General features: G+C 64.1%; 104 protein-coding genes and 1 other RNA gene (1 of these 105 only partly in view). 33 read left to right on the top strand and 72 right to left on the bottom strand.

From position 1 onward, the window contains the following. Positions 1-782 carry the beginning of a glucose/quinate/shikimate family membrane-bound PQQ-dependent dehydrogenase gene (locus tag LB564_RS18800; RefSeq protein WP_224539970.1) on the bottom strand. 1534 nt of this gene lie to the left of the window's left edge, so the window shows 782 of its 2316 coding nt (coding positions 1-782); the start codon lies at positions 780-782; its stop codon lies off the left edge, out of view. 262 nt (positions 783-1044) lie between these two features. Here LB564_RS18800 and LB564_RS18795 point away from each other — a divergent pair, with 262 nt between their 5' ends. Further along, entirely contained in the window at positions 1045-3645 is a 2601-nt protein-coding gene (locus tag LB564_RS18795) for an ATP-dependent helicase (protein ID WP_224539967.1), read from the top strand. Between the two features lie 34 nt (positions 3646-3679). Here LB564_RS18795 and LB564_RS18790 read toward each other — a convergent pair whose 3' ends face one another. The 5 genes from LB564_RS18790 to LB564_RS18770 all read right to left on the bottom strand — a co-directional run bounded on the left by LB564_RS18790 (position 3680) and on the right by LB564_RS18770 (position 8654). Beyond that, entirely contained in the window at positions 3680-4729 is a 1050-nt protein-coding gene (locus LB564_RS18790) for an ABC transporter permease (protein ID WP_224539965.1), read from the bottom strand. Then, entirely contained in the window at positions 4726-5523 is a 798-nt protein-coding gene (locus LB564_RS18785; RefSeq protein ID WP_224539963.1) for an ATP-binding cassette domain-containing protein, read from the bottom strand. Before LB564_RS18785 ends, LB564_RS18790 begins: the two co-directional genes overlap by 4 nt. A gap of 89 nt (positions 5524-5612) precedes the next feature. Beyond that, the gene (locus LB564_RS18780) at positions 5613-6620 is read right to left on the bottom strand and encodes a substrate-binding domain-containing protein (protein ID WP_224539961.1); all 1008 of its coding nucleotides are present in this window, start codon (positions 6618-6620) and stop codon (positions 5613-5615) included. A gap of 97 nt (positions 6621-6717) precedes the next feature. Continuing rightward, positions 6718-7623, bottom strand: coding sequence for a sugar phosphate isomerase/epimerase family protein (locus LB564_RS18775; protein ID WP_224540203.1), 906 nt, complete (start codon positions 7621-7623; stop codon positions 6718-6720). Next, on the bottom strand, positions 7623-8654 hold the full coding sequence (locus tag LB564_RS18770; protein ID WP_224539959.1) for a Gfo/Idh/MocA family protein: 1032 nt from the start codon (positions 8652-8654) through the stop codon (positions 7623-7625). Before LB564_RS18770 ends, LB564_RS18775 begins: the two co-directional genes overlap by 1 nt. A gap of 194 nt (positions 8655-8848) precedes the next feature. Here LB564_RS18770 and LB564_RS18765 point away from each other — a divergent pair, with 194 nt between their 5' ends. Continuing rightward, positions 8849-9874: a LacI family DNA-binding transcriptional regulator gene (locus LB564_RS18765; RefSeq protein WP_224539957.1), complete on the top strand. Its 1026-nt coding sequence runs from the start codon at positions 8849-8851 to the stop codon at positions 9872-9874. Positions 9875-9898: 24 nt separating this feature from the next. On the opposite strand, the gene LB564_RS18760 is transcribed toward LB564_RS18765, so the two are convergent. The 3 genes from LB564_RS18760 to LB564_RS18750 all read right to left on the bottom strand — a co-directional run bounded on the left by LB564_RS18760 (position 9899) and on the right by LB564_RS18750 (position 14332). Next, positions 9899-10213, bottom strand: coding sequence for a hypothetical protein (locus tag LB564_RS18760; RefSeq protein ID WP_224539956.1), 315 nt, complete (start codon positions 10211-10213; stop codon positions 9899-9901). A gap of 124 nt (positions 10214-10337) precedes the next feature. Next, positions 10338-11891 (bottom strand): trimethylamine methyltransferase family protein, encoded by a 1554-nt coding sequence (locus LB564_RS18755; RefSeq protein ID WP_224539954.1) that lies wholly within the window; start codon positions 11889-11891, stop codon positions 10338-10340. A 29-nt stretch (positions 11892-11920) separates the two neighbouring features. Beyond that, entirely contained in the window at positions 11921-14332 is a 2412-nt protein-coding gene (locus LB564_RS18750) for an FAD-dependent oxidoreductase (protein ID WP_224539953.1), read from the bottom strand. Between the two features lie 284 nt (positions 14333-14616). Here LB564_RS18750 and LB564_RS18745 point away from each other — a divergent pair, with 284 nt between their 5' ends. Continuing rightward, complete coding sequence (locus LB564_RS18745; RefSeq protein WP_224539951.1) at positions 14617-16086, top strand: esterase-like activity of phytase family protein; 1470 nt, start codon at positions 14617-14619, stop codon at positions 16084-16086. A gap of 53 nt (positions 16087-16139) precedes the next feature. Here the strand turns inward: LB564_RS18745 and LB564_RS18740 are convergent, their stop codons facing one another. Continuing rightward, positions 16140-16943, bottom strand: a complete 804-nt coding sequence (locus LB564_RS18740) for a L,D-transpeptidase (RefSeq protein ID WP_224539948.1) — start codon at positions 16941-16943, stop codon at positions 16140-16142. A gap of 178 nt (positions 16944-17121) precedes the next feature. Between LB564_RS18740 and LB564_RS18735 the strand changes: the two genes are divergently transcribed. After that, positions 17122-18594: an MATE family efflux transporter gene (locus LB564_RS18735; RefSeq protein WP_411910198.1), complete on the top strand. Its 1473-nt coding sequence runs from the start codon at positions 17122-17124 to the stop codon at positions 18592-18594. 33 nt (positions 18595-18627) lie between these two features. Here LB564_RS18735 and LB564_RS18730 read toward each other — a convergent pair whose 3' ends face one another. Further along, positions 18628-19833: an MFS transporter gene (locus LB564_RS18730; RefSeq protein WP_224539945.1), complete on the bottom strand. Its 1206-nt coding sequence runs from the start codon at positions 19831-19833 to the stop codon at positions 18628-18630. Positions 19834-20025: 192 nt separating this feature from the next. Further along, positions 20026-20433, bottom strand: coding sequence for an SH3 domain-containing protein (locus LB564_RS18725; protein ID WP_224539943.1), 408 nt, complete (start codon positions 20431-20433; stop codon positions 20026-20028). Between the two features lie 241 nt (positions 20434-20674). Here LB564_RS18725 and LB564_RS18720 point away from each other — a divergent pair, with 241 nt between their 5' ends. Further along, positions 20675-21250 (top strand): TMEM175 family protein, encoded by a 576-nt coding sequence (locus LB564_RS18720; RefSeq protein ID WP_224539941.1) that lies wholly within the window; start codon positions 20675-20677, stop codon positions 21248-21250. Positions 21251-21307: 57 nt separating this feature from the next. Here LB564_RS18720 and LB564_RS18715 read toward each other — a convergent pair whose 3' ends face one another. After that, on the bottom strand, positions 21308-21589 hold the full coding sequence (locus LB564_RS18715) for a hypothetical protein (RefSeq protein ID WP_224539939.1): 282 nt from the start codon (positions 21587-21589) through the stop codon (positions 21308-21310). A gap of 133 nt (positions 21590-21722) precedes the next feature. Here LB564_RS18715 and LB564_RS18710 point away from each other — a divergent pair, with 133 nt between their 5' ends. Next, positions 21723-22589, top strand: coding sequence for an SDR family NAD(P)-dependent oxidoreductase (locus tag LB564_RS18710; protein ID WP_224539937.1), 867 nt, complete (start codon positions 21723-21725; stop codon positions 22587-22589). A 3-nt stretch (positions 22590-22592) separates the two neighbouring features. Here LB564_RS18710 and LB564_RS18705 read toward each other — a convergent pair whose 3' ends face one another. Further along, positions 22593-23018, bottom strand: a complete 426-nt coding sequence (locus LB564_RS18705) for a low affinity iron permease family protein (RefSeq protein ID WP_224539935.1) — start codon at positions 23016-23018, stop codon at positions 22593-22595. Between the two features lie 349 nt (positions 23019-23367). Here LB564_RS18705 and LB564_RS18700 point away from each other — a divergent pair, with 349 nt between their 5' ends. Next, entirely contained in the window at positions 23368-24558 is a 1191-nt protein-coding gene (locus LB564_RS18700) for a hypothetical protein (protein ID WP_224539933.1), read from the top strand. 162 nt (positions 24559-24720) lie between these two features. Here LB564_RS18700 and LB564_RS18695 read toward each other — a convergent pair whose 3' ends face one another. The 3 genes from LB564_RS18695 to LB564_RS18685 all read right to left on the bottom strand — a co-directional run bounded on the left by LB564_RS18695 (position 24721) and on the right by LB564_RS18685 (position 26482). Then, positions 24721-25017 carry a hypothetical protein gene (locus LB564_RS18695; protein ID WP_140701896.1) on the bottom strand — a complete coding sequence of 99 codons (297 nt, stop codon included), beginning with the start codon at positions 25015-25017 and terminating at the stop codon, positions 24721-24723. A 248-nt stretch (positions 25018-25265) separates the two neighbouring features. Further along, a complete protein-coding gene (locus LB564_RS18690) occupies positions 25266-25907 on the bottom strand; it encodes a DapH/DapD/GlmU-related protein (RefSeq protein WP_224539931.1) in 642 nt (213 codons plus the stop codon). A gap of 80 nt (positions 25908-25987) precedes the next feature. After that, positions 25988-26482 carry a CreA family protein gene (locus tag LB564_RS18685; RefSeq protein WP_224540201.1) on the bottom strand — a complete coding sequence of 165 codons (495 nt, stop codon included), beginning with the start codon at positions 26480-26482 and terminating at the stop codon, positions 25988-25990. A 242-nt stretch (positions 26483-26724) separates the two neighbouring features. On the opposite strand from LB564_RS18685, the gene LB564_RS18680 reads away from it, so the two are divergent. Together LB564_RS18680 and LB564_RS18675 are read left to right on the top strand one after the other, a co-directional pair. Further along, entirely contained in the window at positions 26725-27303 is a 579-nt protein-coding gene (locus LB564_RS18680) for an SCO family protein (protein WP_140701898.1), read from the top strand. A gap of 65 nt (positions 27304-27368) precedes the next feature. Continuing rightward, on the top strand, positions 27369-28241 hold the full coding sequence (locus LB564_RS18675) for a 50S ribosomal protein L11 methyltransferase (protein ID WP_224539929.1): 873 nt from the start codon (positions 27369-27371) through the stop codon (positions 28239-28241). Between the two features lie 38 nt (positions 28242-28279). Here the strand turns inward: LB564_RS18675 and LB564_RS18670 are convergent, their stop codons facing one another. Then, positions 28280-31213: an autotransporter domain-containing protein gene (locus LB564_RS18670; protein ID WP_224539927.1), complete on the bottom strand. Its 2934-nt coding sequence runs from the start codon at positions 31211-31213 to the stop codon at positions 28280-28282. Between LB564_RS18670 and LB564_RS18665 the strand changes: the two genes are divergently transcribed. Together LB564_RS18665 and LB564_RS18660 are read left to right on the top strand one after the other, a co-directional pair. Next, on the top strand, positions 31188-31574 hold the full coding sequence (locus LB564_RS18665) for a hypothetical protein (protein ID WP_224539925.1): 387 nt from the start codon (positions 31188-31190) through the stop codon (positions 31572-31574). The genes LB564_RS18670 and LB564_RS18665 overlap by 26 nt on opposite strands. A gap of 77 nt (positions 31575-31651) precedes the next feature. After that, complete coding sequence (locus tag LB564_RS18660; RefSeq protein WP_224539923.1) at positions 31652-33496, top strand: aminopeptidase P family protein; 1845 nt, start codon at positions 31652-31654, stop codon at positions 33494-33496. A gap of 94 nt (positions 33497-33590) precedes the next feature. On the opposite strand, the gene LB564_RS18655 is transcribed toward LB564_RS18660, so the two are convergent. From LB564_RS18655 to mraZ, 23 genes are all read right to left on the bottom strand, one after another. Further along, positions 33591-33887 (bottom strand): AzlD family protein, encoded by a 297-nt coding sequence (locus LB564_RS18655; RefSeq protein ID WP_140701902.1) that lies wholly within the window; start codon positions 33885-33887, stop codon positions 33591-33593. Next, the gene (locus LB564_RS18650) at positions 33884-34612 is read right to left on the bottom strand and encodes an AzlC family ABC transporter permease (protein WP_224539922.1); all 729 of its coding nucleotides are present in this window, start codon (positions 34610-34612) and stop codon (positions 33884-33886) included. The genes LB564_RS18655 and LB564_RS18650 overlap by 4 nt, the downstream gene beginning before the upstream one ends. A gap of 109 nt (positions 34613-34721) precedes the next feature. Continuing rightward, positions 34722-35417 carry a TIGR02453 family protein gene (locus tag LB564_RS18645; RefSeq protein ID WP_318012820.1) on the bottom strand — a complete coding sequence of 232 codons (696 nt, stop codon included), beginning with the start codon at positions 35415-35417 and terminating at the stop codon, positions 34722-34724. After that, the gene (ligA, locus tag LB564_RS18640) at positions 35414-37618 is read right to left on the bottom strand and encodes an NAD-dependent DNA ligase LigA (protein WP_224539918.1); all 2205 of its coding nucleotides are present in this window, start codon (positions 37616-37618) and stop codon (positions 35414-35416) included. The genes LB564_RS18645 and ligA overlap by 4 nt, the downstream gene beginning before the upstream one ends. Positions 37619-37751: 133 nt before the next feature. After that, entirely contained in the window at positions 37752-39425 is a 1674-nt protein-coding gene (gene recN / locus LB564_RS18635; RefSeq protein WP_224539916.1) for a DNA repair protein RecN, read from the bottom strand. Positions 39426-39609: 184 nt separating this feature from the next. After that, entirely contained in the window at positions 39610-40479 is an 870-nt protein-coding gene (locus LB564_RS18630; RefSeq protein ID WP_140701907.1) for an outer membrane protein assembly factor BamD, read from the bottom strand. 262 nt (positions 40480-40741) lie between these two features. Next, positions 40742-41692 (bottom strand): UDP-3-O-acyl-N-acetylglucosamine deacetylase, encoded by a 951-nt coding sequence (lpxC, locus tag LB564_RS18625; RefSeq protein WP_224539914.1) that lies wholly within the window; start codon positions 41690-41692, stop codon positions 40742-40744. A 278-nt stretch (positions 41693-41970) separates the two neighbouring features. Next, positions 41971-43653, bottom strand: a complete 1683-nt coding sequence (gene ftsZ, locus LB564_RS18620) for a cell division protein FtsZ (RefSeq protein ID WP_224539912.1) — start codon at positions 43651-43653, stop codon at positions 41971-41973. Positions 43654-43719: 66 nt separating this feature from the next. Further along, on the bottom strand, positions 43720-45027 hold the full coding sequence (gene ftsA / locus LB564_RS18615; protein ID WP_140701910.1) for a cell division protein FtsA: 1308 nt from the start codon (positions 45025-45027) through the stop codon (positions 43720-43722). Next, on the bottom strand, positions 45024-45965 hold the full coding sequence (locus LB564_RS18610; RefSeq protein WP_224539910.1) for a cell division protein FtsQ/DivIB: 942 nt from the start codon (positions 45963-45965) through the stop codon (positions 45024-45026). The genes ftsA and LB564_RS18610 overlap by 4 nt, the downstream gene beginning before the upstream one ends. Next, complete coding sequence (locus LB564_RS18605; RefSeq protein ID WP_224539908.1) at positions 45953-46879, bottom strand: D-alanine--D-alanine ligase; 927 nt, start codon at positions 46877-46879, stop codon at positions 45953-45955. Before LB564_RS18605 ends, LB564_RS18610 begins: the two co-directional genes overlap by 13 nt. 304 nt (positions 46880-47183) lie before the next feature. Next, complete coding sequence (gene murB, locus LB564_RS18600; protein ID WP_224539906.1) at positions 47184-48149, bottom strand: UDP-N-acetylmuramate dehydrogenase; 966 nt, start codon at positions 48147-48149, stop codon at positions 47184-47186. Further along, positions 48146-49546: a UDP-N-acetylmuramate--L-alanine ligase gene (murC, locus tag LB564_RS18595; RefSeq protein WP_224539904.1), complete on the bottom strand. Its 1401-nt coding sequence runs from the start codon at positions 49544-49546 to the stop codon at positions 48146-48148. The genes murB and murC overlap by 4 nt, the downstream gene beginning before the upstream one ends. Further along, positions 49543-50670 carry an undecaprenyldiphospho-muramoylpentapeptide beta-N-acetylglucosaminyltransferase gene (murG, locus tag LB564_RS18590; RefSeq protein ID WP_224539903.1) on the bottom strand — a complete coding sequence of 376 codons (1128 nt, stop codon included), beginning with the start codon at positions 50668-50670 and terminating at the stop codon, positions 49543-49545. Before murG ends, murC begins: the two co-directional genes overlap by 4 nt. A gap of 1 nt (position 50671) precedes the next feature. Beyond that, entirely contained in the window at positions 50672-51823 is a 1152-nt protein-coding gene (ftsW, locus tag LB564_RS18585) for a putative lipid II flippase FtsW (protein ID WP_140701916.1), read from the bottom strand. Beyond that, on the bottom strand, positions 51823-53223 hold the full coding sequence (gene murD, locus LB564_RS18580) for a UDP-N-acetylmuramoyl-L-alanine--D-glutamate ligase (RefSeq protein ID WP_140701917.1): 1401 nt from the start codon (positions 53221-53223) through the stop codon (positions 51823-51825). Before murD ends, ftsW begins: the two co-directional genes overlap by 1 nt. A gap of 8 nt (positions 53224-53231) precedes the next feature. Continuing rightward, on the bottom strand, positions 53232-54314 hold the full coding sequence (mraY, locus tag LB564_RS18575; protein ID WP_140701918.1) for a phospho-N-acetylmuramoyl-pentapeptide-transferase: 1083 nt from the start codon (positions 54312-54314) through the stop codon (positions 53232-53234). Between the two features lie 17 nt (positions 54315-54331). Next, the gene (locus LB564_RS18570) at positions 54332-55765 is read right to left on the bottom strand and encodes a UDP-N-acetylmuramoylalanyl-D-glutamyl-2,6-diaminopimelate--D-alanyl-D-alanine ligase (RefSeq protein WP_224539901.1); all 1434 of its coding nucleotides are present in this window, start codon (positions 55763-55765) and stop codon (positions 54332-54334) included. Further along, positions 55762-57216 (bottom strand): UDP-N-acetylmuramoyl-L-alanyl-D-glutamate--2,6-diaminopimelate ligase, encoded by a 1455-nt coding sequence (locus tag LB564_RS18565; RefSeq protein ID WP_224539899.1) that lies wholly within the window; start codon positions 57214-57216, stop codon positions 55762-55764. The genes LB564_RS18570 and LB564_RS18565 overlap by 4 nt, the downstream gene beginning before the upstream one ends. 54 nt (positions 57217-57270) lie before the next feature. Then, on the bottom strand, positions 57271-58995 hold the full coding sequence (locus LB564_RS18560) for a peptidoglycan D,D-transpeptidase FtsI family protein (RefSeq protein ID WP_140701921.1): 1725 nt from the start codon (positions 58993-58995) through the stop codon (positions 57271-57273). Beyond that, on the bottom strand, positions 58992-59387 hold the full coding sequence (locus LB564_RS18555; RefSeq protein WP_140701922.1) for a hypothetical protein: 396 nt from the start codon (positions 59385-59387) through the stop codon (positions 58992-58994). The genes LB564_RS18560 and LB564_RS18555 overlap by 4 nt, the downstream gene beginning before the upstream one ends. A 4-nt stretch (positions 59388-59391) precedes the next feature. Further along, entirely contained in the window at positions 59392-60408 is a 1017-nt protein-coding gene (gene rsmH / locus LB564_RS18550) for a 16S rRNA (cytosine(1402)-N(4))-methyltransferase RsmH (protein WP_224539897.1), read from the bottom strand. Continuing rightward, positions 60405-60893 (bottom strand): division/cell wall cluster transcriptional repressor MraZ, encoded by a 489-nt coding sequence (mraZ, locus tag LB564_RS18545; protein ID WP_224540199.1) that lies wholly within the window; start codon positions 60891-60893, stop codon positions 60405-60407. Before mraZ ends, rsmH begins: the two co-directional genes overlap by 4 nt. Before the next feature lie 419 nt (positions 60894-61312). On the opposite strand from mraZ, the gene LB564_RS18540 reads away from it, so the two are divergent. Beyond that, the gene (locus tag LB564_RS18540; RefSeq protein ID WP_224539895.1) at positions 61313-62428 is read left to right on the top strand and encodes a cystathionine gamma-lyase; all 1116 of its coding nucleotides are present in this window, start codon (positions 61313-61315) and stop codon (positions 62426-62428) included. A gap of 8 nt (positions 62429-62436) precedes the next feature. Here the strand turns inward: LB564_RS18540 and LB564_RS18535 are convergent, their stop codons facing one another. The 7 genes from LB564_RS18535 to LB564_RS18505 all read right to left on the bottom strand — a co-directional run bounded on the left by LB564_RS18535 (position 62437) and on the right by LB564_RS18505 (position 66394). Continuing rightward, complete coding sequence (locus LB564_RS18535; protein WP_224539893.1) at positions 62437-62730, bottom strand: type II toxin-antitoxin system RelE/ParE family toxin; 294 nt, start codon at positions 62728-62730, stop codon at positions 62437-62439. Beyond that, positions 62727-63011 carry a type II toxin-antitoxin system ParD family antitoxin gene (locus LB564_RS18530; RefSeq protein WP_224539891.1) on the bottom strand — a complete coding sequence of 95 codons (285 nt, stop codon included), beginning with the start codon at positions 63009-63011 and terminating at the stop codon, positions 62727-62729. The genes LB564_RS18535 and LB564_RS18530 overlap by 4 nt, the downstream gene beginning before the upstream one ends. Before the next feature lie 161 nt (positions 63012-63172). Next, an RNA gene (gene rnpB, locus LB564_RS18525) (RNase P RNA component class A) lies at positions 63173-63571 on the bottom strand. 65 nt (positions 63572-63636) lie between these two features. Continuing rightward, entirely contained in the window at positions 63637-64353 is a 717-nt protein-coding gene (locus tag LB564_RS18520; RefSeq protein ID WP_140701927.1) for a lytic transglycosylase domain-containing protein, read from the bottom strand. A 197-nt stretch (positions 64354-64550) separates the two neighbouring features. Beyond that, positions 64551-65306 carry an N-acetylmuramoyl-L-alanine amidase gene (locus tag LB564_RS18515; RefSeq protein WP_224539889.1) on the bottom strand — a complete coding sequence of 252 codons (756 nt, stop codon included), beginning with the start codon at positions 65304-65306 and terminating at the stop codon, positions 64551-64553. Next, positions 65303-66022, bottom strand: coding sequence for a J domain-containing protein (locus LB564_RS18510; RefSeq protein ID WP_140701929.1), 720 nt, complete (start codon positions 66020-66022; stop codon positions 65303-65305). Before LB564_RS18510 ends, LB564_RS18515 begins: the two co-directional genes overlap by 4 nt. 159 nt (positions 66023-66181) lie before the next feature. Next, positions 66182-66394: a hypothetical protein gene (locus LB564_RS18505; protein WP_140701930.1), complete on the bottom strand. Its 213-nt coding sequence runs from the start codon at positions 66392-66394 to the stop codon at positions 66182-66184. Positions 66395-66578: 184 nt separating this feature from the next. On the opposite strand from LB564_RS18505, the gene LB564_RS18500 reads away from it, so the two are divergent. The 4 genes from LB564_RS18500 to LB564_RS18485 all read left to right on the top strand — a co-directional run bounded on the left by LB564_RS18500 (position 66579) and on the right by LB564_RS18485 (position 72634). Next, positions 66579-70211 carry a hydantoinase B/oxoprolinase family protein gene (locus tag LB564_RS18500; RefSeq protein ID WP_140701931.1) on the top strand — a complete coding sequence of 1211 codons (3633 nt, stop codon included), beginning with the start codon at positions 66579-66581 and terminating at the stop codon, positions 70209-70211. A gap of 32 nt (positions 70212-70243) precedes the next feature. Next, a complete protein-coding gene (locus LB564_RS18495) occupies positions 70244-71542 on the top strand; it encodes a DUF3419 family protein (protein WP_140701932.1) in 1299 nt (432 codons plus the stop codon). Then, a complete protein-coding gene (locus tag LB564_RS18490; protein ID WP_140701933.1) occupies positions 71539-72219 on the top strand; it encodes a class I SAM-dependent methyltransferase in 681 nt (226 codons plus the stop codon). The genes LB564_RS18495 and LB564_RS18490 overlap by 4 nt, the downstream gene beginning before the upstream one ends. A 106-nt stretch (positions 72220-72325) precedes the next feature. Continuing rightward, positions 72326-72634: a HigA family addiction module antitoxin gene (locus tag LB564_RS18485; RefSeq protein WP_140701934.1), complete on the top strand. Its 309-nt coding sequence runs from the start codon at positions 72326-72328 to the stop codon at positions 72632-72634. A 155-nt stretch (positions 72635-72789) separates the two neighbouring features. On the opposite strand, the gene LB564_RS18480 is transcribed toward LB564_RS18485, so the two are convergent. After that, positions 72790-74169 carry a serine hydrolase domain-containing protein gene (locus LB564_RS18480; RefSeq protein WP_140701935.1) on the bottom strand — a complete coding sequence of 460 codons (1380 nt, stop codon included), beginning with the start codon at positions 74167-74169 and terminating at the stop codon, positions 72790-72792. 283 nt (positions 74170-74452) lie between these two features. Between LB564_RS18480 and LB564_RS18475 the strand changes: the two genes are divergently transcribed. Beyond that, complete coding sequence (locus LB564_RS18475) at positions 74453-75253, top strand: GH25 family lysozyme (RefSeq protein WP_140701936.1); 801 nt, start codon at positions 74453-74455, stop codon at positions 75251-75253. Between the two features lie 174 nt (positions 75254-75427). Then, the gene (locus LB564_RS18470; protein ID WP_140701937.1) at positions 75428-76606 is read left to right on the top strand and encodes a lytic murein transglycosylase; all 1179 of its coding nucleotides are present in this window, start codon (positions 75428-75430) and stop codon (positions 76604-76606) included. A gap of 73 nt (positions 76607-76679) precedes the next feature. Here the strand turns inward: LB564_RS18470 and LB564_RS18465 are convergent, their stop codons facing one another. Next, positions 76680-77900 (bottom strand): alanine racemase, encoded by a 1221-nt coding sequence (locus tag LB564_RS18465; RefSeq protein ID WP_140701938.1) that lies wholly within the window; start codon positions 77898-77900, stop codon positions 76680-76682. Positions 77901-78110: 210 nt separating this feature from the next. On the opposite strand from LB564_RS18465, the gene LB564_RS18460 reads away from it, so the two are divergent. Next, complete coding sequence (locus tag LB564_RS18460) at positions 78111-79025, top strand: DMT family transporter (protein WP_224539887.1); 915 nt, start codon at positions 78111-78113, stop codon at positions 79023-79025. 428 nt (positions 79026-79453) lie between these two features. Here the strand turns inward: LB564_RS18460 and metF are convergent, their stop codons facing one another. Both metF and LB564_RS18450 read right to left on the bottom strand, forming a co-directional pair. After that, positions 79454-80371: a methylenetetrahydrofolate reductase [NAD(P)H] gene (metF, locus tag LB564_RS18455; protein WP_140701940.1), complete on the bottom strand. Its 918-nt coding sequence runs from the start codon at positions 80369-80371 to the stop codon at positions 79454-79456. Further along, on the bottom strand, positions 80371-81393 hold the full coding sequence (locus LB564_RS18450) for an ArsR/SmtB family transcription factor (protein WP_140701941.1): 1023 nt from the start codon (positions 81391-81393) through the stop codon (positions 80371-80373). The genes metF and LB564_RS18450 overlap by 1 nt, the downstream gene beginning before the upstream one ends. A 178-nt stretch (positions 81394-81571) precedes the next feature. On the opposite strand from LB564_RS18450, the gene tsaA reads away from it, so the two are divergent. From tsaA to LB564_RS18430, 4 genes are all read left to right on the top strand, one after another. Continuing rightward, positions 81572-82096: a tRNA (N6-threonylcarbamoyladenosine(37)-N6)-methyltransferase TrmO gene (gene tsaA / locus LB564_RS18445; protein ID WP_224539885.1), complete on the top strand. Its 525-nt coding sequence runs from the start codon at positions 81572-81574 to the stop codon at positions 82094-82096. Further along, entirely contained in the window at positions 82093-82407 is a 315-nt protein-coding gene (locus LB564_RS18440; protein WP_140701943.1) for a DUF2293 domain-containing protein, read from the top strand. Before tsaA ends, LB564_RS18440 begins: the two co-directional genes overlap by 4 nt. A gap of 137 nt (positions 82408-82544) precedes the next feature. Next, complete coding sequence (locus LB564_RS18435; protein ID WP_224539883.1) at positions 82545-83501, top strand: D-amino acid aminotransferase; 957 nt, start codon at positions 82545-82547, stop codon at positions 83499-83501. Between the two features lie 154 nt (positions 83502-83655). Beyond that, complete coding sequence (locus LB564_RS18430) at positions 83656-84495, top strand: SDR family oxidoreductase (RefSeq protein WP_224539881.1); 840 nt, start codon at positions 83656-83658, stop codon at positions 84493-84495. 39 nt (positions 84496-84534) lie between these two features. Here LB564_RS18430 and LB564_RS18425 read toward each other — a convergent pair whose 3' ends face one another. After that, the gene (locus LB564_RS18425) at positions 84535-85152 is read right to left on the bottom strand and encodes an MOSC domain-containing protein (RefSeq protein WP_224539879.1); all 618 of its coding nucleotides are present in this window, start codon (positions 85150-85152) and stop codon (positions 84535-84537) included. A gap of 194 nt (positions 85153-85346) precedes the next feature. Between LB564_RS18425 and LB564_RS18420 the strand changes: the two genes are divergently transcribed. Continuing rightward, entirely contained in the window at positions 85347-85913 is a 567-nt protein-coding gene (locus LB564_RS18420; RefSeq protein ID WP_140701947.1) for a methyltransferase family protein, read from the top strand. 14 nt (positions 85914-85927) lie between these two features. Here LB564_RS18420 and LB564_RS18415 read toward each other — a convergent pair whose 3' ends face one another. The 4 genes from LB564_RS18415 to ettA all read right to left on the bottom strand — a co-directional run bounded on the left by LB564_RS18415 (position 85928) and on the right by ettA (position 90089). Next, a complete protein-coding gene (locus LB564_RS18415; RefSeq protein ID WP_224539877.1) occupies positions 85928-87049 on the bottom strand; it encodes a beta-ketoacyl-ACP synthase III in 1122 nt (373 codons plus the stop codon). A 128-nt stretch (positions 87050-87177) separates the two neighbouring features. Then, positions 87178-87510 (bottom strand): hypothetical protein, encoded by a 333-nt coding sequence (locus LB564_RS18410; RefSeq protein ID WP_224539875.1) that lies wholly within the window; start codon positions 87508-87510, stop codon positions 87178-87180. 113 nt (positions 87511-87623) lie between these two features. Then, a complete protein-coding gene (tam, locus tag LB564_RS18405) occupies positions 87624-88394 on the bottom strand; it encodes a trans-aconitate 2-methyltransferase (RefSeq protein WP_224539874.1) in 771 nt (256 codons plus the stop codon). Between the two features lie 45 nt (positions 88395-88439). Continuing rightward, on the bottom strand, positions 88440-90089 hold the full coding sequence (gene ettA, locus LB564_RS18400; protein WP_224539872.1) for an energy-dependent translational throttle protein EttA: 1650 nt from the start codon (positions 90087-90089) through the stop codon (positions 88440-88442). Positions 90090-90349: 260 nt separating this feature from the next. Here ettA and LB564_RS18395 point away from each other — a divergent pair, with 260 nt between their 5' ends. Beyond that, positions 90350-91636 carry a sensor domain-containing diguanylate cyclase gene (locus tag LB564_RS18395; protein WP_224539870.1) on the top strand — a complete coding sequence of 429 codons (1287 nt, stop codon included), beginning with the start codon at positions 90350-90352 and terminating at the stop codon, positions 91634-91636. 15 nt (positions 91637-91651) lie between these two features. Here the strand turns inward: LB564_RS18395 and LB564_RS18390 are convergent, their stop codons facing one another. After that, on the bottom strand, positions 91652-92263 hold the full coding sequence (locus LB564_RS18390) for a hypothetical protein (protein WP_224539868.1): 612 nt from the start codon (positions 92261-92263) through the stop codon (positions 91652-91654). A gap of 90 nt (positions 92264-92353) precedes the next feature. Continuing rightward, on the bottom strand, positions 92354-93361 hold the full coding sequence (locus tag LB564_RS18385; RefSeq protein ID WP_224539866.1) for a ribonuclease T2 family protein: 1008 nt from the start codon (positions 93359-93361) through the stop codon (positions 92354-92356). Between the two features lie 187 nt (positions 93362-93548). Here LB564_RS18385 and LB564_RS18380 point away from each other — a divergent pair, with 187 nt between their 5' ends. The 3 genes from LB564_RS18380 (at position 93549) to LB564_RS18370 (ending at position 97399) form a co-directional block, all read left to right on the top strand. Next, positions 93549-94481, top strand: a complete 933-nt coding sequence (locus LB564_RS18380; protein ID WP_224539864.1) for an alpha/beta fold hydrolase — start codon at positions 93549-93551, stop codon at positions 94479-94481. A gap of 96 nt (positions 94482-94577) precedes the next feature. After that, positions 94578-95753, top strand: a complete 1176-nt coding sequence (locus tag LB564_RS18375; protein ID WP_140701956.1) for a CaiB/BaiF CoA transferase family protein — start codon at positions 94578-94580, stop codon at positions 95751-95753. Further along, entirely contained in the window at positions 95750-97399 is a 1650-nt protein-coding gene (locus LB564_RS18370) for a thiamine pyrophosphate-binding protein (protein WP_224539862.1), read from the top strand. Before LB564_RS18375 ends, LB564_RS18370 begins: the two co-directional genes overlap by 4 nt. Before the next feature lie 133 nt (positions 97400-97532). Here the strand turns inward: LB564_RS18370 and LB564_RS18365 are convergent, their stop codons facing one another. The 6 genes from LB564_RS18365 to LB564_RS18340 form a co-directional block, all read right to left on the bottom strand. After that, complete coding sequence (locus LB564_RS18365) at positions 97533-97976, bottom strand: CHRD domain-containing protein (RefSeq protein WP_140701958.1); 444 nt, start codon at positions 97974-97976, stop codon at positions 97533-97535. Positions 97977-98166: 190 nt separating this feature from the next. Continuing rightward, positions 98167-99138 (bottom strand): ABC transporter substrate-binding protein, encoded by a 972-nt coding sequence (locus LB564_RS18360; RefSeq protein ID WP_127260347.1) that lies wholly within the window; start codon positions 99136-99138, stop codon positions 98167-98169. Between the two features lie 40 nt (positions 99139-99178). After that, on the bottom strand, positions 99179-100333 hold the full coding sequence (locus LB564_RS18355; protein ID WP_224539860.1) for an ABC transporter permease: 1155 nt from the start codon (positions 100331-100333) through the stop codon (positions 99179-99181). Next, positions 100330-101208 (bottom strand): ABC transporter permease, encoded by an 879-nt coding sequence (locus LB564_RS18350; RefSeq protein WP_224539857.1) that lies wholly within the window; start codon positions 101206-101208, stop codon positions 100330-100332. Before LB564_RS18350 ends, LB564_RS18355 begins: the two co-directional genes overlap by 4 nt. Next, entirely contained in the window at positions 101208-101723 is a 516-nt protein-coding gene (locus LB564_RS18345; protein ID WP_224540197.1) for an endonuclease domain-containing protein, read from the bottom strand. The genes LB564_RS18350 and LB564_RS18345 overlap by 1 nt, the downstream gene beginning before the upstream one ends. Then, entirely contained in the window at positions 101716-102507 is a 792-nt protein-coding gene (locus tag LB564_RS18340) for an ABC transporter ATP-binding protein (protein WP_224539854.1), read from the bottom strand. The genes LB564_RS18345 and LB564_RS18340 overlap by 8 nt, the downstream gene beginning before the upstream one ends. Positions 102508-102634: 127 nt before the next feature. On the opposite strand from LB564_RS18340, the gene LB564_RS18335 reads away from it, so the two are divergent. Continuing rightward, positions 102635-103039 carry a cupin domain-containing protein gene (locus tag LB564_RS18335; protein ID WP_140701963.1) on the top strand — a complete coding sequence of 135 codons (405 nt, stop codon included), beginning with the start codon at positions 102635-102637 and terminating at the stop codon, positions 103037-103039. 23 nt (positions 103040-103062) lie between these two features. Here LB564_RS18335 and LB564_RS18330 read toward each other — a convergent pair whose 3' ends face one another. The 3 genes from LB564_RS18330 to LB564_RS18320 all read right to left on the bottom strand — a co-directional run bounded on the left by LB564_RS18330 (position 103063) and on the right by LB564_RS18320 (position 106209). Beyond that, positions 103063-103440 carry a hypothetical protein gene (locus LB564_RS18330; protein ID WP_224539852.1) on the bottom strand — a complete coding sequence of 126 codons (378 nt, stop codon included), beginning with the start codon at positions 103438-103440 and terminating at the stop codon, positions 103063-103065. Positions 103441-103442: 2 nt separating this feature from the next. Beyond that, a complete protein-coding gene (hydA, locus tag LB564_RS18325) occupies positions 103443-104894 on the bottom strand; it encodes a dihydropyrimidinase (RefSeq protein WP_140701965.1) in 1452 nt (483 codons plus the stop codon). Positions 104895-104958: 64 nt separating this feature from the next. Beyond that, positions 104959-106209 carry a Zn-dependent hydrolase gene (locus LB564_RS18320; protein ID WP_224539850.1) on the bottom strand — a complete coding sequence of 417 codons (1251 nt, stop codon included), beginning with the start codon at positions 106207-106209 and terminating at the stop codon, positions 104959-104961. A 121-nt stretch (positions 106210-106330) separates the two neighbouring features. Here LB564_RS18320 and LB564_RS18315 point away from each other — a divergent pair, with 121 nt between their 5' ends. Beyond that, positions 106331-106969: a TetR/AcrR family transcriptional regulator gene (locus LB564_RS18315; protein ID WP_140701967.1), complete on the top strand. Its 639-nt coding sequence runs from the start codon at positions 106331-106333 to the stop codon at positions 106967-106969. Between the two features lie 104 nt (positions 106970-107073). Here the strand turns inward: LB564_RS18315 and LB564_RS18310 are convergent, their stop codons facing one another. Continuing rightward, positions 107074-108402, bottom strand: coding sequence for an aspartate aminotransferase family protein (locus LB564_RS18310; RefSeq protein WP_140701968.1), 1329 nt, complete (start codon positions 108400-108402; stop codon positions 107074-107076). 226 nt (positions 108403-108628) lie between these two features. Between LB564_RS18310 and LB564_RS18305 the strand changes: the two genes are divergently transcribed. Continuing rightward, complete coding sequence (locus tag LB564_RS18305; RefSeq protein ID WP_224539848.1) at positions 108629-109264, top strand: TetR family transcriptional regulator C-terminal domain-containing protein; 636 nt, start codon at positions 108629-108631, stop codon at positions 109262-109264. 105 nt (positions 109265-109369) lie between these two features. On the opposite strand, the gene LB564_RS18300 is transcribed toward LB564_RS18305, so the two are convergent. Beyond that, positions 109370-110257 carry a helix-turn-helix transcriptional regulator gene (locus LB564_RS18300; RefSeq protein WP_224539846.1) on the bottom strand — a complete coding sequence of 296 codons (888 nt, stop codon included), beginning with the start codon at positions 110255-110257 and terminating at the stop codon, positions 109370-109372. 102 nt (positions 110258-110359) lie between these two features. On the opposite strand from LB564_RS18300, the gene LB564_RS18295 reads away from it, so the two are divergent. Further along, entirely contained in the window at positions 110360-111190 is an 831-nt protein-coding gene (locus LB564_RS18295) for an SDR family NAD(P)-dependent oxidoreductase (RefSeq protein WP_224539845.1), read from the top strand. Beyond that, positions 111190-111912 (top strand): SDR family oxidoreductase, encoded by a 723-nt coding sequence (locus LB564_RS18290; protein ID WP_224539843.1) that lies wholly within the window; start codon positions 111190-111192, stop codon positions 111910-111912. The genes LB564_RS18295 and LB564_RS18290 overlap by 1 nt, the downstream gene beginning before the upstream one ends. A gap of 135 nt (positions 111913-112047) precedes the next feature. Here the strand turns inward: LB564_RS18290 and LB564_RS18285 are convergent, their stop codons facing one another. Then, positions 112048-112506, bottom strand: coding sequence for a carboxymuconolactone decarboxylase family protein (locus LB564_RS18285; protein WP_224539841.1), 459 nt, complete (start codon positions 112504-112506; stop codon positions 112048-112050). A 29-nt stretch (positions 112507-112535) separates the two neighbouring features. Beyond that, entirely contained in the window at positions 112536-113054 is a 519-nt protein-coding gene (locus LB564_RS18280) for an RrF2 family transcriptional regulator (protein ID WP_224539839.1), read from the bottom strand. Between the last annotated feature and the right edge of the window lie 781 nt (positions 113055-113835).

Genomic DNA, 113835 nt, shown 5'->3' with positions numbered 1-113835 from the left:
TAATAGGACACGCCGCGGCAGGTCTGGTGCTGGCGGTCCTTGTCGAGCTTGATCTTGGGGTCGTAGCGCCACTTCTCCTTGCCGGTCGCCGCATCGATCGCGATGGCGAAATTGTGCGGCGTGCAGATGTAGAGCGTGTCGCCGATCTTGAGCGGCGTCACCTGGTAGGTGGTCTCGCCGATATCGTCCGGTCCCTTCACGTCGCCGGTGCGATAGGTCCAGGCCGGCTGCAGGTTGGCGACATTGTCGGTCGTGATCTGGTCGAGCGGCGAATAGCGCTGGCCGAACTGGGTGCGGCCATAGAAGTGCCATTCGCCCGCCGGCACGTCGCCGCCGAGATTGGCGTTTGGGATCACCTTGTCGGTGTCGAGCGCGCCGGCGATATCCTTCGGGTCCGTGGTCATCGAATAGCCGGCCACCGCCAGCGATGCCAGCACGGCCAGGATCAGCGGCGCGCGACCGTCCGGACCGGCAAGGCCGCGCCGCGCCCACGGCGTCAGCAGCCACAGCGCCACCAGCACGATGATGCCGCCGCGCGGGCCGAGTTCCCACCAGTCGAAACCGGTTTCCCAGACCGCCCAGGCCAGCGTGCCGAGCACGATCGCCGCGTAGAGCCAGAGCGCGGTGGAACGGCGGCGGTAGAGCAGCCAGGCGGCGACCAGGAAGGCAAGGCCGACGATGATGTAATACCAACTGCCCCCCAGCGAAGCCAACCAGATGCCGCCGGCGCCGAGCACCAGGCCGATGAGGAAGAGGATGAGGGAGGTGATGGTGACAGCCAAGATGATACTCCTTCGACTGTTGCGCGCATGGTGGCGGCCCTGGGCAACCCGGCGCACCGTTCCTGCCCGTCCGCAGCTTTCTCCCGGCGGCCGCGCCTGTCAAGCACCGGGTCATCGGCCTCCAGCGGCTACCTCGTTCCGCCCGAGGTCGGTTCACGACCCCGGCCGCCATAGGGCCCGAGTGGCCGTATCAGGCACTTTACCGGAACAAAACGTAGACAGTTCTGGTCTTTCCCTCCCGAATCACTACATTCGGGGGAAGATGTCCGGCTTTTCCGAAGACATGCCCTTTTTCGACGAACCCGATGCGCGGCCCACGGCCCCGTCGGGCATTGCCGCGCGCGCCATGGCTGCCCGCGGTGGCCAGACCAACGCGCCCGACTATTTGAAGGGGCTGAACCCCGAGCAGCGGCTGGCGGTGGAAACCACCGAAGGTCCGGTTCTGGTGCTGGCCGGCGCCGGCACCGGCAAGACCCGTGTGCTGACCACCCGCATCGCCCACATCCTGGCGACCGGAAGGGCCTTCCCCTCGCAGATCCTGGCGGTGACCTTCACCAACAAGGCCGCGCGCGAGATGAAGCAGCGCATCGGCATCCTGATCGGCGAAGGCAATGTCGAGGGCATGCCCTGGCTCGGCACCTTCCACTCCATCGGCGTGAAGCTTCTGCGCAGGCATGCCGAGCTTGCCGGGCTGCGCTCCGACTTCACCATTTTGGACACCGACGACGTCGTGCGGCTGATCAAGCAGCTCATCCAGGCCGAGGGCCTGGACGACAAGCGCTGGCCGGCAAAACAGTTCGCCCAGATGATCGACGGCTGGAAGAACAAGGGCCAGGGCCCGGCCGACATCGCCGAGGGCGATGCGCGCAGCTTCGCCAACGGCAAGGGCCGCGAGCTCTACAAAGCCTATCAGGAGCGGCTGCAGACCCTCAACGCCTGCGATTTCGGCGACCTGCTCTGCCACCCGATCCGCATCTTCCGCGCCAATCCCGACGTGCTGAAGGACTACCACCGGCGCTTCAAATACATCCTCGTCGACGAATACCAGGACACCAACACCGCCCAATACATGTGGCTGCGCCTGCTGGCGCAAAGGCCCGAAGGCAAGCCAATCTCCCCGCAAGTGGGGGAGATGTCCGGCAGGACAGAAGGGGGCGCCTCGCGCGACAGGTCCGCCGTTAATATCTGCTGCGTCGGCGACGACGATCAGTCGATCTATGGCTGGCGCGGCGCGGAGGTCGACAATATCCTGCGCTTCGACAAGGATTTTCCCGGCGCCACCATCATCCGGCTCGAGCGCAACTACCGCTCGACCGCGCACATACTGGGCGCCGCCTCCCACCTCATCGCCCATAATGAGGGCCGCTTCGGCAAGACGTTGTTCACCGACCGCAACGACCCCGAGGACGGCAAGGTCAATGTCCACGCCGCCTGGGATTCGGAGGAGGAAGCCCGTGCCATCGGCGAGACCATCGAGGCCTACCAGCGCCAGAAGCACAATCTCAACGACATGGCGATCCTGGTCCGCGCGTCCTTCCAGATGCGCGCCTTCGAGGAGCGCTTTACCACGCTCGGCCTCAACTACCGCGTCATCGGCGGCCCGCGTTTCTACGAGCGCATGGAAATCCGAGACGCGATGGCCTTCTTCCGCGTCGTCGCGCAAGGCGCCGACGACCTCGCCTTCGAGCGCATCGTCAATGTGCCCAAGCGCGGGCTGGGCGAAGCGACCATCCGCCAGATCCACGACACGGCCCGCGCGCTGCGCATCCCGATGCTGGAGGCCGCCGCCAACCTCGCCGAAAGCGACGAGTTGAAGCCGAAGCCGCGCGCCGCTTTGCGCGAGGTCGCGGCCAATTTCGAGCGTTGGCAGAAAGCGCTGGAAACCACCCCGCACACCGAGCTCGCCGAGACCATTCTCGAAGAGAGCGGCTACACCGACATGTGGAAGAACGACCGTTCGGTCGAGGCCCCCGGCCGGCTGGAGAATTTGAAGGAACTGATCCGCTCCATGGAGCAGTACGAGTCGCTGCGCTCCTTCCTCGAACATGTCGCGCTGGTCATGGATGCCGAGCAGAATGCAGGGCAAGACGCCGTCTCCATCATGACGCTGCATTCGGCCAAGGGCCTCGAATTCGAGACCGTTTTCCTGCCCGGCTGGGAGGAAGGCCTCTTTCCCCATCAGCGCGCGCTCGACGAAGGCGGCCGTTCCGGACTGGAGGAAGAGCGGCGGCTCGCCTATGTCGGCCTGACGCGGGCCAAGAAGAACCTGCATATCTGGTTCGTCTCCAACCGCCTCATCCACGGACTCTGGCAATCGACCATCCCGTCGCGCTTCCTCGAGGAACTGCCGGAGACGCATGTCGAGGTCGCCGAAGCCGGCAACAGCTACGGCGGCTACGGCAACAACTATGGCGGCGGATCATTCGCATCTGGCCGTGGCGGCCGGCAGAACCCGTATGGCGCCTCGCGTTTCGACAATGTCGGCGCCGACACGGAAAAGTCCGGCGCCTTCTCCAACACCTATTCGACACCGGGCTGGCAGCGCGCACAGGCCAACCGCACCGAGGCGACCGACCGCAACTGGGGCACGCGCTCGGGCCATCAGGTCGAACGCATCGGCTATGGCGAGACCGATTCCGGCTACGGCGCCGGCCGCACCAGCGTGAAGGGCCGCACCATCGACGGTGAACTGGTCGCCAAATCCGTCTCCGACACGCCCTCGCCCTTCAGCGTCGGCGACCGCGTCTTCCACCAGAAATTCGGCAACGGCAACATCTCGGCCATCGAAGGCAACAAGCTGACCATCGACTTCGACAAGGCCGGCCAGAAACGCGTGCTGGATGGGTTTGTCGTCGCGGTGTGAGGATCAAGTCCCGCCAGCCTGAAATCTCGTGTCCTCACCTGTACCTTGCCTGGTTCCACTTGTGCCCGAGCAGCGACAGGATGATGATCAGCCCGTTGAAGAACTGCACGTAGAAGCCGCTCAACCCCGCCGCGACCACCCCGGTCTGGATGAAGGACACGGTGACGGCGCCGATCGCGCCGCCGGCAACCGTGCCGATGCCGCCCCAGGTCGGGGTGCCGCCGACGAACACCGAGGCCAGCACCGGCAAGAGATAGCCGTCGCCGGCGGTCGGCCACCAGGTGAAGTTGATCATCACCGAAAACGTTCCGGCGATCGCCGCACCTATGCCGACGAAGACGAACACTTTCACCCGTACGCGCTTGACGTCGATGCCCATCTGCTGGGCGCTGTCTGGATTGTCGCCGACCACCTTGACCTGCGCGCCGAAGCGGTGACGGTTGTAAAGCATCGCCGACAGCACGACGAAGGCGATGGCCCAGAAAATCTGCACCGGAATGCCGAAGACCTGGCTGGAAAAGATCTTGTAGGCCGTGCTGCCGGCAAGAGTGGTCAGCGCCATCGATTTGCCTTCGTTGATGATCTGGATCAGCCCGCGCAGCAGGAAGTTCATGCCGAGCGTGGCGATCAGCGACGACAGGCCGCCATAGACGACCAGCGATCCGACGAGGAAGCCGAGCAGCACGCCGGTGACGAGCGCCGCGGCAATGCCGAGGAACGGATCGTAGCCCGCCTGCACGACCAGCGCGAAGACCCAGGCCGCAAAACCCATCGTCGCCGGAAACGACAGGTCGATCTCGCCGCAGGTGACGACGAAGACCAGCGGCACCACCACGAACAGCGCAACGGGAAGCGTCGTCAGCACGGAGCTGTAGAGATACCAGGTGGTGAACACGGTCGGGTTGGCGATCATGAACACCGCCATCATGACGATGAACACGGCCAGCGTGCCCAGCGATGCCCGGTTGTCGAGGACGAAGCCGCGCAGCCATTGATCGGACGGGTGCCTCCATTCCTTGCCGGCGGTATCGCCGCCTGGACCGCTGAACTGGTTTTGCAGATCGGGTTCCATGGTCTTGCTCATCGCGCTCGCTGCTCCGCTCCGACGGCCTCGTGCAGGCCCGGCAATCCGCCGGGGTGCGCGACGTCTTCCATGAAATTGATCAGGTCTTCCGCCGACTTGACCTGGCTGCGGTCGGCGGCCAGCGCCACCTTGCCGCGATCGATCACGACGAAGCGGTCGGCGATGTCGAAGACATGATGGATGTTATGGCCGATGAACAGGATCGAGCGGCCGCTCGCCCGCACCTGACGCACGAAATGGAAGACCTTGGCGGTTTCGGTCAGCGACAACGCCGTGGTCGGCTCGTCGAGGATGATCAGCTCGGCCTGCTTGTAGATGGCGCGCGCGATCGCCACGCCCTGGCGCTCGCCGCCAGAAAGCTGGCCGACGATCGAGTGCGGCGTGAACACTTTCGAAGTGAAGCCGATCTCGCGCATCAGCCGGCTCGCCTCCTCGATCTCCTTGTTGACCTTCAGCCAGCCCATGAAGCCGGTGAGCTCGCGGCCCATGAAGATGTTGCGCACGATGGTCTGCTGGACGGCGAGCGCCCGGTCCTGGAACACTGTCTCGATGCCGGCATCACGCGAGCGCGCCGCGCTCCATCCGGTCACCGGCGCGCCGCGCACGAGAATCTCGCCGCTGGTCGGCCTGACCACGCCGGACAGGATCTTGATCAGCGTCGACTTGCCGGCGCCATTGTCGCCGATGAGGCCGACCACCTCACCACGGTCGACGCTGAGATTGACGCCGCCCAGCGCATAGACCTGACCGTAGGACTTCTTGATATCGCGCAGTTCGATGATGCGTTCGGCCATCGGATCCTCGCTTTTCATTGTTGCGTGGCGGACAATTTCTCCAGCGGTCCTGCCGGCCGGGGCCTGACCCGGCCGGCAGCCTTGGGAGGTCAGCGCAGCGCCTGCTTGGCGAGCTCTGAGACGATCTCGTAATTCTGCGGCGTGACGAAGCCCGCACCGGTGTCGACATTCAGCGGCGCCAGGCCCAGCACCACTTGCTGGCAGAGGCTGAGGATCGGCAGATAACCCTGCAGGAATGGCTGCTGGTCGGCTGTCAGCTGCACCCAGCCGCCCTTGAAACCCTCGACGATCTGCGGGCTGGTGTCGAAGCCGAAGTTGAAGATGTCGCCAGGCTTCCGCCCCGCCGCCTGCATATATGTCGGCACATTGCCAAGCATCTGGCCGCCGGGATAGCCGACCGCCTTGACGCCGGGATTGTTGAGCAAGGCCGCGGTGATCAAGGGGATGGCGAGATTCGGGTCGGCCGCCCACTCGGTCGCGGAGTTGATTTGAACGACATCAACGCCGGCCTCTTTCAATGTGGCGACCGTCGCACGCTCGCGCGCGCCCCGGCTCTCATTGTCGAAGGGACCGATCATGATCGCTTTGTCCCCGGATTTCAGTCCGGCCAGCTTGAACGCCTCGGCGCCGAGCGCGCGGCCCTGCTGCTCCTGCTGGGCGCCGACATAGCCGCCGCCGAACGCCGCCACCACCTTCGGCAGCGGCACGTTCTGGTACATCATCTTGATGCCGTCCTTATGCGCCTGCTCGGCCAGCGGCATGATCGCGTCTTCGCCTGGATGACCCATCATGGCGATGCCGCCGGGCTTGACCGCGACCGCCTCGCGCAATTGCTGCACCATCTTTTCGGGATCCCAGCCCGAGAAGATGTAGTCGACCTTCGGGCCGAGATCGGCTGCCGCCTGCCTGGCGCCATTATAGACGATGGTGCCGAAAGCATCGCCCTCCGCGCCGCCGACGAAGAAGCGGATATGGACCTCCTTGCACCATTGCTGGTCGAGCGCCCGTGCCGGCATGGTCGAGATGGCGGCGCAGAGCGCCGTGGCGGCGGCCACGACGGCGGTGCGCGCGAATGTCGTTCTGTTTGCTATGCTCATGCACTTGTCCTCCCATTGTTTTCCTCGTCGCCGAGGGGCTCTTGACGATTTGCTGGCATTGGCATTTGACGGTCGGCTCCTCCCGCCGCCGCGCTTCTCACGCCGGATTTGGCAGGTAGCTGGCGCCTCCCCGGCATTGCTTGAGATACTCCAGCCCCCGCACCTGCCCGGTGATCTCGAGATCGCCGCGATAGACCGGGTCATGCCAGCCCTCGATATCGATGGCGCCCTTGTAACCGGCCAGCCGCAACTCGCTGATCACCCGCGTCCAGTCGCTGTCGCCGAAGCCCGGCGTGCGCATCTGCACGAAAGGCACGCGGCCGAACACGCCATGCTCGCGGATCACGTCCCAGCGGATCGTGGCGTCCTTGCCGTGGACATGAAAGATGCGCGGCGCCCATTTGCGGATCTGCGGCATCGGATCGATCAGGTAGACGAGTTGATGGCAGGGTTCCCATTCGAGGCCGAGATTTTCGTCGGGCACTTCGTTGAACATCATCTCCCAGGCGTCCGGATTGTGGGCGATGTTCCAGTCGCCGCCTGCCCAGTTGCCGTCCATGGCGCAGTTCTCGAAGGCGATGCGCACGCCCTTGTCGGCGGCGCGCCTGGCCAGCGGCCCCCACACCTCGCGAAAGCGCGGCAGGCTGTCGGGCAACGGCTTGCCGCGGATGCGCCCGGTGAAGCCGCTGACCGTCGACGCGCCGAACAGGTGCGCATTGTTGATGACGGTTTCCCAGGCCGCGAGCACGCCGCGATCGACCTCGCCGCTCTCCAGCGGATTGCCGAACACGCCGATCGAGGACACGGTCACGTCGGCATCGCCGATCGCCTCGCGGATCTCGCCAGCCAGCCGCGGCAAATCCTTGCCGCCCAGCGTCTGCCAGAAGAAGGGCTGGATGCTCTCGAAGCCGAGCGGCAGGATCTGCCTGACATAGGCCGCCGGGTCGTCGAGATTGGCCCGCACCATGGTGCCTATGCGGATGTCGAGCAACGGGTTTGGCATCATGGTCCTTCCCTTGTGATCGCCACGCGCCGCCCGGTCTCGGCGCTCTCGATCGCGCCAAAAACCATGGCCAGGCTCTTGATGTTGTCGGCGCCGCGCGTTTCCGGCTCCGTGCCGGTCTCGATGGCGTGCATGAAATCCCGGATGATGCCGAGATGGCCGCCGACGCGGTCGGAAGGATCGAGCGCCGGCACCTCGACCGGCTCGGTTTTGTCCATCAGGCCGTCACGGCCCGATACCACCGCTTCCGCCTTCAGCCCGTCATGGCCGTCCCAGGTCAGGCTGCCGCGCTCGCCAACGATGCGCCAGCTGCCCTCCCAACTGGTGCGGAAGCCGGCTGCGCACCAGGAGCCGGCATAGGTGAAGACCTTGCCGCCGCCGAGATCGAAGACGGCGCTCGCCGACGACCCTTGCCGGTACCAGGACTGGGCCGGCTCCCATTCCTGGCAAAAGACACCGGCCGGCTCGCCGGCGACCATGTAGCGGGCGGCATCGAAGGTATGGATCGCCATGTCGAGCAGCAGCACATGGTCCATCTCCTCGCGGAAGCCGCCGAAATGCGGCCCGATGAAGAAGTCGGCATGGATACTGGTCGCCGGCCCGATGGCACCGGACTCGAGGAAGCGCCGGATGCGCCTGACATTGGCGACGTAGCGACGGTTCTGCACGACGGCATGAACGCGTCCGGCGCTTCGCGCCGCCTCGACGATGGCGCGGGCATTCTCCGGGCTATCGGCGAGCGGCTTTTCCGTCAAAAGATGGCAATGATGGGCGAAGGCGGAAAACGCAACGTCGCGCCTGGCGGCGGGAACCACGACATCGAACACCGCGTCGGGTGTTGTCTGGTCGAGCACCGCGTCGAGGCTGGTGCCGATGACGGCATTGGCAAGCCCGTATTCGGCCGCCCTCGCTTGCGCCCGTTCGGCGTCGAGGTCGACAAGGCCGACAATGGCAAGCCCGTCGATCCGGCTTGCGGCATCGAGCCATTGCCTGCTCATCGCGCCACAGCCGACGAGGACGACATTCATCATCCGGCGATCCTCCCGTTCGGCCCCTCCAGGCCGAATGTCACGGCATTCACGACACCGTCGTAAACGTTTTTCCGTAAACGTTTACGACAACACACCCGATAGCGTAGAATGTCAATCGGCCGCTGTCGAAAATCGCCGTTGCGCCTTGGCCGGGGCGGCAGCCGGTGCTAGCCAAGAAGGGGGAGAACAGTCACTTGGCGTCCAGCATCCACGACCTTGCGCGACACCTGAACATTTCGATCGGCACCGTGTCGCGGGCGCTGAACGGACGCGCCGACGTCAATGCCGACACCCGCCAGCGCGTGCTCGATGCCGCCAGGCAGCTGAACTACGCGCCCAACCAGTCCGGACGCAGTCTCAGGCAAGGAGCCACCCATTCGATCGCCTTCATGCTGCAGCCGCATCAGGGCGACCAGCAATATGGCGAACCGTTTTTCATCCCGTTCCTGATCGGGCTGCAGGCGAAGCTGGCCGAGCATGGCCTCGATCTGATGGTCGTCATGGGTGAGCCCGGCAAATATCAGCAGGAGCGGTTGCGCCGCGTGGTCGAGACGCGCTTGGTCGATGCGGTCGTTTTGGCTAATACGCGGCGGGAAGACGATCGAATCGACTATCTCGGCAAAGTCGGCTTTCCCTTCGCCACGCTTGGCCGAAGCCAGTCGGGCGACGACACCTATCCTTCGCTCGATATCGATTTCGAGAGGGCGGGCGAAGAAGCCGTCGACCGCCTCGTGGCGCGCGGACACCGTCGCATTGCCGCCATCCGCCCTTCGCTTGATCTCAACTTCGGCTATCTGTTCCTGGACGGCTATGGCAGGGGCTTGCGGCGGCATGGCATCGAGGTCGATCACGAGCTGATCGCCGACGGTTTCATCAACGAGGCCGGCGGCTACGAGGTGACGCCGCGCGTGATGTTGGCAAAAGACCCGCCGACGGCAATCATCTTCAACAATGATGCCATGGCGCTCGGCGGCTGCAAGGCGCTGGCCGAGATGGGCATGCGGCCCGGTCAAGACATTGCCGTGAACGTCATCGTCGACACGCCGCTCTGCCGCTATTTTTCGCCGGCGCTGACCGCCTTTCGCCCGGCGCTGGAGCCGATGGGCCGGCGGCTGGCCGAAATGCTGCTGGCATCGCTCCCCGCCTTCGCCGGCCCGGAAGGCCCGCGCGTCATTCGCGAAGTCTGGCCGCTGGAGCTGGTCGCACGCGATAGCGATTGATGGGACCAGCGCTGGCGAACCCGCTCAATCCACCTTCTTCTCGCCCCGCTCGCCGGCTTTGACGATATCCCCGGTGGTGAACAGGATTTCCTTCAGCTCCGCGCGCCAGTCCGTCTTCTGGCGCAGCAGGAATTCGAGGTCCATGCCGAAATGCTTGAACTCCTCGCTCTGTGCGTTCTTCATGATCGCCTTGGCCTGCGGGTCCTTTTCAACCGACATGCGCTGTTCGTACCAGCCGATCGCTTCCGCCTCCTCGATCAGCGAGGCGATCATGCGGGCAAAGGTCCGCACCTTCTGCGACAGTTCTTCCGGCGGTTCGTGATACTGGTCGAAACCCATGTCGTCCTCCCTCAACGGCTCGCGGATGGAGCCAAAGGCACTGGCCCGAATCCATGAATGCGTGGAACGCGCCGCGGGTTCCGGTATCCAGCCACAATTCGGGACGGTGAATCTGCAAGCAATCTCAGGACACCGGCGCGGCGCCGCCCTCCTCGGTGCGCCGGGCGATGAAGTCGTCGAGCACACCCGCGGTCGCGGCAGCCGCTGCAGGCGGCTCGAAATCGGCCACGATGCGCTTCCAGATGCCGGTGGCGCGTTCGGTCGCGGTCTTCGAGCCGCTTTGCGTCCAGTTGCCGAAATTCGACCAGTCGGCCACCAGCGGTTCGTAGAAGGCGGTGCGGTAGCGCGCCATGGTGTGGCCGGCCGAGAAGAAATGGCCGCCCGGCTGCACCTCGGCGATCGCCTCGAAGCCGATCGCGTCGTCGTCGCCAGGCGTCGCGGCGCAGAGTTCGGCGACCGTCTGCAGCGCCTCGATGTCGGTGACAAGCTTCTCCAGCGAAACGCTCAAGCCGCCTTCCAGCCAGCCTGCGGCATGGATGCAGACGGTGGCGCCAGACAGCACCGAGCCCCATAGCGCGAACTGCGTCTCGTGCGCCGCCTGCGCGTCCGATATGTTGGCCGCGCTGCCGCCGCCGGAGCGCCAGGGCAGTCCGGTGAAGCGCGCCAGCTGGCCCGCGCCCAGTGTGGCTTTGACGTGCTCCGGCGTACCGAAGGCGGGCGCACCGGATTTCATGTCGACATTGGAGGAGAAGGAGCCGTAGACCACCGGCGCGCCGGGCCGCACGATCTGCGCCAGCGTCAGCCCGGCCAGCGCTTCGGCATGCTGCAAGGTCAAGGCCCCGGCCACCGTGATCGGTGCCATCGCACCGGCCAGGCAGAAGGGCGTGATGATCAGGACCTGGCCCGCCCTTGCGAAATCGATGATGCCTTGCGCCATGGGAATGTCGAGCTGGCGCGGCGAATTGGTGTTGATGACGGTGTAGCAATGCGCGCCGGAGCGGAACTCATCCTCGGACAGGCCGCGGGCCAGCCTGATCATTTCGAAACTGTCATCGACCTGCGGCGTGCCACGCGCGAACACGAACGGGAATTTGTCTGAAAGGGTCAGTTGCGCCCGGTTGACGGCATAGTGGCGGAAACGATTGTCGATATCCTGCGGTTCGATGCACGGCCCCAGCATGTGCAAGACATCGAAATGCTGCACCAGCTTGATGAGCTCCTCGAAGGCGGCCAGCGTTCCGGGACGCCGGCCACGGTCGAGATCGGTGACATTGGGCGCGCCGGAGCCCGCCAGGAACGTCATCGAGCCCAGTTCGAGCGACAGGTCGCGAGCCCGCGCGCCTGCATTGGCATGGATCGATCGCGGCGCCGAGGCGAGCGCGGCCGCCACCATGTCACGGCCGATGCGCACCATGTCGGTCTCGGAATCGACCAGCGCGCCGGCGCGGGCGAGCACTTCGCGCGCCTGCGGCAGCAGCACCTTGATGCCCAATTCTTCCAGCACGCGCAGCGCCGTGTCGTGGATCGACGCCACCTGGTCGTTGGAAAAGATCGGCTGCGGCAGGAACGGGTTCTTCAGCGAGCGATAATCGGGCTTGCGGCTGGATTCGCTGCCGGCCTCGCCCGTGCGTCCACGCCGGCGTTCGCGCCTCATATCCCGTGCCGCGTCATCGACCATCAGAAACTCCTCTTCATTGCCTCATTGCCTCATTGCCGCATCGCCTTGCCCTGGGGATCGTAGGGCGAGACCCCGATGACCCGCGCCGGCCGCTCGACGCCGACAATGTGTACCGAAAGCGCGGTCCCTTCCCCGGCGAAATCGTCGTCCACCAACGCCAGCGCGACGCTCTTGCCGATCGTGTAGCCGAATCCGCCAGAGGTGACGAAGCCGACGCGGCGGCCGCCATGCCAGACCGGCTCGAAGCCGCTGGCGTCGGCATCGACGGCATCGATCTCCAGCGTCACGATCCGCCGCGCGGCGCCGGCGTGGCGCGCCTTCAGCGCCGCGTCGCGGCCGATAAAGTCGCTCTTGTCGAAGGCGATGAAGCGGTCGAGCCCGGTCTGGCCTGGCGTGTAGCCCTGCGTGAATTCGCGCGACCAGATGCCGAAGCTTTTCTCCAGCCTGAGTGCATTCAGCGCGTAGTAACCGATCTCGGCCAGCCCAAGGTCCTCGCCGGCGGCAAGCAGCGTCTCGCGCAGCGTGGCATGCATGCCCACCGGGCAACTGATCTCGAAGCCCAGTTCGCCGGCGATGGAGAGGCGGGCAACCCGCGCCCGCACCATGCCGATGTCGAACGCGCCGCAGGCCATGAACGGCAGCGCCTTGCCCGACACGTCCTGATGCGTCGTGCACTCAAGAATCTTGCGCGCATTGGGCCCGGTCAGCAGGAAGCCGCTCATCGCGTCCGAAATGTCGGTGACCGTGACACCCTCTCGCGCATGGCTCTCGAACCAGCGCATGTGGAATTCCCTGAGATAGTAGGAGCCCATCAGCCAATAGTCGCCGCCGCCCCAGTTGATGACGGTCAGGTCGCCCTTCAACCGCCCGTCCGGTCCGAGCATTGGCGCCAGCCGCGCCTGGCCGGCCTTCGGCAGCCTGCAGGCGAGCAACCGGTCGAGCCACGCCTCGGCGCCCGGTCCTGAAATCGCGTAGCGCGAATAGGCCGAGATATCGACGAGACCGGCGGCGCGCCGTACCCGCAGCGCTTCGTCGCCGACGATATCGAAGGCGTTGGAGCGCTTGAGCGTTGTGTTCTCGCGAAAACCCATCGGCGCGAAATAGGCCGGGATTTCCAGCCCCCAGGAGGCCGTCCATTCGCAGCCGGCCGCGCTCATGCCGTCATAGGCGCCGGGGCGTTTCAAGGGCCGGCCCGCCGGCAATCGCTCATTGGGAAAGGTCATGACGAAGCGGCGCGCGTAGAACTGCCGGGTCGTCTGTTTGAGATACTCCCGGTTGGCGGCGAAGGCGCCGTAGCGGGCGATGTCCATGCCGAAGATGTCGGCCCGCGGCTCGCCATAAATCATCCATTCGGCCAGCGACTTGCCGACGCCGCCGCCCTGGCTGAAGCCGGCCATGACGCCGCAGGCGACCCAGTAGTTCTTCAGGCCGCGCACCGGCCCGACGATCGGATTGCCGTCGGGGGTGAAGGTGAAGGCGCCGTTGACCCATTTGCGGATGCCGGCCGTCGCCAGGCAGGGAAAGCGCTCATGCGCCTTGGCGAGTTCCGGGCTGATGCGGTCGATGTCCTCCGGGATCAGCTCGATGCCATAGTCCCATGGCGCGCCGTCCATGTTCCAGTGCCTCGGGTTCTGCTCGTAGACGCCGAGCAGCACGCCGTTGCGTTCCTGGCGCAGGTAGGAAAAGCCGTCGAGGTCGACCGCAAGTCCGAGTTCCCGGTCGAGCGCGGCGACCTCGGGAATGTCCTCGGTGACGAAATAATGGTGCTCCATCGGCGTCACCGGCAAGTCGACGCCGGCCATCAGGCCGAGCTGCTTCGCCCATAAGCCGCCGGCATTGACAACATGTTCGGCGACGATGGTGCCCTGCTCGGTGACGACATCCCAGTGGCCGTCAGCGCGTGGCTTCAGCGCGACCACGCGGTTGCGCAGGATGACTTCGGCGCCACGCTTTTTCGCCGCTCCGGCATAGGCGTGCGTCGTTCCGTAGGGGTCGAGATGGCCCTCGTTGGAATCATACAGGCCGCCGAGCACACCGCTGACGTCGATGATCGGGCAGATCGCCTTGATCTCTTCCGGGGTCACCAGGCGGGCCGTTTCGATGCCCACCGACTGAAACACCGCCCAGGCCGACTTCAACCATTCCCAGCGCTGCGGATCGCTGGCCATGTTGACGCCGCCGGTCATGTGCAGGCCGATGTCCTGGCCGGATTCGGCCTCGATCTCGCGATAAAGCTTGATGGTGTAATCCTGCAGCGCCGCGACGTTGGGATCGGCGTTGAGCGCGTGAAAACCGGCCGCCGCGTGCCAGGTCGAGCCGGCCGTCAGTTCGGCGCGCTCGATCAGCGCCACGTCGCTCCAGCCGAACCGTGTCAGATGGTAGAGCACCGAGGCGCCGACCACGCCACCTCCAATGACGACTGCGCGGTAATGCGACTTCAAGGCTTCCCTCCTGGTCTGTCAGAGGGGACACCATATATGGACTGTACATTAGTGTCTAGTGCGCTGAATACGAGCGATGGCCCGATCAATAATCTCACGCCGTCCAGTATTTTTATCGCCACACGGAGACCCCGGCGGGCCGACATCGCGCACTGTCACGCAAGCATCATGTTGACGCCTTAGATCGCTTTCGGGGAGGCATGCGCGGCATCGTCGATGCGGCACCTCTTTTCATTTTTGTCCTTCGGCCGCTCCGGCGTGCTTCGTCACAAAGAGGATTGTCCATGAAACATTTGAACCGGAGCGTCGCACTCGGCGCAGCGCTGGCCTTGTTCACCGCCCTAACCCCCGCGCTTGCCGATGGCGTGGCCTATATCAACAAGGGCCTCGTCGGCGTCGGCCGCATCCCGGCCGCACAGCGCGACAAGTTCGGCGAGACGTTTGGCTCGGGCTCCGGCATGGCGATCGACACATCCGGCTGGACGCACGATGCCGGCACCTACAAGGGGTCGCTCTGGCTGCTGCCCGACCGTGGCTACAATGTCGCCGGCACCACCGATTACCGGCCGCGCCTCAACACGATCGGCATCGAGTTCACGCCTGTCGCGCCGGGCGCTGCTCCCGCCGCCGGCCAGGAGCAGACCGGCGTCAAGGCGACGCTTGCCGACACCATGCTTCTCACCGACGACAAGGGCGCCGACGCCACCGGCCTCGATCCGTTGGCGGATGTACGCCCGGCCGCGGGCGACATGCCGATGCTGCCCGTCGCCACCAACGGCAAGCTCGCTCTCGACAACGAAGCGATCGTGCGGCTGCCCGACGGTTCGATGTTCATCTCCGACGAATACGGCCCCAACATCTACCGGTTCTCCGCGCAAGGCCGCCTGATGTCGGCGACCCAGCCGCCGGCGGCCCTCGTGCCGATGCGCAAGGGAGCGCCGAACTTCTCTTCCGACAACCCCGGCCCGGGCGCCGCCGACCCTGACCCGAAGGATCCCGAGACCGGGCGCCAGAACAACCAGGGCCTCGAAGGCATGGCCATGACGCCGGACGGCAAGTTCCTGATCGCGGTGCTGCAGTCGGCTCCGAGGCAGGACGGCGGCGATTCCCCTTCGACGCGCCAGAACACCAGGGCCCTGGTCTATGACGCCTCCGACCTCGCCCATCTGAAGCTAGCGCATGAATATGTCGTGCCGCTGCCGGTGTTCAAGGATGCCAAGGGCAAGACCAAGGTCGCCGCGCAGAGCGAGATCGTGGCGCTTTCGGACACGTCCTTCCTGATGCTGGCACGCGACAGCGGCAACGGCCAGGGCCTGAAGAAGGGCGACGCGTCGCTCTACCGGCAGATCAACATCGTCGACCTTTCCGGCGCGACCGACATCGCGGGCGGACCCTTCGACGCCGCCGACAAGCCGGTCGCGCCCAAGGGCGTGCTTGATCCGTCGGTGACCCCGGCCAAGCTGACGCCGTTCATCGACATCAACGACGCCGCCGCGCTTGGCCGCTTCGGCCTGCACAATGGCGGGGCGAAGGACCGCAACGAGCTCTCCGAAAAGTGGGAAGCGATGTCGCTCGCCAGCGTGCTCGACCCGAAGCTGCCCGACGACTATTTCCTGTTCGTCGGCAACGACAATGACTTCCTCGCCCAGGACGGCTTCCAGGTCGGCGCCCCCTACAAGGCCGATGACGGCGCCGATGTCGACACCATGTTCCTGGTCTATCAGGTCACGCTGGCGGGCCTCGGCAAGAAGTAACGATCCCAGCGGGGCGGACGCGCCTGGCGTCCGCCCGCAAGTCGTGAAAAGGCTTACTTCAGGAACTCCGCGTCCTTCGGCACGCCCGCATCGATCGGCTCGGCGGTTCTGCTCGACACGGCCATGATCTTGCCGGCAGCCGACAGGTTGGGCCGCACGAAGACCTGGGCCGGGCCATTGACGCGGCTGTAGAGGTCGATGATGTCCTGGTTCATGAAGCGGACGCAGCCGGACGACGCGTTCTTGCCGATGGAATCCCATTCCGGCGTGCCATGCAGCCGGTACATTGTGTCCTTGCCGTCGCGGAACAGATAGAGCGCGCGCGCGCCCAGCGGGCTCTGCGGGCCGGGCGGCATGCCGTCCTTGTATTTCGCCAGTTCCGGCCGGCGCTGGATCATTTCCGGCGGCGGCGTCCACACCGGCCATTTCTTCCTCGCCTGGACCACGGCGCTGCCGGTCCATCCGAAACCGGCCTTGCCGAGGCTGACGCCATAGCGGATGGCCTTGCCGCCGTCGCGCACCAGATAGAGGAAGTGCTCGGATACGTCGACGACGATCGTACCGGGCTTTTCTCCGGTCGGATCGGCCACGACCTGGCGCACGAACTTCGGATCGAGCTTGGCAACCGGAATGGCCGGCAGCTGATAACCCTCGTCCGTTCGCGCCGCATACATGATCGCTGTATCGCCGAAAGCGGCATCGCTTGGCGCGGCCGACGGTGGGGCCGGCGCCACGGTCGGCGGCGCCACATCGGTCGTGGTGCACGCCGAAAGCGTCAGGGAAGCCGCACCCAAAGCGGATGCGCCAAGAAACGCACGCCGACTCAGGCGCTCAGGAAAAAGCGGAATATCTGACATGAACCCCCCGGTAAGAAACGCGGCCCTACGCGCCTGGGATCAATATCCCATTCCACAAGCTTTGAGAACAGGATGGATCAAGGCATGGCCCTTCGACCGTCCTTCCCGCCCTGCATCGACCTGCCCGGTTGAATCTGCGATCATCGCGCACCGGACTCAAAGATAGGCTCTGTCGGCCATGGACGAAAAAATGCCCGCCCGTCGTCGCACCGGCGACCTGACCAGCGGTCCGATCCCGCGCACGCTGCTGTTGTTTGCCTTGCCGGTGCTGGGTTCCAATGTGCTGCAGTCGCTCAACGGCTCGGTCAATGCCGTCTGGGTGGGCCGCTTCCTCGGCGAATCGGCACTGACCGCGACGTCCAACGCCAATCTCGTTCTGTTCCTGATCCTCGGCACGGTGTTCGGCATCGGCATGGCGGCCACCATCCTGGTGGCGCAGTCGGTCGGCGCCCGCGACCTGCCCCAGGCGCGCCGCATTGTCGGCACCAGCGCCACGTTCTTTTTCCTCGTCTCGGTTGTGTTCGCGGTGTGCGGCTGGGTCTGGGTCGACGCCATCCTCGGCGCGCTCGGCACGCCGGCCGACGCCTTGCCGCTCGCACGCTCCTACCTGCGCATCATCTTCGTCGCCGTGCCGATGATGAACCTCCTGTCCTTCGTCATGACCGTGCTGCGCGGCGCGGGCGATTCACGCACGCCCTTCTTCTTCATGGCGCTAGCGGTCGTGCTCGACATCGTGCTCAACCCCCTGCTCATCCGCGGCATCGGTCCATTTCCCGAACTCGGCATCGCCGGTTCCGCCACCTCGACGCTGATCGGCCAGACCGTGAGCGTCATCGCCATCCTTGTCGTGCTCTACGCGCGCAAGCATCCGCTGCGGCTGGCCGGCGCCAATCTCGCTTTGCTACGCCCGGATCCGGCGCTGCTGCGCATCGTCGTCTTCAAGGGCGTGCCGATGGGCTTGCAGATGATCGTCATCTCGGCGGCGGCACTGACGGTGATGGGTATCGTCAACTCCTACGGGTCCCAGGTCGCCGCCGCCTACGGTATCGCCGCGCAGCTCTGGACCTACATCCAGATGCCGGCGCTTGCCATCGGCGCCGCGGTCTCCTCCATGGCGGCGCAGAATGTCGGCGCCGGCCGCTGGGACCGCATCGGCCGCATCGCGGTCTCCGGCGTTGGCTTCAACCTTGTCCTGACCGGCGCCCTCGTCGCGCTGCTATGGGCCTTCGACCGCTCGATCCTGAGCCTCTTCCTGAGCAGCGACAGCGCGGCGATCGACATTGCCGCTCACATCAACAGTGTCGCGTCCTGGTCGTTCATCCTGTTCGGCATCACCATCGTGCTGTTTGCCACCGTGCGCGCCACCGGCGCGGTGATGCCGCCGCTGATCATCCTGGTGATCTCGGTGCTCGTCGTGCGCACCGGCTTTGCCTATTTTATGCGCGGCGTGATCGGCGAGGAGGCGCTGTGGTGGAGTTTCCCCGCCGGCTCGATCACATCGCTGTTGCTGGCGGCGGCCTACTACCGCTTCGGCGGCTGGCGCACCATGCATATGATCGAGAACAGGCCGGCCGCCGGCGAACCGCCCGATACAGGGCTCGGTGTGCCGCGCCAGCGCGCCAACGTGACGCCTGAAACCCCGAACGGCTGAAGCAGGCCACCTTGCCGGATCGGCGCGGCTGTCTCAGCGCCTTTGTCTGAGCCCGAATCCTAGCGCCACCAGCGCGAACGCGATGATCATGGCCGCGAAGGCCAGGCTCGCGACGACCGGACTGGCATAGGTCGACACGACACCGAGCCCGATGACGGGCAAGGCATTACCCACAAAGCAGCAGATGAAGAAACTGGACACGACCTCGGCACGGCGATCCCGCGGCGCGATCTCGTTCACCACTTGCAGGCCGCCGCGATAGCCGAGAGCGGCCGCCACGCCGCAGCAGGCGGTCGCCGCGATCATCAGCGCCATCGACGCCAGCATCTGCGCCGCCACCACGAGCACGGCGCTCGGGATCATCAAGGCCAGCGCGGCCAGCATCGCCGTGCTGCTCCGCATCCGCGCCAGCGCCACAATGCTGAGCGCCGCGATCATCGCCAGCTCGAAGAACAGTGCCCCGGCCACGGCATGGTTCGTTTCGTGCAGCTGCTGCGCCAGGATGCTCGGCGCCACCGCCGCATAGAAGCCGACCAGCGCCATGGCGCCAAAGCCGGTCACCGCCGGCGCCACGAAGCGCGAGCGGATCCGCGCCGGCACGGAGAGGCGCGGCCGCATCGACACCTGGCCAAGGCCGCTGGGCTTGGTCACCGTTTCGCGCGTGCGCCAGACCAGGATCGTCACCACGCCAAGCGCCGCCAGATAGACGATGAAAACCAGGCGCAATGGCCACGGCTCGTATTGGGCCAACAGGCCCGAAACAAGCGCCCCGAAACCGAGGCCGAGGAAGTTGGTGCTGGTGGCGATGACGCTGGCGCGCGACTTGTCGGCATCAGGCAGAAGCTCGGCAATCCACGCGGTCCCCGTCCCTGCACCGACGCCGATCCCAAGGCCGCTCAGGATGCGCGCCACATCGAGCGCGACGACATTGCCTGCGAACAGGAAGACAAGCGCGCTGACAATGGCCACGATCATTGCCGCGAGTGCCGCCGGCCGGCGTCCCACGACATCCGACACGCCGCCGAACACCAGCAAGGCGCCGAGATTGCCGACGACATAGACCGCGTAGATCAGCGTCAAGGTGATCTGCGAAAAGCCGAATTGCTGCTTGTAGACGATATAGAGAGGCGTCAGCACCGTGCTGCCGGCAAACAGCACCGCGATCATCGCGGCGACAGTGGGGATCGCTAGGTCGCCGCCGGCATCGTCGTGAGTTTGCGCGAGATCGCGAAGGGCCATGGCCAAGCTCGTCACCGGTTTCAGGGATCGCGACGTTAACGCACCCTTCCCGCCGGCGTTCCGATCAACGGCCACGCTCCTGACACCACGGTGGGCCTTGACCCGCCAGGCTCACGGCCAAAAACGCGGATCGGGGCCAGCGGCCCCGGTCCATCAACGGCATCCCGTGTGCCGTACCGGATGCGATCGGTTCTATTTGCAGGGGAAACCGGGCGCGATCTTGCACTTGCCGGGTCGCGGCTTGTGCGGCGGGCGGTGATGCGGGGGACGGTGATGGGGCCGATGGTGCCAGTGCGGCGGCCGATGCGGCGGGCGCACGATGATAACAGGCGGATGCACGACTTGGGCGCGCGCGAGATAGCCCGAACTGGCCCAGCCGCTGACACCGCCACCATGTATCCTGCACCAGCCAGGCTGGCAGCCGGTGACATTGACCCTGAAGCCCGCCGGCAGCGTCCCGACCTTGGCATATCCCGCGCCGGGCCCGTTACGCACGTTGAGATTGGTCGTGGTGTGGGCGCTGTAGGCAAAGGCCGCGGCCGACGTACCGAAGACCGTCGCCAGGATGGTCGCTATCGCAAGCAGAAATCGAAATCTCATCAGTCCCTCCATTCGAGCGCCGGCCGTTCGACTGCTTCGGCCGGGACCGCGTCGCAAGGGGAGATGCAGCGGCAAGAAAAGTCAACAACTGGCCGAGGCCAATCACCATGATCACCGGTCCGGGCATGGAGATTTCCCCTGATATAGTTGAGGAATTTACCGTACGCCGTTTATCGGCACGCCAACATCCGCTAACGATTTACTATCTTTCGGCAATTCATCGCGCTCCGGGGCAGTGATCATGGGCAAAGGCAGGGTCGAGGCATTCACCGACGGCGTGGTGGCGATCATCATCACCATCATGGTGCTGGACCTGAAGGTGCCGGAAGGCGAGGATTTTTCGGCCTTGCTGCCGCAGTGGCCGATCTTCCTGTGCTACGTGCTCTCGTTCATCAATGTCGGCATCTACTGGAACAATCTGCACAATATGTTCCACACCGTGCAGCGGGTCGACGGCCGCGTGCTGTGGGCAAACCTGCATCTGCTGTTCTGGTTGTCCTTGATGCCGGTGACAACCGCCTTCATGGGCGAGAACCATTTCGCCACGGTTCCCGTCGCGGTCTACGGTTTCGACCTTGTAATGTGCGCGACCGCCTACAGCATCCTGGTCATCGCGCTGCATCGGCTGCATGGGCAGGACACCGCATTCGCCAAGGCCATCGGCGCCGACCGTAAGGGGAGGATCTCGCTCGCCATTTACATCGCGGCCGTCGGGCTGACCTTCCTCGACCGGTGGATCGGCGTTGCGCTCTATGTTGCCGTCGCCCTGGTCTGGCTGGTGCCGGACACGCGCTTCGCGCGGGTGATCGAAAAATAACTGTTTGCCCGGCGCAATTCCGGACGGAAAACCGCTTCACACTTTTCCTGGAATTGCTTAGCCGCGCATCGCCTTCAGCTTTTCCGCCACCGACGCGGCAAGGTCGCCATAGCGCTCTTCCAGCCGCTCCGCCGCCTTGATGATCGAGAAATCATGGCCGAACTTCTCCAGCGCCATGCGCAGTTTCTCGACGAACTCGGCCTGTTTTTCCAGCGCCGAGAACAAAGTCTTCACCTGGGCTTCGCTGATATCGGGATTGGCCAGCATCTGTGGCACCTCGCGCCCCATCTGGTCGCCGGTGGCGGTCTGCTCCTTCAGAATTGCAACCCAATCCGTCAATCGGAAGTCTCCTTTGTCGTGGCAGCATGCGCAGCCACGACCGGGCTGGTCAACCCGACAAGCCCGACAGAGGCTTGCGCAAGCCCGATCCGGCGCTAAGTTCGGCGCCATCGAGAAAAGGACCTTTCCGCTCATGATCACCGACGCCGAAATCCAGACCGCCCTGCCAGCGCTTGGCCAAGGCAATACCGCCGTCATCACCGGCGCCGCGAGCGGCATCGGCCTTGCGGCGGCCAAAAGGCTGGCGTTGATGGGCATGAAGATCGTGCTGGCCGACATTGGCGGGCCGCGCCTCGACGATGCCTCGCGCGCCGTCGCCGCGATTACCGGCGACGACGCCGTGCTTGCCGTTGCATCCGACGTTTCGAAGGCCGATGAGGTCGACCGTCTCGCCGACCGGGCATTCGGCGCCTTCGGCGAAGTCTCGCTGCTGATGAACAATGCCGGCGTCGGCGACAATCCTGGAAAGCCCTGGGAAAACCGCGACGGCTGGAAACGGCTGCTCGACGTCAATTTCTGCGGCGTCTTGCATGGCGTCGAAGCCTTCACGTCACGCATGCTGGCGTCGGCCAAGCCCGGCCTGATCATCAACACCGGCTCCAAGCAAGGCATCACCACGCCGCCCGGCAACCTCGCCTATAACGTTTCCAAGGCCGGCGTGAAGACCTTTACGGAAGGCCTTGCGCATGCGCTGCGCAACGAGCCCGGCGCCCGCCTGTCGGCGCATCTGCTCATTCCCGGCTTCACCTATACCGGCCTGACCGAAGGCGCGACGGAAAAGCCCGCCGGTGCCTGGACCGGCGAGCAGGTCGTCGATTTCATGCTGGTCTCGCTGGTCCGGGGCGACTTCTACATCCTGTGCCCCGACAATGAGGTGGCGCGGCCGCTGGACGAAAAGCGCATGGCCTGGGCGATCGGCGACATCATCGAAAACCGCCCTGCCCTGTCGCGCTGGCACCCCGACCACAAGGATGCGTTCGCGGCATTCCTGAAGGGCTGAGCCTCAAGCAGCGCTCTTTCCCGCGCTCCGTTTCTTGGCAACCGCCTTGTTGGCCGCCAGGGTGGCGATCTCCTTGTCGTGCCGTTTTGCCGCCCGCTCGCATTTGGAGCGGATTTCCTCGACCTCGGATTCGGTCAGGTGTTCGATGCCGATAAAGTGGTTGTGGCCCTCGCTGACCCGGATCAATTCGTCGAGCTTGGCCTGGATCGCCGCGCCGTCACGGTTCTGGGTGTTCTGGATGAGAAACACCATGAGAAAGGTAATGATGGTCGTGCCGGTGTTGATCACCAGTTGCCAGGTGTCCGAGAAACTGAAGAACGGCCCGCTGACCGCCCAGACGACGACGATCAGACAGCAGCCGGCAAAGGTCAGCGGCAGGCCGGTCATGTGAGCGACCCAGTTGGCAACCTTGGTGAAATGCTTTTCCATGTGTCGAGTGCCCTCAATGTTTGCCGCGATGAGAAACAAGCGGGGGCCGTTCGAGTTCCCACCGCAAGGAATGCAACCGGCACAATTGAATACACGCAGGACGTGCATCTGGTGAAAAACACACCTTATCGGTTCAATGTCATGGTAACCATGCAGGCAAGGAGCCTGTTCCTTCCGCTTCACAGCGGTTTACCTCCAGCCCCTTCCGCTGCGCCACCCCCGCATGGCGGAAGGGGTTTCATTCCGGAGAGCGCGGAGCATGGTTTCCCCAAAGCGCCGACCGGCACCAGAACAAACCATCGCTCCACTTTCGCGCACTCTGCTCCGCAGCGCCGGCTTCGGCCTGCTGATGACCTGCGCTGCCGTCACCGCCCGGGCTGAATCCACGACCACGCCGGCAGCCGAACCGACGGCCCCGCCGGCGGCGGAGGCGGCCGCGGCGTCAACCGATCCAGTCATCACCGGCAGTCTGGAACGCCACTGGACCAACAACGCGCTGGACAGCGATCGCAACGTCTCCGACTGGTATTCGCTGCTGCGCGGCGCGCTGCAACAGCAATGGGGCGACAGCGACGCTTACGCCAAGCTCAACGCCGACTTCCAGGTTTCGCATTACGACCACACCTCGATCGAGGATGACCGCTCCCTGGGCGTGTCGGCCGAGGCCTTCCGCCGCCTCACGCCGGGTCTCGAATTGAGGGGAACGCTGAGCTATCGCGTGTCCAGCACCGGTGACAATCTCGACATCGGCCCGCTGACGCTGGGAACGCGCGAGGCCAAGCAGGTCTTCGGTGCCCAGACACAGCTCGGCATCGATCTCGGCAATGCGACCTCGCTGATCCTCGAAGCCGCCGACAGTTTCGAAAAACTCGGCGCGACGCATTTCGAGGACGACCTGATCCTGCCGGCGAAACTGCACGCCGACCGCAACCTCTTCCAATTGGCGGCGAGGATCACCCGGACCGTCGGCAATTTCGCCTTCGGCGGGTCGGCATCGGCGCTCTTCGCCAGCGTCGAGCGGATCGGCTATCCGCCGCTGTTCCTGTCGTTCGACGCCTATACGCTGCGCGCCGAGGCCGCCTACAAGGGATCGGACGGCTCGACACTGGGCCTGGCGCTGGGCGCGGAGTTCCTGCGCGGCGCCGACAACATCTACCAGCGCTGGCGCCCGACCTGGCAGGTGACCTTCGGCAAGCCATTGCCGCGCGGCTTCGAGCTGCGCGGCACGTATTTCGGGCGCTACGAAACATCCAACACCGACGACCCGCTGGCCTCATGGCTGCAGCGCGCGGAACTGGAAATCGGCACCAAGCTGCGCGAGAATCTCGGCATTGCGTCCGGCATCTTCTACGAGCTCAAGGACAATCTGCTCTATGAGAACCAGGAGCGCCGAAAAGGCATCTATGCCGAGGCGACATATGACGCGAGCAAGTCGATGGCCATCGTCTTGCGCGTCGATATCAACAGGACCATCAAGACGGTCATCGACGACCGCGAACACAGCATCGATGCCTTCATTGCGTTGCGCGCCAAGATCTGACTTCGTCTTCGCGCATGTCCGGCCTGTTTGCGGGGAAGGCTAGTCCTGGAAGAACGGTTTTCCGTCCGGAGTTTGCCTCGGCCCAGGGATACAAACCAGCGAGGCAGGAGGGTGTGCGAGACCCTCCTGCCCCGACACGGAAATTGCCCGTGACCTTGCTGCCTAGTGACGGCCGCCCAGCTTGTAGCTGTTGCCGCCGAGCACGTTGACGCCGATCCCGCTGAGAACGCCGGAAAGGACGTTGGTCTTGTTGCCGTTCAGGATGCCCTGGACGACATTGCCGCTCAGGATGTTGTTGCCATTGAGAACGCCGTTCAACGCGTTCACCTGGCCGAGACCGATGGACGGCGACACGTTGATCAGGCTGCCCGAGCTACCTCCGCCCCAGCCGCCGGCATAGGCGCCGACAGTCGAGAACGAAACCATTGCAGCAGTGAGTACAAGTGCGAACTTCTTCATGACTTCTCTCCATTGTTGCTAACAGTGTTTCCTTCGACTTCTTACGACTTACCCCCGCATCGATTAGTGCATTTCGCAAAAAGTCGTGCAACCATGGATTGTTTAATTTGAGCGATACAATTCATTTTCCAATTTTTAACGCTAATATTTTACGTTAAGAAAATTGGTTACCCTCGAAGCATCTCCGCCCAACGCAATATTTCGTTTCCGGGAAATGGCGGCTGTGGAGAACGTATAGGGATGCCGGCTCAGGCGGCGTCGTTTTCCCAGCGATCGAGGAAGGTCTCGATCGGCATCGCCTGCATGTCGGGAACCGCCCTGGCGAGTTTCTCGACCGGCCAGTCCCACCAGGCGAGAGCCTCGATGCGTGCCGCTATTTCAGGAGCAAAGCGTGGCCTGAGCGGTTTCGCCGGCACGCCGGCGACGATCGTGTAGGACGGCACGTCCCGCGTCACCACGGCATTGGCACCGATGACCGCGCCATTGCCGATGGCAACGCCAGGCAAGATGACCGCGCCATGGCCGATCCAGACATCATGGCCGATGGTCACGGCCTTCGACCGCCGCCGCTCGCGGAACGCGGCATCGACGCCCAGCCAGCGAAAATATTCGTTCGGCCGATAGCTGACCTTGTGCTGGGTCAGCCGCTCGATCGGATGTTCCAGCGCATTGATGCGGCTGTTGGCGGCGATCGAGCAGAATTTGCCGATCGTCGTATAGATCGCCTCGGCATGGCGTTCGAAATAGGAGAAATCGCCGACAATGACCTCGCGCAGCACGACGCGTTCGCCGATCGCGGCATAACGGCCAAGCTTGCAGCCCTTCATCTCCGCGGTCGGATGAATGCGCGGCTCGGGGTCTTTCGGAACGAGATCTTCGGAACGGTCCATGTCGGCGGCTTTACGTCAGAGCAATTGCCGCCGCAAGGCGGAGCAATTGGCCGTAACGCCAAACGGCTCGAAAGAATCGCCTATTTCGGCTTGTCCTTGCTCCACACCACGTTCTGGCCATAGAGCGGCACCGTCGTGACCGACATCTTGGCCGAGCCGTCCTGCACCTGGCGCGAGTGCGAGAGATAGATCAACGTCTCGTTCTTCTTGTCGTAGATGCGGTTCACCACCTGCTTCTTCCAGATCAGGCTGATGCCCTGCTTGAAAACCTCCTCGCCGCCCTCGCTCGTGTCGATGTCGCCGATGGTGATCGGGCCGGTCTGGCGGCACGAGATCGAGGAATCGCTGGGATCCTCGAACCAGTTGCCCTTGTGCAGCCGGTCGATGACGCTGCGGTCGAAATAGGAAACGTGGCAGGTGACGCCTTCCACCTTCGGATCCTTGATCGCCTCGACGATGATGTCATTGCCGACCCAGTCGACGCCGACCTTGCCGACTTCCTCAGCAACGGCGCTGCCGGCGCCAAGCACGACGCATGCGGCCAAAGCGCCTCCGATCAGTTTTCGCCCGGTCAGTTTTCGCTCAGCCAGTTTTCGCCCAGTGAGTTCGAGCCCAATCAGTTCGAGCAAAGAAGCCTCCTCGGTTCGGGTTGCCGGTCTCAGGTGGGGCGGACTGTGTGGCTTTGCAAGCGCAAGCGTCAACACCACGGCCGGTTGCGGCAACGCGGCACTTTGCCTGCGCGGGGCCGAACCGCTAAGACTGTCGCACCGGCGCGGCATTGAGCCGGCGCGATGATTTCTGCGGACGGACTTTTCTGATGATGCGTTCTATCCTGGTCGGCATTCTCGTCCTGATGGCGGCCGGCGTCGGCTGGCTGACCTTCGACTGGTATCGCGGCCACTATGGCGGCGAACCGTTCGGCGCGCCCTTTACCTTGGTCGACCAGAAAGGCGCCCCGATCACCGAGGCTGCTTTCCGCGGACAGCCCAGCGTCGTCTTCTTCGGCTTCACCCATTGCCCCGAAGTCTGCCCGACCACCTTGTTCGAACTCTCCGGCTGGCTGAAGACGCTCGGCGATGACGGCAAGAACCTGCACGCCTATTTCGTCTCGGTCGACCCGGAGCGCGACACGCCGCAGGTGATGAACGCCTATGTCAGCAATTTCTCCGATCGCATCACCGGCATTACCGGCGACCCGGACAAGGTCCACGCCATGGCCAAGTCGTTCGGCATCTACTGGAAGAAGGTCGACACCGGCGACGGCGACTACACGATGGACCACACCGCCTCGGTGTTGCTGCTCAATCCCCAGGGCGACTTTGCCGGCACGATCGCCTACGGAGAGAGCGCCAGCACCGCCGTGGAGAAACTGAAGCGCCTTGCCGCGAAGGGCTAGAGCTTGATTCCGAAAAGTGGAGACCGGTTTCGGACAAGAACAAGCCTGGAGAAACACAAATTCACATGACCCAGACGCGGCTCCATTTCACCACCGGCAAGATCGAGGCTGAACGCATCTTCGCGGCGCTGGAGATGGCCTTCGAGGAAGAAGGCCTGCCGATCGCCGTGCTTGAGGTCGACGAGGACGCCGACATCCACGAGGTCTCGCTCTATACCGATGGCGACGTCGACGCCGTCGAGGCGCGGCTGAAGCACGTTCTCTCCGGCCTAGCTATATCGAGACCGGTCGAGCGCGAGGCACTGCCCGACATCGACTGGGTGGCGCGCTCGCTGGAAGGCCTCAAGCCGGTGCGTGCCGGCCGTTTCTTCGTCCATGGCGCGCATGACCGCAGGAAGCGCCATAGCGGGGAACTCGCCATCGAGATCGAGGCAGGCCTTGCCTTTGGCACCGGCCATCACGGCACCACATCAGGATGCCTCGAAATGCTGGAGAAAGTCGTGCGGCGCGAGCGCCCACGCAACGCGCTCGACCTCGGCACCGGCAGCGCGGTTCTGGCGATCGCGGTCGCCAAGCTGGCGCATATTCCGGTGCTGGCCACCGACATCGATCCGGTCGCGGTCAGGGTCGCCGCCGCCAATGCGCGGCTGAACCACGTCAAGGGCCTGATCGAGACGGTGACCGCGCCAGGCTTTCACCACCCGATCTTTGCCAGGCGCGCGCCCTTCGACCTCATCGTCGCCAACATATTGGCGCGGCCGCTGATGCGGCTGGCGCCGCAAATGGCGGGGCATATCGCGCTCGGCGGCTCGATCGTGCTGTCAGGCATCCTCGACCGCCAGCGCGACGCCGTCATCTCAGCCTATGTCGGCCAGAACTTCCGCCATATCAGCACCTTGCACCGCGAAGGCTGGGTGACGATCCACCTCAAGCACTGAGGCCGGCAAGGCGGTTGCCGGCCCTCTCAGGCTAACTCTTAAAACTTGATGCCCAGATTGGCCTTGAAGCCGTTGTCGAAGGCATCCGGTCCGAACTGCCCGGCATAGGACAGGCCAAGCGTGGCATTCCGCGCCAGTTGCACGTCGAAGCCGGCCTCGACCAGCATTGCGTCTCTCGCGATCGGCACGCCCGCGATGGTGAAATCGTCGCCCCCGGCGAAGGCGAAGGCCGACAGCGGCGTTACGTCGCCGAAGGCATGGCGCCACCCGAACATGCCGCGCGCGGTCGCCGCAACGCCGCCAATTGTAATGTCGGTGGAAGCCCGGACGCCAAGCGTGGTGAAGGTCGCGTCGGCCGTCGAACTGCTGCTCGTCAGCGCGGCATCCCCGCCCGTTTCAGTGAAGCCGTCCGTGTGCAGGTTCACATAGGCAAGATTGGCGAACGGCTCGAAGGCGAACGGCCCGGCATCCGTCTTGTAGGCCAGTTCGCCGAAGGCCTGCGCCGTGGCGGCATCGTAATCAGCCGACAGGCTGTCTGCGAAGCCGTCGAAAGCGACCGAGCGCGATGTCGAGATCCGGTGCCAGGTATAGGCGGCACCGGTGCGGAACGCGATCGCGCCCCAATTGGTCCCACCATAGAGGCCGAGGTGGTAATTGTCGCTGTCGCCCGAGGAATGCCGGTCATCGGCGTCGAAGCTGGTGCGGCTGTAGCCGCCGGCCAGGCCAATCCGCCAGTCGCCGGCCATGCCGTCGGCGCCTATCAGCAGCCCGCCCGCCGACCGATCGAAGGCAGCCGCGTTGCCGTCGCTGTCGGTGCCGCCCCAAGAGCCAAAGCCCTGCGTCCAGAAGGCGAAGCGATCCGTGTCGGCCGCCACCGGCTGAACGCCGTCCTCGTCATAGGCCATCACCGGCAGCGAAGCGGTCTTGCCGCTCTCGCCGAAGGCGGCGCGCAGGCGTGCCGTCACCGCATCCTGCAGGAAGTGGCTGTCCTGGAGGAGCATGCCCTTGGCCGATACATGAATTTCGCCGGAGAGCTGATCGAGGGCGGCTTGCGCGGCCTCGTCGCTCGGCAGACCGAGAATGGCGCTGACGAGGGCGCTGCTGGCGGCGCTGTCAAGCCCCTCGCCCGTAGCGATCTGGTTCGGCGTCAGGCCGGCCGAGCCGAAGGTTTTCGTCTGGGTTACGTCGACATAGGCATGGGTCGCATCGGACGTGGTGCTCAGGCTGACGAAGTTGGAGATCTGCGAATCGCTCAGCGTGAAGGTTCCGCTGACGCTGCTGGCCTGGAGCACGGTATAGCGGGTGCCGGCTACCAGGCCGCCAAGGCCGATATTGGTCACCGTCAAGCCGGCGCCACTGGTAATGGTGGCGGCGCCGGACGCGCCGATCAGATCCGAAAGACCAGCCGAATTGAGCTCAACCGCATAGGTCGAGCCCGACGCGAAGCTGGCGGTCCCGTTGACCGTCAGCGTCCCGATCGCGTTGTTGCCGGGCGCAACGGTGCCGGAGGCATTGAGTGCTCCAACCGTGCCGCTCCCGGCGAGCGTGGCGTCGCTGTCAACGGTGACGGGCGAACCGCCCAGCGAGCCTGAGACAAGAAGCGTGCCGGCCTTCACTTCAGTGGCGCCCGACATGGTGCTCGAACCCGACAGCTCGAAAGTCCCCGTTCCGTCCTTGATCAGTCCGCCGGTGCCGGTGAGGCCGCCCGAAAAGACGGTCGAGCCACCATTGCCTCCGGTCGTCAGCTTGCCCGTTCCCTCATCAACCGTTCCCGCGCCGGCCAGCGAGCCGATCACCTGGCTGAAATTGTTGAGTGAAAGCGTGGCGCCGGCGCCGACCGTATAGGCACTGTTGGCACTGAAGATATTGACGTCGCTCGCCTTGAGCGTTCCCTCGGCGACATCCGTGGCCGTGGAATAGGTGTTGCTGTCGGCAAAGCCGGTCACGGTCAACGTACCCGTGCCGAGCTTCGTGAACGTCCCGTTCGGAACGTCGCCATCGCCCATATTGGCGCCAGTGCTCAGACTGAAGCCTTGCGTATCGATGGCACCGCCGGCGGCCCCGAACAGAATGAGGCTGTTGGAAATGACGATGTTATCAGCACCAGCTTGCAACGTACCGCCATCCAGCGTGACCATCCCGGACCCTGTGGCACCCAGCGAATTGTTGGTCATGATCCGAAGCGTGCCACCGTTGACGGTGGCGCCACCCCCGAAACTGTTGCTGCTGCTCAAAACGAGCGTGCCGGCACCGGTCTTGATCAGCGTGGCGGGATCGTCGAATTGAGAAATCTGTCCGCCATAAGTGCCGGTTCCCGAACCGACATTCAGCATCATGCTCCCGTACATGGTGAGGTCATTGCCGATCGCGACGCCGTTCTGGATGTCGATGACGGTACCACCATTCGCATAGACCGGACCGGTGCCAAGCGCAGCATTGTTACCCAGGCTGAGCGTACCGCCATAGAGATTGGTGCCGCCTGTGTAGGTGTTGGCCCCATTCAACCTCAGCAAGCCATCGCCGCTCTTGGTCAAGCCACTGCCTGAAATCGCTCCATCGGCGGTAAAATGAGCACCGGCATCAACCGTGAAAACGGTGTCGGAGATCATGTTGAGACCGGCATCGGCCTCCAGATCGGCAATGAAATTGTTCGTTTGCACGTTGATGGCGGCTTGGCCGAATGCCTCCAAATTCAAAACACCGTTTGACAACCGGTAGCCGCCAGAGGTGCTGGTGGCATTCAAGTTCAATGTGCCTACCGTGTAGGGTCCACCTGACAGGTTAACAGTATAGCCGAGACCCTGGTCCGCCGCATCATGGTTGAAGGTCGCGACCGCATCGACGCCGTTGGGAACCGTTGCGGGCGTCCAGTTCGCAGCCGTACCCCAATTGCCGCTTTGGTGAACGAAATCCTCGGCCGAGGCGACACCAGGCACCAGCGGCGTCATGGCGACCGCAACAAGTCCGGCCATCAACAAAGCAGGAAGCGAGGTCGATGCCAGCAGCGAGCATGCAACCCGCGCCTTCGCCTCGCCGTTGTTTTTGGCATGCGCAGTAAAAACCGAATGTCTCATAAAATCCCCCGACCAGCCATCCCTTGACTGTATCGACCCTGAAGCCCGTCACCACGGTACGAAAACCGCCGCCGAGAGACAACCGATTGCAAGCCGTAAAGATTGCCGAAACCACGCAACGGTGACCTCGGAAGGAAATCCGCGGGGGTCCGTTGCGAATTTGCATCAATGGACATTTGCGCGCCACATGCCGAAGCGCGAAAATTCTGCGGCATGGCTGGACCAAGCGCGATCGGTTGTCAGCCAGGCGACGCTGTAGCAGTTTGCGCCGGCTGGAAATCGATTCCGATTTGCAGCCCCATAGGTTACGGTCGCGCGAATACCAGGAGGCCCATCATGTTCCAGACCTTCGATTCCGCGGGCGATCCGGCGGTCGGCAAGCCGCGCGTGGCGCTGCTGCGCCAGTGGCTGGCCGCGAACGGCCTCGACGGCTTCATCGTTCCGCGCGCCGACGAGCACCAGGGCGAATATGTCGCCGATCGTTCCGCACGGCTGAAATGGCTGACCGGCTTCAGCGGATCGGCCGGCGTCGCCATCGTGCTGCGCGACCGCGCCTTCATATTCGTCGACGGGCGCTACACGCTACAAGTGCGGGGCGAAGTCGATCTCGGCATCTTTTCGATCGAAAGCCTGGTCGACAACCCGCCCGCTGTCTGGCTCAAGGACAACATCGGCAAGGGTGCGCGGCTGGGCTTCGATCCCTGGCTGCACACGATCGGCGAGGTCAAGGCGCTGCAGGCCTCCGCCGACAAGACCGGCGCGGTGCTCGTGCCGCTCGACAGGAACCCGATCGACATCATCTGGAGGGATCAGCCAGCAGCACCCGTGGCCCCGGTCGAACTGCACCCGATCGGCTTTGCCGGCGAGCTCGCCAAGGACAAGCTGGCGCGGCTGGCGACGGCGATCGGCAAGGAGGGCGCCACCCATGCGGTGCTGACCGACCCCTCCTCCATCGCCTGGGCCTTCAACATCCGTGGCGGCGACGTGCCGCACACACCGCTGGCGCTCGGCTTCGCCATTCTTGCCGCCGACGGGTTGCACCAGCTGTTCATCGACAGCCGCAAATTTTCGCGCCAGGTCGCGGCCTATCTCACCCAGCTTGCCGATCCGCATGAGCCCGGCGAATTCGAAGCAGCGATCGTGGCACTGGCGAAAGGCGGCGCGAAAATCGCGCTCGATCCCGTGCTGGCAGCCGACCGGCTGCGCATGCTGGTCGAGGACAATGGCGGCACCGTGGTTGCCGCGCCCGACCCCGCCCGCATCCCGCGCGCCACCAAGAACCAGGCCGAGATCAATGGCTCGCGCGCCGCGCATCGCCGCGACGGCGCGGCGGTGGCCAAGCTGTTGTGCTGGCTGGAGCGCCAGAAACCCGGCTCGCTCGACGAAATCGCGGTCGTCACCAGGCTGGAGGAAACACGCCGGGAGACCGGCGAGGAAACCCAGATGCCGCTGCGCGACGTCTCCTTCGACACCATTTCCGGCGCTGGCCCGAACGGCGCCATCATGCATTACCGCGTCTCGCGCGCCACCAGCCGCAAACTGCGGGCTGGCGAACTGTTCCTTCTCGATTCCGGCGCGCAATACCAGGATGGCACGACGGACATTACCCGCACCGTGCCTATCGGCGAGCCGACCGAAGAGATGCGCGAACGCTTCACGCTCGTGCTGAAAGGCATGATCGGCATTTCCACGCTACGCTTCCCCGCCGGCACGCGCGGCTCCGAGATCGACGCCGTCGCCCGCATGGCGTTGTGGAAGCATGGCTGCGACTTCGCCCATGGCACCGGCCACGGCGTCGGCTCGTATCTGGCCGTGCATGAGGGGCCGCAGCGTATCGCCCGCACCGGCACCGAAAAACTGCTCGAAGGCATGATGCTGTCCAACGAGCCAGGCTATTACAAGGAAGGCGCCTACGGCATCCGCATCGAGAACCTGATCCTGGTGACGCCGGCCGAACAGATCGAGGGTGGCGACATTGCCATGCACGCCTTCGAGACGCTGACGCTGGCGCCGATCGACGTCAGGTTGGTACGATCAGACCTGCTGACGCGTGACGAACTGCACTGGCTCGACGCCTACCATGCCCGCGTGCTGGCCGAGATCGGCCCGATGCTCGACGGCGAAACGCTGGCCTGGCTGGAAAAGGCGACAGCACCGCTGCCGCATGACGCGAAGATTTGACACAAGCCTCTTTCTCCCCGTTACGGGGAGAAATGCCCGGCAGGGCAATGAGGGGCGGCGCAAACAGTTCGAAATGATCGCTCCGCCAGAACGCCTATCCCACGAACTGACGCGCCACGATCAACACCGCAGCACCCGCTAGAAACATCGCCATCAGCCCGCCGCGCAGCGCCACCAGCGCGGAGACGACCAGCGCCGCCCATTCCGCCGGCCCCGCGCCGAGCGCGGCCGGTGCCACCAGCGTCGTCAACACGGCGGCCGGTACGGCGTTGAGCCCGGCTTCGACGCGCGGATGGATGTTTTCGAACCGGGAGATAACCAGATGGCCGCCGACACGCGTGAGATAGGTGGCGATCGCGCCGGCGATGATGATCCAGAAGGTCGTGCTCATGGCCTTGCCTCCACGCCGCTGTGGTGTGGCGGCAGGATGACGGCGAGCAGCACGCCGGCAACCGCGCCGATCGAAACGTGCCAAGGCGAACCGACCGTCTTGTAGGCGATGATCGAGGCGCAGGCACTGGCGACGACCACCGGCAGCCACAGCGGCCGCTTGCGGAAGCCCATCACCAAGCCGAGGAAATAGATCGGCAGCAGGAAATCGATGCCCAGCGCATGGGGGTCGGGAATGAGCTTTCCAAACAGCGCTCCGAGCGCGCTTTCGATGGTCCAGAACACATAGACCGGCAGCCCAAGTCCCAGATACCAGGCAAAGCCGACGGTCTGGCCCGACTGGGCCCTGGCCTCGGCGACGGCGAATTGCGGATCGGTGAGGATGAAGAAACCGAGCGCCTGCTGCACCACGGACCAGTGCGCGATGCGCCGGCCAATACCGGCGGAATAGAGCACGTGGCGGAAATTGACGGCGAAGATCGACAGCACGATCAGCCACGGCGCGACATGCTGGCCGAACAGTTCTATGCCGACCATCTGGCTGGCGCCGCCAAAGATCAGCGCGCTCATCAGGAAGGCTTCGAAAACGGAAAAGCCATTGTCGACGGCAATCGCGCCGAACAGCAGCCCGAACGGTGCCGCCGCCACCACGACCGGCATGGAGAGCCGTACGCCTTGCCAGAAATCGCTTTTCGCGCCGTTCTCCGAAATTGCTTGCGCCGACATGTCTCTCCCCGATCAGAGGGCTGATGTAGGAAGCACCACCCGGCTTGTCACACGAATTCGCTTGAGCCAAACGATCAGCGGAAATGATCGTCGCGGGCTGCGCGGCAGCTCAGTCCTTCGCCGCTTTGCCTTCGATCGCCCTGCCCCAGTCGAGCAGCGGCTTGGCGCGCGTGGTGAAATCGACGAGTTCCTCGACCAGCGCCGGACCGTGAATGTTGGCCGGATCGATGGCGTGGCGGACAACGAAATGCCGGTTGCGGATGGCCGCGACGAGATCGGCGTCCGCAACATGTTCGAAGCCGCGCGGCGTGCGTTTCATGCAGCCATCCGTGTCGAGCACCAGGCCGTTCCTGGCGAGCGCCTTGACCATTCCCCGAAACTTTTCAGGCTTCGTCTCGATGGCCCTACGGATCGCCAGCAGCAGCGCCGGCTCCGGGCTCCACCAGGCAACGCCGGCGAAACAGCGTTCGAGCCCGATATGAACGTAGAACACGCCCTGCTCCATCTTGGTGCCGTCCGGCGACAGGATGGCCGACAGATGCCGGTTGTAGGGCCGCTTGTCCTTGGCAAAGCGCACATCGCGATTGATGCGGAACATGGATTTCTTGCGGTCGCCGCGCAGGCCAAGCCCGGCCGCCGCGAAGCGCTGGGTCAGCGTCTCGACCAGATCGCAGAACGGCTCGTACAATTCGCTGTCGTAAAGCGCCCGGTTTTCCCAAAACCATTCGCGGCTCTGGTGAAAGTCCAGCGCTTTGAAGAACGGCATGGCCTTCGGCCCAAACCCTTTGAAAATTCCATCCGTCACGACTTGCCGACCCGCTGCAGCCAGGTGTCCTCGTCGATGACTTCGACGCCGAGTTCACTGGCAAGCTTGAGCTTGGAACCGGCGCCGGGGCCGGCCACCAGCAGATCGGTCTTCGCCGAAACCGAGCCGGCCACCTTGGCGCCGAGACGCTCGGCCATTGCCTTGGCTTCGGAGCGGGTCATCTTTTCCAGCGACCCGGTAAAGACGATCGTCTTGCCGGCGACCTCGCTGTCGGCCGAGACGGTGACGATATACGGCTTCGGCTTGACCTGCTCCAGCAGCTTGTCCAATACCTCGTCATTGCGCTCATTGCCGAAGAAGTCGCGCAGTGCATCGATCACCGTATCGCCAATGCCGTTGATCGATGGGAAGACGGCATGCGGATCCTGCGCCGCCGCCGTCTCCTTGCCGACCCGGATCAGCTCCTCGATGGTCGAGAATGTCCGGGCCAATAGGGCGGCCGTCGTCTCGCCGATGTGGCGGATGCCGAGCGCGAAAATGAAGCGGTCGAGCTCCGGCGCGCGGCGCGAATCGATGGCCGCGAACAATTTGTCGAGGCCTTCGTAATTGCGGTCCTCGACGCCGCGCACATTCTTGCGTGTCTTGCCGGACGCCGCCTCGCGCTGCCTGGCCTGCTCCTCGCGCCGCTCGGCCAGCGCCTTGGTCACGGCCGGGCGGCGCTCCCTGAGCGTGAAGATGTCGGCGGCTGTCTTGACCAGCCCCGAGTTGAAGAACAGGTCGATGTTCTCGGCGCCCAGGCCTTCAATATCCATGGCGCCGCGCGACACGAAGTGGCGCAATCTTTCGACGGCCTGCGCCGCGCAGATCAGCTCGCCCGTGCAACGGCGCCGCGAATCCTCCTTGCCGGTCTTCTCGTTGATCTCGCGCGTCGCCGGCGAGCCGCAGACCGGGCAAGTGTGCGGGAATTCGTACGGCACGGCATCGGGCGGACGCTTGTCGATGATGACGCTAACGATCTGCGGGATGACATCCCCTGCCCGCTGGATCACCACCGTGTCGCCGATGCGCACGTCGATGCCGTCGCGGATCGGCTGGCCGGTGCTGTCCAGGCCCTTGATATAGTCCTCATTGTGCAGCGTGACGTTTTCGACCACGACGCCGCCGACCGTCACCGGGGCAAGCCGCGCGACCGGCGCCAGCGTGCCGGTGCGGCCGACCTGGATGTCGATCCTCTGCACTGATGTCATCGCCTGTTCGGCGGGGAATTTATGCGCGACCGCCCAGCGCGGCTCACCGGTGACGAAACCCCAGCGGCGCTGGAGTTCCAGCTGGTCGACCTTGTAGACGACGCCATCGATATCATAGCCAAGCGAGGAGCGCTGTTCCTCGATCAGGTGATAATGCGCGATAAGATCCTCGACCGATTTCGCCCGCACCATCAGCGGACTGATCTTGAAGCCCCACTCGGCGAACTTCTGTACCGATTCGAACTGGGTCGGGGCCGGATCTTGCGTGGTGTAGCCCCAGGCATAGGCGAAAAATTTGAGGTTGCGGCTGGCGGTGACGGAGGGATCCTTCTGGCGCAGCGACCCGGCCGCCGTGTTGCGCGGATTGACGTAATCCTGGCCGCCGACAGCCGCCGAGCGCGCCTTGAGCGCCTCGAATTCCGCATAGGTCATATAGACTTCGCCACGGATCTCGATGGTCTCGGGCCAGCCTGATCCTTTGAGCTTCGCGGGAATGTCTGCGATTGTCCTCAAATTGGCGGTGATGTCCTCGCCGACCGCGCCGTCGCCGCGCGTCGCGCCCTGCACGAACACACCCTTTTCGTAACGCAGTGACGCCGACAGCCCGTCGATCTTCGGCTCGGCGGTAAAAGCGATGTCGAGGTCCTTGTCGCGGTCGAAGAAGCGCCGGCCGCGCTCGATGAAGTCGGTGACGTCGGCGTCGGTATAGGCCTTGGCGAGGCTGAGCATGGGGACGGCATGGCGCACCTTGGTGAAGCCTTCCGCCGGTGCGGCACCAACCCTGAGCGAGGGCGAATCCTCACGCACCAGCCCGGGAAAGCGCTCCTCGATGGCAAGGTTGCGCCGCCGCAGCGCGTCATACTCGGCGTCCGTGATCGTGGGCGCGTCCTCGGCATGGTAGCGCCGGTCGTGACCGGCGATCTCCTGGGCAAGGCGCTGGAGCTCGGCTTCAGCCTCGCTTTCGCTGAGCGAATCGACAGGTTTTTCGGCCATGCTTTTGTCCCCGAACGGTAGCGCGCTACAATAGAGCATGATCTTGAAAGGTGGGAACCGGTTTTCGGAAAAGATCATTCCTGAACAGCGGGATGGAGCCATATCCTGACTCGTCCCATGACGCCCGATAGTCTCAAGCCGCGTTTGTATTCTCGCGCAGCAGCCGCTCGGCGGCGGCGCGCGCCTCGTCGGTGATGGTGGCGCCGGCCAGCATGCGGGCGATCTCCTCCTGCCGCGCCGACCTGTCCATCTCGGTAATTCCGGTCGCCACGCGGTCGGTGCCGCCCGATTTGGAGATCAGGAAATGTGTCGCCGCCCGCGCCGCGACTTGCGGCGCGTGGGTGACGGAAAGCACCTGAACGCGCTTCGACAGCCGCGCCAGCCTTTGGCCGATGGCGTCGGCCACCGCCCCGCCCACGCCGGTGTCGATTTCGTCGAAAACCAGCGTCGGCGCCGAACCACGATCGGCAAGCGCCACTTTCAGCGCCAGCAGGAAGCGTGACAGCTCGCCGCCGGAGGCGACCTTCATCATCGGCCCGGGCCGCGTGCCGGGATTGGTGCGCACCCAGAACTCGATCTGGTCGATACCCTCCTCCATGCGGCTGTCGGCCTCGCTCTTCATCTCGACGATGAAGGCCGCGCGTTCGAGCTTCAGCGCCGGCAGTTCGGCCATCACCGCCTTGGTCAGGCCGACCGCCGCGGCATGGCGAAGCGAGGATAGCTGCGCGGCGGCGATATCGTAGGTTTCGCGCGCGGCGGCCGCCTGCTTTTCCAGCCCATGCAGGCGCTCCTCGCCGGCATCGAGATCGGCGAGATCGGCAACCATCGTGTCGCGCAGCTGTGCCAGATCGTCGACGGCGACGCTGTGCTTGCGCGACGCCGCGCGCAGCGAAAACAACCGCTCTTCGGCTTTCTCCAGCCGTTGCGGGTCATACTGGGTGGCGCGAAGCGCGGCCTCGACGCCCGATTGCGCGGCGTCGAGCGACAGCATGGCTTCATCGAGCGACTTGACCACGTCCTCGAGCAGGCCGGGCGCCTCCGTTGCCTTGCGCTGCAGCCGCCTCAGCAGGCTGGCCAGTTGCGGCAAGGGCGAGGACGGGCCCGAAAGCACGTCCTGCGCGTCGTGGATCTCGGAGGCGATCTTCTCGGCGCGCATCATGTGGGCGCGCAGCTCGGCAAGTTCGGTTTCCTCGCCGGGCTGCGGATCGAGCTTGGTCAGTTCGGCCACCGCGGCGCGCAGATAGTCGGCCTCGCGCGCGGCGGCCGCCACCTTGGCGCGATGGCGCGTCAGCTCCTGCTCGCAGGCGCGCCAATGCCGCCATGCCTCCCCCGTCGAACGAACGGCGCCGAGATGGCCGCCGAAAGCATCGAGCACGTCGCGGTGGGCGCCGGGATCGACCAGGGCGCGCTCGTCATGCTGGCCGTGGATCTCGACCAGCGCGCGGCCGACATCGCGCATCAGCGTCACGCTGGACGGCTGGTCGTTGACGAACACACGGGTCCGGCCGTCCGCCGTCTGCACGCGCCGCAGGATCACGTCGCCATCATCCTCGATGGCGTTTTCGGCGAGCAGCGCGCGCACCGGATGGTTGCGCGGCACATCGAACACGGCAATGACCTGGCCCTGGGCGGCGCCATGGCGCACCAGCGAGGCATCGCCGCGCGCGCCGAGCGCCAGCGACAGGGCATCGAGCAGGATGGATTTGCCGGCGCCGGTTTCGCCGGTCAGCACGGAAAGACCCGGCTGGAAGTCGATGTCCAGCTTTTCGATCAGGACGATATCTCGGATCGACAGTCTGGAAAGCATGAGAAACCGGACCTATTGCATGCCGCCCAAGAGTGGACCCGGTTTCGGGATAACGACAGGCACGAAAACAAAAGATTTGAGGCGGCGCCCGACAGTGGAGTCGCAGCGCCGCACTATCTTTTTGTTTGGGCTTCGGATCAATCCGAAAAGCGCGTTGCGCGCGCTTCGCTCGGAGCTTCCGCGGTCAGGCGCCGGTGATCAGCTTCCCGGCCTTGGATATCCACGATCCGGCATTTTCGCGCGGCGCCAGCCCGTTGCTCTGCAGCAGCTTGTAGGAATCCTTGTACCACGAGCTGTCTGGATAGTTGGTACCCAGCACCGCGGCCGCCGTCTGGGCCTCGGAGGTCAAGCCCAACGCATAGTAGCTTTCAGTGAGGCGGGCGAGCGCTTCCTCGACATGGCGCGTGTTGGAGTAATTCTCCACGACGGTGCGGAAGCGCTTGACGGCGGCGATGTATTCGCGACGCTCCAGATAATAGCGGCCGATCTGCATTTCCTTGCCGGCGAGCTGGTCGTTGGCGAAGCGGATCTTTTCCTTGGCGTCGTCGACATATTCCGACGTCGGCCAGCGCGTTACCAGGTCCTGCATCGTCTGCACGGTCTGGCGTGCTTCCTTCTGGTCCTGCGTCACGTCCTTGATCTGGCGATAGTAGCTGAGACCGATGATGTACTGCGCATAGGGTGCGTCATCCGTCGACGGATAGAGAGCCAGGTAGCGCTTTGCCGACTGGATCGCGTCGTCGTAGCTGCCTTTCCGATAGTCGGCGAACGCGCCCATCACCATCGATTTGCGGGCCCATTCCGAATAGGGGTGCTGGCGGTCGACCGCGTCGAACTTCTTGCTCGCCTCATCCAGGCGACCGGCATTCAGATTGGCCAGGCCCTGATTGTAGAGAACGTCGGCCGGTTCGGTCTGGTCGACATAGGTCGACAGGTCGATGTCTTTCTCGGACGACATGCAGGCCGACAGAAAGAGCGATGGAACAACCACCGAAAGCGCCAGGAAAACAGACCGCTGTGGCGCCTTCGATTGACCGACTCGCTTGAAAAACATGATTGGATTGCGCCCTTTCGGCGTTATTTTCGTGCCATTTGCATGCAGTTCTCCCAAAACTGGTCCCCACTTTTGAGCGATATGCACTAATCGACGGCAGCAGCCATAAACCATAACCGCCTTGCCCGGCAACGCTATGTCCAGCCAATCGCGCATTTTTGTGGCAGCCCGTCAGCGGCGGCGCATCCCTGCGATTTCGCTGGCGGATGGTGCATTACTGCAACACTCGCACCACCATCATATCCGAGAAAAATGAAGAAAATCAGATCATCCAGGGCGCGTAGAGCGGCGCGTTGACGGCACTCATTTCCGCCGCGCGGCCACGTTCGCGGCGTGTCGTCTCGACGATCTCGAAGGCCGTGCGGTCCGACAGCAGGCGACGCAGCGCCGCGGCGTTCAGCCTGTGCCCACCGCGATAGGAGCGGAAACAGCCGATGAAGCGCGCGCCGGCCAGCGCCAGGTCGCCCATGGCGTCGAGCGTCTTGTGGCGCACGAATTCGTTGGGATAACGCAGGCCGCCCATATTGATGACGCGGTTGTCGTCACCGATCACCAGGGAGTTTTCCAGCGAGGATCCCAGCGCATAGCCGGCGGCCCACAGCCGCTCGACGTCCTTCATGAAGCCGAAGGTGCGGGCTCGTGCGATGTCGCGGCGGAAAATTTCGGCATTGATGTCGGAGGCGAAGAGCTGACGGCCGATCGCCGGGCTTTCGAAGTCGATCTCGACCTCGAAGCGGGTGCCGTCATAGGGCCTGAATTCGGCCCAGGAGGCGCCATTCTCGATGCGAACCGGCTTGACCACCCTGATATAGCGCCGCTTGACGGCCAACACCTCGATGCCGGCCTGGTCGATGGCTTCCACGAACGCCATGGCGCTGCCGTCGAGGATGGGAACCTCGTGACCGTCGATCTCGATGACGACATTGTCGATGCCGAGCCCGAACAGGGCGGCCATGATGTGCTCGACCGTGGCGATGTGCTCGCCCGAGGGATCGCCAAGCATGGTGCAAAGGTCGGTGGCGCCGATCTCGGAAAACAGGGCGCGGAACTCACGGCCCTGCCCGTCACCATTGAGAAGCTGGAACACGATGCCGGTATCGGCATCCGCGGGCAGGAAACTGATGGAAACTTCTTTGCCGCTGTGAACGCCGGTGCCTGTAAGCGACGCGCGCGTCTTCACTGTCGTCTGGTGGTCGTGCAAGACAATCCCCATGAGCCCGTAATGCCTAGGTCCGCTTCTCCAGCCCGAGGGCGCGGCTCTTGTTAAATCGGCTGGCAGGGCCACTTCCCCCGAATCCCGGCAAACCGACTATGGTAGGCAGCAAAGATAATGTCCCGGCAGGGAGACTCCAAATCACGGTTTCTTACTCTTTGTAACCGCGAACTGGAACATGTACGGCATCATAACCGATTGATTACGCAGCGTTTTAAACGTTAACAGGCAAGCAATTTCTTGCCTCCTGTTAACAGTTGTTACAGTCCGTTAACCGCTCAATTGGCCTGGCGGCGCAGGAACGCCGGAATCTCCAGCTGATCGTCATCCTGAGTCGCCCTGGTCTGCGGCGTCAGACGGCCCTGGTCGTCGAGCTGGCCACGGCGCGGCGCATAGAGCTGGGCGTCCTGGCTGGCGAGGCGGCGCACTTCCGGTGCGGCCTGGCGCAGCTTGGGCTCGCGCGGCTGCGCCGGCTGCAGCCGTGCAGGCTCTTCTTCGCGGCGGGTCAGGCCATTGGTCAGGCGCTTCAGGAGGCCCATCGGGCCGCTGTTCTCATGGTCGGCCGGACGGCTCTTGGCATCCACCTCGGCCTTCACGACCGGCGGAAAGTCCTCGACGCGCGGCATGCGCTGCGGCGCCATCGCCACCGGCTGCTGGACCTCGCGCAGCATCTCGCGCGGCTGCGGGGCCGGCTGCATGATCTGCTGGACAGGCTGAGGCATCGGTTGCGGCTGTGCGGGCGGCGCCTGGAAGATCTTGCTCTGCGGGCGGAAATCGTCCGCATGGGCGACCGGTGCCGGACGCGCCTGCGCCATGGCGGCGGCGTTCGCTTCGGCCAACTGGATGGCTTCAGCAACCGGATCGACGGCGCGCGGCTCATAGACGGTCTGCTGGACCGGCGCCGGGCGGCTCTCCACCGCGGCAACGGTCGGACGGGCGGCCGGCTTCGGCGGCGCGGTGCGGATCGAGATCGGCGCCGCGGCGATTTCAGCCGCCGACTTGTCGATGCCGGTCGCGACCACCGAGACGCGGATGACGCCCTCGAGTTCCTCGTCGAACGTGGCGCCGAGGATGATGTTGGCGTCCTGGTCGACTTCCTCGCGGATGCGGGTCGCCGCTTCGTCGACCTCGAACAGGGTCAGGTCGCGGCCGCCGGTGATCGAGATCAGCAGGCCCTTGGCGCCCTTCATCGAGGTCTCGTCGAGCAGCGGATTGGCGATGGCGGCTTCCGCCGCGGCCATTGCACGGCCCTCGCCCGAAGCCTCGCCGGTGCCCATCATCGCCTTGCCCATCTCGCGCATCACCGAACGCACGTCGGCGAAGTCGAGATTGATCAGGCCTTCCTTGACCATCAGGTCGGTGATGCAGGCAACGCCGGAGTAAAGCACCTGGTCGGCCATCGCGAAGGCGTCGGCGAAGGTGGTCTTGTCATTGGCCAGCCGGAACAGGTTCTGGTTGGGGATGACGATCAGCGTGTCGACGCACTTCTGCAGCTCCTCGATGCCGAAGTCGGCCGTCTTCATGCGGCGCTGGCCTTCGAAGTGGAACGGCTTGGTGACGACGCCGACGGTCAGGATACCCTTCTCGCGGGCTGCGCGGGCAACCACGGGAGCAGCACCCGTGCCGGTGCCGCCGCCCATGCCGGCGGTGACGAAGCACATATGGGTGTTGGTGAGATGGTCGAGGATCTCATCGATGCACTCTTCCGCCGCCGCGCGGCCGACTTCCGGCTGCGAGCCGGCACCGAGCCCCTCGGTGACATGCGCGCCAAGCTGGATCAGCCGCGAGGCCTTCGACATGGTCAGCGCCTGCGCGTCGGTGTTGGCCACGACGAACTCGACACCGCGCAGTCCGGCGGTGATCATGTTGTTCACGGCATTGCCGCCGCCGCCGCCGACACCGAACACGGTGATGCGCGGCTTGAGCTCGGTGATGTCCGGCTTCTGCAGATTGATGGTCATTGTCTCCGTCCTTTGCCTTTCACGCCGCTTCGCCGCCGCGGCCGCCTATGGGGCTGTCCCCGTCAATTAGAAACTGTCTCTCAACCACTGACTCATGCGATGCAGTTTTCCACCCGTTCCAGTCATCCTGAGACCGGAAATGCCTTTCGCCGGATGGCTCTCGAAGCTCGCCATCTGCGGATAGATCAGAAGCCCGACCGCGGCCGAGAAGGCCGGTCCCTTCGCCGCTTCCGGCAGGCCCGCCACGCCGAGCGGGCGGCCGATGCGCACATTGCGCCCCAGGATGCGTCGTGCCGCCTCGGGCAAGCCGGCCAACTGGCTGGCGCCGCCGGTGAGCACGACGCGCTTGCCGACCGCATTGCCGTAGCCGGACTTGTTCAACCTGTCGCGCAGGAGTTCGAGCGTCTCGTCGATACGGGCGCGCACGATGCGTGTCATCACCGAACGCGGAATCTGCAGCGGCACGTCGCCATCGTCACCGATCGGCAGGATCGAGACCAGGTCGCGGTCGTCGGCGCTGCCCGGCAGTGCCGAGCCATGCATTACCTTCAGCCGCTCGGCGGCATCGAGCGAGGTCGAGAGCCCCTTGGCCATGTCGAGCGTCACATGGTTGCCGCCGATGGCGATGGCGTCGCCATGAACGAACTTGCCTTCCGAAAACACCGAGATCGTGGTCGTGCCGCCGCCCATGTCGATGCAGGCGGCACCCAATTCCAGTTCGTCGTCGACCAGGGCCGCCAGTCCGCTGGCATAGGGCGTCGCCACCATGCGCTCGACCGACAAATGCGAGCGGTTGATGGAAAGCTCCAGATTGCGCATCGGCGCGGCATCGCCGGTCAGCACATGCATGTCCACGCCAAGCGCATCGCCCACCATGCCGCGCGGGTCGCGCACGCCGCGTTCGGCATCCAGCGAGAAGCCGACGGGCAGCGAATGAACCACCTCGCGCTCGGCCTTGAGCGCCTGCTTGGCACCGGCGCCGAGCACGCGCTTGATGTCGGCCTCGTCGGCCTCGTGGCCGCCAAGATTGATCGTCGCGGAAAAGCTTTCACTCTTCAGCCGGCCGGCGGTCATGTTGACGATGAGCGAATCGACCGTCAGCCCGGCCATGCGTTCGGCGGCGTCGACGGAGAGGCGAATGGCATGTTCGGCGCGGTCGAGATCGACGATCACGCCCGATTTCACGCCTTGCGATTTCTGATGGCCGATGCCGATCACCTGGATCCGGTGCGAGCGGCCGCGCAAAAGCTTGCCGTCATCGTTCGGCTTCAGCTTGGCCACCATGCAGCAGACCTTGTTCGAGCCGACATCTAGCACCGTCAGGGTGCCGGACCGGCGCGACGAGGCATCGCCAGAACCGCCAAGCCAGCTCATATCTTCGTCTCCGGCTTGCGCTTGAGGGTTTTCGGCTTCTCGTTGAGCGCGGCCTCGCGCTGGGTTGCCGCTTCGGGCGTCAGTTCCACGACCAGCCGGTCCGAAAGACGCATGTCGACAGCGGCGATGTCGCGCGACAACAACCCCTTGTCGTGATCCATCTTGACGAGTTCGGCGAGCGCCTGATCCTCGTCATCCTCGGGCAACTTGATGGTGATGCCGTTGTCGAGCTTCAGATCCCAGCGCCGCTCGCCGACACGGATATAGCCTTTGATGCGACTTGCGAGGTCGGGATATTGCTCGATCTTGGCCATGAAATCGGGCGCCTTGGCTGGCGCGCCGGTGCCGATCAACAGCGGCAGCAGCACCTGCTTGCCGCCCGAGAACGGCGCGATGATGGCGCCATCCTTCTCGATGACAGAGAGATCGCTGCCTTGCTGCCAGAGCGCAAAGGCCTCGCGCTCCTCGACGCGCACTTCCAGCGTGTGCGGATAGACCTTGCGCACCGCGGCGACCTCGATCCACGGCAAGGTCGCGATGCGCTCGCGCGCGGCCTCGGCATCGAAGCCGATCAGCGACGTCCAGCCATCCAGTTCGAGCCGGTCGAGAATGTCGATCTCCGACGTCTGACGGTTGCCGACCACCTTGACCTGGTCGACGGCAAAGCCGGTGCGGGCGGTGATGCTTTGAATGATGCCGTCGGCATGGCCGCCAATATAGGAGCCATAGGCTACGCTCGAAGCCAGCAGCACCGCCGACATGATCGCGGCGGAGAATCGTGGCGCCTGGAATTCGCCGTCACCCAGACGCGTCAGGATGCGCGCCGGGCGGCGAAGCACGCGCGGCAGAACGAAATGGTCCAGCGACAATGGCAGGCCGAACAGCGACGGCCCGGCCGCGCCCCTCACCTTGCCCTGTCCCCATTTCAACGCAGACACGAAGCGTCCTCCACCATCCAACTCAACAGTTCACCAAACGAATGCCCGGCATGGGCGGCAATTTCAGGCACCAGAGACGTCGGCGTCATGCCCGGCTGAGTGTTGACCTCGAGCCATACAACCTCGCCATTTTCGGAGTGACGATCGTCATAACGGAAGTCCGACCGGGAAACGCCCCGACAGCCGACAGCTTGGTGAGCCTTGAGCGCCAGTGTCTGTATTTTTTGGTAAATATTCGGTGAAACTTTTGCGGGGCATTCGTGTTTTGATCCGCCCGCGACATATTTTGAATCGTAATCGTAGAAGGAATGGCCCGTCGGGATGATCTCGCAGACGCCCAGCGCCACGTCGCCCATGACGGCGCAGGTCAGCTCGCGTCCATGGATGTAGCGCTCGACCATGACCGCATCGCCATATTTCCACTCGGACGACCCGATGACCTGCGGCGGATGCGACTGCCCTTCCGATACGATGACGACGCCAAAACTCGACCCCTCGCTGACCGGCTTGACCACATAGGGCGGCTTCATCGGATGCTTGTTCTGGATGGAGAAGCGATTGGCGACCTTCGATTCGGCAACGGGAACGCCGACCGATTTGACGATCTTCTTCGCCTGCTCCTTGTTCATGGCAAGAGCCGAGGCGAGCACGCCCGAATGAGTATAGGGAATGCCGAGATATTCGAGGATGCCCTGGATGGTGCCGTCCTCGCCGAAAGGTCCGTGCAGCGCATTGAAGGCGACGTCGGGCCGAAGCTCGGCAAGCACCGAGCCGACATCGCGCCCGACATCGACGCGGGTGACCTGGTAGCCTTCCTGTTCGAGCGCATCGGCACAGGCCTTTCCGGAAGACAGGGACACGGGCCGCTCGGACGAGAAACCTCCCAGCAATACGGCCACATGCTTGTTCTTCATTCCCCGTCATCCCCTCTCATGGCGGACCAAAAAAACCCAAGATTTCCGCAACATTGAGTCCGAGTCTCCCGGCAGGTTACCCCCCAGACGGAAAACGCGGGTAACGCGTCGAACGACTCAAATCAGGAAACGCTTTGGAGCAGAGAATCAGAGAGTTGATTCACTGGCAAGTGCCTATGATTCCGAGAGATTCACTTTGTGAGAAAATGGATGCGAAAACCGTCTCGCTGAGTCTTTGCAGCAACGGTTTCGAGGCTTTTGAAAACGTGTTAAAGTTCATCCATCACGTGAACTTCAAGCCACCTTAAAGCAGCTGGCCGAGGAACTCCTGCACGGCGTGTCCGGAGCGGAAATTGCCGATGCGCTTGATCTCCCACTGCAGCCGGATGCCGGAATGTTCCAGCACCCGCGCGCGCACCGTCTCGCCGAGATATTCGAGGTCGTAGCCGGTCGCGGTGCCGGTGTTGATCATGAAGTTGCAGTGCATCGGCGACATCTGCGCGCCGCCGATCATCAGGCCGCGGCAGCCCGCCTTGTCGATTTCCTTCCAGGCCGACGTGCCTTCCGGATTCTTGAAGGTCGAGCCGCCCGTTTTCTCGCGGATCGGCTGCACGGTCTCGCGATGGTTCTGCACCGCGTCCATCGCCGTCTTGATAACAGCTCTGTCCTCGGCAAAGCCTTCGAGAACGGCCGAGGTGAAGATCAGCCCGGCGGGCGCCGCCGAATGGCGATAGGCATAGCCCATCTCGGCATTGCTCAGCGTCAGGGCATTGCCTCTGCGATCGAGCGCGCGCACCTCGACGACACGCTCGCGCGTCTCGACGCCATTGGCGCCGGCATTCATCCGGAGCGCGCCGCCGATGGCGCCTGGAATGCCGTGATAGAAATGGAAGCCGCCAATGCCGGCCTCCAGCGCCGCCGCCGCCACGCGCTTGTCGGGGGTGGCGGCACCCGCCTTGATCCTGATCGGCGAAACGACTTCGGACTCGCCAAAGCCCTTGGCGGAAAGCCTGACGACGAAACCGGGAATACCGCCGTCGCGCACAAGAAGGTTCGATCCGACGCCGACGATGGTCAAGGGAATCTCTTCGGGAACCGCCTGGAGGAACGCGGCAAGGTCCTCCTCGTCCGCCGGCTGGAACAGCGCCTCGGCAAGGCCGCCTGCCCGGAACCAGGTGATCTTGTCCATCTCGGCATTCGGCGTGACGCGGCCGCGCAGGCCTGCAAGCCGGTCGCCAAGTCTGTCGATCATGGCCTGGCCGTTCATCATGAGGCGGCGAGCTCCTTCGGCAGCGCATAGGCCCATTGGGTGATGTTGCCTGCGCCGAGGAAGACCACGAAGTCGCCAGGCTTCGCCAGCTCACGGATGATCGGCGCGATATCGGCCGGCCCCTCGATGTAGCGGGCATCACGATGACCGCCGGCGCGGATGCGCGACACCAACGCATCCGATGTCACGCCGTCGATCGGCTCTTCGCCGGCAGCGTAGACCGGAGCCACCATCACCGTATCGGCGTCGTTGAAGCAGGCGGAGAACTCGTTGAACAGATCATGCAGCCGGGTAAAGCGGTGCGGCTGGGCAATGGCGACGACACGCCCCTTGGTGGCGCTGCGCGCCGCCTTCAGCACCGCCGAGATTTCGACGGGGTGATGGCCATAGTCGTCGAACACGTCGACGCCGTTCCAGGAGCCGGTATGGGTGAAGCGGCGCTTGACGCCGGCGAAGGACGACAGGCCCTTCTTGATCGCCTCGGCCGACAGGCCGAGCTCGTGCGCGACGGCGATCGCCGCGGTGGCGTTGGAGACGTTGTGGAGGCCAGGCATCGGCAGGCGCAGGCCCGCGATCGTCGTCTGGCCGCGCCCCTTGCGGTCGCGGATGACCACGTCGAACTCCGAAGTGGCGCCCGCCATGCGGTGGTTGGTGAAGCGCACGTCGGCCTGCGCGTTCTCGCCATAGGTGATGACGCGCCGGTCCTCGATGCGGCCGACCAGCGCCTGCACTTCCGGGTGGTCCGTGCACATCACGCCAAAGCCGTAGAACGGCACGTTCTCGACGAACTGGCGGAACGCCTCGCGCACCTTGTCGAAGCTGCCATAGTGATCGAGATGCTCGGGATCGATGTTGGTGACGACGGCAATGTCGGCCGGCAGCTTGAGGAAGGTCCCATCGCTCTCGTCGGCCTCGACCACCATCCACTCGCCGTCGCCCATGCGGGCATTGGTGCCGTAGGCATTGATGATGCCGCCATTGATGACGGTCGGATCGAGCCCGCCGGCCTCCAGCAAGGTCGCCACCATCGAGGTCGTCGTCGTCTTGCCATGCGTGCCGCCGATGGCGACGGCCTGGCGGAAGCGCATCAGCTCGGCCAGCATTTCGGCGCGGCGGACGATGGGTAGCAATTTCTCCCGCGCGGCCTTCAGTTCCGGATTGGATTTCTTGATCGCCGTCGAAACGACGATGACCTCGGCATCGCCGAGATTCTCCGCCTTGTGGCCGACGAAGCAGTCAATGCCCTTGTCGCGCAGCCGCTGCACATTGGCGCTGTCGGCCTGGTCGGACCCCTGCACCTTGTAGCCGAGATTGTGCAGCACCTCGGCGATGCCGCTCATGCCGATGCCGCCAATGCCGATGAAATGCACAAGGCCGATGGTCTGCGGCATCTTCATGCGTGCGTCCCCTTCCTGAAATCCGATACTGTTTTGCGGGACGCAATAGCCTCTGTGAGGTCGGCGAGCAACCGCGCCGCGTCGGGCCTGCCGACCGACCTGGCCGCGGCAGCCATCGTCGCCAGCCGCTCCGGCTCGTCCATCAGGGCGCCGAGCAATGCCGCGATGCGCTCGGGCGAAAGCGAGGATTGCGCATGCACTTCGCCGCCGCCGGCCGCGGCAAGGGCCGCCGCATTGGCCGCCTGGTCGTGATCGAGCGCATAGGGGTAAGGCACCAGCAGCGCCGGTCGGCCGATGACGGCGATCTCCGACACGGTCGAGGCGCCGGAACGCGAGATTACAAGATGCGCCGCGGCAATGCGCGCCGCCATGTCGGTGAAGAAGGGCGAAACCTCGACGGCGACGCCAAGGGCGGCATAGGCTGCCTTCACCCGCGCCACGTCGTCCGCGCGCGCCTGCTGCGTGATCAGCAATCGCTTGCGTTGTGCATCGGAAAGCAGCGCGATCGCCCCCGGCATGGCATCGGAAAAGAATTGCGCGCCCTGGCTGCCGCCGAACACCAGCAGGCGGAAGGGCTCGTCCCCGGTCGAAGCCGCGTAAGGTGCCCTGGCTGCTTCGAGCACAGCCGGCCTGACCGGATTGCCGGTCGTCACCGTCTTGGCACCGGCCGCACTCTCGTCCTGCGGCAGGAAGCCGCCGGCGATCGCATCGACACGGCCGGCCAGCGCCCGGTTGGCGCGCCCCATCACGGCGTTCTGCTCGTGGATCAGCGTCGGCACCTTACGGCGCGTCGCCGCGTAGAGCGGCGGCAGGGTCGGATAGCCGCCGAAGCCGACCACTGCCTCCGGCTTGATCCTGCCGATTATGGCGGAGGCCTGCCGCACGCCGCGCCAGATTTTCCAGAAGGCGCCAAGCAGGGCGACCGGATTTTTCGACCCCATCGTCGCCGACTGGATCGGATGGATGGCGGCGGCCGGGAAATGGCCGGTAAACCGCTCGGCGCGGGTATCGGTCGCCAGATGCACCGACCAGCCGCGCTCGATCAGTTCGTGCGCCAGCGCTTCGGCTGGAAACAGGTGTCCGCCGGTGCCGCCCGCGCACAGAAGAATAACGCCTCTGGCCATGTCACTCCGCCGGCATGGCGCGCTGCGGCAGCGTAAAGCCCATCTGCTTGCGCTTTTCCGGCCGCTTGCGCGTCAGCGCCAGCACCATGCCCATGGAGATAGCGATCGCGATCTGCGAGGAGCCGCCATAGGAGATGAAGGGCAGCGTCATGCCCTTGGCCGGCATCAGTTGCAGGTTGACGCACATGTTGATGACGGCCTGCAAGCCAAAGACCGTGACGAGCCCTCCGACGGCATAGCGGGTGAAGTCGTCATGCTCCTTCATCGCAGCATTGAGGCCGCGCAGCACGATGAAGGCGAAGAGCGACATGATGAAGAAGCACATGATCAGCCCGAACTCCTCACCAGCGACCGAGAAGACGAAATCGGTGTGAGCGTCCGGAACAATGCGCTTGACGGTTCCCTCGCCCGGCCCGACGCCAAACCAGTTGCCGTTGATCAGTGCCTCGCGGCCCATATCGACCTGGAACGTATCGCCCTCGCCGGTCAAGAATTTGTCAATGCGCAGGGCAACGTGCGGGAACACCGTGTAGGCGGCGAACACGCCACCGACGCCCAAGCCGCCGAGCACGATGATCCACATCCAGGGCAGCCCCGCCATGAAGAACATGATGCCCCAGGTGCCGGTGGTCAGCATGGTCTGGCCGAGGTCCGGCTGCGCCACCAGCAGCGACACGACCAGCACCAGCAGCAGCATGGCGAACAGATTGCCGGGAATGTCAGGCTGGCGCTTGTGCTCGGCGAACAGCCACGCGCACATGATGACGAAGGCCGGTTTGAGGAATTCCGAAGGCTGGATCGACAGGCCGGCAAGCGACACCCAGCGGCGCGCGCCCTTCACCTCGACGCCGACATAGAGCACCGCCACCATCAGCACCAGCATTAGGCACAGCATGATCAGCGACATGCGCCGGATCTCTCTGGAATCGAGGAAGGAGACCGCCAGCATCACGCCGAGCGCCGGTACGGTGAAGATGATCTGCCTTGTGGCGAAGTGGAAGCTGTCGAGGCCGATGCGTTCGGCGACCGCGGGACTTGCCGCGAAGGACAAGACGATGCCGAGCCCCATCAGCGACAGGAACGCCGCCAGGAACCAGCGATCGATCGTCCACCACCAGGTTGCGACCGGACTTTTGTCGAGACGGCTCTGCATTATCGTGCCCCTCCGATGGGTTTGACGCCATCTATAGCGCTCGCAGCTTGCCTGAAGGCTTCGCCGCGAACCTCGAAATTCTTGAACTGGTCGAAACTGGCGCAGGCCGGCGAGAGCAGCACCACCGCCTCGCCGCTGTCGTCTTTGGCTGCGTCCTGCGCGGCGTGCTCGACCGCGGCCGCCAACGTGCCCGAGATCTCGTAGGGCACGGCCTCGCCCAGCGTCGCCGAAAAGGCGGGGGCGGCCTCACCGATCAGATAGGCCTTGGCGATGCGCGGGAAGAAGCCGCGCAGCGGCTCGATGCCGCCTTCCTTGGGCAGCCCGCCGGCGATCCAGTAGATGCGGTTGAAACTCGACAGCGCCGGTGCCGCGGCATCGGCATTGGTCGCCTTGGAATCGTTGACGAACAGCACATGATCCTTGCGGCCGACCTGCTCCATGCGATGGGCCAGGCCCGGGAAGCTTTCGAGCCCCGACTGGATCTCGCCGAGGTCGAGGCCGACCCTGAGGCAAGCGGCGACGGCGGCCAGCGCGTTCTGCGCATTGTGCTGGCCGCGCAGCGAGCCGATGCCGTCGAGGAAGGCGACACGGCTGTAGCGGCCATGCACGGCTTCCATCAGATTGGTGCCGTCGGCGAAATAGCCGTCGGTCAGCGGCAGACGCTTGGAAATGCGGATGACCTGCCGTCCCGCCCGCTCCAGCCGCTCGGCGATCTGCGCGCACCAGGAATCGTCGATGCCAATGATCGCCGTTTCGCTGCCCGCCACCAGCCGCTCCTTGATCGAGGCGTAGTGCTGCATGGTGCCATGGCGGTCGAGATGGTCGGGCGTCAGATTGAGCAGGATGCCGGCCGTCGGATTGATCGAGGGCGCAAGGTCGATCTGGTAGGACGAGCATTCGACCACATAGTGCCGATCGGGCTTCGGCGGGTCGAGCGTCATCACCGCGCGGCCGATATTGCCGCCCATCTGCGTGTCGCGCCCGCTGGCTTGAAGGATATGCGCCGTCAGCGCGGTCGTCGTCGACTTGCCGTTGGTGCCGGTTATCCCGACGAAGGGAGCGGTCGGCGCGCCGAGGGTCCGTTCGCGGCAGAACAGTTCGATGTCGCCGATCACCTCGACGCCGGCGCCGCGTGCGAGCTCCACCGTCCAGTGCGGCTTGGGATGCGTCAAAGGCACGCCGGGCGACAGCACGAAGGCCGAGAATTTCGCCCAGTCGGCGCCCCGCAGGTCGGCGGTGGCGATGCCGGTGGCGGCGGCCTTGGCGACGCTGTCGGGATTGTCGTCCCAGGCCAGAACATCAGCGCCCCCCTCGATCAGCGCGCGCGCCGTGGCGATCCCCGAGCCACCCAGCCCGAAGAGCGAAACGCGCTTGCCTGCGAAGGATGCGGCGGGGATCAAAGGGCAGCCTATCTGAGCTTGAGGGTGGAAAGGCCGACCAGCGCCAGGATGACAGCGATGATCCAGAAGCGGATCACCACCTGGCTTTCGGTCCAGCCGAGCTTTTCGAAATGATGGTGGATCGGCGCCATCAGGAAGACCCGCTTCCCGGTCATCTTGAAGTAGCCGACCTGGATGATCACCGAGAGGATCTCGACCACGAACAGGCCGCCGACGATGACCAGCACGATCTCGTGCTTGGTCGCCACCGCGACAGTGCCGATCAGGCCACCCATGGCGAGCGACCCGGTGTCGCCCATGAAGATCGCCGCCGGCGGCGCGTTGAACCAGAGGAAGCCGAGGCCGGCGCCGATGACCGCGCCAAGCACGACCGCCAGTTCACCGGTGCCGGGCACGAAATGGATCTGCAGATATTCGGCGAACACCGCGTTGCCCGAGAGGTAGGCGATGACGCCGAACGACGCCGCAGCGATCATGATCGGCACGATCGCCAGGCCGTCGAGACCGTCGGTCAGGTTCACCGCATTGCCGGCGCCGACGATGACGAAGCAGGAGAACGGAATGAAGAACCAGCCGAGATTGACGATGAATTCCTTGGCGAAGGGGAATGTCAGCGACGACGAGAACGGCGCCTGGCCGTTGTGCATGATCACCCAGGCGGCAATGCCGGCGATGATGAATTCAAGACCAAGCCGCGCCTTGCCGGAGAAGCCCAGATGCGACTGCTTGGTCACTTTCAGGTAGTCGTCGTAGAAGCCGATCGAGCCGAAGCCCAGCGTCACCAGCAGCACCACCCAGACATAGATGCTCGATAGGTTCGCCCATAAAAGCGAGGAGCCGATGATGCCGGACAGGATCATCAGTCCGCCCATGGTCGGCGTACCGGCCTTCTTGAAATGGGTCTGCGGCCCGTCGGCACGGATCGGCTGGCCCTTGCCTTGCCGGAGCCGCAGCGAATTGATGATGGTCGGCCCGAAGATGAAGACGATCAGCGCCGAAGTGATCAGCGCCCCGCCGGTGCGGAACGTGATGTAGCGGAAGACGTTGAAGACGGAGACCTTGTCCGCGAAATCGACCAGCAGTGTGAACATGCGTTTTCGTCCCCCGACTAGGTCTGGTTGCTGGTTGTCGTCTCGGCCGGGAATTTGCCCAGCAGCGCATCGACCAGTTTTGCAAAACCGATGCCCTTCGACGATTTGATCATCACCACGTCGCCCGGCTTCAGCGCGGCGAGCAGCACCGGCTTCAACTCCTCGACGCCGGCGCGGTATTCCGTCTCGATATCGCCCGGCAGCGCGTCCGCCAGCGAGCGCATTTCCGGCCCGCCGAGAAAGACGGTCCGCGTGCCCGTGTCGACGATCAGATCGGCAAGCGCGGCATGCAGCTTGGCCGAGTGATCGCCGAGTTCCAGCATGTCGCCAAGCACCGCGATGCGCCTGCCCTCGCCCGTCACCGGCGTTGCGTTGAGAAGCGCCATGGCGGCCGCCATCGAGGCCGGATTGGCGTTGTAGCTCTCGTCGATCAGCGTGATGGATCCCTTGGAATGGCGCAGCACATGGCGCTTGCCGCGGCCGCGCTCGGCGGAGAGATCAACCAGCGCCAACGCCACCTTGTCGAGATCGGCGCCGACCAGATGCGCGGCACCCAGCACCGCCAGCACATTCTGCACCATGTGCCGGCCGGGCGCTCCGATACGCGCGATCATGTCGTGGCCGCTGATTCTGGCGGCGATGTCGGAATGGTCGGCGTGCAACTCGCACTTGGTGAGCTTGAAGGTCGAGCGCGCATTCTCGCCGAAGCCATAGACATGCTCGACGCCGGCGGCCTGCGCCATCTTGTCCAGCAGCTTGAAACGCGCATCGTCGCGGTTGAGGACGGCGGCACCGTCAGGCTCCAGCCCTTCGAAAATCTCGGCCTTGGCCTTGGCGATCTCGTCCAGATTCTTGAAGAAGCCGAGATGCGCGGCCGCGATCATGGTGACGATGGCGACGTGCGGCCGCACCATCTTCACCAGCGGCCGGATCTCGTCGGGATGGTTCATGCCGATCTCGAACACGGCATAGTCGCAGTCGACGGGCATGCGCGCCAGCGTCAACGGCACGCCCCAATGGTTGTTGAAGGACTGCGCCGAGGCATGCACCTTGCCGACGGATGAAAGCACGTGGCGCAGCGCCTCCTTGGTGGTGGTCTTGCCCGCCGATCCGGTGACCGCGATGACCTTGGCCTGCGAGCGCGTCCGCGCGGCGACACCGAGCTTTTCCAGCGCCACCAGGACGTCCTCGACGACGATGATCGGCGCCGTCAGCCGGCCGAGAGACGGCAGCTTGCCTTCCGCCACCACCAGCACGCCGGCGCCGGCCTTGATGGCCGCGGTGACGAAGTCGTGGCCATCCATCGCCTCGCCCTTGATGGCAAAGAAGGCATCGCCCGGCTGCAGGCTGCGGCTGTCGATCGAAATCCCCGATATGCCTTCCGGCATGGGGCCGAGAGGCCGCCCGTCCGTGGCGGCAACCAGCGCTTCCGAAGTCCACAGCAAACTCATGCGGCGCGCTCCCCGAGCGCGGCGCGCACTTCCTCGTGGTCGGAGAAATGCAGGGTTTGCGAACCGATGGTCTGGCCTTCCTCATGCCCCTTGCCGGCCACGATCAGCGTGTCGCCGGCATGCAGCATGGCGACTGCCTCGTGGATTGCCTTGCGCCGGTCGCCGATCTCGATGGCGCCGGGCGCCGCGGCAAGAATGGCGGCGCGGATGGTTTCGGGCACTTCCGAGCGCGGATTGTCGTCGGTGACGATGACGACATCGGCGAGCCGTGTCGCGATCTCACCCATGATCGGCCGTTTGCCCCGGTCACGGTCGCCGCCGCAGCCGAACACGACCATCACCCGGCCGGTGGTGAACGGGCGTACCGACGCCAGCACATTCTCCAGCGCATCGGGCTTGTGAGCGTAGTCGACATAGACCGGCGCGCCGCCCGCCGTGGTGCCGACGAGGTCGAGCCGGCCCGGCGCGCCTTTCAATTTCTCCAGTGCCGCCAAGGCCTTGGCGACAGGCGTTCCAGTGGAAATGGCAAGTCCCGCCGAAACCAGCGCATTGGCGATCTGGAAATCACCGGCGAGCGGCAGGTCGATCTCGTGGATCACACCGTCGGCCTCGACCTCGGCACGCTGGCGATGACGTTCATGCTCGACCCGCTTCAACCTGAGGAAATCGCCATGGCGGCCGACCGTCAGCACGTCGAGCCCGGCGGCTCGCGCCGCTTTTATCGTCGGTTCAGACCACGGATCGTCGGCGAAGACGATCGCGGGCGCGCCCTTCGGCAGCAGCGTGTCGAACAGGCGCAATTTGGCGCGATGATAATCCTCAATGGTCGGATGGTAATCCATGTGGTCGCGGCCGAGATTGGTGAAACCGCCGGCGGCAAGCTTGACGCCGTCTAGGCGGCGCTGGTCGAGCCCGTGGCTGGAGGCCTCCATCGAGGCGTGGGTAACGCCGGCATCCGCCAATTCCCTGAGCAACTGGTGCAGGGCGACCGGATCCGGCGTCGTCAGCGACCCATATTCGTTGCGGCCGGGCGCCACCACGCCGGTGGTGCCGATCGAGGCGGCGGCGTATCCCGCCTGCTCCCAGATCTGCCTGGTGAAGGCCGCGACCGACGTCTTACCGCTGGTGCCGGTCACCGCGACCATGGTTTGCGGCTGGTTGCCGAAGTAGCGGGCGGCGCTCAACGCCAATGCCAGGCGCGGATCATCGACCGCCAGCACCGGAACCCGCAAATCGCCAAGGCCGCTGCCTTTGCCCGCGACGATCGCGGCAGCGCCACGCTGGGCCGCGTCGGCGGCGTAGCTCGCGCCATCGGCCCTGGTTCCGGCGAGCGCGAAAAAGACGACGCCCGGTTTTACCTGGCGGGAATCCGACGAGATGCCGGTAACCTCCAGATCGGCGGAAGCTGTTCCTTCGACTGGCAGGATACCGGCTAGATCTTTGAGCTTCATCGAGTCCCGTTCACCGCAACAAAATAGCGCGCAGTTGCCGGCGCGCCCTAAGAATCACTGATAGGAAACCAGCGTTGCACCATTTTCATGGCTGAAATCTGGCTTCACGCCAAGCATGGCCGCTGAACGCCGGATGATATTGCCGGCCATGACCCCCGCATTGTTGGCCGCGACGTCGGTCATCCCAGGCTTTTCCGGATGCGGGGCGTCGGCGATCGTGAACACCAGATATTGCGGATCGTCCATCGGGAAGGCGGCGACGAAGGTGTTGAAATTCAAGTCTTTCGAGTAACGGCCGTTGATGACTTTCTCGGCCGTTCCGGTCTTGCCGCCGACGCGGTAACCGGGAACCCGGGCGTTTCTGGCCGACCCCTTCTCGGCGTTGAGCGAATAGAGGTAGCGCATGCCCTCGACGGTCTTTTCGCTGACCACTTTCTTGGCCGCCGCCATCGCATCCTCCTGGCTGCGGACCAGGAAGGTCGGCGGCATTAGGAAGCCGCCATTGACCAGCGCCGCGCAGCCGACGGCCGCTTGCAGCGGCGTCGTCGACACGCCATGGCCGAAGGCGATGGTGAACGAATTGACCTGCTTCCAGACTTTCGGCTCGGTCGGACGGGCGACTTCGGGCAGTTCGGTCTGCATCTTTTCCAGAATGCCGAGGCGATGCAGGAATTCGCGGTGCGCCTCGATGCCGACCAGCTCGGCCTCCCTGGCCGACCCGATGTTGGAGGAATAGAGGAACACCTCCGGCAGCGACAGCACACGGTTCTTGCCGTGGAAATCGTGAATGGCCTGGTGCCCGACCCGGATCGGATGCGAAGCGTCGAAGCGGCTCGACATCGTCGCCTTGCCGGAATCGAGCGCCATGGCCGAAGTGAAGCTCTTGAAGGTCGAGCCCATTTCATAGAGCCCCGCCGACATCCGGTTGAGCCGGTCCTTGTCCTGCGCATTATAGGGATTGTTCGGATCGAAATCCGGCACCGAGGCCATGGCCACCACTTCGCCGGTCTTGACGTTGAGCACGACGGCGCCCGCGCCCATGGCGCGATAGCGCTCCAGGCCGGCGGCGATCTCGTCGCGCACCACATGCTGGACGCGCAGATCGATCGAAAGCTTCACCGGCCTGAGATCCTTGGCCACCGCCAGGCCCGACGCCTGCAGGTCGCTAAGCCCCTGCTCGTCGATGTATTTCTCCATGCCGGAGATGCCCTGGTTGTCGATGTTGGTCAGGCCGACAATGTAGGACGAGGTCTCGCCGCTCGGATAGAAACGGCGCTTTTCGGTGCGGAAGCCGAAGCCGGGAATGCCAAGCTGCATGATGTCGGCCTGCTGCTTGGGCGTCAGCTGCCGCTGCAGCCAGACGAAGCCGGCTCCGCTTTTGAGCTTATGATAGGTCTGCTCGTAATCGATCTCCGGCAGCACCGTCGACAGCTTCTCGATCGCCTCGTCGGCATCGACGATGCGGCGCGGCTCGGCGAACAGCGACGCCGTCTTGATGTCGGTGGCCAGCACCTCGCCGTTGCGATCGACGATGTCGGGACGTGAGGCGGTCACCCGGCTCTGCGGACCGCCCGACAGGTCGGGAGTCTGGAAACCGAGATAGACCAGCCGCCCCGATATGGTCGAGAAGATGCCGAAAAACACCGCCATGGTCATGACGATGCGCGCCTTGCCCTTGCCGCCTGTCGCCTTGCGGGCGCCTTCGACCACGATCGACCTGTCCTCGCCCGTCCTGGCGCGGCTTGCCGTGGCGAAGCGCTTCAGCAGTTTGCCGATCATTGGGCGATGTCTCCGGTCACGACGGGATCCTTGTCGCCCGCGGGCGCCTTGTCGGCATTGTCGGCCATGGCGCCCTGGCGCCCGTTCAGGATGTCCTGGATGTCGAGGGCCTTGGCCGGCAGGTCACCCAGGCCCACGATCTGGCGGCCACTGACCGGTTCCAGTGCGAGCTGCGATTTGTACAGCTCGGCCAGCTTCTGCAGCCGCGACGGCTGGGTGAGCAGGCTCCAGTCGGCCTTGAGCAGGTCGATCGTGTCCTCCTCGTAGCGTATCTGGGCATGGATCTTCTGCACGGCCGCCAACTGGTCCTCGGCCTCGCGCTTGGCCTTGTAGGTCAAGGCCGCCGCCGAAACCATGACGGCGATCAGGACAATGTCGCTGGTACGAAACACGTGCTTACCTCTCCCCCGGCCGATCGATGCCGGGAAGCTTTGGAAGGCCGAAGATCGAAAAATCGCCGCTGCGCGCCGGAGCCTCGGTGCGAATTGCCGCACGCAGCCTGGCCGAGCGGGCGCGTGGATTGGCCGCGACCTCGGCGTCATCAGCCGTCACGCCGCCGCCGGCCTTGCGGAAGGTCGCAGCCCGCGCCTGCGCTTCCGGCATATGGCGCGAACCGGTCATGGCGTCGGCGCGGTCGGCGATGAAGCGTTTGACGATACGGTCTTCCAGCGAATGGAACGTCACCACCACGAGCCGCCCGCCCGGCTTCAGCGCGCGCTCGGCCGCCAGCAAGGCCCTGGCCAATTCGCCGAGCTCGTCATTGACGAAGATGCGCAGCGCCTGGAAGACCCGCGTCGCCGGATGGATTTTGTCCTTGGGCGCGCGGCCGATATGCGTCTCGATGGCGTCGGCGAGTTCCAGCGTGCGCTCGAACGGCCGCTTTTCCCGGCGCGCCTCGATCATGCGGGCGATACGGCCGGCGTGACGCTCCTCGCCGAGGAAGCCGAAGATGCGGGCAAGGTCGCCCGGCTTGAAACTGTTGACGACATCGGCGGCGCTGAGCCCTGCCTGCGCCATGCGCATGTCGAGCGGGCCATCGAAGCGGAAGGAAAAGCCGCGCTCGGCCTGGTCGAGCTGCATCGAGGAGACGCCGATGTCGAGCACGACGCCATCGGCGCTGTCGATATGTTCGTCCAGCGTCGAGAACGGCGCCTGCACCAGCCTCAACCTGCCGCCGGATCGCGCCTCGAGGTCGCGGCCGGCCGCGATGGCATCCGGATCGCGGTCGATCGCAACCACGGACGCGCCGGACGCCAGGATGGCCTTGGTATAACCGCCGGCACCGAACGTGCCGTCGATGACGATGTCGCCCTCCGCCGGCGCCAGCGCTTCCAGCACTTCGCCAAGGAGGACCGGAATGTGGCGGACCGATCCGCCAACGGCGTTGATATCATCGCCGTGGCCCACCGTCATTCCGATCGCTCCCCAGCCTTCGCTTCGTGAGCCTTGGCCTCGTGAGCCTTCGTCCCCTGCCGAAGCTGCAAAAGCCTGGCCCGCGCTTGCGCCCCGTAGGTCGCAAGCCGTCCAGGCTCCCAGATCTGAAAGAAATTGCCGCGCCCGACAAAGGCCACCTCCACCGAGATGCCGGTATGTTCGCGAATGAAATCGGTCATGGTGATGCGGCCGTCCTGGTCGAGTTTCAGGAACGCTCCGTCGCCATGGCAGAAGAACGACATGTCGTCCGCCGCCTGCAGGAAGGGATCTTCCTGCGCGATGCGCTGCTCGTAGCGGTCGAGCAGGTCGAGGCCGCCGACATCCATCGCCGGCAGGTCCAGGCAACGCAGCGCATAGAGTTCCGAATAGCCGCGCTTCTGCACGACGGCACGAAAATTCGCCGGAACGGACACCCGCCCCTTCGCATCGATCCTGCTCACCGTGTTCGACAGAAACCGGTCCATCACGCGTTACAGCCGCTTGCGCCGCCGCACCCCTCTTCATCGTGTCGCACGCGCCACCGCCGCGCGTTCCCTGCCCCGCACCCACCTCGTCCACACAGGCGAAAACCGGCAAACGCACAGCCGCAGCGGCTGCCCGATTGGCGTACGCTTTACCCTGACGCGGAACGAAGGCTTTGATGTCGAAATGGGATATCATGGGGCACTATGGGCGTCAACGGGAATAGGCTTCACAGACGTGCGCATCTCGACCGACGAGCGCAGCCGTTACGGCACGTCTCGTCTTTATGATCCATTAAGCCTAACGAAGCGTTTAGGGCCGTCTGGCCCAACTCGACACGCCTTGCCGAGGACCTTTGCCGGGCATAGCGTCGAGCGACGTCTTTCGCCGCACTACACGTCCAATTACAAGGATCGAACTCATGTCCGAGACGGCAAGGTCACGCGCCGCCGAACTTTCCCATTTGCGCAGCCGCGATTTCGCCAAGGGCGATCCGATCCCATTGCCGCTGACCATGGCTTCGATCTTTCACACGCCGGGCACCGAGACCGGGATCGATCAATATGGTCGTTACGACAATCCAACCTGGCGCGCCGTGGAACATGTACTCGGCCACCTGGAAGACGCACAATGCGTGAGTTACCCCTCTGGAATGGCCGCGATCTCGGCGGTGTTCTTCGCGCTTTTGAAATCGGGCGATCGCGTGCTTTTGCCCGCGGACGGCTACCACGCCACGCGCGCGATGGCCGAACGCTTCCTGAAGCCTCTGGGCGTGAACTTCGATGTCCGACCGACGCCGACTTTCCTTGACGGCGGCTTCGAAGGCTATTCGTTGGTCTTCATGGAAACGCCATCCAATCCACGCCTGGACATTTGCGATATCTCGGCCGTTTCCCGGGCTGTCCGCGAACAGGGCGCGATCCTTGTCGTCGACAACACGACGATGACGCCATTCGGCCAGCGTCCACTCGACTTCGGCGCCGATGCCGTCGTCTCCGCCGACACCAAGGCGGTTAACGGCCACTCCGACGTGCTGTTCGGTCATGTCGCCAGCCGCAACGCCGATATCATCACCAAGGTGGCGGATTGGCGCGGAATGGTCGGTGGCATTCCCGGACCTTTCGAGGCGTGGCTGGTGCATCGCGGCCTTGAAACACTGGAGGTACGGTTCGACCGTATGTGCTCATCCGCCGAAACGATCGCGCAACGGCTGAAGGAACATCGCGCGGTGCGCGGCCTGCGTTTTCCAGGCCTCGATGGCGATCCCTCGCACAACCTTGCCCGCGCCCAGATGGAGCGCTTCGGCTTTCTCATCTCGTTCGAACTCGCCTCCGAGCAGAAGGCCGAGGATTTCATCGACAATTGCCACCTGATAGAGGCCGCGACCTCTTTCGGCGGCGTCCACACTTCAGCCGAGCGGCGTTTGAAGCGAGGCGACGCGGTGCCGCCTGGCTTTGTCCGCCTGTCGGTCGGCTGCGAGCCGGTGGAAGAGCTCTGGAAGGCGATCGAGGCCTCCCTGGACAGGATCAGCGGCTGACAAACCGACTACGCGCCGAGGTCATCGGCTTCGATGTTGCGACGACCATGGAGCACGCGAAGAATTTCGATGGCATCGGCGCTGATACGATACAGAGTGAGATACTCGCTGATGACCAAATGACGGATGCCGGGCCCGATATCGTCGCGTGGCGCACCTGAGAAGGGATGCAAGGTCAGCAAATCCCAACGTCTTTCCATGGCGGCCACGAGGCGAGCAGCAGCGCGCGGGTCATGGCTGGCGATGTAGTCACCGATGCCTTCGAGATCGACGGCGGCTTGAGGAAGCAGTCGATATTTCACTCCTGAAAGCCTTTGGCCTCGGCCATCTTCAGGTATTTCGCGCGCAGTCGTTCCATGATTGGCTGGCCGTCTTGCGCCGGCCCGCTGTCGATCCCCTCCTGCATCAGCTTGCGCAGCTCCTCGACCGTGTAGCCCATCAGGTCGCGGCGGTCCTTCCACTGTCGCAAGGCATCACGGATCACTTCGCTCGCCGAGGCATATTCTCCAGCCGCGACCACATCGTCGACCGCTTGTGCCAGTTCCGGCGAAAGCGTGATGCTGCGTTTGTCGACCTGACCCATGATAGGCTCCCGATGATGAGTCGCGATGGTACGATTTAATCGCACCAGTTTCAAGAAAATGAGGCGAAGGCTATGCCTTGTGGCGACGCCCTTGAATCGGAAGCTGCGCCCAAGGGCGCAACCTTCTGATATCGAAAGACTTATCCGGATATCGGGAGAAAATTGCCAGCTGGCCTGTAAGCCGGGTTTTGTATGGCCCCCGCCCCTTGCGAGGCAAGAACGTGGCGGCCATTCATCTTGGGCGCATGTTGCCATGCGCCTCACGCAACCTACCCGGACGGTGAGCCGGAAACAGCCCTCGAGGGTTTCCCCTCGCACCGCCCCTATTCGGTCTTGCTCCCGGTGGGGTTTACCGTGCCGCTCCTGTTGCCAGTCGCGCGGTGGGCTCTTACCCCACCCTTTCACCCTTACCCCGACAAGTCGTGGCGGTTTGCTTTCTGTGGCACTTTCCCTGGGGTCGCCCCCGCCGGCCATTAACCGGCACCGTGTTTCCATGGAGCCCGGACTTTCCTCACCCGCGGCCTTTCGGCGTTTGCGGGTGCGGCCGCCCGGCCAGCTGGCAGGGCGTATAAAGGGGTTCACACCACAAAACGCAACCGAAAAAGCCCGTAGTGACCGGTTCTCGTCAAGCCGGCGCGCCGACAGCCGCCAGCTGAACCTTGACCTTGCTGCAGTAAGCCGCCGAAACCGGGTTCATGCGGGTGGCGCCATGGCCGGCATTGTATTTCAGGATCGTGCCGCAGGTCGTGCCGCCGCCGAGGTCGCGCGCCATGGCGAGGTACTTCATGCCGTATTTGATGTTGGTGTCGGGATCGAACAGGCCCTTGGCCGATCCGTTGTAACCCATCATCCGCGCGGTTGCCGGCTTGATCTGCATCAGGCCGATCTCGCCGGCGCCGCCGACCATGTTCGGCCGGTAATTGCTCTCGATCTTGATCACGGCGTCGGCCAACGACACCGGAACCCCGTAGCTCGCCGCATAGCGGGCGACAATCGCGGAATACTGGCCGCTGCTCGCCACGGCCGCGGTCGACGCGGCGACGTTCCTGAGACCGATCGATGCCGTCGTCGTCATGTCCACGGTTTTGCGGCCGCGCTTTGTCCTCTTGGCGGAGGATTTCCGCGCCTTGGCCCAGCTTGCCTTTTCCACCTTCGCGGAAGCCTGCTTCGTCGTCGCCTTCGCACTCTTGCTGCCTTTGGCCGAAATGGGGTTGCCCTTGGCGGATGCCGTGACGAGGCCCTGATCGGCCCGCTGGCTTAACGGCGCGGCGTCGGCTGCACTGAAGGCAAAGCTCATTGCGCCGGCAGCAAGAGCTGCCGTTAAAACGGTCAATTTCTGCATGTGATCCTGTTCTGTTGGGGCCATGCGAAGATTTTCGCGCGGCGTCGCTTGATTACTATCGGAACACGCGGGGGCTTGATGTCCGACAAACTGTACGAAACGCCCTTTGAAGCCCGATTTGGAACCAATGAAGGCGGGGCAAGTCACTTTCCGTGACAGTTCGTAACTTTATGACGTTGGGGATTACTTGAATCGGGTCATGACCCGACGGAAGCAAGCAGGTTCCGAAGCGTACGCATCGTCGAGCCGTCGGCAAATCCGTCGACCCGGCGCGGCCGGAAATGCCGCTGGAAGGCCTCGACGACGATCCGTGTCCGATCGTCGAAAACACCCGAGATCTCGGCGCCATAGCCGTAGATCGACAGCATCGACTGCAGCTCCTCGACATCGGGACCGTGGTCGCCGGACTTCAACGCGGCTCCGCGCCGGATGGGAGCGGCAGGCACGAGATGGCCGACACCGGCCTTAAACAGCGCCACCCATGGAAACTTCTCGCCCGGATCGATCTTGCGCCCCGGCGCCACGTCGGAGTGCGCCAGCACCCGCTCGGCGGCGATTCCATGCCGCGCGGCGATCCCCTTGCACAGCGCGATGACCGCCGTGATCTGACGTTTCGGAAAGCCAGGATAGCCCAGTGAATGGCCCGGATTGACGATTTCAATGCCGACCGAGCAGGAATTGATGTCGGTGCGCCCGAACCAGGAACTCTGGCCGGCGTGCCAGGCGCGGTCGCTTTCCCGGACCATCTGCACGATGTGTCCATTCTCATGAACCAGATAATGCGATGAGACTTCACTGGCGGGATCACACAGCCAGGCTTCGGCCCCCGCACCGGTCGCCATGCCCGTATAGTGCAGCACGATCATGTCCGGCTTCAGCCCGTCGCGCCTTGGCCCGAAATTCGGTGACACCCTGACCTCCGCGCTCGGCTCGTCGGGCAGGAAGCCGCTCATGCGTGCCGCAGACCCCGTTCGATCATCTCGTAGGCCGCGTTGATCGCCGCCACCCTGGTCGTCGCGATCTTGATGAATTCCTGCGGCAGCCCGCGCGCGATCAGCCGATCCGGATGGTTGTCGGACACCAGCTTGCGATAGCGTTTCCGGACCTCCTCGAACGGCTTGCCGCGCTCAATGCCGAGCACGACATAGGGGTCGCCGGCGCCAAGATTGACGTGCCGGGCCATGATCGACTCGTAATGCGTGTCGTCGATGCGGAAGATCTCGGCGATACGGTGCAGGAAGATGCCTTCGCGCTCATGCACCAGCCCATCGGCCTTGGCGATGTGGAACAGGCCATCGAGTATGTCTTCCAGCATGACGCAATTGGAGTGCCCGGAGCCGCAAAGCTGCGCCATGCGCTCGGCATAGGTTTCGAAACCGGCCACGTCCTGCTGGGCGAGATCGAACAGACGTGCAACGTTGCGCGTCTCCTTCGGCGGCACTTCGAATATTTCCTGGAACGCACGCACCTCGTCCTGGGTGACGATGCCGTCGGCCTTGGCCATCTTGGCCGACAGCGCGATCATGGCCACCGAGAAGGCGACGCGGCGGCGCAGGTCGGCGTCGCCGGAAAAAACCGTGCGCACGGCTTCGACCACGTCGGCGACGCCAGACGTGGTCGAAGACGAAACCCGCGTGATGAAGTCGCCGAGGCGGTCCCAAATCGACATGGCCCGCTTCATAGAGCGAACCGGTCCCCGCTATCAAGCCAATAAAGGCCACCTCTAGGCCTGTGAACCCGAGGCGATTGCCGGTGCCGATGGTGGGTCTTCACGAGAAAAGGCCGGCATCACGCCGGCCTCCCTCCCAAGACACTCACTGCTTACAAACTACTGCGCGGGCGCAGGAGCAGGCGTTGCCGGAGCCGGCTCGGCAGGCTTGGTCGAATTATCAGTCGGGGCCGCGGGCTTCATCGGCTGCTCGGCGGCCGGCGGATTGGTGCTCTGCGTCGTGGTGTTGTCAGTGCCGGTGCCGCTGTCGCTGCAGGCCGCGACGCCCAGCAGGGCAAGTGCGGACACGGAAGCAAGAATGATCTTTTTCATAACATCTCTCCTTCAACACACGTTCACGTTGCGGTGAACGGTCGAAGGGAAAATGCGTGACTGGGCCGAGGGTTTCGTAACGTTGCGTTTCCGCCTGTAACATCAATGGCATGCGGGCGACATTGCTGCCGGCGCTTCGGCGCTTTAACAACGACACCGCAAACGCAATACCGGAGACACAGGCATGGCCGCGAAATGGGATTTCTGGATCGATCGCGGCGGCACCTTCACCGATATTATCGGCCGTGACCCGCAAGGCGGGCTGCATCCGCGCAAGCTGCTGTCGGAGAATCCCGAGGCCTATGCCGATGCGGCGATTCAGGGCATCCGCGACCTGCTCGGCCTGGAGCCGGCGGCCGCCATCCCGTCCGGCCTGATCGGCGACGTCAAGATGGGAACCACGGTAGCCACCAACGCCCTTCTGGAGCGCAAGGGCGATCGTGTGCTGTTGCTCATCACCAAGGGATTTCGCGATGCGCTCAAGATCGCCTATCAGGCGCGGCCCGACATCTTCGCCAAGGAGATCATCCTTCCCGAACAGCTCTACGAGCGCGTCATCGAGGTCAACGAGCGCGTGCTCGCCGATGGCTGCGTCGAACGGCTGCTCGACATCGCGGCCTGCCGGCCGGCCATGGAGCAGGCGAAAGCCGATGGCATCGACGCCGTCGCCATCGTCTTCATGCATGCCTGGAAATATCCCGATCACGAGAAGGCGGTGGCAAAGGTCTGTCGCAAGCTCGGTTTCGGCCAGGTCTCGGTCAGCCACGAGGTCTCGCCGCTGATCAAGCTGGTCGGCCGCGGCGACACGGCGGTCGTCGACGCCTATCTGTCGCCGATCCTGTCGCGCTATGTGCAAAGGGTGGCGGGAGAACTGGGCACGGCGGGAGGGAACGACGAATCCCCCCGCCTCATGTTCATGATGTCTTCCGGCGGGCTTACCGCCGCCGACATGTTCCAAGGCAAGGACGCGCTCTTGTCGGGCCCGGCCGGCGGCGTCGTCGGCATGGTCGAGACGGCCAAGCTCGCGGGTTTCGACAAGGTCATCGGCTTCGACATGGGCGGCACCTCCACCGATGTCGCTCACTATGACGGCGAATATGAGCGGGCCTTCGACACCGAAGTCGCCGGGGTGCGCGTGCGCGCCCCGATGATGCGCATCCACACCGTCGCCGCCGGCGGCGGCTCGATCCTGCACTACGAGGCCGGCCGTTTCCGCGTCGGACCGGATTCCGCTGGCGCCAATCCCGGCCCCGCCGCCTATCGGCGCGGCGGGCCGCTTGCCGTCACCGACGCCAACGTCATGCTCGGCAAACTGCGGCCCGATTTCTTCCCGTCGATCTTCGGCCCGGACCAGGACGCGCCGCTCGACGCGCAAACCGTGCGCGCGAAATTCGAAACACTGGCCTCCGAGATCGGCGACGGCCGCACGCCCGAAGCGGTCGCCGAAGGCTTCGTCACCATCGCGGTCGAGAACATGGCCAATGCGATCAAGAAGATTTCCGTCCAGCGCGGCTACGACGTCACCGAATATCTCCTGAACTGCTTCGGTGGCGCCGGCGGCCAGCACGCCTGCCTGGTCGCCGACGCGCTCGGCATGGAGGCGGTGCTGATCCATCCCTTCTCCGGCCTGCTTTCGGCCTACGGCATCGGCCTCGCCTCGGTGTTCGCCTCGCGCCAGCAGGCGCTGCTGAAGCCGCTCGCCGAAGAGTCCAGAACGGAGATCGGCGACCTCATCGCCACCTTGAAAAAGGCCGTGGTCGCGGAGCTGGCGGCGCAAGGCATCGCCGAGAACGCGGTCGCCACCAAGCCGGTGCTGCACATCCGCTATGACGGCACCGACACGGCACTGCCGGTGAATTTCGAGGCGGATTCGATCTTCCAGGCCAGGCGCGATTTCGAAATCGCCCACAAGGCGCAGTTCGGCTTCGTCTATGACGACAAGCCGATGATCGTCGAGACGGTCGGCGTCGAAGGCACCGAAACCGGCCAGACCAGCGCCGAAGCCCATGCGCCCGCCGGACCGGCGAAGGCCAAGCCGGACACCTCCGAGACCAGGCCTGTCTACACGGAAGGCAAGTGGCATGAAGCTGGCGTCTACCGCCGCGAAAACCTCAGGCCGTCCAGTCTGGTCGCTGGTCCCGCCTTGATCATCGAGCCGAACCAGACCATCGTCGTCGAGCCTGGCTGGCGGGCCGAAATCACGGACGTCAACCACGTCGTCATACGCCGCACGGAAAAGAAAGCGCGCGCCGCAGCCCTCGGCACGCAAGCCGATCCGGTGATGCTCGAAGTCTTCAACAATCTCTTCATGTCGATCGCCGAACAGATGGGCGTGACGCTGCAGAACACCGCCTATTCCGTCAACATCAAGGAAAGGCTGGATTTTTCCTGCGCGGTCTTCGACCACACCGGGGCGCTGGTCGCCAATGCGCCGCACATGCCGGTGCATCTCGGCTCCATGGACCGTTCGGTCGAAACCATCATCCGGCTGAACTCCGGCGATATCCATCCCGGCGACGTTTTTGCCTTGAACGCCCCCTATAATGGCGGCACCCATCTGCCCGACATCACCGTGGTGACGCCGGTCTTCGACGATGCCAGGACAAACATCCTCTTCTGGGCGGCCTCGCGCGGCCACCACGCCGATATTGGCGGCACCGCCCCCGGCTCGATGACGCCGCTCGCCACCACGGTCGACGAGGAAGGCGTGCTGTTCGACAATTTCCGCGTCGTCGACCGCGGAAAATTCCGCGAGACGGAGCTGCATACGCTGCTCACCGACCACCCCTATCCGGCCCGCAACCCGCAGCAGAACATCGCCGACCTCAAGGCCCAGATCGCGGCCAACGAGAAAGGCGTGGCGGAGTTGCGCAAGATGGTCACGCATTTCGGCCTCGATGTCGTCCAGGCCTATATGGGCCATGTCCAGGACAATGCGGCCGAGAGCGTAAGGCGTGTGCTGGAGCGGCTGCCCGATACATCGGAGTATGAATATCCGACCGATACGGGCCAGGTGATCAAGGTCAGGATATCGGTCGACCGGCAAAAACGCGAGGCGACCGTCGATTTCAGCGGCACGTCGCCTGTCATGAAGAACAATTTCAACGCTCCGGAGCCCGTCGCTCGTGCCGCGGTACTCTATGCCTTCCGCGTCATGGTCGAGGACATGATCCCGATGAATGCCGGGTGCCTCAGGCCGATCAACATCGTCATTCCCGATGGCTGCATGCTGAAGCCCGCCTACCCTGCCGCCGTCGTCGCCGGCAATGTCGAGACCTCACAGCACGTCACCAACGCGCTGTTCGGCGCCATGGGCGCGATGGCCAATGCGCAGGGAACGATGAACAACCTGACCTTCGGCAACAAGAAATATCAGTATTACGAGACGATCTGCTCCGGCTCGCCGGCAGGGCATATGAATTCGGGGCGCGGCTTTGCCGGCACGTCGGGCGTGCACACCCACATGACCAATTCGCGTCTCACCGACCCGGAAGTGCTGGAACTGCGCTTTCCCGTGGTGCTGGAGGATTTCCACATCCGCCAGGGTTCCGGCGGCAAGGGCAAATGGAGCGCCGGCGACGGCACAAGACGCACCATCCGCTTCCTCGAAAAGATGGAATGCGCGATCCTGTCCTCGCACCGCAACCGCCCGCCGCAGGGGCTGGACGGTGGCGGCGACGGCGAGGTCGGCTCGACCAAGGTGCGCCGCAACGACGGCACGGTCGATGTGCTGAAAGCCTGTGACCAGACCATGCTTGAGGCAGGCGAGGCTGTCATCCTGAGGACACCAACGCCGGGAGGGTTTGGCAAGCTGTAAGAAAGGCGTCAACAAGCTGTCACTGGCCTGTCATGACCCTGGGTTACCCGCTTGCGGCAAAGCAAATGGGGAATCACTTTGCCATGACGGACGTCTCCTCGGATCTGGTTTTTCGCCGCGGCAAGGAAGTTGGCAAGGCCGTCTACCAGAACCGCGCGCTTTCAAAAGCCGGCATCTCCGAGCGGCTGTTCGCCTTCCTGTTTTCCGGCCTGGTCTATCCGCAGATCTGGGAAGACCCTGACGTCGACATGGAGGCGATGCAGCTTGGCCAGGGCCACCGCGTCGTCACAATCGCGTCAGGCGGCTGCAACATCCTGGCCTATCTCACCCGCTCGCCGGCACGGATCGACGCCGTTGACCTCAACGCCGCCCACATCGCGCTGAACCGCATGAAGCTGGAAGCGGTTCGCCATCTGCCCTCGCAAGGCGACCTGTTCCGCTTCTTCGGTGCAGCCGATACCAGCCATAATTCGGAAGCCTACGACCGCTTCATCGCGCCGCATCTCGATCCGGTCAGCCGGCATTACTGGGAGCGCCGCAACTGGCGCGGCAACAGGCGCATCGCTGTTTTCGACCGCAATTTCTACCAGACCGGACTGCTCGGCCTGTTCATCGCCATGGGCCACCGCACGGCGAAATTCTTCGGCGTCAACCCGGCGCGCATGATGGAAGCCAGGAATATCGGCGAGCAGCGCCGCTTCTTCAACGAGGAACTGGCGCCGGTCTTCGACAGGAAGCTTCTGAAGTGGGCGACCTCGCGCAAGGCTTCCCTGTTCGGCCTCGGCATTCCGCCGGCGCAGTACGATTCGCTGATCACCTCCGGCGACGGCACCATGGCCAGCGTGCTGAAGGCCCGGCTGGAAAAGCTCGCCTGCGATTTCCCCCTGCAAAACAATTACTTCGCCTGGCAGGCTTTCGCCCGCCGCTACCCGGAACCAGGCGAGGCCGCCCTGCCCGCCTATCTGGAAAAGCAGAACTACGACACCATTCGCGGCAACATCGACCGCGTCGCCATCCACCATGCCAACCTGATCGAATTCCTCGCCGGCAAGGATGCCGGCGCCGTCGACCGCTTCATCCTGCTCGACGCGCAGGACTGGATGACCGACGACCAGCTCAATGCGCTGTGGTCGGAGATCACCCGCACGGCCTCGGCCGGCGCCCGCGTCATCTTCCGCACCGCCGCCGAGCCCAGCCTGCTGCCAGGTCGCGTCTCCACCTCGCTGCTCGACCAGTGGGACTATAAGGACGAAGCATCGCGTGAATTCTCGGCCCGCGACCGCTCCGCCATCTATGGCGGCTTCCATCTCTATGTGAAGCGCGCGGCATGAGCACGACGGAACTGCCGGCCAGCCCCGAATTCAAGGCTAACCATGCCGAATTGATGGACGGCGTCTACCGCTGGCAGCGCCACATCTATGACCTGACGCGCAAATACTACCTGCTCGGCCGCGACCGGCTGATCGCGGGGCTGGACGTACCGCCGGGCGGCACCGTTCTGGAGCTCGGCTGCGGCACCGGCCGCAACATCATCCTCGCCGCCCGCGCCTATCCAGACGCGCGCTTCTTCGGTCTCGATATTTCGGCCGAAATGCTGGAAACGGCGGGCAAGGCGATCGACCGCGAAGGCCTGTCGGACCGGGTCGTGCTGGCAAGGGGCGATGCCACCGATTTCGCCGCCAAGGCGCTGTTCGGCAAAGCCAGCTTCGACCGGGTCTTCGTCTCCTATTCGCTATCGATGATCCCGGGCTGGGAGAAGACGGTCTCGGCGGCACTTGCCGCGCTGACCCCGACGGGCTCGCTGCACGTGGTCGATTTCGGCCAGCAGGAAGGCCTGCCGGGGTGGTTTCGCGCCTTGCTGCGCGGGTGGCTGAAAAAATTCCACGTCACGCCACGCGAATCCCTGCGTGACGGTCTGGAATCGGAAGCCGAGCGCGCCAGCGCAACCTTCCGTTTTCGCACGCTTTATCGTGGCTATGCCTGGCTGGCTGTGATCAAGCTCGGGTAAAAGTGGCCCGAGTTCGGGGCGCTTTCGCATTCGCGCTGGCCACCTGCCGCTCCATTCCCACCCCCGGCGGATGCGGTTATGGTATGACCTCAAGGTGAGGTGACACATGTTGATGACCACACGCAAGCCTGCAACGGTGGGCGAAATCCTCACGGAAGAATTCATGCAGCCGCTCGGCCTGACACAGGCTGCTTTGGCGGAAGCGATGGGGGTCCAGCGCAAGCATGTCAACGAATTGTGCAACGACCGCCGCAACGTGACGGCTGCGACCGCGCTCATCCTGGCGCGGGTCTTCGGCAACAGCCCGGATTTCTGGCTCAACGTGCAGCGCCGCAGTGATCTTTGGACGGTCATGAACTCGCCCGACGAGCGAGCGCGTGTCGATCGCGCCAAGCCTTTGGCGACCGCGGCATAGAAGACAGATTGTATCGATCGACTTCCGCTTTAGAGCGGTTCAGCGTTTAATAGAAACGCCGAACCGCTCTAGCTCTTTGTTTCCACGCAATTCCCAAGGGGAAGCGCTACGCGCTTCTCCCAGGAAAACCGTTACACACTTCTCCTGGAATTGCTCTAGTGCAGCGCCTTCACCAGCGCCCCGACCATTGCCTGCGGGCGATAATTGAGCTTGGCCGGCGTTAGCCCGAGCCGTACCACGACCAATTGCTCGGAGGGAATGATGGCGACGGTCTGTCCGTCATGGCCTTCCATCCAGTAAGTGTCCTTGGGCAGGCCGGCGGCAACGCCCGCGCCGGGGGTTTCCTCATCGCCCGGCGCCTCTATCCACAACTGGCCCTTGCCGTAGACTTTCGAGGCGGGCGCCGGCTCGCGCATCCAGTCGACGAAACCGGCCGGCAGCATCTGGTTGCCGTTCCACACCCCGCTTTGCAGCAGGAACTGGCCGAAGCGCGCCCAGTCATGCGCCGTGGCGTAGAGGTAGGAAGAGCCGACGAAAGTGCCCTGCTCGTCGGTCTCGAGCACCGCGCTGTGCATGCCGAGCGGTTCGAATAGCGCCGTACGTGGCCAAGTCAGCGCCTTTGCCTTGTCGCCGATCGCGTCCTGCCAGAGCCGCGACAGCATCACCGCCGTGCCGCTCGAATAGGAAAACACCTTGCCCACCGCGCCGGTGAGCGGCTTGGCTTCGGCAAAGCCCGCCATGTCGGGCTCGAGATAGAGCATGCGCGTGACGTCGGCGACGTCGCCATAGTCCTCGTTGAATTCCAGCCCGCTCGACATCGCCATCATGTCGGCGAGGCTGATGGCGGCGCGGCCATCCGCCTTCCACGGCGTGAACAGGCCCTTGTTGTCGACTGCCATCTTGCCGTCCTTGACCAGCGTGCCGACGATGGCGGCATTCACCGTCTTGGTCATCGACCAGCCGAGCAGCGGCGTCTTGGCGGAAAAGCCGTCGCCATAGCGTTCCGCGACGACCCGTCCGTTCTTGACCACGACGATCGCGCGCATGCCGGTGCCGGCCATGGCGTCGTCGCCGACGATTTTCGCAACCTCCGGATTCTGCGAGGCATCGACCCGTTCGCCCTCGGGCCACAGCGCATCCTGGCTCGTCGCCGCGGGTTCGGCATGGACCGCCGTGCGCCGCGCCTTGCCGATATCGCCGTCCGGGACCGAAGCGCAGCCCAGCCCGTCACGGGCAACCGCCTCGCTCTTGCCGAGGAAGCCGAGCAGTCCGGCCGAAACCGTCCCCCGGTTCTTGTCGACCGAGACCCGCATCAGCCGCAGCAGCGGGTGGCCGGGCGCCTGCACATCGACGGCCAGCACCTCCTTGGCGTCGCGCCCGGCGACGAAGACGTTGGAGCAGACGATCTTGGCCGAATAGCCCGAACCGACGCGGATGAGTTCCGGCGGCGCTATATACAGCCAGGCAAACAGCGCGGCGACCGCCAGCACGATCAGGCCAAGCAGCCATTTGACGATCTTGACGACGAACCGCATGCGTTTCCTCCCAGGCAATCGCCTGCCCTTGTGTCATCGAATTGCCGCCATTGCTTCGGCAAAATCGGGCCTCTTGTCGAGCGCCGTCAACTGATTATCAACCATGATCGGCGATCACATGATGCATGTCGCCCAAAAGTGCACAGCGGTTTTGGAACAACGACATGCACGAAATCAAGATATCAGGCGATGCGTGGGGCTATCGTCTGGAGGGGCCAGACCAATTTAGGCCATCGGTGCACAGACCCATCAGCGACCGGCTGATTCCGGCTTGGAAGTTGCGATGCGTCGTCTTGCGGTTCTTTTCATGCTGACGCTGCTCGGCGCCTGCTCGACCGTGGACGATCTGTCGCCGCTGTCGCCGTCCGCGTCGAGCAGTCCGACGGTGGCCGTGCGCGCGCCGCGCTTCGCCGATTCCAAGCCGCATGAATGGGACAGCGGCGCGCCATGGAACTATGTTGTCCACGGCACCGACGTCTCCAAATACCAGACCTCGGTCGACTGGCCGGCGGCCAGGGCCAGCGGCATTTCCTTCGCCTTCATCAAGGCGACCGAGGGCGGCGACCGTTTCGATGAATATTTCAGCGAGCACTGGGCGCGCACGAAAGCCAACGGCATTCCACGCGCCGCCTATCATTTCTTCTATTTCTGCACGCCGGCGGCCACCCAGGCGCGCTGGTTCATCCAGAATGTGCCTGTCGACCGCTCGGCCATGCCGCCGGTGCTGGATATGGAATGGAATCCGAAATCGCCGACCTGCCGCCTGCGCCCCGACCCGGCCACGGTACGCGCGGAGATGACCACCTTCCTCGAAATCGTCGAGCGGCATTATGGCAAGAAACCGATCATCTACACCTCGGTCGATTTCTTCGACGACAATGAATTGTCGACCTTCCGCGGCTATCCCTACTGGCTGCGCTCCGTCGCCGGCCACCCACGCGAAAAATATGGCAGCCACCCCTTCACCTTCTGGCAGTACACCGGAACCGGTATCGTTCCCGGCATGACCGGCAAATCCGACATCAACGTCTTCAACGGCTCGGAAGCCGCTTGGAACAAGTGGCTGCGGCAGAACACGCGCTGATACCGGCTAACGGTCGCGAAGCCGGCTGGAATGGCGGCTGCGGCAGAAGAACCGTTGACACCGGGCCTGCCGCCTGCTTTTCGACACTACCAGCGGTAAAGAGTGCAACCGCTGGCAATTCAGGGCGTTAGGCTCCAGGCACGCCAATGCCCTCTTCGTTTCGAAAGGAAGCTGATGCGACTGCGTTCCCAAGCCCTCGCGGCGCTGTTTCTGTGCGCCACGGCCTTGCCGGCGATGGCGCAGGAATGCGGCGGCGATTTCGAAACCTGGAAACAGGGCGTCGCGGCGGAAGCCAAGGCCGCCGGTGTCGGCGCCGTGGGTCTCGATGCGCTGGAGGATGCCACTTTTGACCCGAGGGCCCTGGCGCGCGACCGCGCGCAGGGCGTCTTCACGCAAACCTTCGTCCAGTTTTCCAACCGCATGATCTCGGCCTACCGGCTGAAGCAAGGTGCGGCGAACATGAAGAAATACGCCGACATCTTCGCCCGCGCCGACCAGCAATTCGGCGTCCAGGCGCCTGTCATCACCGCCTTCTGGGCGCTTGAAACGGATTTCGGCGCCGTCCAGGGCGATTTCCATACGCTGAGCGCCTTGGTGACCCTGTCGCATGACTGCCGCCGCCCGCAATTGTTCCGGCAGCAACTGGTGCCGCTCCTGGAACTGATCGATCGCGGCGTGCTGCCGGCCGATGTCACGGGCGCCTGGGCCGGCGAAATCGGCCAGACGCAGATCCTGCCGTCCGACTATCTTGCGCGCGGCGTCGACGGCGATGGGGACGGCAAGATTGACCTGCGAAACAGCGTGCCGGACGTGATCATGACCACGGGCAACAAGGTGCTGTCGCGCGGCTGGAAGCGCGACGAGCCCTGGATCCAGGAAGTGCGCGTGCCCGAGGAGATGCCGTGGGACCAGACCGGGCGCACCAACAAACTGCCGCTGACGCAGTGGGCGCAGTGGGGCGTCACCAATCCCAACGGCTCGCCGCTGGTCGACAAGGGCCTGAAGGCCGGCCTGGCACTGCCGATGGGCCGCAAGGGTCCGGCCTTCCTCACCTATGAGAATTTCGACGTCTATCTCGAATGGAACCAGTCCTTTACCTACGCGCTGACCGCGGCCAATCTCGCCGCGCGGCTCGCCGGCGCGCCGCCGCTCGATCCGCGCAATCCCGAGCCAGGTCTCAACAACGACCAGATGAAGGAACTGCAGACCAAGCTCGAAGCCAGAGGCTACGACGTCGGCACCGTCGACGGCATTTTGGGCACCAACACCCGTGAAGCGATCCGCAGGGAACAGATGCGGTTGGGCATGCCGGTGGATGGCTGGCCGACGCCAGAGTTGTTGGGGAAGTTGTAAGGTAGTGAGTAGTGAGTAGTGAGTAGTGAAATATGGAGAATTCCCTACTGACTACTCACTACTCACTCTTTTCCTAATCCGCCATCGTCTCCAGGCTCGCAAAGCCTTGCGGCGCGTCGCCCTCGTCGAAGGGCGTCGTCACCTCGACGAAGGTGTCGGGATAAAAGCCGTTGAAGCGGGTCCTGAGCGACAGCGAGTAGGCGCCGATATGGCCGATCTCGATCCAGTCGCCGGTGTCGACGGTTTCGGGCAGCCAGAATGGCCGCGACAGGATGTCGACGGAATCGCAGGTCGCGCCGCACACCTTGAACGGCACGATGTTCTTCTCGTCGCCATTGCGCGTTCGGATCGCCGGATCGGGAATGAAGCGCGCCGGCAGCGTGATCTTGCCGGTCCATGAATCCGACAGCGACGCCCAGATGCCGTCATTGATGTAGAGACGCTTGCCCTTGCGCAACAGCACGCGCACGATCAGCGACAGGCAGCGCGCCACGATCACCCGGCCCGGCTCCGCCACCAGCGGCACCTGGTCGAACTGGTATTCCTTCAGGTCGCCCGACAGCCGCGACATGATCTGGCCGAGCGATGGCATCTCGATCTGCTTGCGGTTGGGATCATGGCCGTATTCGGCTGGAAAGCCGCCGCCGACATCGAGCCCGGCAATGTCGAAGGTCAGCCGGTTGCGCACCCAGTCGGCCGAGGCCAGCGCCCGCTCATAGGTGTCGGGATCCTCGATCTGGCTGCCGACATGGAAACACAGGCCAACCTTGTAGCCTGTGCGGTTCAACCGCTCGGCGAGTTCCACGGCATAGGCCGGCCCGGCGCCGAATTTCTTCGACAATTCGTAAGCGGCATGGCCCTTGGTCTGCACCCGCACGAAGACGGTGACCGCACCGGGATCGATGTCGAGCGCCCGCACCACCCGCGTCAGCTTGGTGATCTCGTCCTCATGGTCGAGCGAGATGACGCGGATGCCGTATTTCTCCAGCGCCAGCTTGATATCCGACTGCGCCTTGACCGGGTGCATGTAGAGCATCTCGGCATCGGGCGAGACGGCGCGCACGGCGGCGAACTCGCCTGGCGAGGCGACGTCGAAAGCGGTGACGCCGGCCTCGACCAAGGTCTTCAGCACGATCTGCTCGCCATTGGTCTTCACCGCATAGGCGGTCTTGCCGGGGAACATGCCCATGAACTGCCTGGCGTCGGCCTTCAAGACCTGCGGACGAAAGCAATAGACCGGATCGTCAGGGCGAAGCGCCAGTGCCGCCTCGCGGGCATTCTCGAATCGCTGCATGGACGAATCCTCGACTTCAGCCTGCGCACAATTAATCCAAGCTAGCGGCTAATGAAAACAATTCTGTGTCTCGCACCGCTGACGGTGCGGCAGTAGCCTTTTTGCCGGGAAGCTTGGCTGTCGGTCAGGTTTCGGGTGGCCCTTGTCGCCGAACCCGATATGGCTTCCGTCTGGCTGGCCGGCCTGGAGCCGCCTCGGGGGACAAATCACATGGCGATAGCAGCAACCGCCCCACGGGGACCGATGGCGCTCAAGGACTGGGGCCAGTTGCTGCTGCTCGGCGCGATCTGGGGCGGCTCGTTCTTCTTCGCCCGCATCGCGGTGGCGGAACTTCACCCGCTGGTGCTGGTGCTGTTTCGCGTCGCCATCGCGGCGATCGCGCTGCAGGTCTATCTCGGCCTGCGCGGCCCGTCCTTCCGCCTCGCTCTGCCGCATGCCGGCCTGTTCTTCCTGCTGGCCCTCACCAACAACGTCATCCCCTTCTCGCTGATCTTCGCCGGCCAGACCCAGTTGGGCGCCGGTGTCGCCTCCGTCCTCAACGCCACGACGCCGTTCTGGACACTGATCCTCGCCAACGCCCTGACCTCGGACGAAAAACTGTCCTGGAACAAGCTCGCCGGCATCGCGCTCGGCATCGCCGGCACGGCTGTCATGATCGGTCCAGGCCTGATTGCCAACCTGGGCGGCCCGGCCTGGGCGAAGTTCGCGCTGATCGGCGCCTCGCTGTCCTATGGCGTCGCGCTGATGGTCGCCCGCCGCTTCAAGGGCGTGCCCTCGCCGGTCATCGCCACCGGACAGTTGACGGCCTCGACCATCATCATGATCCCGATCGTGCTCTTCGCCCATGGCACGGTGGGCCTGTTCTCCGCTTCGCCGCCGGTCTGGGCGGCCGTGCTGGCGCTGGCGCTCCTGTCCACCGCCTTCGCCTACATCCTCTACTTCAACCTCGTCGCCTCGGCCGGCGCCACCAACGCTTCGCTGGTCACTCTGGTCGTGCCGGCCAGCGCCATGCTGATCGGTTTTCTTTTCCTGGGCGAACGGCTCGAACTGTTCGAGATCGGCGGCGTGGTGCTGATCGGCCTTGGCCTCGTCACCATCGACGGACGCATATTCGCGCGCCGCTAAGGCGAGGCATGTCGCGAAAGTCGAATGTGACTTTCGCGGAGGTAGCGCTGTCATGACACACCAACGACACCGTCCCGCCACAATTTATTCACAGGTCCGAAGCGGGGTTTTGCCAAGGAGTTTCAACGGCTAACGGCGAACCTTGGGTCGCAAAATCCACAATCACGTCGCAATGCAGCATATTTTCCGCTTGCCTGTGGCACAAATGAACCTAGACTCCGGGCATAGCTCTTTAAGAGGAGGCTATGTCATGGGACTTACGAGGCCAATCAACGCATTGATGATTTGTGCTGCGTTTGCTTTCATCGGCGCCCTCATTATGGGCGTCCTTCCCTGAACCCGCCAAGACGGGGAAGACCAGCACCAAATAGTCCAACCAATTCGAAAGGCCGGGTTTTTACCCGGCCTTTTGCTTGTCCGGCTGACCCCTAGGCGGCAGCCGATCCGGCCACGTCCGGCTCGTGCGAGCGGATGCCAATCATGTGACAGACGGCGAAGACGAGATCGGCCCGGTTCATCGTATAGAAGTGAAAATCGCCGACGCCGCGCTCGACCAGGTCCAGGACCTGTTCGGCGGCCACCGCGGATGCCACCAGCGCATGCGTCTGCGGGTCGTTCTGCAGGCCATCGAAGCGCTCGGCCAGCCACGCCGGCACCAGCGCACCGCAGCGCGCCGAGAAATTGGCGACCTGGGTGAAATTGTGCACCGGCAGGATGCCTGGCACGATCGGAATGTAGATGCCGGCCCGGCGCGCGCGCTCGACGTAACGCTCGTAGAGATCGTTGTCGAAAAAGAACTGGGTGATCGCCCGCGTCGCGCCATTGTCGACCTTGCGCTTGAGCATGTCGATGTCGGTGGCGAAATCGGGGCTTTCCGGGTGCTTTTCGGGATAGGCAGAAACCGAGATGTCGAAATCGCCGGCGCCCTTCAGCGCGCCCACCAGCTCGGCGCCATTGGCGTAGCCGTCCGGATGCGGCCGGTAGGCAGCCCCGACGCCTTCCGCCGGATCGCCGCGCAAGGCGACGAAGCGCTTCACGCCCATGTCGGTGAATTCCCGGATCACGGCGTCGACCTGGTGGCGGGCCGCGTCGACGCAGGTCATGTGCGCGGCCGGCGTCAGGCTGGTCTCCTTCAGGATGCGGCCGATGGTGCGCGCGGTACGCTCACGCGTCGAACCGCCGGCGCCATAGGTCACCGAGACGAATTTCGGCTGCAGCGGCTCCAGCCTTGTGACCGTGTCCCACAGCCTCGCCTCCATCTCGTCGTTCTTCGGCGGGAAGAACTCGAACGAAACCCTGACCTTGTCGCCGATATCGGGACGGCGGGAAAAGCGAAACTGGTTCATCAGGCGATTTCCCCTATCGAGCTCACTCTGGTCTGCTGGCTGGCATTGGCGGGATCAGCGATCAGCAGGCGCCGGTCGCGGCCAAGCCAAAGCTTGACGGTCAGCCTGGCCTCGTTGCCGCCGCGCGGTTCGAATTCCTGGGCATCCTCGAGATCGAGGCCGGCTTCGGAGAACCACTCGCCGATCTGCCGGTCGGAAAAGCCGAGACGCATATGGGCATGCTCGTCGCGCAGGAATTCCAGCGCGTGCGGCGCGAAATCGACGATAACCAGACGGCCCGCCGGGCGCAGCAGCCGCGCCGCCTCATGGATGGCGCGGGCGGGATCGTCGAGATAATGCAGCACCTGGTGGATGGTGACGAGATCGAACGCATCGCGCTCGACCGGCGGCGAGAAGATATCGCCCTGCCGCACCTGTGCATTCGAGACGCCGGCCTTGTCGAGATTGGCGCGCGCCACGGTCAGCATCTCGCGCGACATGTCGATGCCGACGCCGCGCCGGTAGAGCGGCGAGAAGATTTCGAGCAGCCGGCCGGTGCCGGTGCCAAGGTCGAGCATGGACTGGAACGGCCGCTTGCCGACCAGCTTCAGCATCGCGGCCTCCACGGCGCGGTCGGGCACATGCAGCGAACGGATATGATCCCAGCTCGCGGCGTTCTGCGAAAAATACTCGGTGGCGCGGTCCTGGCGCTTGCGCTTGACGGAAGCCAGCCGCTCCAGATCGCGCTCGACCTGCGGGTCGGCGTCACGAATGCCGGCCACCAGCCTCAGCACGAAATCGCGCGCCGAATCGGCATCCGACAAGCGGAAGAACGCCCATGACCCTTCCTGGTAGCGGCCGATCAGCCCCGCTTCGAGCAGCAGTTTCAGGTGCCGCGAGACACGTGGCTGCGACTGGCCGAGAATCTCGGTAAGGTCGGACACTGTGAGGTCGCCGCGCGACAACAGTGCCAATATGCGCAGCCGGCTGGATTCGGCCGCAGCCTTCAGCGTATCCACCATGGTGTCGAGCGAAACGTGCATGATCGCATTCTCTTTGAAAAAGATATAAACATATGTTTATGTCGATTTTTAAAACCGTGCAAGCGCTATGACGCTCCCGGACAACAAAATGCCGCATGCGTGTTTTTCCGGTGCGTACCCCGGCAAAATGTGGTGCGGTCTTGGGGCGATGATAGGCACCAGCGCAGAGATGGGCAGAATGAGCGAACCGCGTGAGATGTTCGAGGCACGCGAAGGCGAGCGGACACTGGAGCAGGATCCGGCGACGATGCCGCCCGATGGCGGCATCGTCTTCATCGGCCGCATCGCTTCGCCTTGGACCACCCAGGAAAGCTGCCCGAAGAACATGCGCACGGCACGTGAGACTGGACAGCCCGCGGTGCTCACCATCGAAGCGCCCTATCGAGAAGGTCTGCGCGGACTGGAGCGCGCCAGCCACGTCGTCATCCTCTCCTGGCTGCACCACGCGCCGCGGAATCTGATCGTGCAAAAACCCCGCCATGCGGCTGATGCCAAAGGCGTATTCGGCCTGCGCTCGCCGGCCCGACCGAACCCGATCGGCCTGCATGTAGCCAAGCTCGTCGCGCTCGACGTCTCCACCGGACGCATCGACCTCGACGCCATCGACGTGCTCGACGGCACGCCAGTCATCGACATCAAGCCCTATTTCGCCTCGACCGACGCCATTGCCGAGGCGACCGTTGAGGGGCGCGAGGAGCGATGAGCGCGCCGACCGGCCGCCGCCGCGCCATCGCCAAGGCGCTGACAGCACTTCTGCCGCTGGCCCCCTATGCTGACATGGAAAAGATCCGCACCGACGCCGGCGCGGTGCATATGAAGACCTTGCCGCCGACGATCGCGGTCTGGCTGGCGACGATTGCGCATGTCCGTCACATGCACACGGACTACGAAAAGCTGCTCAGCGAGGGCTATGACCGCGACTCCGCGCGTTTCTTCGTCATCGAGCAGACCAACATCGTGCTCACGCGCTGGCGCGCCACGCGGCTGCTCGACGCCGACGACGAAGAGGAATGAGGCTATGCCGGACGGAACAGTGCTCACCCCGCCATGCTGGCCGGATCGCCATATCGAGGACGACTGAAGTCGGACGACTGGCTCTATGCGCCCGGCCTGCCGCCGATAGCTTGTGAGGCAATGGCCAGGAGCTGCCGATGAGCCAAATCGCACAGGATACACCGCCGCCGCCTGTGGTGAGCGATCGCCACATCGACCCGCATTCCTATCCCGACGGCATTGCCTTCCTCGATGGCCAGTATTTGCCGATGTCGCAAGCCAAGGTCTCGGTGCTGGATTGGGGATTTCTGCACTCCGACGCCACTTACGATACGGTGCATGTCTGGAACGGCCGCTTCTTCCGCCTCGATCTGCATCTCGACCGTTTCTTCGGCGGATTGGAGAAGCTGCGCATGACGATCCCGTTCGATCGCGACGGCGTCGCCGAGATCCTGCACAATTGCACGGCACTTTCGGGTCATCGCGCCGCCTATGTCGAGATGCTGTGCACGCGCGGCGCTTCGCCGAGCTTCAGCCGCGACCCGCGCCAGGCGATCAACCGCTTCATGGCGTTCGCCGTGCCGTTCGGCTCGGTCGCCAATGCCGAGCAGTTGCAGCGGGGCCTGCATGTCGGCATCAGCGACAAGGTGCGCATTCCGCCAGCCTCGATCGATCCGGCGATCAAGAACTACCACTGGCTCGATCTCGTGCGCGGCCTCTACGATGCCTATGATCGCGGCGCCGAGACCGCGCTCATTCTCGACTTCAACGGCAATGTCGCCGAAGGCCCGGGCTTCAACGTCTTCCGCGTCAAGGACGGCGTGCTGGCGACACCGGCCATTGGCGTGCTGCCGGGCATCACCCGGCGCACCGTCTTCGATCTCTGTGGCGCGGAAGGACTTGCCGCGACAGCCGTCGATGTCAGCGTCGCCTCGCTCAAGGCAGCCGACGAAGTCTTCATCACCTCGACCGCCGGCGGCATCATGCCGGTGACGCGGATCGACGGCGCCGACATCGCCGGCGGCAAGGTCGGACCGATCACCAGCCGGCTGATGGCGCTCTACTGGCAAAAGCACGACAACCCCGCCTGGTCGACCGAGGTGAACTACCCCTGACTAGCGGCGCCTGGTCAGAGATCAGAAGGCGCCTTGTTCAAAAAGATTTCCCCTCGCCTCTGGAAAATCGCCGGACAGGCCGTATATGCCCGAAAGCGGAGAAGCCTCCGCTTTTATCCAGAAATTACGCCCGCAGGGGCAAGGATCCAACATCATGACATCCAAGGTTTGGTTCATCACCGGATCGTCGAAGGGCTTTGGCCGCGTCTGGGCCGAGGCTGCACTGGCGCGTGGCGACCGCGTTGCCGCGACCGCCCGTGACACAGGCACGCTCGCCGATCTCGTCGAAAAATACGGCGACAACATCGCCGCGCTTAAGCTCGACGTCACCGACAAGAAAGCCGTCGATGCCGCTGTCGCCGAGGCGCACAAGCGCTTTGGCCGGCTCGACGTCGTCATCAACAATGCCGGCTACGGCCATTTCGGCGCCATCGAGGAAGTCAGCGAGCAGGAAGCCCGCGACCAGATCGAGACAAATGTGTTCGGCGCGCTATGGGTCACCCAGGCCGCCCTGCCGATCATGCGGGCACAGCGGTCCGGCCACATCATCCAGATCTCGTCGATCGGCGGCGTCAACGCTTTTGCCTCGCTCGGCCTCTACCACGCCTCCAAATGGGCGCTGGAAGCCTTCAGCCAGTCGCTCGGCATCGAGGTCGCGGAATTCGGCATCCATGTCACGCTGGTCGAGCCGGGCGGTTTTTCCACCGACTGGTCGGGAGCATCGGCCAAGGTCTCCAAGCCGATCGAGGCCTACGCACCTGCCCGCGCCAAAATGGCCGAGCGCCGCGCCAACTCGGTTGCCGGCGATCCCGAGGCGACCGGCCCGGCCATGCTTGCCATCGTCGATGCGGCCGAGCCGCCGCTCAGGGTCTTCTTCGGCGATGGCGGCCTGCCGATGATCCGCCAGGAATACGCCAACCGCCTCGCCACCTGGGACAAGTGGGACCACGTCTCCGTCATGGCGCAAGGCGCCAACAAGAACCGCAAGGGCTGACCTTTGCCGTTCTGCCACGCCGCCCCCCCGGCGGCGTGGCTATGCCTTGTAGATCCATTGCTCCGGCACGCGCACTGAAATCTCTTCGCCGGCCCTGACGATGCCGGGCTTTTCAACCCAGGCGACGACGCCGCGCAACCGCTTCGCCGCCTTGGGAAACAACAGCGCACCGGCTTCGACATCGGCCATTCCGACATTCTCGGCGATCGATCGTCCGGCGATACGGCATGGTCCGTTTTGTGCGTCCACCTTGAGGGTCACGCCCCCCTTGAAGAACAACAGCGTGCCTGCCGGCAGCATCGACAGATGCGGCACGCCTTCGATCACCAGATTGGCGCCGATCCACTCGGGCCTGATTTCGGCCAGCCCCATCCGTTCGGCGACGATGGCCAGTTCGTCCGCCGCCACGATGGACAATTGCCTTTCATTGCGCATCTCGGTGCCGCGCGGATACCACGGCTCGCGTCCGCCGGAGCGCCGCGTCGGCCCGGCATGGAAATCGCCCGATATGCCGTCGAAACCCAGACGCAATTCATCCACAGGTCTTGTCTGGAAATGATCCGCTGGCGCGACATAGAGCGCGGCCGCGCGGGCAGTAAGCTTCTTCGCCGGGATGATTTCGACCGGCTTCTCGGCCTCGGGGAAGAGATCCAGCATGGCGTTGCGTCCTTTCGCGAAGCACTGGAATAGCTGGCTGGGTTTGAAGACGTCCAGTCGAAATTGCTGATGGAAGGATCAGCCGCGACGATGCCGCTCGATCACAACCTTCTTACCGCAAACCGGCCCGGCGCCGCATTGCCGCCGCGCCGCGCCGGCTTCATGGTGGTCCAGACCATGGATGGAGGTTCCGCATGCGCCCCGGTACGGCAATCGCAGCGCTTTGGCTGTTCTGGGTGGTATCCTGGATCCTCGCCGCATCCTGGGCCGATCCGGCCAAAAAGCGCGCCACCATCGGAGCGGAGGCCCGCTACCGCGTCTTCTGGCTGGCCGGCACCGCCCTGCTCTTCATTCCAGCGCACGGCTATGAAGGCCGGCTAAGATTGTGGGCTCCGACCCTTACCGAAGCCTGGGCCTGCGTGGCCCTGGTTGCGGTCGGCATCGCCTTCGCCTGGTGGGCGCGCATCCATCTGGGCAGGCTGTGGTCGGCCTCGGTCACCGCCAAGGCGGATCATCGCGTGGTCGACACCGGCCCCTATCGCCTGGTCCGGCATCCGATCTATACCGGGCTGCTCTTGTCGGTGCTCGCCACCATGGCGGCGAAGGGCACGATCTGGGGCATTGCGGGGACGGCGCTGCTCATCATCGGCGTCGTCGTGAAGGCGAGGCTGGAAGAGGGTTTGCTGCGCGGCGAACTTGGCCCCGCCTATGATGATTACGCGCGGCGAGTGCCGATGCTGGTTCCCTTCACGCCGGCCTGACGCGTAGCCCTCGGTCACAGCATCCGCAGCAGCGCGCCACCGATCGAATATCCGGCCCCGAAGGCGCAGATCAGGCCGAAATCGCCGGGTTTCATGTCGGCATGGTTTTCCGAAAGCGCCACGATGGCGCCGGCGCCCGCTGTGTTGCCCAGCCGCTCCAGCACCATCGGCGCGCGGTCGTGGTCGACATCATGGCCGAACGCCAGTTTCAGGATCATCGCGTTCATGCGCGCATTGGCCTGGTGCAGCCAGAAGCGCCTGATCGCCTCCGGCGTCAGACCGTGCTCGGCAAGGAATTCGACGATGAATTTGTGCCCGGCGACGGTGACTTCCTTGAACACCTTGTTGCCGACCTGCTTGATGAGGTTGCCCTCAAGGTCGATCATGTAGGGATCGTCTTGGGCGGTGCGGGTATGGTAGCCGAGATTGGTGCGGATGTTGTTCGACATCTGCGTCCAGAGGCGCGTGTCCAGCACCTCGAAGCGGCCCGGCCGCTTCTCCCCCTGGGTGAGCCCCTCGACCACCATCGACACCGAAGCGTCGCCGAAGATGAAGTGCGTCTGCCGGTCGCGGAAATTGAGATGACCGGTTATGATCTCGGGCGTCGTCACCAGGACGCGCTTGTGGGCGCCCGAGCGCACCAGATTGACCGCCATGTGCAGTGCCGCCGCCGCGGACGAACAGCCAAGCCCCATGTCGAAGCCGGCGCCCCGCGTGCCCAGAGCCTCCTGCATTTCGATGGCGATCGCCGGATACGGCCTCTGCTGATGCGAGGACGAGCAGATCACCAGATCGATCTCCGACGCCTCGATGCCGGCGTGCTCGATCGCCTTCCCAGCCGAAGCGATGCCGAATTCCGCCTGCAGCGAGAGCGCGTCGTCCGGGCGCGCCGGAATGCGCGGCGCCATGCGGGTCGGGTCGAGAATGCCTTCCCGTTCGATCACGTGGCGGGAGCGCACACCCGAGGCATGGACGATGAAGTCGGCATCCGATTTCTGCAGCGGCGTCTCGCCGGCGGCCTGGCGCCGCGTGTTCTCCGTATCGACCCAGGCATTGAAGCTGGCGACCAGTTCCTCGTTCGTGATGACAGGCTTGGGGATTTCAGCGCCGATGCCGCTGATGATGACGCGATGCATGTTCCAGTCCGTCCCATCCGCGGGCGATGCGGCTTCATGTGGGCGCCGAAACGCTTCGGCGCAACACTTTTCTCATCTGGCCGGTTTACGCCGGCTTAAACCAAAGGTTTGGGCCGGCTCAACAAGCTTCACCAGGCGCACAGCTTGGTATTGGCCTGCGGGTTGTTCCAGCACGCGCCGTCGTCGCGGCTGCGCACGAATTGCCCCGGCAGCGGCACGTTGCGCCGCCCGAGATTGACATAGCCATAGGCAAAGCCCGGTCCGTCGATCTCCAGCACATAGGTCGGATAGCCCGGCGCCGAGATGCGGAAGCTGCCGGCATCGTCGATCGCCCGGTAGGCGCATGCAAAATAGCCGTCATCGCTGGTGAAGCACCGTGCTCGCTTGGCCTCGGCCGAGACCGAGAAAGCCAGAAGCGCCGCCGCGCACACCCCACACCCATAAAGCAGTTTTCTCAACATCGCATTCACCCCCTTGCATACGGGCCATCATGAGCCCGCAAGATGAATTGCGCATGGCGGCGAAAACGGGTCAAGCGGCAGCAACGACGCGCTGGCCAAGGGGTAATGTTGGCCTAGCCCGCCCGCTTGGCGACGATGAAAAGGCGCGGGAAACGCAGCAGCACCTTGCCATCAGCCGTCTTCGGATAGGCCTTGGCGATCCTGGCCGTGTAGCTGTCGAGGAACAACTTGCGCTCGTCCGCTTCCAGCGGATCGAGGAACGGCTTCAGCCCGGTCGACTTCACCCACTCGACGATTGCCTCGGCATTGGCGAGCGGGTGGTTGTAGACGGTGTGCCAGATGTCGAGCCGAGCGGAAAGCGGCGACAGGAGATCGTAGTAGAACGACACGGTCGGCAGGGGCGCGCGCGCGGCGGTCTTCAATTTTTCGGCAAACGGCGCTTCCGCCGCGGTCTCACGCATCAGGCGGTGCGAATCCTCGCCCATATTGTCGGGCATCTGGATCGCCAGCGCGCCGCCGGGCGCGAGAAAACCCATCAGCCGCTGGAACACCGCCGGATGCTCCGGCAGCCACTGGAAGACGGCGTTGGCGAAGATCACATTGACGGGCTCGGCCGGCTGCCATTTGGAGGCGTCCGCCAGATCGAAGCTTACATTGGGCAGGCGCGCCCTCGCCTTCTCGATCATATCGGGCGAGGTGTCGAAGCCGCTCACCTGCGCGTCCGGCCAGCGCCCGACCAGAAGTTCTGTCGAATTGCCCGGCCCGCAGCCGATGTCGACGACCCGGCGCGGAAAGTCGACCGGAACCTGTGCCACCAGGTCCCGTGCAGGCCGCGTGCGCTCGTCCTCGAATTTCAGATATTGGGCGGCGGACCAATCAGCCATTTGAGCTCCTCATATTCCTGAGAAATTCGCCGCCCGGTAAACCCTTTACCGCGTCAGCCTCTTGTAGGTCATGCGGTGCGGGTTGACGGCTTCGGGCCCGAGCCGGCGGATCTTGTCCTGCTCGTAATCCTCGAAATTGCCCTCGAACCATTCGACATGGCTGTCGCCCTCGAAGGCAAGGATGTGCGTCGCCAGGCGGTCGAGGAACATGCGATCGTGCGAGATGATAACGGCGCAGCCGGCAAAATTTTCCAGTGCGTCTTCGAGTGCTGCGAGCGTTTCCGTATCGAGATCGTTGGTCGGTTCGTCGAGCAGCAGCACGTTGCCGCCGGTCTTCAGCATCTTGGCCAGGTGCACGCGGTTGCGCTGACCGCCGGACAGATTGCCGACCTTCTGCTGCTGGTCACCGCCACGGAAGTTGAACGAGGCGCAATAGGCACGCGTGTTGGCCTCGAACTTGCCGAGTTTGACCACTTCGGCGCCGCCCGAAATCTCTTCCCAGACTGTCTTTGAAGGATCGAGCTGGTCGCGGCTCTGGTCGACATAGCCGAGCTTGACGGTCTCGCCGACGCGGACTGTGCCCGCATCCGGCTTTTCCTGGCCGGTGATCATGCGGAACAACGTCGTCTTGCCGGCGCCGTTCGGGCCGATGACGCCGACAATGCCCCCCGGCGGCAGCTTGAATTCCAGGCCATCGATCAGCAGCGTGTCGCCAAAGCCTTTCGACAGGCCGTCGACCTCGATCACCACATTGCCGAGCCGCTCGCCATGCGGAATGACGATCTGCGTGTCGGTCGGACGGCGGCTGTCGGCTGCGTCCAGCAGGTCCTGGAAGGCCTGGATACGCGCCTTGGACTTGGTTTGACGGGCCTTCGGGCTGGACTGGATCCACTCGCGCTCGCGGCCGATGGCACGCTGGCGGGCGTCGTCCTCGCGGCCTTCCTGCTTGAGGCGCTTGGCCTTGGCTTCGAGATATTTGGTGTAGTTGCCCTCATAGGGAATGCCGCGGCCGCGATCGAGTTCGAGGATCCAGCCGGTGACATTGTCGAGGAAATAGCGGTCGTGGGTGATGATCATCACCGCGCCGGGATAGGCGCGAAGATGCTTTTCCAGCCACGCCGTGGTCTCGGCGTCGAGATGGTTGGTCGGTTCGTCGAGCAGCAGAAGGTCGGGCTGGCGCAGCAGGAGCTGGCAGAGCGCGACGCGGCGGCGCTCGCCGCCCGACAGCTTGGTGACTTCCGAATCCTTGGGCGGGCAGCCCAACGCTTCCATCGCCATCTCGACCTGCTGTTCCAGATCCCAAAGGTTCAGCCGGTCCATCTCATCCTGGAGCTTGGCGGACTCGTCCGCCGTCTCGTCGGAATAGTTCATCATCAGTTCGTTGTAGCGCTCGATGATGGCGGTCTTGGCGGCGACGCCTTCCATGATGTTCTCGAACACCGTCTTCTTCGGGTCGAGCGCAGGTTCCTGCGCCAGGTAGCCGACGGTGGCGCCTTCAGCGAGCCACGCTTCGCCGCTCCAGTCCTTGTCGATGCCGGCCATGATCTTGAGGATCGTCGACTTGCCGGCGCCGTTGGGGCCGAGAATGCCGATCTTGGCGTCGGGGTAGAAGGACAGATGAACGTTCTCGAGCACCTTCTTGGTGCCATAGGCCTTGTTGAGGCCGGCCATGTGATAGATGAACTGGCGTGCCACGCGCGCTTTCCCTGAAAAAATGACTGGATTTGTCGAATTGAATGGAGGTTGGCCGCTATGTAGGCGATGCGGCGGCGAACGGCAATCGCTTTTGCCAGATCAGGCCAGCCACACGCACATGTGCGCGCCGTCGATGAAGTTTTCCAGCGGCCGCCATGCGCCTCGAAATCTCTGGTTAACCCTTGGGCGTCAAAACAGGATCGGGGTGGAATCGCCGGCTTGCCGCGATTTCTGGCGCGAGAGAGAACGGATCGACGGTCGTGTTGAACAGTTTCCTGCTCCTCGCCGAAGCCGTCGTCTACTTCAGCGTCATGGTCACGCTTTTCCGCTTCCGCAAGCGCATTGGTCTCGGCGTCTTCGTCTGCGCGCTCGGCGCTATGCATTTCCTGGAAACCTATCTCGCCAGCGTTTTTTACGTCGCCTTGCCGTTCGGCATGGTCTCGCCGGGCTCGGCGGTGCTGTTTTCCGGCAAGCTGGTGATGCTGCTCCTGCTCTACATCAAGGAAGACGCCGCCACCGTGCGCCAGCCGATCTATGGCCTGCTGCTTGGCAATGCGCTGATGATCGGCCTGGGGCTGTTGCTGCGCATGCATGCCATCGCGCCGCTGCCCGACGGCAAGATGCCCGACATCGGCTTCATCGACGAGATGGGCTGGTTGATGGTGTGGGGCACGACGCTGCTGTTCATCGACGCCATCCTGATCATCCTGCTCTATGAAAAGCTTGGCAGGTATCTGCGCCAGGCACAGTTCGCGCGCATCCTGATCTGCGTCGCCTGCGTGCTCACCTTCGACCAGGCAGGCTTCTTCACCGCACTGCATTTCGTTGCCGGCGCGCCGATCGCGGTCTTCTTCGGCGGCTGGTTCGCCAAGATGGTGGCCGCACTGACCTTCAGCGCCATGCTGGTCGCCTATCTCAGATGGTTCGAGGTCCGCGACACCCAGATGCCGCGCGGCCTCACCGACATTTTCGAAACCCTGACCTATCGCGAGCGCTACGAAGCGCTGGTCGAACATGTCGGCCGCGACGGCCTGACAGGCCTGTTGCACCGCGGGCGCTTCGATGCCGATGGCGAGGCCGCCGTCCAGTCCAGCCTGCGCACGGCAAGGCCGCTCAGCCTGCTCATCGTCGATGTCGACCACTTCAAATCGATCAACGACCGCTTCGGCCATGCCGAGGGCGACAAGGTGCTGAAGGCGGTCGCGGCCGTGCTTTGCGAGGCGGCAAGCGCCGAGGACCAGGTGTTCCGGATCGGGGGCGAGGAATTCGCCATCCTGAGTTCGCGTCCGCATGCCGTCGCCAGGCTGTTTGGCGAAAGCGTCCGCACGGCGGTCAAGGCATCGGCCGCCACGAGCCGGTTCGAACTGACCGTCAGCGCCGGCGTTTCCACCGTCAGCGAAACGACGCAGTGCCTTGCCGACCTGTTCGCGCTCGCCGACCAGCGCCTGTACAAGGCGAAGTCGACCGGGCGCGACCGCGTCGTCGGCGAACCCGGCGGGCATGAGCCCGATGCCGCCGTCGCCTGGACCAGGTCCGCCCAGATTTAGCCGGATCTGACGTCGCTACGACTTCCGCTGCCGCGCGATGCCGGTCAGCGTCGAGACCGCCATCAGCGCGATCGCCAGCCATTTCAGCGACGTGATGATCGGCCCGGCTTCGATGTCATAGGCGATGAACAGCAGGATACCCGGCACCAGCAGGCCGCACATGATCAGCATGATGCGGTTGATCTGCCAGGACACCTTTGATGCCAGCACCTCATCCCCGGCCGCTGGAACCAGCGCCTCTCGCATCGCCTTGCCGCCGACCAGCATGGTCGAGAAGCGCATCGAGATCGGCAGGCCGAGCCCGATGATGAGGAAGGCGCAGGCCGCCAGGAGCAGCGAGAACTTCAGCGCGCTGGTCTCCGACGGGACGGGAAACAGCAGCGTCGCCAGCGGCAGGAAGACGCCGAAAATGCCAAGGGCGGCGATGGCGATGAAGATCGCCGCGTTGACGACCGTGAAGAGCTGATAGGTACCGGCGCCGATCGGCGCGGACAGCGCGCGCATCCGCGTCCACTCAGGCTCGCTGTAGGAAAAACCCGGCCATTCCATGCGGGCATCGTTGATCAAGACCATGCCCTTGGCCCAGAAGGCCAGCCGCGCCAGCGCGCCGCTCGTGATGCCACTCATTGCAACCCCCGCTGAATGAACCGCCACGCAAACATAACAGCAGCCACGGCAAGCGAAAGCCCGACTGCTGCCTAAATCCATGTCCCTGCATTACTGGAACCCGATCGCATCGACCGTGCCGGTCGGGCAGCCGGCCTTGTTGGTCGGCACCGAGGCCAGCAGCAGGTCCTTGAGTGAACTGTTCGGGCCGATCGGACCGGCAAGACCGAGCGTCAGTTCGCCGATCAGCCGCCGGCCGCTCGAAGGATCGATCACGCAGGACACCCGCACCCGGTCTCCCGCACCGGGGCCAAAGGCGGTGTCGAAGGCGCCGCGAATTTGGTCGGCCGTCAGCTTGCCGCCGATATTCCTGGCGAAGAGATCGCGCACCGGCGAGCTATTCACCTCCCGCATCAGGCCGAGAGCATCCGAAAAATACTCCTGCTGGCTCTTGCCGTAGCACGTGCCGTGCTTGATCCATTCATGCCGTTCCAGCTTCGAGGCGGTGCCTGGCATCACCTTGTCGAGCTCCTTGCGCGTGCCTGCATCGAGATTGACCGGAGGCAGGTCTTTCCAATGGGCAGGATTGTCATTGGCCTTGTCGCTTGCCGACACCTGGCAATAGAAATTGCCGTTGGGCTGCGGCCACAGGCCGTGCAGCGTGAAATTGGTGGCGTCGAACTCGCCGGGGTTTTGCGCCTTGCATTCGGTCTTGTTCGACTTGGTCTCGCAAAAGGCCGGTTGCCAGCTCAAGGCGAAGACATATTCGGGTTTTCCCGATGGGGCGGGCTTGCCTTGCCCGCCGGGTGCCGCAGGCACGGCCGCGGCGCTGCTGCCCGACAGATGGCCGCAGCTGACCTTCACCCAGCGGCGCTCGGGATCGGCGCCCGGCACCAGGATGAGATAGTGGGTCGGCGTGTCCTTGTTGCCGGCGAGCAGCTGATAGCTCTGTCCGGCATCGGTCGAGACATTGCCCGGATTCTTGCCGTTCTTGATCGCCTGCGTTGCCGGACAAGAGGCGTCGGCTACGAAAGTGCCGCTCATCTTGACGTCGGCCCGCGCCGCCCCGGCCAGCGATGCCGCCAGCAAGGCCAATCCGAAAACAACAGCAATGCGCATGGAGAATCCCCGGCTGGAAGAAAGTGGGCGACAGACTGAAGCTGTCTCCATGTCAGAATTGCGATATTTTGCGGGTCCATGGCAAGAAAGATCGTCGCGGCAAGGCCGGCGGGCCGGATTGACGCAAATCCGGCGCCGGCGCACACCTTGGACATCGCAAAGACGAACCAAGGGGAGACCAGTCGGCATGCCATTCAGCCAGCAGCGCGTGGTTCGCTCGCCGACCGGCGCCGACCTCAATCTGTTCGTCCGGCAGGCCGACAGCCCTACGCGGGCGGTGGTCCAGATCAATCACGGCCTGGCCGAGCATGCCGCGCGTTACGACCGCTTCGCCGCTTTCCTGGCCGCCCGGGGCTTCCATGTCTATGTCCATGACCACCGTGGCCATGGCGCGACCAAGGCGCCCGACGCGCCGCTCGGCAGATTCGCCGACAAGGACGGCCCGGCCAAGGTCATCGCCGATGTCGACGCCCTCCACGATCTCATCGCCCGCGAACAGCCTGACCTGCCGGTGATCCTTTTTGGCCATTCCATGGGCGCGTCCGTGGCGCTGAACTACCTGTTGAGCCATTCCGGGCGCGTTCATGCCGCCGCGATCTGGAACGGCAATTTTTCGCAAGGCCTGCTCGGCCAGATGGCGCTCGGTGTCCTCGCCTGGGAACGGATGCGGCTCGGCTCCGATGTCCCGTCACGCCTGCTGCCGAAACTCACCTTCCAGGCCTGGGGCAAGGCAGTGCCCAACCATCGCACCTTGTTCGACTGGCTGTCGCGCGACGAGGCAGAGGTGGCGAAATACATCGCCGATCCACTGTGCGGCTGGGATGCCTCCATCTCGATGTGGCGCGATGTCGTCGCCATGGCGCTGAACGGCGGTAAGGATGCAGGCTTTGCCACCGTTCGCCGCGACCTCCCCGTCGCCATCGTTGGCGGCGAGAAAGACCCCGCCTCGGACTACGGCAAGGGCATCGCCCACCTCGCCAATCGCATGCGCAAGATGGGCTTTTCGAATCTGGTTTCAACGGTTTACGCCGAGACCCGCCACGAAAGCCTGAACGAGGTGAACCGGGACACCATCATGGGCGATTTCGCCGCCTGGGCGGACAATGTCCTGAAGGCGTGACGGATTGGCCCATTGCAAGGACCGTGACAGCCGCTGCCGGGCTTGATAGAGGCTCTGCTTTCGCAGCAATCAGGATGATTGCAATCACGGTGATATATGGCTGAGCCCCCGCTGAAAGGCGTCCGCGTCGTCGAACTCGCCCGCATTCTTGCCGGGCCCTGGGCCGGGCAGTTGCTCGCCGATCTCGGCGCCGATGTCATCAAGGTCGAGAGCCCCGATGGCGGCGACGACACCCGCAAATGGGGTCCACCCTTCGTCATGAGCCACGATGGCGAGAACCTGTCGGCCGCCTATTACCATTCCTGCAATCGTGGCAAGCGCTCAATCGCCATCGACTTTTCGACGCCCGACGGCGCCGAGACGGTGCGGCGGCTGGTTGCCACGGCGGATGTGCTGATCGAGAACTTCAAGCTCGGCGGCCTGAAGAAATACGGGCTCGACTATCAGAGCCTGAAAGCGATCAACCCGCGCCTGGTCTACTGCTCCATCACCGGCTTCGGCCAGGATGGACCCTATGCGCCACGCGCCGGTTACGATTTCATCATCCAGGCCATGGCCGGCATGATGTCGATCACCGGCGAGGCCGGCCGCGAGCCGCAGAAGGCCGGCGTCGCCATCTCGGACATCTTCACCGGCCTCTATTCGGTCATCGCCATCCAGGCCGCCTTGCGTCACGCCGGACAAACCGGCGAAGGCCAGCACATCGACATGGCGCTGTTCGACACCCAGATCTCGGCCCTCGGCAACCAGAACCTCAACTATCTCGTCTCCGGCAAGTCGCCGGTGCAGATGGGCAATGCGCATATGAACATCGCCCCTTACGAAGTGCTTCCGGTCAGGGACGGCCACATCATCCTGGCGGTCGGCAATGACGGCCAGTTCGCCAAATTCTGCAATGCAGTCGGGCTGGACGATTTGCCGGCGAATCCCGATTTCGCCACCAATCCGGCCCGTGTCGCCAACCGCGTGGAACTTCGCGCACGCATCATCGAGGCGCTGAAGAGCTGGGATCGCGATCCGCTGCTGGCCAAGCTCGAAGCCGCAAGCGTGCCGGCAAGCCCGATCAACACGATCGGCCAGATGTTCGCCGACCCGCAAACCATTGCGCGCGGCATGCGGCTCGACCTCGATGACGGCCATGGCAATCGCCTGCCGTCGGTGCGCGCGCCGATGGTGATGTCGGGGACGCCGCTCGTCTACGAACGGCCCTCGCCGCGCCTTGGCGAGCACACCGACGAAATCCTTGCCGAACTGGAGAAGTCTGGGAAATGAAGACCGGTGGACAACTGATCGTCGACGCCCTCGAAGCCAACGGCACCGACCGTATCTTCTGCGTGCCGGGCGAATCCTACCTTGCGGTGCTCGACGCGCTGCATGACTCCCCGATCCGCACCATCGTCTGCCGCCAGGAAGGCGGTGCCGCCATGATGGCCGACTGCCAGGGCCGGCTGACCGGCAACCCTGGCATCTGCTTCGTCACCCGCGGCCCCGGCGCCACCAATGCTTCGGCCGGCATCCACATCGCCATGCAGGATTCGGTGCCGCTGATCCTGTTCATCGGCCAGGTCGCCAGCCACGCCAAGGAGCGCGAGGCCTTCCAGGAGGTGGATTACGTCAGGTTCTTCGGCGACATCGCCAAATGGGTGGTCGAGATCGACGATGCCTCGCGCATCCCTGAATTCGTCACCCGAGCCTTCGCCGTGGCGACGTCTGGCCGCCCCGGCCCGGTGGTCATCTCGCTGCCGGAAGACATGCTGACCAGTGTGGTCGAGGCGCCTTCCGCCTTGCCACACACGCCGGTCGAGACTTATCCCGGCGAAGCCGAACTCGACGCGCTGGACATGCTGCTGAGCAACGCCAAGCGACCGTTCGTCATACTCGGCGGCACCCGCTGGAATGAGCAGGCAGTCGCACGGATGCGCGCCATATCCGAGGCCTGGTCGCTTCCTGTCGGCTGTTCCTTCCGTCGCCAGATGCTGTTCGACCATCTGCATCCGAACTATGCCGGCGATGTCGGCATCGGCATCAATCCGAAACTGGCGACGGCGATCAAGCAAGCCGATGTCGTGCTGCTGATCGGCGGCCGCATGGGCGAGATGCCGTCCTCGGACTACACGCTGCTGAAGAGCCCTTATCCCGACCAGGCGCTGGTGCACGTCCATGCTGATGCCGGCGAACTCGGCAGGGTCTACCGCCCGACACTGGCGATCAACGCCTCGCCGGCGGCTTTCGTCGAGGCCTTCGCCAAGCGCAAGCCGGCCAGCACGCCATCATGGGCGGGCGAAACAGCCAAGCTGCACGCCGCTTACCTCGACTGGTCGACGCCGCCGGAAAGCGGTCCCGGCACGGTCCAGATGGGACCGATCATGAACTATCTGGAAAAGGTCCTGCCGGACGATGCTATCCTCACCAATGGCGCCGGAAATTACGCCACCTGGGTCCATCGCTTCCATCGCTTCCGCCGCTTCGCCACGCAAGGAGCGCCGACTTCTGGCTCGATGGGTTACGGCACCCCGGCGGCGGTCGCGGCCAAGGCGCTTTATCCTGAGCGCACCGTGGTCGCCTTTGCCGGCGACGGCTGCTTCCTGATGAACGGGCAGGAATTCGCCACCGCCGTGCAGTACGACCTGCCGATCGTCGTGATCGTCGTCAACAACGGCATTTACGGCACCATCCGCATGCATCAGGAGCGCGAATATCCGGGCCGTGTGGTCGGCACAGACCTGAAAAATCCCGACTTCGCGTCGCTTGGACGCGCCTATGGCGGCCATGGCGAGATGGTCGAGAAGACCGAGGACTTCGCCCCGGCCTTCGAACGCGCGCGGGCCAGCGGCAAGCCGGCGATCGTCGAGATCCGGCTCGACCCGGAAGCGATCACGCCGACCCGCACGATGACGCAGATCCGCGACAGGAGCTGAAGCAACCGATCGGCATCCAAAGAAAGGGCGCTGCATCCAGGCTGCCAATCTCCCCCCTTGAGGGGGAGATGTCCGGCAGGACAGAGGGGGGCGCCTCGCGCCGGCCCTCAAGCGTTGGCCGCGCCCCCGCGCCCTACATCGCCTTTTCAATCTGGCCACGGATCTCGCCGTCCTTGTTGGCGGCTGTGTGCACGTTGACATAATATTTGCCGGCTTCCAGATCGGCGGCCTGCGCGTCGGTCAACGTCGCCGATCCCTTGATCGGGCTCTTCAGCTTGCCTTTGAACGGGATCACCGGAGGCGCGTTTTCGCCGGTCGCCGCCGGGCCGTGGATATGCGCGGCCACCGCCGGGCCACTGAGGCCGGAATACTTCACGTTCCAGCTGAGCTTCTTCTTGGTGGTGTCGAAGGTAAGCGTGGCCGTCCCCTTGCCCTTGGTGGTGACGGCTGGGCTCTGCTGGCCGCCATCGAGTGTCGCCTTGTATTTCACCACCTCGGCCATGGCCGGCGATGCGAACAGGAAAGCGGTGGAAATAGCGAGCGCCGACAGCGCCGGCAGGAAAGAGTGAGCGCGCATGAAGAACCTCCGATTGGATGAAGCATCCGTCGCGGCTCCCCGACGCGCGTATGCTCCAATGCAACGGCTGGAGGGAGCAATGTATCCCCGCACACGGCTTTGTGATCGGAGCGTATGAAAAAGGGGCGGTCGCCCGCCCCTTTGATGTCAGCCCAAATCTCAGGCGCTATGGTCGCGCCTGTCCGGTGCCTTACTTGACAGCCTTGTCGGTGATCGCGGTCGTATAGGCGCCGGTCGGCTCCTTGGTGATGATCTTCTGGTCGAGCAGCGCCTTGGCGGTACGCTCGTAGGTCGCCGGGTCGAGCTTGCCGTCGGCATTGTCGATCAGCTTGGCGACTTCGCTCATCATGCGCTTCTGGTGGTTCTCGTCCTGGCCGCCGCCGTCCATGACGATGCCGGCTGCCTCGTCATTGTTGTCGATGGCGTATTTCCAGCCCTTCATCGAAGCGCGCACGAACCGCACCATCTTGTCCTCGAAGGCCGGGTCCTTGAGTTTGTCTTCCGAGGCATAGAGGCCGTCCTCGAGCAGGTCGTTGCCCATCGCCGAGTAATTGAAGACGGTGAGCTGTTCCGGCTTGTAGCCGGCGTCGATCAGCTGCCAGTACTCGTTATAGGTCATGACCGAGATGCAGTCGGCCTGCTTCTGGATCAGCGGCTGCACGTCGAAACTCTGCTTCAGAACCGTGACGCCGTCCGGGCCGCCTTCGGTCTTGAGGCCAAGCTTGTTCATCCAGGCGTAGAACGGATATTCATTGCCGAAGAACCAGACGCCCAGCGTATGGCCCTTGAAGTCGGCTTCGGTCTTGATCGGGCCGTCCTTCGGGCAGACCAGCTCCATGCCGGCCTTCTTGAACGGCTGGGCGATGTTGACCAGCGGCACGCCCTTTTCGCGCGCGGCGAGCGCGCCGCCCATCCAGTCGACGATGACGTCGGCGCCGCCGCCGGCGATCACCTGCTCGGGCGCGATATCGGGTCCACCCGGCTTGATATCGACGTCGAGACCTTCGGCGTCATAGAAACCCTTTGCCTTGGCGACATAGTAGCCGGCAAACTGGGCCTGCGTGACCCATTTCAGTTGCAAGGTCACCTTGTCGGCGGCCATTGCCTGGAACGCGGCCAGCGACATCGCGCCGGCCAGAACTGGAATAATAAGTCTTTTCATTTTTTTACCCTCTGAAGTTAGTGCCCTAAACCCACCGCCCCTATCCACCACGGACAGAGGGATGCCAAAACGTGACGGCCCTTTCGACAAGGGCGACCACGCCATAAAAGACCGAACCCGCAAGTGCTGCAACTGCGATTTCGGCCCAGACCATATCGATGTTCATCCGCCCGACCTCGGTCGAAATGCGGAATCCCATGCCCACGACCGGCGTGCCGAAGAACTCGGCGACGATGGCGCCGATCAGCGCCAGCGTCGAGTTGATCTTCAGCGCGTTGAAGATGAAGGGGGCGGCGGCCGGAAGCCGCAGCTTGATCAGCGTCGGCCAGTAACCCGACGCGTAGGTGCGCATCAGGTCGCGCTCCATATGGCCGGAAGCGGCAAGCCCGGCGACCGTGTTCACCAGCATCGGGAAGAAGGTCATGATGATGACCACCGCCGCCTTGGACTGCCAGTCGAAGCCAAACCACATGACCATGATTGGGGCCACGCCAATGATCGGCAGCGCTGAGACCATGTTGCCGATCGGCAAGAGCCCGCGCCGCAGGAACGGCACGCGGTCGGCGAGGATCGCGGTGATGAAGCCGGCGCCGCTGCCCACGACATAGCCGAAAAGCACCGCCTTGAAGATGGTTTGCCGGACATCGGCGCCGAGCACCGGCAGCGAACTGGCGATGCGCGCGCCGATCGCGCTCGGCGGCGGCAGCAGGATGAAAGGAATGCCTGCGCCCCGCGTCACCGCTTCCCAGATGATCAGGATCCAGGCGCCGAAGATAGCGGGGATGATCAGCCGCAGAGTGGTCCGCGCCCAGCTTGCCGGCGGCCGCAATCCCGAAAGCACCGCAACGCAACGCCAGCCAAGCAGCCAGGCAGCCGTGAGCAGAAGGAAGTACGGCGCCAGTGCGGTGCCCTCGAACCCTGTGATGCCCGATATCAGCAGCCAGGCGACGAGATGGGCGCCGATGAACAGAACCACGGCCTCCGCGACCGATGGAATCCTGACCATCGAGATCAGCGCCGCGACCACGGCAAGGCCGAGCATCAAGCCCTTCGTCCCCAGATAGGGATAGTCGATGCTTGCCGTCGGGTCGGCAAGCGCTGCCGCTTCCGGCTTCGACATGGCGCCAAGCGCGACCGCGATCAGGCACAGCGCAATGGCAATCACCGCTTGCCAGGACGGTTTCAGCCAATTCATGCCGGCCTCCCGCCCATAGCGCGGTCGACGAGGCGCCCGGCAATGCCGACCACCATGACCAGCAGCGCCGCCACGATCGAACCCGCGACCAGCGCCGACCAGATGTCGATCGACTGGCTGTAATAAGCGCCGGCCAGAAGCTTGGCGCCGATACCAGCGACCGCGCCTGTCGGCAGCTCGCCGACGATGGCGCCGACCAGGCTTGCCGCCACCGCCACCTTCATCGAGGTGAACAGGAACGGCACCGAGGCCGGCACGCGCAATTTCCAGAAGGTTTGCGTGCGGCTGGCATTGTAGGTGTGCATCAGGTCGAGATGCATGATCTCGGGCGAGCGCAGGCCCTTCACCATGCCGACCGTCACCGGGAAGAACGACAGATAGGTCGAGATCATCGCCTTCGGGATCAGCCCCGTGATGCCGACCGCCGCCAGCACGACGATGATCATCGGCGCAACCGCCAGGATTGGAATGGTCTGCGAGGCGATGATCCACGGCATCAGGCTGCGGTCGAGCGTCGCCACATGGACGATGCCGACGGCAATGACTATGCCGAGCGCGGTGCCGAAGGCAAAGCCGAGCAGCGTCGAGGACAGCGTCACCCAGGCGTTGTAGACGAGGCTGCGGTTCGAATTGATGGGCCGCAGAAAGGTGTTCTCGAAGAAATTCACCGCCACCTGGTGCGGTGCCGGCAGCGTCGGCTTCGGCTGCGCCAGCGTCTTGCCGATCAATTCGCTGAATGTGGAGGTTTCATTGGCCCGCCGGTCGAGATCGCGCTGGAACGGCGTGTTGAGGATGACGGCGAACACGTACCAGAGAATGATGACGCCAGCGAGGATGGAGATGACGGGGACGAGCTTGTCACGGAAGGTGTCCATCAGCGCTCCCCTCCTCCTCTCCCCGTTGGGGAGAGGGTGGCCGGAGCGAAGCGAAGGCCGGGTGAGGGTGAGTGTATCTGCCCCTCAAGCACAGCCAGAATCGTATCCAAGACCGCACGCCGCTCGGCGAGAACCTCTTGGTTCCAGAACCGAAGAACAGAGTAGCCGTTGCGATTCAGCCAAGTTGTTCTGCTTTCATCGGTCAGGGACTCGGCATGCTGGCTGCCATCGATTTCAACGATCAAGCTCTTCTCGCGGCAGAGAAAATCGGCGAAGAACGGCCCAAGTGGCACTTGCCTTACGAACTTGTAGCCGTTGAGGTGACGGCCCCGTAACTCGCCCCAAAGCCGATATTCGGCCTTTGTCTCGTCAAACCGCAGCTCTCGGGCACGAGCGGTTGCCCCGGCCTTCCTCTTGGTTGGATGCGTCGGCGACGCCCCCTCACCCGGCCGCTTCGCGGCCACCCTCTCCCCGGAGGGGAGAGGAGGAACTTCGTCCTGCCCCCCCTCAATCATCATAGCTATGCCCTGCCCTCAAGCCATCGCGCACCCTGGCCGCGATCGCCAAAAACTCCGGCGTCTCGCGGATATCGAGCGGGCGCTCCTTCGGCAGCGTCGATACGATGATGTCGCTGACCCGGCCCGGCCTGGGCGACATGACGACGATGCGCGTCGACAGATAGACCGCCTCCGGAATCGAGTGGGTGACGAAGCAGATGGTCTTGTTGGTGCGCCCCCACAATTGCAGCAACTGTTCGTTGAGGTGGTCGCGCACGATCTCGTCCAGAGCGCCGAACGGCTCGTCCATCAACAGCAGGTCGGCGTCGAAAGCCAGCGCCCGGGCGATCGAGGCGCGCTGCTGCATGCCGCCGGAAAGCTGCCAGGGATATTTCTTCTCGAAACCGCTGAGGTTGACGAGGTCGAGCGTGCGCTTGATGCGCTCCGCCTGCTCGGCCCTCGACAGGCCCATGATTTCCAAAGGCAGCCCGACATTGCGCTCGATGGTGCGCCAGGGAAACAGGGCGGCGGCCTGGAAGACATAGCCATAGGCGCGTTTCTCGCGCGCCTGTTCCGGCGTCATGCCATTGACCGAGATCGTCCCCGAAGTCGGCTTCTCTAGATCGGCGATGACGCGCAGCAGCGTGGTCTTGCCGCAGCCGGACGGCCCGATGAAGGAGACAAACTCCCCCTTGCCGATGGTCAGGTCGACATTGGACAGCGCCTGCACCGGCCCGTCATTGGTCTGGAAGGTGAGGCCAAGCTTGCTTGCCGAAACGACGGCTGGCGACGATCCCGTCATCGGTTGCTGCTCGCCTTCCGCCGCCACCGGGGCGCGGGCTGGAATCCGATTGCTTTTATCGCGATGTTGTTTTCCACTCGCCCTGTCCCATTGGCTTTGTTCTATTTCGACGCCCGGAGTTTCCCCGATGTCGCCCAAACCCACTTGTCATCTTATCCGCCCTGGCAGCACCTATGAAGGCAAGCAGGGGTTGACCTATCTGGCCGGCATCGCGACCGAAACGGTCGGCTCATCCGGCATCTGCATGCACGTGCTGACCATGCCGCCCGGCGCCCGCGCCAAGGCGCATCTGCACGAGAACCACGAGACGGCGATCTACGTGCTCTCCGGCGAAGTCCATACCTGGTATGGCGACCGGCTCGAACACCACATCGTCGTCAAGGCGGGCGACCTCTTCTACATCCCGGCTGGCGTGCCGCATCTGCCGGCCAATCTCAGCAACGCCCCCTCTTCCGCCGTCATTGCCCGCACCGATCCCAACGAGCAGGAAAGCGTCGTCCTGCTGCCGGAACTGGATGCGCTGGTCGCCTGACACCGGCGCGGGGATTGTCGCCATCATTTGCACCGGGAAACTTCACCCATCACATTGCCGTCCTCGTCGACGACAGACAGTTTCTTGGCGTTCCTGGCGCTGCGTTTGATGGTGAAGGTGGCCGGCGACTTGCCGTCCTCACCTTCGGCTTCGCACTCGGCCTTGATCGTCAACGAGCCATCGGCCTCAGCCTTGGTCTCGGTGAAAGTGCAGGCGCTGGCCGCCGTGATCAGTTCCTTGTCGGTCAGAAGCAGCATCTGATCGGCGGCGACTTCCTGGCCGTTCTTGTTGATGCAGCCATATTTGTCGCCATAAGGCTTGCTGAGGTCGATCGCCGCTGCCGACGCCTGCCCGGCGATCATCACCGCCGCCGCAGCCAGAGCGAGAAAAACAGCCCGCATGGTCAAACCCCCGTCGCGGGAATGCCAGTCCGCTCGACCTTGCGCGGCGCGGTGATCTCTTTCCACGTCGACAGCGCCCGGTTGACCGCCGCGTTCGGCTCGCGTCCGACGAACTCACCGTGGCCGGGCTTGGCCTTCACCTCGGCTTCCTCGATCGACAGTTCGCCGCGCGAGAAGACGAAGCGCGGCAGGCCGGTCACCTCGACGCCTTCGAATACGTTGTAGTCGATGACGGACTGCTGCTTCTTCGAAGAAATCGTCTTCTTCCGCTTCGGATCCCAGACGATGATGTCGGCATCCGCGCCTTCCACGATCGCGCCCTTCCTCGGATACATGTTGAGGATCTTGGCGATGTTGGTCGAGGTCACGGCGACGAACTCGTTCATCGTCAGCCGGCCGGTGTTGACCCCTCTGGTCCACAGCACCGGCAGGCGATCCTCGAGGCCGCCGGTGCCGTTGGGGATCTTGGTGAAGTTGCCGACGCCGAAACGCTTCTGCTCCGTCGTAAAGGCGCAATGGTCGGTCGCCACCACCTGCAACGAACCCGCCTGCAGGCCGGCCCACAGCGAATCCTGGTGCAGCTTGTTGCGGAAAGGCGGGCTCATCACGCGACGCGCCGCATGGTCCCAGTCCTTGTCGAAATATTCGCTCTCGTCCAGCGTCAGGTGCTGGATCAGCGGTTCGCCGAACACGCGCATGCCTTTCTGGCGGGCGCGGCGGATCGCTTCGTGGCTCTGCTCGCAGGAGACATGCACGACATAGAGCGGTACGCCGGCCATGTCGGCGATCATGATGGCGCGGTTGGTCGCCTCGCCCTCCACTTCCGGTGGGCGCGAATAGGCATGGCCCTCGGGGCCGTTGTTGCCGGCGGCGAGCAGCTTCTGCGAGAGTGCGGCGACCACGTCGCCATTCTCGGCATGCACCAGCGGCAAGGCGCCAAGGTCGGCGCAGCGCTGGAACGACGCGTACATCTCGTCGTCGTCGACCATCAGCGCGCCCTTATAGGCCATGAAGTGCTTGAACGAGGTGATGCCTTTGTCGACCACCGTGGCCATCTCGTCGAACACCTGCTTGCCCCACCAGGTGATCGCCATGTGGAAGGAGTAGTCGCAGGCAGCCTTGGAAGTCTTGTTGTCCCACATCTGCAGAGCTTCGAGCAGTGACTGCTGCGGCGCCGGCAGGCAGAAATCGACCACCATGGTGGTGCCACCGGCAAGGGCAGCCCGCGTGCCGGATTCGAAATCATCGGCCGAATAGGTACCCATGAACGGCATTTCGAGATGGGTATGGGGATCGATGCCGCCCGGCATCACATAGCAGCCGGTGGCGTCGTACTCATGGTCGCCATGCAGGTCCGGGCCGATGGCGACGATCTTGCCGTGGCTGAACAGCACATCGGCCTTCCACGTGCGGTCGGCGGTGACGACGGTGCCGTTCTTGATGACTTTGGTCATTTGCCTGTTCCCTGTTCTCTTCGCGCTTCTTGGTGAGCGGCGTTTGGAAGTTGGATCTCTAAGTTCACTCCACGATGACGGCCGTCTCCACCACCGCGTGGAACAGAACGTCGGCGCCGGCCGAAGCCCATTCCTTGGTGATCTCTTCCGCTTCGTTGTGGCTCAATCCATCGACGCAGGGGCACATCACCATGGCGGTGGGCGCGACGCGGTTGATCCAGCAGGCGTCGTGGCCGGCGCCCGAGACGATGTTGCGGTGCGTGTAACCGAGCCGTTCGGCGGCATCGCGGATTGCCTTGACGCAGTCCTTGTCGAAGGTGACCGGATCGAAATGGCCGACCTGCTCTATATCGTATTGGATGTCGAGCGCGTCGCAGATCGTGTCGATGCCTTCGCGGATGCGGCCATCCATGGCGTCGAGCACTTCCTTCTCCGGCGAGCGGATGTCGATGGTGAAGACGGTGCGCCCGGCGATGATGTTGCGCGAGTTCGGATAGACTTCCATGTGGCCGACCGCGCCGACAGCGTCGGGCTGGTAGTCCATGGCGATCTCGTGCACCAGTTCGATCACGCGCGCCATGCCGAGGCCGGCGTTGCGGCGCTTGGGCATCGGCGTCGAGCCGGTATGCGCCTCCCTGCCGGTAAGCGTCACCTGCAACCATTTCAGGCCCTGGCCATGGGTGACGACGCCGATGTCGATGTCTTCGTCCTCGAGGATCGGGCCTTGCTCGATATGCAGTTCGAAGAAGGCGTGGATCTTGCGGTCGCCGACCTTCTCGGTGCCCTTCCAGCCGATACGCTCCAGTTCCTCGCCGAATTTCTTGCCGTTCTTGTCCGTGTGCTCGTAGACGTCGGCCTGGTCGAGCACGCCGGCGAACACACCGGAGGCCATCATCGCCGGTGCGAAGCGGGAGCCTTCCTCATTCGTCCAGTTGGTGACGACGATCGGATGCTTGGTCTTGATGCCGAGATCGTTGAGCGAGCGCACGATCTCCAGGCCGCCGAGAACGCCGAGAACGCCATCATACTTGCCGCCGGTCGGCTGCGTATCGAGATGGCTGCCGACATAGACCGGCGGCAGGCTGGGGTCGGCGCCTTCGCGACGGGCAAACATGGTGCCCATTTCGTCGACGCCCATTTCGAGCCCGGCCGCATCGCACCAGCGTTTGAAAAGATGCCGGCCCTCGCCGTCCTCGTCGGTCACAGTCTGGCGATTGTTGCCGCCGGCAATGCCGGGGCCGATCTTCGCCATCTCCATCAGCGAATCCCACAAGCGGTCTGAATTGATTCGCAGATTTTCGCCGGGTGCGGCCATCTCAAGTTCCCATCTACACCAGGAGTCTTGTCGCCCCTTGAGTGATTTGCAGCCTGACCGTATGGTCAGCTTTCAGACTACACAACCTGACCAAGCGGTCAACTAGAATCTTGGGGAAAACATGGCCGAACCCACCCGCCCCACGCGGCGCCAGGACATCCGGCGGGAGAATGAAAAAACCATTCTCGTCGCCGCCGAGAAGGTGTTCGCGGAGGCTGGCTTCGGCGGCGCCACGATGCAGTTGATCGCCGATCTGGCGGATCTGCCAAAGGCAAATCTCCACTATTATTTCGCCACCAAGGAGGAACTCTACCGGTCCGTCGTCCAGAACATCTTCGAAATCTGGCTGCAGGCGGCCAATTGCTTCGACGCGGCGCGCGGGCCCATAGACGGCATCAGCGCCTATATCGACGCCAAGATGGAAATATCGCGCCGCCATCCGGACGGCTCGAAGGTCTGGGCTTCCGAAGTGATGCACGGGGCGCCGGTGCTCCAGGACTATATGGAATCGACACTGCGCGAATGGACCGATGGCCGCGTCGAGATCATCCGGCGTTGGATCGAGGAAGGCAAGATGGACCCAGTGGACCCGCGCCATCTGCTCTACATGCTCTGGGCCGCGACCCAGCACTACGCCGATTTCGGCCACCAGATCGAGACGCTCAATGGCGGCAAGCCGCTGTCCGACCGGCAATGGCGGGAAGCCAAGGACAATATCAAGCGGGTGATCCTGACCGGGATCGGCGCGCGGTCGGTCTGACTGATCGCCCCGTTGCGGAAAAGGTCAGGGCCGGCGCGGTATCGCGCCGACCAGTTGCTTTCACGGCCCCCTCCTCTTCGTTGGAGGGTGGCCGCATAGGGGTCTCAGTCGATCGACCGCAGCACTTCACGCACATGGTCGATCAGTTCGTTGATCTGACCCTTGGTGATGATCAGCGGCGGCGACAGCGCGATGATGTCGCCGGTGGTGCGGATCAGCGCGCCGCGCTCGAACGCCTTGACGAAAGCCGAGAAGGCCCGCTTGGTCGGGCTGCCGGCGATCGGCGCCAGCTCGATCGCGCCGATCAGGCCGATGTTCCTGATGTCGATGACATGCGGCTCGCCCTTCAGCGAATGCAGCGCGTCTTCCCAATAGGGCGCCAGTTCCTCGCCGCGCGTCAGCAGGCCCTCTTCCTTATAGGTGTCGAGGGTTCCGAGTGCGGCGGCACAAGCGATCGGATTGCCCGAATAGGTGTAGCCGTGGAAGAACTCGATCATGTGCTCGGGGCCGGTCATGAACGCGTCATGGATTTCCTTCTTCACGAACACCGCGCCCATCGGGATGACGCCGTTGGAGACGCCCTTGGCGGTGGTCATGATGTCGGGTGTGACGCCGAAATAATCGGCCGCGAACGGCGCGCCGAGGCGGCCGAAACCGGTGATGACCTCGTCGAAGATCAGCAGGATGCCGTGCTTGGTGCAGATCTCGCGCAGCTTCTCGAGATAGCCCTTCGGCGGCAGGATGACGCCGGTGGAGCCGGCGACCGGCTCGACGATCACGGCGGCGATGGTCGAGGCGTCATGCAGGGCGACGATGCGCTCCAGCTCGTTGGCGAGTTCCGCGCCATATTCCGGCACGCCCCTGGAGAAGGCGTTCTTCTCCGGCAGATGCGTGTGCGGCATATGGTCGACGCCGCCGAGCAGCGTGCCGAACATCTTGCGGTTGGTGACGATGCCGCCGACCGAGATGCCGCCGAAATTGACGCCGTGATAGCCGCGCTCGCGGCCGATCAGGCGGGTGCGCGAGCCCTCGCCCTTCACGCGGTGATAGGCGATTGCCATCTTCAGTGCCGTCTCGACCGATTCCGAACCGGAATTGGTGAAGAACACATGGTCCATGCCCTTTGGCGCGAGATCGACCAGACGGTTGGCCAGTTCGAACACGATCGGGTGGCCCATCTGGAAGGCCGGGGCGTAATCGAGTTCGGCGGCCTGGTGCTGGATCGCCTCGGTGATCTTCGGGCGGCAGTGGCCGGCATTGACGCACCACAGACCGGCGGTGCCGTCCAGCACCTTGCGGCCGTCGCTGGTGGTGTAGTGCATGTCCTTGGCGGACACGAACATGCGCGGCGCCTGCTTGAACTGCCGGTTTGCCGTGAACGGCATCCAGAATGCGCTGAGATCGTTCGGCGTGACTTTCAGCCGGTTGGACATGACCAGGACTTCCCCTTGTAATCTGTTTCGGTGCGCCCAACGCTTGGTCTTTGCCGCGTTTTCATGCTACGCAAATTTTTGACCGATTGGACAAACGTTAGCACCGCCCTGTCGGCGGTCAAGGATTACTAGCGGAAATGCGGCACCTGAAGTGCGTTCCACAGCTTGGGGAAAAACTGGTCCAGAGAATTGGTCCAGATGACCGTCAACGGCGGAGTCCGCAACCGTGAACAGCGGCACGGAAGCCCCTCGCCGCACCCGCATTCAGCAGGAAAAGCGCGAACTCATCCTGGAGGCGGCGCTTGAGGTGTTTTCCACTCACGGTTTCCGTGGCTCGACCATCGACCAGATCGCCGAGGCGGCCGGCATGTCGAAGCCGAACCTGCTCTACTATTTCCGCCGCAAGGAAGACATTCACGAGACCTTGATGGAACGGCTGCTCGAGACCTGGCTGGCGCCGCTCAGGGAACTCGACGATATCGGCGATCCGATGACCGAGCTCAGGAGCTACATCAGGCGCAAGCTGGAAATGGCCCGCGATTTCCCGCGCGAGAGCCGGCTGTTCGCCAACGAGATCCTGCAGGGGGCACCGCGCATCATGCCGCTGCTGGCGGGCGAACTGAAGACGCTGGTCGACGAGAAGGCCGCGGTCATCAAGGGCTGGATGCGCGCCGGCAAGATCGCCAGGACCGATCCCTGGCACCTGATCTTCTCGATCTGGGCGACCACCCAGCACTATGCCGATTTCGATGTCCAGGTCCGCGCCGTGCTGGGGCCGAACCGCGGCGGCGACGGCCGCTTCGAGGACGCAGCAAGGTTCCTGGAACAGTTGTTCCTCGATGGGCTGAAGCCGAAGGGCTAGCGTCTCGTCCTTTCGTCATCCTATGGCGGAGCAAGGAGCGAAGCGACGCGGCGCAGACCATAGGATGACGAAGCCCGGGGGGCTTCGCCGCGGACCGCACCGTCGTCAGGCACTGCGCCGCTCCGCCGGCAGCGCGTCGAGCAAGGTCCGCAGCTTGGCGATCGAGTTCTGCTCAGCGAGCGGCGTGTAGACGATCAGCCGCATGTCCGAGCCGTCGTCGATCGACAGGCTCATATGCTCGAAGGCCATCAAGCCTGCCTTGGGATGCCGGACGTGCTTGATGCCGGTCAGCCTGCGCGCCACGTCGCGCCGGGGCCACCAGTCACGGAACTCGGGACTCGAGTTAATCATCAGGGCGATCAGCCGTTCGAAATCCGGATCGCCGACATATTTGGCGCTTTCGGCACGAAACGAAGCGAGCACCACGCGAGCGAGTTCTTCCCAGTCGACCAGCAGGCGGCGATGGTGCGGGCTGGTGAACACCATGTGGACGATGTTTCTGGCATCGCCGTCCAGCAGGCCATAGTCGCCGAACACCGCCACGGCCGCGTCATTCCAGGCAAGAACATCCCAACGCCGGCCGACCACTTGGGCCGGCTGCAGCACGAGGCTTTGCAGCATATGCAACAGCGTGGCGTCCACCTTCTCGGGCGCCGCCACACGGCGCTCGGGCTGCTGGCGGCCAGCGAGGATGAACAGATGCCGCTTCTCGACGGCATCGAGCCGCAACGCCTCGCAGAGCGCCGAAAGCACTTCCACCGAGGGCCTGACATCCCTGCCCTGTTCCAGCCAGGTGTACCAGGTGGTGCCGACACCGGCGATCATCGCCACCTCCTCGCGCCGCAGGCCGGGCGTTCGCCGTCGCGGACCTGTCGCGATGCCGGTGGCCGATGGCGTTAGCCTTTCCCGGCGCGAGCGCAGGAAGGCGCCGAGTTCACGCCGGCGGCTCTCGTCGGCTGAGTGGGCCGGAGCAGCAGAGATGGAAGCGTTCATGCGGCTATTATAGCAGTATTGATACCAGGATAAAGTTTGAACTGTTTGAGACCGGCCAGACACTCCATCTTGCGTTCGGAGCAGCAACAGGAGGCTCTGAACATGGAATTGAAAGACAAGACCATCCTCATCACCGGATCGACCGACGGCGTCGGCCGGGTCGTGGCACAAAGGCTGGGTGCCGCCGGCGCACGGGTGCTGGTGCATGGCCGCGACGCCACGCGCGGCAAGGCCGTTATCGCCACCATCGAAGCCGACGGCGGCAAGGCCGAGTTTCTCGCGGCCGATCTCGCGTCGCTGGCCGAGGTGCGACGCGTCGCCGAGGCCGTGCGCGCCAGGACGAGCAGCCTCGACATCCTCATCAACAATGCCGGCGTCGGTACGGCTGGCGACAAGCGGCAGACAAGCGCCGACGGCCACGAACTGCGCTTTGCCGTCAACTATCTCGCCGGCTTCCTGCTGACCTCGGAGCTTCTGCCGCTGCTCAGGGACAGCGCCCCGGCGCGCATCGTCAATGTCGCGTCCGCCGGCCAGCAGGCGATCGATTTCGGTGACGTCATGCTGACCCACGGCTATAGCGGCGTGCGCGCCTACTGCCAGAGCAAGCTGGCGCAGATCCTGTTCACCGTCGATCTGGCTGAACAGTTGAAAGACACCGGCGTCACCGTCAATGCGTTGCATCCGGCGAGCTACATGGACACCACCATGGTCCGGCAGGCCGGCGTGACACCCTGGAGTTCGGTGGAGACCGGCGCCGACGCCATCGTCAACCTCGCCACCTCGTCCGCGCTCGAAGGCCGCAGCGGCCTCTATTTCGACGGTCTGCGGGAATCCCGCGCCGACGCCCAGGCCTACGACGCCGGGGCCAGACAGAAATTGCGAAGCCTGAGCCTCGACCTCGTCGGGCTGGCTCAAACCAAGGAACAGCATTGATGACCAGCAGAACCGAACACACAGTCATCATCGGCGGCTCGTCCGGCATCGGCCTGGCGACGGCGAGGAAACTACTCGGCCCGGGCATGAAGGTGACCATCACCGGGCGCAACCAGGACAAACTCGTCGGCGCCTGGAAAAGCCTTGGCGGAGCCGCCGACAAGGCCGCCTTCGACGCTTCAAAACCGGAGGAGGTGCGCCAGTTCTTCGAGCGCCTCGGCCCGCTCGACCACCTCGTTCTGGCGGCGAGCGGCGGCAAGGGCCTCGGACCGTTCGAGACCCTCGACCTTGCCGACATCGCTGGCGGCGTCGACGAAAAAGTGCGGCCGCAACTGTCCTGCCTGCAGGCCGCCTTGCCGACGCTCAACAAATCCGGATCGGTCACCTTCATCTCGGCGGTGTCGGCTCAGGTCACCATGCCCGGTGTCGCCGGTATCGGTGCCGTCAACGGCATGCTGCTGACCGTGACGCCGATCTTGGCTGTCGAGCTGAAGCCGCTGCGCGTCAACGTCGTGGCGCCCGGCGTCATCGACACGCCGTGGTGGGATTTTCTTCCCGAGGAGCAGCGGCGGGCGGTGTTCGCCGAATACGCCGGCAAGACGCCGGTCGGCAGGATCGGCCGCGCCGAGGACGTCGCCTCCGCGATTGCCTTCCTCGTCTCCAACGGCTTCATGACCGGCCAGGTGCTGACCTGCGACGGCGGCCTGCGGTTCGCGGCGTGAACGGAGCAACAGACGGCCGAGAAACAGCAAGGTCGAGGGCAAATCGGCAGGCGTCAAACGCGCCCCCTGACAACACATGGCTGAAAAAGTAGGAGCGCCACCTCCGCGATGGCGCTCCCGGATATGCCGGAATGGTCAGGCCGCCTTGGCGGCCGGCATCGGATGGATGGCGTGGAACGAGATGCAAAGCCGGTTCCAAGTGTTGATCATGCCAACCGCGACGGACAGCTTGACCAGTTCTTCTTCTGAGAAATGCTCAAGCGTGCGCGCATAGAGCTCGTCCGACACGCCGTTGTCGGCGACCAGCGTGACCGCCTCCGTCCAGGCCAGCGCGGCGCGTTCACGCTCGGAAAACAGCGGCGATTCTTTCCAGGCCGAAACCAGATAGAGCCGCTGCTCGGTTTCGCCGTCGCGCCTCGCCTCGCGGCTGTGCATCTCGACGCAGAAGGAACAGCCATTGATCTGCGAGGCCCTGAGCTTGATCAGGTGCAGCAAGCCCGCCTCCAGACCGCATTCATCGACCGCCTTGTTGAGCGCCGAGACGGCCTTCATGATTTCGGGCGCCTTGGCGAAGAATTGCATTCTCTGTTTCATCGTCTTGTCCTTTCACATCGTCGGGAGGGTTAGGTTTGGTCGATCGAACCGGATTTCTGCCGCCGCTGGTGGCGCTCGACAAAGGCGCAGCTCGCGGCGCGCGAGCGGGGGTCGCCTTCCGCCGCGTACTCGGCCACGATCTCGGATAGCTTCACTTCGGCGAGTGCTGCCCGATAGGCGCGCTCCGCCCTCAGCATCGCGGCATTGATGCCGCAGGGTTTGACATAGGCCGAGGCATCGATCTTGACTGGACCATTGCGGCGGATCTCGCCGCAGCGAAACGCTGGCTCGCGCCCCTCGATGGCCAGCACGATGTCGAGCAGGGTAATGCGTTCCGCCGCCCGTGCCAGCCGGTAGCCGCCCGCCGGCCCCGGCACAGATTCCAGGATGCGCGCTGCCGTCAGCATGTTGAGATGCTTCAAGAGATAGCTCGGCGACAGGCCGAAGGATTCCGCCAGCGCCGCGCCCGGCATGGTGCTGTTGCCCTCCACGCTCGCCAGCGTCGCCGCGCAATGGATGGCCGCCTCAACGCCCTCACCCAGCTTCATGGTGATGATCTCCGTTCATGGATATGTTTTATCGTGGATATCTTTTATCTGCAATAGGAAAATGCAGCGTCCTGCTTCAGAAACGAGAATACGTTGATGATTGGCGAAATGGGCGAGAACAGCGTCTTTCTCCCCGTCACTATACCTATCGCGTTCACACATCTCGGTTGCGCGGCGCATTGAAGCTCGATTCCTTACTGGGATTGATTCGATGGAGATGTGGCATGTCAGGGATAGAGTACGGGCTGGGGCGATTTGGCGATCGCCGCCTGCAAAAAGGGGGGCCTGCTTGCATGCAAGACTGGTCGCGCGTCCTGGCTCGTGCATTCGGCGGCTGGGTGGCGAGCGTGCGAGAGAGATGCGGTTCAGACGTTTTCTGCACAACAGCTCGGTGACGGCGGTAGAGATGTCGCAGCATGCCGGGGAGCTGACTGCGCAGCGTGTGGCGGGCCGGCATGTGATTGCGATGCAGGACACCTCGGAACTGATATTGGGTTCGCGGCGGTCGCGGCCAGGCTATGGCGCGGTGAGCAAGGGCAATACAGCTGGCCTTCTGCTGCATCCGGCTTGCGGTGGAGGCTGGCACGGGGGCGCTGCTGGGCCTGGCTTGCATGCAGGTTTGGAACCGCGGCACGGAAGAGGTGACGCCGCGGCGTCAGCGGGCGACGGCGGACAAGGAGTCGCGGCGCTGGATCGACGGCACCGAGCAAGCCGGCAAGGTTCTGGCTACGGCCGCCAGCATCACCATGGTGTCGGACCGCGAGAGCGACTTCTACGAGCT

It is taken from the genome of Mesorhizobium sp. ES1-6 (assembly GCF_020164775.1).
Classification (GTDB): domain Bacteria; phylum Pseudomonadota; class Alphaproteobacteria; order Rhizobiales; family Rhizobiaceae; genus Mesorhizobium.
This window is presented reverse-complemented; position numbering and strand designations above follow the sequence as displayed.

Bases quoted from the DNA above. Each gene is read 5' to 3' on its own strand.
- LB564_RS18775 (WP_224540203.1), bottom strand. From the start codon at position 7,623: ATGCCAAACCCGTTGCTCGACATCCGCATAGGCACCATGGTGCGGGCC.
- ligA (WP_224539918.1), bottom strand. From the start codon at position 37,618: ATGGCCGAAAAACCTGTCGATTCGCTCAGCGAAAGCGAGGCTGAAGCC.
- LB564_RS18780 (WP_224539961.1), bottom strand. From the start codon at position 6,620: ATGAGCATAGCAAACAGAACGACATTCGCGCGCACCGCCGTCGTGGCC.
- LB564_RS18690 (WP_224539931.1), bottom strand. From the start codon at position 25,907: ATGGACCGTTCCGAAGATCTCGTTCCGAAAGACCCCGAGCCGCGCATT.
- LB564_RS18420 (WP_140701947.1), top strand. From the start codon at position 85,347: ATGCGCCCCGGTACGGCAATCGCAGCGCTTTGGCTGTTCTGGGTGGTA.
- LB564_RS18630 (WP_140701907.1), bottom strand. From the start codon at position 40,479: ATGTTTTTCAAGCGAGTCGGTCAATCGAAGGCGCCACAGCGGTCTGTT.
- LB564_RS18720 (WP_224539941.1), top strand. From the start codon at position 20,675: ATGGGCAAAGGCAGGGTCGAGGCATTCACCGACGGCGTGGTGGCGATC.
- LB564_RS18755 (WP_224539954.1), bottom strand. From the start codon at position 11,891: ATGGTCGATGACGCGGCACGGGATATGAGGCGCGAACGCCGGCGTGGA.
- ftsW (WP_140701916.1), bottom strand. From the start codon at position 51,823: ATGCAGAGCCGTCTCGACAAAAGTCCGGTCGCAACCTGGTGGTGGACG.
- LB564_RS18710 (WP_224539937.1), top strand. From the start codon at position 21,723: ATGATCACCGACGCCGAAATCCAGACCGCCCTGCCAGCGCTTGGCCAA.
- LB564_RS18605 (WP_224539908.1), bottom strand. From the start codon at position 46,879: ATGAAGAACAAGCATGTGGCCGTATTGCTGGGAGGTTTCTCGTCCGAG.
- LB564_RS18285 (WP_224539841.1), bottom strand. From the start codon at position 112,506: ATGAAACAGAGAATGCAATTCTTCGCCAAGGCGCCCGAAATCATGAAG.
- LB564_RS18350 (WP_224539857.1), bottom strand. From the start codon at position 101,208: ATGGACACCTTCCGTGACAAGCTCGTCCCCGTCATCTCCATCCTCGCT.
- ftsZ (WP_224539912.1), bottom strand. From the start codon at position 43,653: ATGACCATCAATCTGCAGAAGCCGGACATCACCGAGCTCAAGCCGCGC.
- LB564_RS18475 (WP_140701936.1), top strand. From the start codon at position 74,453: ATGCGTCGTCTTGCGGTTCTTTTCATGCTGACGCTGCTCGGCGCCTGC.
- LB564_RS18340 (WP_224539854.1), bottom strand. From the start codon at position 102,507: ATGACGGGATCGTCGCCAGCCGTCGTTTCGGCAAGCAAGCTTGGCCTC.
- LB564_RS18295 (WP_224539845.1), top strand. From the start codon at position 110,360: ATGGAATTGAAAGACAAGACCATCCTCATCACCGGATCGACCGACGGC.
- LB564_RS18735 (WP_411910198.1), top strand. From the start codon at position 17,122: ATGGACGAAAAAATGCCCGCCCGTCGTCGCACCGGCGACCTGACCAGC.
- LB564_RS18315 (WP_140701967.1), top strand. From the start codon at position 106,331: ATGGCCGAACCCACCCGCCCCACGCGGCGCCAGGACATCCGGCGGGAG.
- rsmH (WP_224539897.1), bottom strand. From the start codon at position 60,408: ATGACGGTGGGCCACGGCGATGATATCAACGCCGTTGGCGGATCGGTC.
- recN (WP_224539916.1), bottom strand. From the start codon at position 39,425: ATGCTTTCCAGACTGTCGATCCGAGATATCGTCCTGATCGAAAAGCTG.
- LB564_RS18560 (WP_140701921.1), bottom strand. From the start codon at position 58,995: ATGATCGGCAAACTGCTGAAGCGCTTCGCCACGGCAAGCCGCGCCAGG.
- LB564_RS18480 (WP_140701935.1), bottom strand. From the start codon at position 74,169: ATGCGGTTCGTCGTCAAGATCGTCAAATGGCTGCTTGGCCTGATCGTG.
- LB564_RS18745 (WP_224539951.1), top strand. From the start codon at position 14,617: ATGAAACATTTGAACCGGAGCGTCGCACTCGGCGCAGCGCTGGCCTTG.
- LB564_RS18365 (WP_140701958.1), bottom strand. From the start codon at position 97,976: ATGCGCGCTCACTCTTTCCTGCCGGCGCTGTCGGCGCTCGCTATTTCC.
- LB564_RS18450 (WP_140701941.1), bottom strand. From the start codon at position 81,393: ATGCACGTTTCGCTCGACACCATGGTGGATACGCTGAAGGCTGCGGCC.
- LB564_RS18465 (WP_140701938.1), bottom strand. From the start codon at position 77,900: ATGCAGCGATTCGAGAATGCCCGCGAGGCGGCACTGGCGCTTCGCCCT.
- LB564_RS18695 (WP_140701896.1), bottom strand. From the start codon at position 25,017: ATGAAGAAGTTCGCACTTGTACTCACTGCTGCAATGGTTTCGTTCTCG.
- LB564_RS18490 (WP_140701933.1), top strand. From the start codon at position 71,539: ATGAGCACGACGGAACTGCCGGCCAGCCCCGAATTCAAGGCTAACCAT.
- LB564_RS18675 (WP_224539929.1), top strand. From the start codon at position 27,369: ATGACCCAGACGCGGCTCCATTTCACCACCGGCAAGATCGAGGCTGAA.
- mraY (WP_140701918.1), bottom strand. From the start codon at position 54,314: ATGTTCACACTGCTGGTCGATTTCGCGGACAAGGTCTCCGTCTTCAAC.
- ftsA (WP_140701910.1), bottom strand. From the start codon at position 45,027: ATGAGCTGGCTTGGCGGTTCTGGCGATGCCTCGTCGCGCCGGTCCGGC.
- lpxC (WP_224539914.1), bottom strand. From the start codon at position 41,692: ATGGGGATTGTCTTGCACGACCACCAGACGACAGTGAAGACGCGCGCG.
- tsaA (WP_224539885.1), top strand. From the start codon at position 81,572: ATGAGCGAACCGCGTGAGATGTTCGAGGCACGCGAAGGCGAGCGGACA.
- LB564_RS18410 (WP_224539875.1), bottom strand. From the start codon at position 87,510: ATGTTGAGAAAACTGCTTTATGGGTGTGGGGTGTGCGCGGCGGCGCTT.
- murG (WP_224539903.1), bottom strand. From the start codon at position 50,670: ATGGCCAGAGGCGTTATTCTTCTGTGCGCGGGCGGCACCGGCGGACAC.
- LB564_RS18415 (WP_224539877.1), bottom strand. From the start codon at position 87,049: ATGCATCGCGTCATCATCAGCGGCATCGGCGCTGAAATCCCCAAGCCT.
- LB564_RS18300 (WP_224539846.1), bottom strand. From the start codon at position 110,257: ATGAACGCTTCCATCTCTGCTGCTCCGGCCCACTCAGCCGACGAGAGC.
- LB564_RS18390 (WP_224539868.1), bottom strand. From the start codon at position 92,263: ATGAGTGGCATCACGAGCGGCGCGCTGGCGCGGCTGGCCTTCTGGGCC.
- LB564_RS18460 (WP_224539887.1), top strand. From the start codon at position 78,111: ATGGCGATAGCAGCAACCGCCCCACGGGGACCGATGGCGCTCAAGGAC.
- LB564_RS18700 (WP_224539933.1), top strand. From the start codon at position 23,368: ATGACCTGCGCTGCCGTCACCGCCCGGGCTGAATCCACGACCACGCCG.
- murB (WP_224539906.1), bottom strand. From the start codon at position 48,149: ATGATGAACGGCCAGGCCATGATCGACAGACTTGGCGACCGGCTTGCA.
- LB564_RS18530 (WP_224539891.1), bottom strand. From the start codon at position 63,011: ATGGGTCAGGTCGACAAACGCAGCATCACGCTTTCGCCGGAACTGGCA.
- LB564_RS18290 (WP_224539843.1), top strand. From the start codon at position 111,190: ATGACCAGCAGAACCGAACACACAGTCATCATCGGCGGCTCGTCCGGC.
- LB564_RS18505 (WP_140701930.1), bottom strand. From the start codon at position 66,394: ATGAAAAAGATCATTCTTGCTTCCGTGTCCGCACTTGCCCTGCTGGGC.
- LB564_RS18345 (WP_224540197.1), bottom strand. From the start codon at position 101,723: ATGATTGAGGGGGGGCAGGACGAAGTTCCTCCTCTCCCCTCCGGGGAG.
- LB564_RS18320 (WP_224539850.1), bottom strand. From the start codon at position 106,209: ATGGCCGCACCCGGCGAAAATCTGCGAATCAATTCAGACCGCTTGTGG.
- LB564_RS18670 (WP_224539927.1), bottom strand. From the start codon at position 31,213: ATGGCCGGACTTGTTGCGGTCGCCATGACGCCGCTGGTGCCTGGTGTC.
- LB564_RS18795 (WP_224539967.1), top strand. From the start codon at position 1,045: ATGTCCGGCTTTTCCGAAGACATGCCCTTTTTCGACGAACCCGATGCG.
- LB564_RS18665 (WP_224539925.1), top strand. From the start codon at position 31,188: ATGGCGACCGCAACAAGTCCGGCCATCAACAAAGCAGGAAGCGAGGTC.
- LB564_RS18565 (WP_224539899.1), bottom strand. From the start codon at position 57,216: ATGAAGCTCAAAGATCTAGCCGGTATCCTGCCAGTCGAAGGAACAGCT.
- LB564_RS18435 (WP_224539883.1), top strand. From the start codon at position 82,545: ATGAGCCAAATCGCACAGGATACACCGCCGCCGCCTGTGGTGAGCGAT.
- LB564_RS18440 (WP_140701943.1), top strand. From the start codon at position 82,093: ATGAGCGCGCCGACCGGCCGCCGCCGCGCCATCGCCAAGGCGCTGACA.
- LB564_RS18470 (WP_140701937.1), top strand. From the start codon at position 75,428: ATGCGACTGCGTTCCCAAGCCCTCGCGGCGCTGTTTCTGTGCGCCACG.
- LB564_RS18310 (WP_140701968.1), bottom strand. From the start codon at position 108,402: ATGTCCAACCGGCTGAAAGTCACGCCGAACGATCTCAGCGCATTCTGG.
- LB564_RS18660 (WP_224539923.1), top strand. From the start codon at position 31,652: ATGTTCCAGACCTTCGATTCCGCGGGCGATCCGGCGGTCGGCAAGCCG.
- LB564_RS18770 (WP_224539959.1), bottom strand. From the start codon at position 8,654: ATGATGAATGTCGTCCTCGTCGGCTGTGGCGCGATGAGCAGGCAATGG.
- LB564_RS18335 (WP_140701963.1), top strand. From the start codon at position 102,635: ATGTCGCCCAAACCCACTTGTCATCTTATCCGCCCTGGCAGCACCTAT.
- mraZ (WP_224540199.1), bottom strand. From the start codon at position 60,893: ATGGACCGGTTTCTGTCGAACACGGTGAGCAGGATCGATGCGAAGGGG.
- metF (WP_140701940.1), bottom strand. From the start codon at position 80,371: ATGAACCAGTTTCGCTTTTCCCGCCGTCCCGATATCGGCGACAAGGTC.
- LB564_RS18515 (WP_224539889.1), bottom strand. From the start codon at position 65,306: ATGAGCGGCTTCCTGCCCGACGAGCCGAGCGCGGAGGTCAGGGTGTCA.
- LB564_RS18370 (WP_224539862.1), top strand. From the start codon at position 95,750: ATGAAGACCGGTGGACAACTGATCGTCGACGCCCTCGAAGCCAACGGC.
- LB564_RS18280 (WP_224539839.1), bottom strand. From the start codon at position 113,054: ATGAAGCTGGGTGAGGGCGTTGAGGCGGCCATCCATTGCGCGGCGACG.
- LB564_RS18495 (WP_140701932.1), top strand. From the start codon at position 70,244: ATGACCCTGGGTTACCCGCTTGCGGCAAAGCAAATGGGGAATCACTTT.
- LB564_RS18330 (WP_224539852.1), bottom strand. From the start codon at position 103,440: ATGCGGGCTGTTTTTCTCGCTCTGGCTGCGGCGGCGGTGATGATCGCC.
- LB564_RS18785 (WP_224539963.1), bottom strand. From the start codon at position 5,523: ATGGCCGAACGCATCATCGAACTGCGCGATATCAAGAAGTCCTACGGT.
- murC (WP_224539904.1), bottom strand. From the start codon at position 49,546: ATGAAGATGCCGCAGACCATCGGCCTTGTGCATTTCATCGGCATTGGC.
- LB564_RS18355 (WP_224539860.1), bottom strand. From the start codon at position 100,333: ATGAATTGGCTGAAACCGTCCTGGCAAGCGGTGATTGCCATTGCGCTG.
- LB564_RS18360 (WP_127260347.1), bottom strand. From the start codon at position 99,138: ATGAAAAGACTTATTATTCCAGTTCTGGCCGGCGCGATGTCGCTGGCC.
- LB564_RS18510 (WP_140701929.1), bottom strand. From the start codon at position 66,022: ATGTCGATTTGGGACCGCCTCGGCGACTTCATCACGCGGGTTTCGTCT.
- LB564_RS18485 (WP_140701934.1), top strand. From the start codon at position 72,326: ATGTTGATGACCACACGCAAGCCTGCAACGGTGGGCGAAATCCTCACG.
- LB564_RS18385 (WP_224539866.1), bottom strand. From the start codon at position 93,361: ATGCGCATTGCTGTTGTTTTCGGATTGGCCTTGCTGGCGGCATCGCTG.
- LB564_RS18380 (WP_224539864.1), top strand. From the start codon at position 93,549: ATGCCATTCAGCCAGCAGCGCGTGGTTCGCTCGCCGACCGGCGCCGAC.
- LB564_RS18680 (WP_140701898.1), top strand. From the start codon at position 26,725: ATGATGCGTTCTATCCTGGTCGGCATTCTCGTCCTGATGGCGGCCGGC.
- LB564_RS18655 (WP_140701902.1), bottom strand. From the start codon at position 33,887: ATGAGCACGACCTTCTGGATCATCATCGCCGGCGCGATCGCCACCTAT.
- LB564_RS18705 (WP_224539935.1), bottom strand. From the start codon at position 23,018: ATGGAAAAGCATTTCACCAAGGTTGCCAACTGGGTCGCTCACATGACC.
- LB564_RS18730 (WP_224539945.1), bottom strand. From the start codon at position 19,833: ATGGCCCTTCGCGATCTCGCGCAAACTCACGACGATGCCGGCGGCGAC.
- LB564_RS18430 (WP_224539881.1), top strand. From the start codon at position 83,656: ATGACATCCAAGGTTTGGTTCATCACCGGATCGTCGAAGGGCTTTGGC.
- LB564_RS18740 (WP_224539948.1), bottom strand. From the start codon at position 16,943: ATGTCAGATATTCCGCTTTTTCCTGAGCGCCTGAGTCGGCGTGCGTTT.
- LB564_RS18375 (WP_140701956.1), top strand. From the start codon at position 94,578: ATGGCTGAGCCCCCGCTGAAAGGCGTCCGCGTCGTCGAACTCGCCCGC.
- LB564_RS18570 (WP_224539901.1), bottom strand. From the start codon at position 55,765: ATGAGTTTGCTGTGGACTTCGGAAGCGCTGGTTGCCGCCACGGACGGG.
- LB564_RS18500 (WP_140701931.1), top strand. From the start codon at position 66,579: ATGGCCGCGAAATGGGATTTCTGGATCGATCGCGGCGGCACCTTCACC.
- hydA (WP_140701965.1), bottom strand. From the start codon at position 104,894: ATGACCAAAGTCATCAAGAACGGCACCGTCGTCACCGCCGACCGCACG.
- LB564_RS18790 (WP_224539965.1), bottom strand. From the start codon at position 4,729: ATGAGCAAGACCATGGAACCCGATCTGCAAAACCAGTTCAGCGGTCCA.
- tam (WP_224539874.1), bottom strand. From the start codon at position 88,394: ATGGCTGATTGGTCCGCCGCCCAATATCTGAAATTCGAGGACGAGCGC.
- LB564_RS18520 (WP_140701927.1), bottom strand. From the start codon at position 64,353: ATGCAGAAATTGACCGTTTTAACGGCAGCTCTTGCTGCCGGCGCAATG.
- LB564_RS18650 (WP_224539922.1), bottom strand. From the start codon at position 34,612: ATGTCGGCGCAAGCAATTTCGGAGAACGGCGCGAAAAGCGATTTCTGG.
- LB564_RS18540 (WP_224539895.1), top strand. From the start codon at position 61,313: ATGTCCGAGACGGCAAGGTCACGCGCCGCCGAACTTTCCCATTTGCGC.
- LB564_RS18760 (WP_224539956.1), bottom strand. From the start codon at position 10,213: ATGGGTTTCGACCAGTATCACGAACCGCCGGAAGAACTGTCGCAGAAG.
- LB564_RS18425 (WP_224539879.1), bottom strand. From the start codon at position 85,152: ATGCTGGATCTCTTCCCCGAGGCCGAGAAGCCGGTCGAAATCATCCCG.
- LB564_RS18725 (WP_224539943.1), bottom strand. From the start codon at position 20,433: ATGAGATTTCGATTTCTGCTTGCGATAGCGACCATCCTGGCGACGGTC.